This is a genomic window from Micromonospora sp. NPDC051006, from assembly GCF_044456245.1.
Classification (GTDB): Bacteria; Actinomycetota; Actinomycetes; order Mycobacteriales; family Micromonosporaceae; genus Micromonospora.
In genome coordinates this window covers 55,975-142,455 of record NZ_JBITFP010000018.1, presented here as the reverse complement: position 1 = coordinate 142,455, position 86,481 = coordinate 55,975, and the positions used below count along the sequence as shown (strand labels likewise).

The window sequence follows — 86,481 nt, the reverse complement described above, 5'->3', positions numbered from 1 at the left end:
CCGTCCATCTACGGCGACCTGTCGTCGATCCGGTCCTGGATCAACACCCAGGTCGGTGGCCTGCCGTCCTGACCGGACGGCCACCCCGGACTCGGGGGGGGGGGGGGGGGGGGCCCCCCCCCCCCCCCCCCCCCCCCCCCCCCGCCGCTCGTCGTCCGGGGCGCAACCGGCTGCCCTGCTATCGTCGATGCGCAGATCACCGAAGAGGAGACCAGACATGGCGGGTGACGACGACATCTCCGGGTGAGCCCCGGATCTGATCGGCCGCCGGCACGTGCGCGCGAGCGCCGCCGCGGCCAACTCGTCGTCTCCTTCCCGTCTGCCGCCGGGCGCCCGGGCGCGCCCGCACTCCCGTCAAGGTCTCCGCACATGCCTCCATCAGCCCTGCTCGCACATGATCTTGTCCGTACCCTCGGCACCCGACGGGTGCTCGACGGCGTCTCGCTCACCGCCGCTCCCGGCCGCCGGATCGGCCTCATCGGCGAGAACGGCGTCGGCAAGTCCACCCTGCTCCGGCTGCTCGCCGGGGCGGACGAACCGGACGCCGGCACCGTGGTCCGCCCCGCGGACCTCGGCCACCTGCACCAGGAGATGCCGTTCGACCCCGGGTCGACGATCGCCGACGTGCTCGACGACGCGCTGCGCGAGGCTCGCGCCGACCTCGCCGCGCTCGACCGGATCAGCCAGGCTCTCGCCGAGACGCCCGAGGACTCCCCCGCCCACACAGAACTGCTCACCGCGTACGGGGCACGGCTCGACCGGGCCCAGGAGCACGAGGCGTGGGACGCCGACCGGCGCGCCGCGATCGTCCTCGCCGGGCTCGGCCTCGGCGGGACCGCGCCCGACCGTACGCTCGGCTCGCTCTCCGGCGGGCAGCGTGGCCGGCTCGCGCTCGCCGCCCTGCTGGTGCGGCGGCCCGCGGCGCTGCTGCTCGACGAGCCGACCAACCACCTCGACGACGCCGCCGCGGCGTTCCTCGAGGAGCAGCTGCGCGACCTGCCCGGCGCGGTGGTGCTGGCGAGCCACGACCGGGCCTTCCTCGACGCGGTCTGCACCGACCTGATCGACCTCGACCCGGCGGTCGACGGCCCGACCCGGTACGGCGGCAGCTACACCGCCTACCTGGGCGAGCAACGCGCCGAGCGGGAGCGCTGGCGGCGGCGCTTCGCCGAGGAGCAGGAGGAGCTGGCCGAGCTGCGTCTCGCCGTCGGCGAGACCGCGCACCGGGTGGCGCCGGGTCGGGCCCGCCGGGACAACGAGAAGATGGGGTACGGCCACACCGCCGGCCGGGTGCAGCACCAGATCTCCCGGCGGGTGCGCAACGCGGCCCGCCGCCTCGACGAGTTGGAGCGCGACCAGGTCCCCCAGCCACCGGAGCCGCTGCGGTTCCGCGCCGCGGCGCTCGCCGCGGGCGACGACGACGGCGGGCCGCTGCTCTCGCTGCGGCAGCTGCGAGTGCCCGGCCGGCTGACGCTCGACCGGCTGGACGTGACCGCCACCGACCGCCTCCTGGTCACCGGCGCCAACGGCGCGGGGAAGTCCACCCTGCTCGCGGTGCTGGCCGGACGGCTGGACGCGACCGGGGAGCTACGCCGGCGACCCGGACTGCGGGTCGGCCTGCTGGCCCAGGACACCCGGTTCGACACCCCGGAGCAGACCGTCCGGGACACCTACCAGCGGGCGCTGGGCGCCGATCGCGCCGAGGCCGTACCGCTGGCCTCGCTCGGGCTGATCCACCCGAACGACCTGGACAAGCGGGTCGGTGAACTCTCCGTCGGCCAGCGCCGCCGGCTCGCCCTGGCCCTGCTGGTCGCCGACCCGCCCGAGCTGCTGCTGCTCGACGAACCGACCAACCACCTCTCTCCTCGGCTCTGCGACGAGCTGGAGGAGGCGCTGGGCCCGGGCCCCGGCGCCATCGTCGTCGCCAGCCACGACCGGTGGCTGCGATCGCGCTGGGCCGGCCGGGAGATCCGGCTCTGACCGGCCCGGGCTGCGGCGAGCACGGGTTGTCTAGCGCCGCGTCGGCGGTTCGCGCGGCATCCTGTCGTACCGGGGCGGAAGGGTGATGGTCGGCAGCGGACGCCGGGTCCGCGCGACGGGAGGACGTGTCATGGCGTACGGCTACTTCGGTTCGATGCGGGCGCTGCCCGGCCACCGCGCGGAGGTGGTGGCCATCCTGCTCGAAGGCGTCGACGGTCTGCGGGCGGCCGGGTGCCACCTCTACGCGGTCGGCGCGTCGGAGACCGACCCCGACCAGATCCTGGTCAGCGAGATCTGGGAGTCCAAGGGGCACCACGACCGTTCGCTCCAGCTGCCCGAGACCAAGGAGGCCATCGCCCGCGCCATGCCGCTGCTCACCGGCGAGTTCGCCGGCCAGGAGATGACCGTGCTGGGCGGCCTCGGCGTCTGACGGCGCGGCGACCCGGCGGTCAGCTGCCGAGCCGGGTCCGCAGCGCCCGGATGCACCAGTCGAAGACCGGCGCCAGGCTCTCCGTCTGCGGCCAGCCGTTGACCACCGCGAGCAGCCGCAGATAGAGCTCACGGCGCGGGTCGCTCGCCGTTTCGAGCCGGGCCAGCAGCCGGCGGGGCAGGTCGGCGTCGTCGGGGCGGTCGCAGAGCCGGGCGTACCGGGTCAGGATCGCCGCCACGACGGCGTCGGCCTGCGGCGAGTCCGGGTCGACGCCGGCCGCCAGCGCCGGCCGGACCTCGGCGCGGACCACCGCCACGGCGTCGGGGCGTATCCCCGGCGTGCCGTCGCGGGCCCGGTCGGCGGCGTACTGCTCCGCCACCTGCCGCATCCGGGCGCGGAACTGCGGGTCCTGGGACAGCTCGGCCAGTTCGATCCAGGCCTGCAGCTGCTCCCCCTCGGGGTCGTCGGGCAGTTCGGGGGTCATCGAGCGCCTGATCCCGGCGAACGCCGGGTCGGCGTCCAGGCCGCCGAAGGCGACGTCGAGGAACTCGCCGATCAGGCGCCGTCGCTCGTCCTCGGAGAGCTTGGCCAGCTTGTGCATCAGGTTCATCTCCTCATCGGTGGGTCCGCGTCGGGCCACCGCGGTCAGCACCGCGCGTCGCAGCCGCAGCGTCCGGATCTGCACGGCGAGCGCGTCGGCGTGCGCCGCGGCCACCTCGGCGAGCGAGATCTCCCGCTCCAGGACCCGGCCGATGGTGGGCAGGTCCACTCCGAGGTCGCGCAGCGTACGCACCAGGTCCAGCCGGGCGACCGCCTCGAGCCCGTAGCGGCGGTGGCCGGCCGGGGTGCGCTCGCACGGCGGCAGGATCCCGCGGTCGGAGTAGAAGCGGATCGCCTTCACCGTCAGCCCGGTCCGCCGGGCCAGCTCGCCGATCGAGTAGCGCGCGTCGCCGTCCATGCGTCCACCCTCGCCTCTCCCCCTGCGGGAGGTTCAAGCCCTGCCCGCTTCACCACGACGCCGACCCCCACCATCCCGTACACCGCGGTCGCGGTCTTGCCGCGCTGACCGTCGGCACGGGGGGTGCGCGAGCCCGCGTGTCCCCCGGGCCGCTCATCCTCCACCGCCCGGCGAGGTGCGCGTCCGCGCACTGCCATAATCCGCCGGTGATCAACAACGCTGGCCCGAGCGGCGTCGCCCCGGCATCCCCTGCCATTCGGTCCGACACGAGACGGGCACGGGCACGGGCAGTGATCATGGCGCTGGCCGGCCTGATCGCGCTCGGCGGGGCCCACTACCGGCCATGGGTGTCGGTGCGTCCCGGGCGGGACGTTGTCCACCTCCTGCTGGGCCGCGACGCCCCGTCGACCGAGGTGCGCACGTACGCGTTGACGGACCTGCCCGGCTCCCTGGTCGCGCTGTACGTCGGCTGGCTCGGGCTGCTGGCACTGCTCGTCCTCGCGTGGCTACGCCCGCAGTGGCGCGATCTCCTCCGGCTGGTGCTCGGCGCGACGACCCTGGCACTGGTGGCGCTGACGTTCCTACCGAGCGGCGCCGCAGTGCGAGACAGCGGCTTTCCGGTGGCCGACCGACCCAGCACCGACTATCTCCAGGGCACCTGGCTCGGACTGGCCGGGACGCTGCTGCTCGCCGGAGCCGTCTCCGCCCTGCTGGCCGCGCCCCTGCGGGTCGCGACGAGCACCGCGGCGGGAGCGACTCCGGCGGCCACCGTCGCGGAACCAGGCGCCGATCCGGGGCACGAACCCGAGGCCACCGACCCGACGACTTCCGCACCGTCGGACGCCTCTGCGCCGGGCCGCGTCGAGCACGGCCAGCCGGCGGAGAGCGTCCCGGAGCCGATCGTGCTGACCCTGCCGGTGCCCGGCGCGTACCCGCGGAGAGCGGTGCCGCGGTGGCGCCGCCCGTTGCGGATCGGCGTCGTGACGGTCGCGCTGGTCGCCGCCGCGGCCCTGATCGGGGTGGTGGGTTGGAAACTCGCTCATCCGCCCGCACAAGCGAGCGACGCCGCCGGCGGCCTCGCCGCCCGGCTGGTCGCACCCCCGCAGGACGCGACACCCGGCCGTGGTCCCGCCGCCGACGACCAGGTTGATTTCACCCGGATCGTCTCGCTCGACCGCGGCCCGGGGGCGCTGCTACTCGTGACGCAGCTGACCGAGGTACGGCACGCGGCCAGCGCGGCCTGGACCGAGCCGAACTCCGCGGCGAGGACGGTCGTCCTGCTCCAGTTCGACACACCGACGCTCGCCGAGGAGTTCGCGACGTCCTACGCCGACCTGGAGCGGAGCCTCCGCGCCCCGGCGGGGGAGGTCACTCTGAAGTCCGTGCCCGGGGCGACAGCGTTCGTCGGCCCCAGCGGTGACGACGTGAGCCTTCCCGAGGTGCACGCCGTCGCGCAGCGCGACGACATCGTCCTGCTCGTCACCGCCGGCGGCGCCGGCTCACACGACGTCACCGCCGCCGAGTCCCTGCTCCGTCAGCAGTACGACCGGCTGTGACCGCTCCCCCGCCGGGTGGAGGCCCGGTGATCTTCACCATGCCGGGTCGCCGTCGTCCGGGACCCGCGTAGATTCGGTGCCACCGGAATCGGCTGCACCCGAGCGTCGACCGGGAGACGGAGGGCGACATGGCGGGGAAGACGCAGACGCCGTTGCGGGTGGGTCTGCTGGGCTACGGACTGGCTGGCCGGGTGTTCCACGCCCCGCTGATCGCCGCGACGCCGGGCCTGCGCCTGCACGCCGTGGTCACCCGCGATCCGGAGCGACGCCAGCAGGTCCGGCACGACCACCCGGACGCGCGCCTGGTCGACGACGTCGACCTGCTGTGGCGCTCTCCCGAGGCGCTCGACCTGATCGTGGTCGCAACGCCCAACCGGCTGCACGTACCGATGGCCCGGGCGGCGGTGGCCGCGGGGCTGGCGGTGGTGGTCGACAAGCCGCTCGCCGCCACCGCCGCGGAGAGCCGGGACCTCGTCGCCGAGGCGGACCGCCTCGGCGTACCGCTGACCGTCTTCCAAAACCGCCGCTGGGATGGCGACTTCCTGACCGCCCGCCGCCTCGTCGAGGAGGGCGCGCTGGGACAGGTGACCCGGTTCGAGTCCCGCTTCGAGCGGTGGCGTCCGGCCATCAAGCCGGGCTGGCGGGAGAGCGCCACCCCGGACGAGGCCGGTGGCGGCCTCTTCGACCTGGGCGCCCACCTCATCGACCAGGCCGTGCAGTTGCTCGGCCCGGTGCACAGCGTCTACGCGGAGGTCGACCGCCGCCGGCCGGGCGCGCAGGTCGACGACGACGCGTTCGTCGCGCTGACCCACGCCGGCGGTGTCCGCTCACACCTCTGGATGAGCGCGGTCACCCCGCAGCTCGGGCCCCGGCTGCGGGTCCTCGGTGACCGGGCCGGCTACACCACGTACGGCCTGGACCCGCAGGAGGAGGCGCTGCGCGACGGCGGTCGGCCGGGCACGCCGGGCTGGGGCGAGGTCCCGCCCGAGCGCTACGGGCGGCTCGGCGTGGACGGTGACCTCCGGCCGGTGCCCACCGAGGCGGGCCGGTACCAGAGCTTCTACCAGCAGGTGGCGGCGGCGCTGCGGGACGGCGGGCCGATGCCGGTCGACCCGCGCGACGCGGTGGACACCGTCGCGCTGATCGAGCTGGCCCACCGGTCGGCCGAGGAGGGCGCGGTGCTTCCGGTACCGCCGAGGTGACCGTGGACTACTACGTGATCCTCGGGTCGGCGCCCGGGCGTCGGGCCGCCGCCGAGACGATCGTGGTCGAGGAGTTCACCCACGCCACCGACTGGACCACGTCGGGGCTGCACAGTGCGGGTTGGGCGCCGGATGCCGGCTGGCGGAGCGCCGCGTCGGTCAGCCGGGGCATGCGCGCCGACCCGCGGCTGCGCGCCCGGGTCGTACCGGTCACCCGCGACGGCGCGGACGAGGTTCATGGCCAGCTCGGCGGCGGGCCGTTGCCGGCCGAACCGGCGCTGCGCGGCCACTTCCGCGACCAGCAGAGCCTCCCGGCCAGCACGCCGTTGCGGCTCGGCCCCGCCGAGGTACCCGAGGGTTTCCACGAGCGGCGGGTCTACCGGGTCCTCTTCGCCGGCGACCTGCCCGTGGACCGGTTGACGAACCTCGCCGCGCACTGGCGGCCGACGGCCGGTCACAGGCCCAGTGACCCGGCACCCGGTGGTCGGCGGCGGGTCGGCCGCGACGAGCACAGCTGGACCCTGCGCCGGGTCGGTCGCGACATCGCCTGGGCCCTCGACCTGACCTCGCTGCTGGCGACCACCACCGACCACACCGTCGGGCCGATCCTGCACGAGCTGACCTCCGTCGTACGGCTGCGAGGGCTCGTACCCGTGACCACCGAACGTTTCGCCTGACGGCCGACCCGAGCCGGACGGCGGGCAGCCTGCCTGCCGGTGCGGGCGGATAATGGCCGGATGGCGAACGGCCGCTGGGCAGGCGAGCCACGCCGAGTCCAGCTCATGCTCACCGCGGCCGTGCTCGTCTTCGCCTACGGCACCGTGGTGCACCTGGTCCAGCTGTGCACCGGCGGGCTACGGCCGTACCCCGCGCTGCCGGCGTGGCTGGCGCTCTACTTCACCTCGCTGACCGTGCTGGATCCGCTGGCCGCGGTGCTGTTGTGGACGCGCCGGGCGGCGGGACTGTGGCTCGGATGCGCCGTGCTGGTCACCGACTCGGCGGCGAACGCCTACGCCAACTACGTGCTGGACGCCACGCCCGGGGTCACGCCGGGACGGATCGGGCAGGCGGTGATCACCTTGCTCGCGGCCGCCCTGGTCGGGGCGGCCGCCCGGCTGGCCCCGTGGATGCGGCCGGCGCACCCCGCTCGGTCACCCGCCCGGCCTTGACCGCTCAGTGCTGGGGCTGGCGGCGTCGGTGGGAGAGGTCGCCATGGTGGTGCGCACCCGGGTGCGAGTGCGGATCGGTGTGGACGGTGGCGCTGGTCAGGCGGGGCACAGCGTGCGTGAGCTGGTGTTCGGCGTCGGCGGCGATCTCGTGCGCGGCAGTGAGCGTGAGGGTGCCGTCGACGACGAGATCCGCCTCCGCGTGCAGGTGGTGGCCGATCCACCGCAGCCGGACCGCGGCCACGTCCCGGACCCCGTCGACGGCGCGCAGGGTGGTCTCCGCCTGGTCCACGAGACCCGGGTCGACCGCGTCCATCAGCCGCCGGTAGACCTCGCGCGCCGCGTCCTTGAGCACGAAGGCGATGGCGACGGCGATGACCAGGCCGATCACCGGGTCCGCCCAGTGCCAGCCGACCGCGGCGCCGCCGGCCGCCGCGACGACCGCGAGCGAGGTGTAGCCGTCGGTGCGGGCGTGCAGGCCGTCGGCGACCAGGGCGGCGGAGCCGATCCGCCGGCCGACGCGAATCCGGTAGCGGGCCACCAGCTCGTTTCCGGCGAAACCGACCAGGCCGGCCACGGCCACCCAGGGCAGATGGTCGATCTCGGCGGGTCGCAGCAGCCGGGTGACCGCGGTCCCGGCGGCGAACAGGGCCGAGCCGGCGATGACCGCGACGATGACGATGCCGGCCAGGTCCTCCGCCCGGCCGTAGCCGTAGGTGTAGGCGCGGGTCGCCGCCCGCCGGCCGAGCAGGAACGCGATGCCGAGGGGCACGGCGGTCAGGGCGTCGGCGATGTTGTGCAGGGTGTCGCCGAGCAGGGCGACCGAGCCGGAGAGGACGACGATGACGACCTGGGCGGCGGCCGTGGCGCCGAGCCCGACCAGCGAGATCCACAATGCCCGCAGTCCGTCCCGGGATGCCTCCAGCGCGGAGTCGACTGTGGACCCGGGGTCGTGCGAGTGCGGGACGACGGCGTGCCGCAGCCGGTGCCACGCGCGGCCGAGCGGGCCGTCGTGCCGGTGCCGCCGGTCGGATCCGTGGGGATCTGGAGTCTGCTCGTGCTCGTGGCCGTGCACCCGTTCCCCCAACCGTCGGGAGGTCCGTTCACCGCCGGTCACCTTAGGCGCCCGGGTGCCTGCGCGACAACGTTGCAGCTGCCACTGAGCTGCAACAACGCTCCCGTACCGGCCCTTCCGCAGTGGGGTTCTCGGTGCGGAAGGGCCGGTCGCTCGCCTGCGTTGCGGCAGTTGGCCGCCGCCGGCCGAGGTCAGAAGGAGTACGGGCCGAACCGGCCCCAGGCGACCACGGCCGAGAGTACGAGCAGCACGACGTTGGCCGCGAGGCCCGGGTATTCCCGGCGGCGCCCGTGCACGACGATCGCGCCGACCATGGTGATCACCAGACCGAGCGCGGCGAGCGGCACCAGCACGGGTGCGATGTCGAGCAGGGCCGGCAGGATCAGCCCGATCGCGGCGAGCACCTCCAGACCACCGATGATCTTGATCGTCTCGGGGCGGTAGTTCTCCGCCCAACCCAGGCCGGAGGCGACCAGCTTCTCCTTCGGCCGGACGAGCTTCATCAGCCCGACGCCGAGGAAGAGGACGGCCAGCACGGCCGCGATGATCCACAAGACGATGTTCATGGGGCTCCACCCTGTTGTCACTTCAAGCGGGGAGCGGAACCTACGCCGGCCTTACTTCAAGGTGCAAGTGACGCATGGATGAGCGAGCTGGCGGTGCGCCGAGGGGTCGCTCTCACGGCTGTCCCAGGTGGTCGGCCGGCTCGAGCGCCGAGGCTGGGTACGACGCACACCCGATCCGACCGACGGCCGCTACACCCTGGCCGTCCTCACCGAGCAGGGCTGGGCCAAGGTCGTCGAGACCGCGCCGGGGCACGTGGCGGAGGTCCGGCGGCTCGCCTTCGACCCGCTGACCAGAGCCCGACAGCGCCAACTGCGCGAGATCGGCCGGCGCATCGGGCGGGCCGTCGACCCGGACGCGCCGTGCCCGGGCGACCGGTTCGGATGATCGGGAAGCGGTCGACGTGTCCGCCAGTCAGAAACGCCGGCCACTCGGCGGCACAGCCGGTGACCGCTGCCGCCCGGCGTCGCTCACGGCGTCCCGCCGTCGGCCAACGACGGCCCGGCCGCCGCCGGCAGCAGGTGGCGGACCTCCGGTTCGCCCTCGGCGAGACGCCGGGCACGGTCCTCCGCCTCCTGGTCGGCACCCGTCAACCGCCCGCCGTGCTGGCGCAGGTGCTCGTCCCAGGAGGGCACCAGGTAGACCTCGACGAAACGGTCCGGGGCCTCCCCCTCGCGGAACAGCCCCCAGCGCATCGCCCCGGTGCGCTGTCGTGAGCCGCGCACCAGGTCCATCGCGTCGAGGAACTCCTGCTCCCGGTCGCGCCGGACGAGGTAGCTGACCACCACCAGCACCGGCCCGACCCGGGGATCCGGCTCGTGCGCCAGTCGCAGCCGGGGCCAGTAGGTCGCCGGGTCCCTGTTCACCCCCCGCAGCTCGGGCAGCGGCCAGATCTGCGAGGTCACCGAGCCGATCAGCATCAACACTCCGGCCACGATCAGCGCGTCGACCAAGCCGGCGAGGTCCGCCAGCAGACCCCAGGCGAACGCGCCCACCGCCTGGCCGCCGGCGAAGACCACCTGGTAGACGGCGAGGCCGCGGGCCCGCACCCAGCCGGGCAGGAAGAGCTGCATCTCGGCGTTGACGTTGGCGAGCACGACCACCCACGCCAGGCCGGCCGGCAGCAGGGCGACGAGCACCACCGGCACGACCTTGACCGTCGCCACCACGATCAGCGCCGCGCCGTAGAGCACCCCGGCCACCAGCAGGAACTGGTTCGCCGACAGCCGGGTCCGGACCCACGGCAGCAGCACGCCGCCGACGATCGCGCCCACCCCGAGCGCGGCCAGCAGCATGCCGTACCCACTGGAGTCCAGGCCGAGCCGCCGATTGGCCACCAGCGGGAGCAGCGCCCACAACGCGCTGCCCGGCACCAGGAACACCAGCGCCCGCCGGAGCAGCCGGCGGACGATCGGCGAGTGCCGCACGTACCGCCCACCGGCGCGCAGCGCGGCGGTGAACCGTTCGGGCACCTCGACGGCCCGGGCGTTACCTGGTCGCCACCGGACCAGCGCCAGCGCGAAGATTCCGAAGGCCACCGCGTTCAGTCCGAAGACCGGCGCGACGCCGGCCCGGGAGATCAGCACGCCGGCGACGGCGGGTCCGACAGCCCGCGCCACGTTGACGCTGATCGAGCCGAGCGCCGAGGCCGCCCGCAGCTGCTCCCGGGGCACCAGTTCCGGGATCACCGCCGCCCAGGCGGGCAGGGTGAGCGCCTGCCCCACGCCGAAGGCGAAGGTGAGCGTGAGCAGCAGCGCCGGCGGCATCCGGCCGGTCGCGGTGAGCAGGGTCAGCCCCACCGCCACCACGACCAGGAAGAGCTGCACCGAGATCAGCAGGTTCCGGCGGTCGAACGTGTCGGCCAGCGCGCCGGCCGGCAGCGCCAGCAGCAGGACCGGCAGCAGGCTGGCGGTCTGCACCAGGGCGACCAGCGTCGAGGCGTTCCGCTCGTCGATCAGCAGCCACTGGGCGCCGACCGTCTGCATCCAGGTGCCGACGTTGGCGGCGAGCAGGGCGAGCCAGAGGTTGCGGTAGACCGCCGTCTTCAGCGGCGCCCACGCCGAGACCGGGGCCTCGGCGGTGGTGCCACCGGGCGTCACCACCGCCCGTCGGCGCGCAGCACGCGCTCACCGGAGACGTAGAGGTCGTCGGGGGCCAGCCGGAGCAGCCGGACGAGTTCGGGGGCCACCTGCTCGGGCAGCGCGTACACCTCGTCGAGGAACTCGTCACCGACCCGCTCCTGCAACCGGGTCGGCATCGGCCCGGGGTGCAGCTGCATCACCTTGACCCGGTTACTGTGCTGCGCTTCGGCGACCGACTCGATCAGGCTGGCGCCGTAGCTCTTGGTGGCTCGGTAGACGGGGATGCCGGGGCGGGGCTGCGTCACCGCCATCGCGCCGACGTAGACCACGTTCCCGAAGCCCTGCCGGTGCAGGTGGTCCAGCGCCTCCTTCAACACGTACGTCGTGCCGAGCGCGTTGACCTCGACGGCCCGCCGGATGCGCTCCGGGGTGAGGTCCGCCAGGTCCCCACCGGCCCACATCGAGGCGCAGAGGGCCACCGCGTCGATCGTGCCGTACCGGTCGGCCACCTGAGCGAAGGCGTCCCGCACCTGCTCGTAGGAGGACGTGTCGCAGACTCCTCCGTCGCAGCCCAGCTCGCCGACCGCCGCGTCGATCTCGTCCGGCACGTCGCCCAGCACCACCACCTGGTCCTCGTTCGCGAGCAGCCGGGCGGTCGCGAGCCCGAGCCCGCTGGTGCCACCCACCACCACGACGGTCCTGGCGCCCATGTCCCTCCAGCCCTCGCCAACCGGAAACGCCTGAGGCTTCCCGCTCCGGTCGGCTCCACACCGATTCCGCCGCGCCCGGACCGCCGGGCGATCGGGACAGCCGGCGCCCGGTCGGGGCGGCGGTGTCAACCTGTCTGGAACGGGCCGAAGGCGTGCCGGACCACCCGGTTGGCCGCGTCCTGGTCGAGACCGGCCGCCACCATCAGGTCACTGGCGGCGGTACGGACCTGGGCGACCAGGACCGAACCGGAGAACCCGACGCCGGCCCGGTACGCCCGACCCGCGGCCGAGACCGCGCGACACATCTGCTCCCGCGCCTCGTCCGGTTCGTCCGCCGTGGTGAACTCGCGGCGCAGCACCCGCACCGCCTCCGCCAGTGCCGACACCGCCTCCGGCAGGGCGTCGGGCACCGGCTCGTCGTCCTCGATCAACGTCACGGTGCGGCGGATCAGGGTCCCGCTGTTACGCATCGCCCGGTCGATAGGCTCCACCGCCTGCGCGTACCGACCCACCGGGCCCTCCCGGCTCTCCCACCGCACCGGGGAGAGGGTGCTCGCCTCCCGCGCGGCCTGCGCGGCCTCGGTGAAGGCGCCCATCTCACTCTTGTTGTCCCGCAGCCGGTCGAGGGCCGTCTGCGCGGCGGCGGCGTCCCGGTGGATCAGCGCCTCGGCGGTGGCGTCGAGCTGGGCGATCAGCAAGTCCAGTGCCGGGACGGCCGCCCGGTTGATCACCCGCAGCGGGTTCAACGGCAGCAGCACGGCGGTGACCGCGAGCGACACGGCGCCGCCGACGAGTGCGGCGAAGAACCGGGGGATCTCCAGGTTCGGCACCGCCGAACTGAGCGTGCCGATGAGCACCGCGGTCGCGGCCGCCTGGACCACCACCGCCGGGCTGCCGCCGACGAGCACCGACACGACGATCGCCAGCACCACGACCAGGCCGAGCTGCCACGCCCCGGCCCCCAACAGAAATATCAGCAGGTCACCGATGAGCACACCGACGGAGACCCCGACGATCAGCTCGACGGTGCGGCGCAGCCGCTGGCCCGCCGACGCCGCCAGCGCGATCACCGCGGAGACCGGGGCGAAGACCGGCTGCGCGATGTGCAGCAGACTGTCGGCCACCCACCAGGACAGGCCAGCCGCCAGCCCGGCCTGCACGGCCAGCCCGACACCGGCACGTACCCGTCGCAACCGGTCGCGCAGCGTCCTGGCCGTCCGGCGCCGCGCCTGCGCGAGAGCCGCCGTCACACCGTCGCCGTGGGCACTGGCACCGGCCGAATCGCGGTCACTTCCCCGCGCACCGGCGTAGGCCACGGCGGCACCTACCCGGTGTCGACCGGATGAATCATCACCGCGCCCGTCTCGTTTGCGCCTGCCGGCCTCGGGAAGGCCACCGGGAACGAACTAACCAGGTGCCACCGTCGGCGTCGGCGCCGCGAAGGGAGTTCGCCATGGCTGACAACCAGCGCCCACTGTCCGGCAAGCGGATCGCGGTCCTCGCCACGGACGGGGTGGAGGATATCGAGTACACCAGCTCCCGCAACGCCGTCGAACAGGCCGGCGCCGAGGTCCACCTGATCTCCCTGCACCCTGGCGAGATCCAGGCCATGAACCACGACATCAACCCGGCGAACCGCTACCCGGTGGACCGGCAGGTCGAGCAGGCCGACCCGGCCGACTACGACGGCCTCATCCTGCCCGGCGGGACGGTCAACCCGGACCGGCTCCGGATGAACGAAACGGCGATGGCGTTCGTCCGGGCGTTCTTCCAACAGGCCAAGCCGGTGGCGGCGATCTGTCACGGCCCGTGGTCGCTGGTCGAGACCGGCATGGTCAACGGCCGCACGGTCACCTCGTACCCGAGCCTGCGGACGGACATCCGCAACGCGGGTGGAAACTGGGTCGACCAGCAGGTCCAGGTCGACAACGGCCTGGTCACCAGCCGCCGCCCGGACGACCTGCCGGCGTTCTGCGTCAAGCTGGTGGAGGAGTTCGCCGAGGGTCGGCGCACCGGCCGAATGGCCACCGCCTGATCCGACGCGCCGGCCGGGCCGGGGGCACCACTTTCCGGGTCTGGGGCCGGCGCCCGTCCGTGCGCGGACCGCCGGTGGCCGGTGCGCGACAATCGACGCCGTGCGGTTCGGCATCCTGGGCGCGACCGAGGTGTGCTCCGCCGACGGGCACCGGCTGGCCGTCGGCGGGCCGAGGCTGCGCGCGCTGCTGGTGCTGTTGCTGCTCGATGCCGGGCGGATGGTGCCGCGGGAACGCCTGATCGACGGGCTGTACGGCGGCGAGCCGCCGGCCGGCGTGGCCAACGCGCTCCAGTCGCAGGTGTCCCGGCTGCGCCAGGTGCTCTCCACCGGACCGGTCGACCCGGTCGAGTTCCACCCGGCGGGCTACCGGCTCGCGGTCGACCCGGAGGACGTCGACGCGCACCGGTTCAACCGACTGGCCGACGCCGGACGGGCCGCGCTCGCGGCCGGCGAGCCGCGCCACGCCGCCGAACTGCTGCGGGAGGCGCTCGCGCTCTGGCGCGGGGAGCCGCTGGCGGACGTCGCCGACGCGCCCTTCGCCGCGGCCCCGGCGGCCCGGCTCATGGACCGTCGACTGGCCGCGGTCGAGGACCGGATCGAGGCCGAACTCCTGCTGACGGTGGCGGAGCCGGGAGCGGCGGGTGACGCCCAGCCGCTGGTGACGGAGCTTCGGGAGCTGGTCGCCGCCCACCCGCTGCGGGAACGCCTGCACGGTCAACTGATGCGCGCGCTGCACGGCGACGGCCGGCGGGCCGAGGCGCTCGCCGTCTTCGCGGAGCTCCGCCGGGTACTCGCCGACGAGCTGGGCACCGACCCGTCGGCCGAGCTGGTGGCCCTGCACACCACGCTGCTGCGCGACGAGGTCGACCCACGCGCCGCGGCGACTCCGCCCCGGCTGCCCCCGCTGCCGCACCAGCTGACCAGCTTCGTCGGCCGGGTGGACGAGCTGCGCCGGCTCGGTGCGCTGCTCGGCGAGGCCCGGTTGGTCACGCTGCACGGCCCGGGCGGCGCCGGGAAGACCCGGTTGGCGATCGAGGCCGCCGAGCGGCACGGCGGGGAGGTCTGCCTGGTCGAGCTCGCCGCGGTGCCCGCCGGGGCGGCGGTGGCCCCCGCGGTGCTGGCCGCGCTCGACCTGCGCGACGGGGCGCTGCGGCGACCCGGCGGGCCACGCGACGGCACCGACCGGCTGGTCATGGCGCTCGCCGACCGACGGCTGCTGCTGGTGCTCGACAACTGCGAGCACGTGGTGGCCGACGCGGCCCGGCTCACCGCCCGGCTGCTCGGCGCCGCCCCCGGGCTCCGTGTCCTGGCCACCAGCCGGGAACCGCTCGGCGTGACCGGCGAGGTGCTCTGTCCCCTGCTCGGCCTGCCGGTGCCGCCCGAGGCCGTCCCGCCGGAGCAGGCGCGGGGGTACGCCTCGGTGCGGCTCTTCGCCGATCGCGCCGGCGATGTGGCGCCGGGCTTCACGGTCGACAGCGGCACGGTGGCCGCGGTGCTGCGGATCTGTCGTACCCTCGACGGCCTGCCGCTCGCCATCGAGCTGGCCGCGGCCCGGTTGCGGGCGCTGCCGGTCGGCGAGGTCGCGGCCCGGCTCGACGACCGGTTCCGGCTGCTGAACCGCGGCAGCCGGATCGCCGAGCCGCGGCACCAGACGCTGCGAGCGGTGGTGCGGTGGAGCTGGGACTTGCTGGACGAGCCCGAGCGGCGGCTGACCCGCCGACTCGGCGTCTTCGCCGGTAACCCCGATCTGGCCGCTGTCGAGCGGGTCTGCGCGCCGCTCGGCGCGGACGTGCTCGACGTGCTGACCAGCCTGGCGGAGAAGTCCCTGGTGGACGCCGCCGACGGTCGCTTCCGGATGTTGGAGACGGTGCGCGCGTTCGCCGTCGGGGAGCTCGCCGGGGCCGGCGAGGCCGACCGGCTGCGCCGGGCGCACGCGGCGTACTTCCTCGATCTGGCACGGGCCGGCGACCGTGGGCTGCGCGGCGCCAGTCAGTTGGAGTGGCTGCGCCGGCTGGACGCCGACCGCGACGACCTGCACGCCGCGCTCCGCCGGGCGGCGGCCGACGGCGACACCGGCACCGCGCTGCGGCTGGTCGCCGCCCTCTCGTTCTACTGGTGGCTGCGCGGCCTGCGCGGCGAGGGTGCCGAGCTGGCCGGCCGGCTCGTCGACCAGCTGGACGGGCCGCCGCCCGGGCTCGCCGAGGAGTACGCGCTCTGTCTGCTGGTCGCCGGGGTGGGTGCGATCGGGGCGGACCGCCCGCACCTCGGCCGGGCCAGCGACATCCTGTGGGGCCTGGGCCGGCCACCTCGGCACCCGTTCCTGCTCTACCTCTCCGGGATGGCCGCCGGTCCCCCGTCCGCGGAGCGGCGGTCGATGCTGGATCTCCCGGAGAGCCGGGAGGTGCTGCTCGGCGCCGACCCGTGGAGCCGGGCGCTGGGATCGCTCGGCGTCGCGATGGTGTGGCTGCTCGACGGCGGTTATCCGGATGCGCGCGCGCAGCTGTCGGTCGCCCTCGACGGGTTCCGCATCCTCGGTGATCGGTGGGGCATGATCCTGGTGCTGAGCACCGTGGCGGAGGCGGCCTACCGGGTCGGCGACCCCGCGGCGGCCACCGGGCCGATGGCCGAGGCCCTCCTGCTGGCGGACGAGCTCGGCTCGACCCTCGACCTGGCCGAACTGCTGCGTACCCGGGCGGACGGCCGGCTCGGGGTCGGTGACCTGGACGGCGCGGGGGCCGACTACCGGCGGGTGGTGGCGGTCGCCCAGTCGGCCGGCGCGCCGGAGCTGGTCGCCGCGGCTCACCTGGGACTCGGCGAGATCGCCCGCCGCCGGGGCGACCTCGCGCGGGCCCGGCAACTGTGCGAACAGGCGGTGGCGGAGTGCCCGGCCGGTTGGTTCGGCGCCGAGGTGGTCCGGTTGGCGGCGCTGGTCGCGCTCGGGCAGATCGCCGACGCGCTCGGCGACGCGCCGGCCGCCCGAGCCCGCTACCAGCAGGTGATCGCTGCGACCGTCGGGGTGTGGGACGTGCCGACCGTCGGCGCCGCGGTGGAGGGCCTGGTCGCTCCGGTGCTGCGGCGCGGCGAGGGCGAGCGGGCCGCTCTGCTGCTCGGCGCGGCGTCGGCGCTGTTGAGCGACACCGGTGCCGCTGGCGCCGCCCAGGGCACGCCGGTGGCCGCGGCGGCCCGGGCCCGGATTGGTGACCTGACGTTCGATCGGGCCTTCGCCCGGGGCGCCGGGCTGGGCCGGGAGCAGGCGGTGGCGCTGCTGGCGGCCGGCTGACGGCGGCCGTCAGCCGACGGTGCGCGACCGGTCAGCGCGTCCGGCGAGGCTGCCGGCATGACCGACGAAACATCGGCCGTGCTGGCCGAGGGATTGCGCAAGACGTACGGACGGACGCCGGCTCTCGCCGGGTTCGACCTGACCGTGCCGGCCGGCACGGTCTGTGGGCTGCTCGGCCCCAACGGCGCGGGCAAGACCACCGCGGTGCGGATCCTGGCCACCCTGCTGCGCTTCGACTCCGGCCGTGCCCGGGTGGCCGGCTACGACGTGGCCCGGCACCCCGACCGGGTGCGTGCCCTGATCGGGCTGGCCGGGCAGTACGCCGCGGTCGACGAGATCCTCAGCGGCCGGCAGAACCTCGTGCTCTTCGGCCGGCTCCGGCACCTGCCGGCCCGGGTGGCCCGGCGCCGGGCCGACGAGTTGCTCGACCAGTTCGGGCTCACCGACGTGGCGGACCGCTCGGCCGGCGGGTACTCCGGAGGGCTGCGTCGCCGGCTCGACCTCGCCGCCAGCCTGGTCACCACACCGAAGGTGCTCTTCCTCGACGAGCCGACCACCGGGCTGGACCCGCGCAGCCGCAACGGCGTCTGGGACGCGGTCCGTTCGCTCGTCGCCGACGGCACCACCGTGTTGCTGACCACCCAGTACCTGGAGGAGGCGGACCAGCTCGCCGACCGGATCTCGGTGGTGGACGCCGGCCGGGTGGTGGCCGAGGGGACCTCGACCGAGCTGAAGGCGCGGATCGGCGCGGACCGGATCGAGCTGGTGGTCCGCGACGCGGCACAGCTGCCCGTCGCGGCGGCCATCGTGGAGCGGATCGTCGGCGCGCCGGTGACGGTGGACCCGGAGATCCGCCAGCTCGGCGCGCCCGTCGTCGACCGGATCGCGGCGCTCGCCGACACCATGCGGGCCCTTCAGGACGCCGCGGTCGCGGTCGAGGACGTGATGCTGCGCCGGCCCACCCTGGACGAGGCGTTCCTCCGGCTCACCGGGCACGACGTCGAGCGGCGCGACCGGACGGAGGTGCCGGCATGACGACGGCTGGCCGGCTCCGCTGGGCGGTGGCTGACGGCTGGGTGATGGCCGGACGGAACATGCGGCACGTGGTCCGCTCGCCCGAGGAGATCATCCTCTACTTCAGCCTGCCGATCATGTTCGTACTGGTCTTCGGCTACGTCTTCGGCAGCGGGATGGCGGTGCCCGGACAGGGCAGTTACCGGGAGTTCCTGCTGCCCGGCGTCTTCGTGATGACCATGCTCTACGGTCTCGGGGCCACCGCGTCGGGGATCGCCCTGGACGCGAACCGGGGGGTGGTCGACCGGTTCCGCTCGCTGCCGATGGCCCGGTCCGCCCTGCTCACCGGGCGGGCCACGGCCGACCTCACCCGGGCCGTGCTGGAGCTGGCCACCCTGGTGGTCTGCGGCCTGCTGGTGGGCTGGCAGTGGCGCAACGGACTGGGCGACGCCCTGGTGGCGGTCGGTCTGATCCTGCTGCTGCGGCTGGCGCTGACCTGGATCGGCATCCTGCTGGGTCTGCTCGTGCCGAATCCGGACACCGTCGGGGTGATCGTGTTTCCGCTCGCGTTTCCACTCACGGCGCTGTCCAACGTCTTCGTCGCTCCGGACCTGATGCCGGACTGGCTCGGCGCGATCGCGGCGTGGAACCCACTCTCCGCCACCGTGGCGGCGGCCCGGGAGCTGTTCGGCAACCCCGGCATCGGCGGCGATTCGTGGGCAGCGCAGCATCCGCTGCCGCTGGCGGTCGGCTGGCCGGTGCTGCTCATCGCGCTGGCCGCGCCGCTCGCCGTCCGCCGCTACCGGGCGTTGAGCCGCTGACCGTGCGGGTCTCGGCCGGCAGGAAACCCTGACGACCGCGATACCTCAGCGGCATAAATATGCCGCTGAGGTATCGCGGTCGATCGGGCCGCCGCCCTCGGCGGCCACCGCCCGGGGGCCACCGCCGAGGGGCCACCGCCGGAGACCGCAGCCGGGGACCGCCGCCGGAGGCTGACGCCCGCCGATCAGGCCGCGCTGGGCAGCCCGGGGTAGAGCAGCTCCGGTCCGCCGGCGAGGGCCGACTTGACCCGGCGACTGTTCTCGTCGAGGACCAGCTCCAGTGCGCGGGACTCGATGCCGTCGAGGGCCTGGCCGGCCACCCAGGCGGGGTCGACCTTGTTCGACTTGTCGACGTAGTCCGCCATGTCGGTGTCCATGTAGCCGACGTGCAGCGCCGTCACGTCGATGCCGGCCGGGGCGAGTTCCTGCCGGATCACGTTGGTCATCGCCCACGCCGCCGCCTTGGCCGCGCTGTAGGCGCCGTATCCCGGGAAGTGGGCCCAGGAGAGCACCGACAGGATGTTGAGCACCGCTCCGCCGCCGTTGGCGGTGAGCACCGGCGCGAACGCCCGGCTGACCTCCAGCGCGCCGAAGAAGTGCGTCTCCATCTCCAGCCTGATGTTGGCCGCGTCCCCGGTGATCAACGGCGTGTGCGTGCTGACTCCCGCGTTGTTGATGACAAGCGTCACGTCGGGGGCCGCCGCGGCGGCCTTGGCGACCGAGGCCGGGTCGGTGACGTCCAGTTCGAGCGGGATCACCCCCGGCAGGTCCACCGACGAGGGGTTACGGGCGCCGGCGTAGACCTTGGTGGCGCCCCGGCTGAGCAGCTGGGCGGCGATGTGTCGCCCCAGGCCGCGGTTGGCGCCGGTGACCAGGGCGACCGAGTTGCGGATCTCCACGGATGTCTCCTCCGAGCGGATGGTGCTGGGTTGGAAAGCCAAAGCTAGACGACCTGAGTAGGAAACTGCAACCCAGCGGTAGACTGAACGGCATGGCGGTGGCCGGGACCGGGAAATTCGACGAGTACTGCTCGATCGCCCGCGCCTTGCAGGCGGTGGGCGACAAGTGGACGCTGCTCATCCTTCGCGAGGCCGCGCTGGGCGAGGTGACCCGCTTCGCGGACTTCCGCGACCGCCTCGGCATCGCGCCCGACATCCTCACCGGCCGGCTGACCGGCCTGGTCGACCAGGGTGTGCTGGAGAAGCGGCCCTATTCCGAGCCCGGCACCCGGACCCGGCACAGCTACCACCTCACCCCTGCCGGCGAGCAGCTGCGCGTGGTGCTGGCCGCGCTCCAGCAGTGGGGCGACGAAAACCGACCACTGGCCGGCGGGCCGACCATTCTGCGGCGGACGGCCGACGGCGAGCGGCCGGTACGGGTCGCGTTCGTCGACGACACCGGCGCGGTGGTCCCGCCGGAGCAGGTGGTGTTCCCGCCGGCCTACCAGCCGGGATGCTGACCGGTCGACGCCGCTAGCGGGCCTCGGCGAGATCGGACGCGGCGAAGACGATGTCGAGCTGCGCGTCCAGCGCGGCGAGCGCCTGCTCGGCGGTGTAGTGCCCGCCGAGCAGGTAGACGCCCAGGCCCTCCATGAGCGCCAGCAGGCCGGCCGCACGCCCGTCCCGGTCGGGGCCCGGGAGCAGGCCCGCCATGAAGCCCAGCATCTGCTGGGTGTCCGCGCCGATGCCGGCGGCGGCGTCGGGACGTACCGCCGTGTAGGCGAGGAACGCCAGCGCGACCCGCCCGTCGATGCGCGACTCCTCGGTCAACGGCAGCACCGCGGTGATCATCGCCCGCAGCAGCGCCCGCGGCGCCGGCTGCTCCCCCAGCCGGCTGATCGCCTCGGTGACCCGGGCCTGGTTGCGCTCCCGCACGACGGTCATGGCGAAGGCCATCATCTCGTCCTTGGTGCGGAAGTAGTGCTGGACCATGCCCGGTGACACCCCAGCCTCGTTCGCCACGTGGCGCAGGCTGACCGCCTCCATGCCCTGCCGCGCGGCGACCCGCATCAACGCGTCGGCGATGAGCGTGCGCCGCTCGTGGCGGTCGACCTTCTTGGGCATGGCTCCCATGCTGTCATGACGAGGTGGGCGGGTCGTGATCGTCGCGGGGCGGCGTGCCGGGTCACCCCAGGGTCACCGTGCCGGCCGCGGCGTCCACCGTGATGATCTGCCCGGTGCGGATCGCCCGGGTGGCGCCCGGGACGCAGATGACGGCGGGGATGCCGTACTCGCGGGCGACCGTGGGGCCGTGCGCCATCACCGCGCCGGTCTCGGTGACCAGCCCGGCGGCGGTCAGGAAGAGCGGCGTCCAGCCGGGATCGGTGGTGGGTGCGACCAGGATCTCGCCGGGTTCGAGGTGGGCAGTGGCCGGGTCGTGGACCACCCGCGCTCGGCCGGTCGCGACCCCGGCCGCGGCGCCCACGCCGCGCAGCGCCCCGTCGGGGGCGGCCGCAGCCGGCAGGACCGCCTCGAGGTCGGTGCCGTCGGAGAGTACGGCCACCGGCACCGTCCTGCGGCGAAGCTCCCGCTGGTGCACGGCCCGGCGGGCGGCGACGGTGACCCGCTGATCGGCGTGCTGGTGCACGGCCGCCGCCACCTCCTCGAGAGTGAGGAACATGATGTCCGCCGGCTGCGCCAGCAGGCCGCCGTCCGCGAGTTCGGCGCCGATCAGCAGCAACTGCCGGCGCACCTCGCGCAGCCGGTACAGACCGCCGAACTTGCCGGCCTCCCGCAGGCCCGCCAGCGACCGCGCCCGACGCAGCAGGAAGCCGGCAAGGCGACCCCGCACCGGCCGCCGACGGCGGGCCCGCGCGACGACCTGGTCGAGGGTGGCCTCGGCGGTGGACGCCGCCCGGGCGAAGCGCCGGTCGGGCGCCTGCTCGGGGTCGGTGAGCCGCAGATAATTGGCGATCATCGCGAAGACCGGCGCCGGGTCCTCGTCCCACCGTGGGACTCCGAGGTCGACCTCGGCGACCGCGCGGTGGCCGTAGCGGGCCAGGAACGCCGACAGCCCGATGTCGGGCAGCGCCCCCTGCCGGTACCGGTCGGCGAGCTCCGCGGGCGGGGTGCCGAGCAGCAGATCCCGGTGCTCCCTGGCCCGCTCGGCGACCCCCCACAGGGCCAGATCCATCTCGATGGTGACGTTGTGCGGCATGCCACCCAGCACCGTGTTGATCTCGTCTTCGCTGGCCACCCCGCGCAGCAGCCGGACCGGCAGTGTGGCCGCCAGCATGCCGGCGACGATCGGCCAGACGATGTCGTCCGGGCCCGCCGTCGGGTCCTGCTCCTGCACGAACCGCAGCCGGTCGGCGGCGGTGGCGAGCCCGTCCGGGGCGGCCGACCCCGCCTCGAGCCGCTCGATCTCCCGAAACAACCGGGTCCGCGCGGCGTCGGGTCGGGCCAGCGCCCGGGTGACCCCGGCGAGCGCCCGGACGGCGGTGCGCGCGCTCGGAGCGGCGCCGGCCCCGGCGGATCGGCCCACGGGGCGCGCCGCGAAGCGGGGATCGGCGAGCACCTGCTCCATCACCGCCTGGGCGCGCGGACCGAAGTCCACCGCCATGAGGCTGACCAGACGCTTGCGGGTGGCGGGACGGCGGACCAGGTCGGTCAGGTCGCCGTAGAGCCGCCCGCCGATGTCGGTGATCTCGACCTTGAGCCCGAACCCGGCCAACATCCCCGCCACCAGCGACTTCAGGGTGGACATGCCCATCGGGGTGACCGGCTGGAGCATGCCCTGCACGTGACCGAACTCCAGGTAGACGCGGGGCTCGGGGTCGTCGCTGGCCGGTGGGAGGGGGAAGAGGGTGGTGATCGGTCGCGACTGCAGCAGCCACAGCGCGCCCTGCCCGTCGTACGCCCACTCGACGTCCTGCGGGCTGCCGAGCTGGCGCTGGAGTCGCTCGCCGACCTGGCGCAGCTCGCCGAGCTGGGCATTGGTCAGCACCCCACGGTCGGGGCCCGAGGCGACGTCGAGGACGTACCGGTCGACATCGGCGGTGCCGTCGACCACGGTCGTGCCCAGTCCGGCGGCGGCCTCCACCACCATCTCCGTGCGGCGGCCGGTGACCGGGTTGGCGGTGAACAGCACCCCCGCGACCGTCGGCTCGATCATGCGTTGCACCACCACGGCCATCCGTACGCCCCGGTGGTCGATGTCGTGGGCATCGCGGTAGGCGACCGCCCGCGCGGCGTGCAGCGAGTGCCAGCACTTCTCGATCGCGGAGAGGAGTTCGGGCACGCCCTCGACGCCGAGGAAGGTGTCCTGCACTCCGGCGAAGCTGGCGTCGGGCAGGTCCTCGGCGGTGGCGCTGGAGCGCACCGCCACCGGACCGCCACCGAGCTGCCGGTACGCCGCCTCGATCTCGGCCTCCGGCAGGACCCCCGCCTGGTGGACGGTGGTGGTGACGCAGAAACCCTCGGGCACCCGCTCGCCCAGCCGGATCAGCTCCCCCAGCCCGGCCGCCTTGCCGCCGACCAGGTCGATCATCCCGCCGGTCAGCTCGGAGAGTGCGATCACGTGCATGAGGGTGCCCCTTCTTTGCAATACAAGTGCATCGCGAAACACGGTACGCGTTTCACGATGCAAGTGCAATGCGAACCCCCGCGCGCCTGCTCAGTCGGGGCCCCGGGGGTGGGAGCGCGACACGCAGTAGACGTCGCCGGAGTTCGCCTCGTGCGGCAGTGACCGCAGGTACGCCGCCATCCGCGCGGCGGACATCCACTGCCCGGAGGCCAGCGCCATGGTGTCGCCCAGCGCGACGTTGTAGGCGTGCACGCCGAGCGCGGTCAGCCGGCGCAGGCACCGCTGCGCGACCTCGCGCTCGATGGTGGTGAACTCGAAGGAGAGCGCGGGCAGCGGGCGGGTCAGACCGCTGAGCACCGCGTCCTCGAAGCCCTCGACATCGATCTTCACGAAGGCGGGCGCGCCGTGCTCGGCGATCAGGCCGTCGAGGGTGACGGAGTCGACCTCGATCCGCTCGTCCCACCGCTCGTGCGCCCACCCGGCCGCGCCGTCCGCCGCCCGGATGAAGAGCGGCGAGGCCGTCGAGATCGTGGGGTTCGCGGAGTTGACGTTGAACGGGATCCGCCCGGCCTGGCCACCGCAGACCGCCTCGACCACGGTCACTCCGGGATCCCGGGCATAGATCGCCCGCAGGGCCCGGACGCAGGGTGGCTGCGGTTCCACGGCGATCACGCGGGCGCCGAGCCGGCGGAAGCTGCCGACCCGGTCACCCACGTGCGCGCCGACGTCGAACACCAGGTCTCCGGGCCGGACGAAACGCGCGTAGAACGCGTCCATGGCCGCCTCGCGGGCCGGGTCGCCGTAGTAGACCTCCAGCGACCGGCGAAGCGAGACGGTCTCCGGATCCCTCTTCAAGGCCTCGATCGCACCGGTTCGGGGGTCCACTGGCGGAATCTAACCCGGGCCGCGCGCGGGCGGGTTCACTTCCGGCCAGCCCGTCAGGGGGCGATGCCCAGCCGCCGGACGTGGTTGTCGTCGTACTCCTCGAAGCGGAACCGCAGGCCGGCGAAGGGACTGCCGGGGAAGTCGCCGGTGATGGTGGCGGTCACCACCGTGCCCTCCGGGGTGTCCCGCACGTCGGTGATCTCGTACGACACCAGCGGCACCTCACGGCGCCAGACACGGATCTCCTCGATGCCCCGGTACGTCTTCCCCTCGTCCTCGACCACCGCGTCGTCGGCGAAGAGGGCGAAGTAGGCATCCTTGTCGGGTTGGCCGGCCAACTCGAAGTAGCGGCGGATGAGGTCGGGTGCGGTGGTCATGCTGCTGCTCCTTGGCGGTGGTGGGACGGGTCAGACGGTCGGGACGGTGCCGCCGTCGATGACGTGCTCGGCACCGACGATCGCTGAGGCGCGGTCGGAGACGAGGAAGGCGACCAGGTCGGCGACCTCGGCCGGGTAGGCGGGGCGACCGAGCGGGATGCCGCCGAGGCTCGCCATGAGCTGCCCGAGGGCGGCCTCGCGGTCGACGCCCGACGCGGCGGCGAGCCGCTCGATCAGCGCCTCGGCCGCCGTGGTCTGGATGAAGCCGGGTGCCACGCTGTTCACCCGGACGCCCTGCGGTGCGAGTTCGTTGGCGAGCCCCTTGCTGTACGTGCTCAGCGCGGACTTCGCCGCGGCGTACGCCAGGGTCGCCTGGTACAGCGGTTTGCGCCGCTGGATCGAGGAGACGTGCACGATCGCGCCCCGCGCGGCCTGGATCATGGCGGGTACCAGCCGGCGGTCGAGCCGGACGGCGCCGAGCAGGTTCAGGTTCAGCTCTTCGAGCCAGGTCGCCTCGTCCAGCGCGGCGAATCCGCCGCCCGGGGCGTGTGAGCCGCCCACCACGTGCACCAGGATGTCCACGCCGCCGACGGCGGCCAGTCGGTCGGCGACCGTCTCCGCGCCGCCGACGGTGGCCGTGTCGGCGGCGATGAACAGGTCGGGGTGCGGGTAGTCGGTCGGCTGGTTGCGCGCGGTGACCCACACCGTCGCCCCGGCCTCGCGCAGCCGGTCGGCGATCGCCGCCCCGGCCCCCTTGGAGCCGCCGGTCACCAGGGCCCGTCGGCCGGCCAGGGAGTCGCGGTCCGCCAGGGTCTCGGTCATGGTCTCTTCCCCTCGGTGGGCAGCACGAGACGGACGCGCGACGGCGTCGTACAGTTACTGCTGAACTAGAAGTAAGTCGCTTCGACATTAGCACCTACTCGGGAGGGCAACCATGGCAGGCAAGATCCGGCTGGAGGACCGGGAGTGCCCGCTCTCCGCGACGCTCGGCGTGGTGGGCGAGTGGTGGACCCTCCTGATCCTTCACGACGCCTTCGACGGCTACACCCGGTTCGAGCAGTTCCAGGAGAACCTCAAGATCTCCTCCAGCATCCTGACCAGCCGGCTGCGGACGCTCACCGCCAACGGGTTGTTGGAGCGCCGCCGCTACCAGACCCACCCCGACCGCTACGAGTACGTCCTCACCGAGCTGGGCCGCAGCCTGCGCCCGGTGATCGTGACGCTCGCCGCCTGGGGCAACTCCCGGCTCCAGCCCGAGCAGCGCAGCATGATCCTGGTCGACCGGGAGACCGGCACCGAGGTCGAGCCGGTCGTGGTGGACCGGACCACCGGCCGCCGGCTGGATCCGGAGAACTTCGTCTTCGCCGCCGGCCCCGCGGCGAGCGAGATCATGCGCACCCGCTACGCGGGCGTGGTTCCGGAGCAGCCGCCGAACGAGCGTGATTGACCCGCCCGGCTGTAGCGCATCGGCGGTTTACCGGGTAGAAACATGCCGATCCCTTTATTACCGCGTGATACAAGTCGGACGGATCGGAGAGCGCTCTCACAGCGCGCTCCCCCACCCCACGTCACCGCGCCCGGAGCCCGTTCTCCGGCGCGGCGGAGAGGACGAACCGGATGACCCAGTCCCTCGGCGTTCGGCGACTCGGCCGGGCGCTCATCCTCGGCGTCGTGCTGACGACCGCGGTCAGCACGACGGGCACGGCGGCAACCGCCACCCCGCCCCGGCACGGTCCGCCGGACTTCGGACCCAACGTGACCATCTTCGACCCGAGCATGCCGGTCAGCGAGATCCAGGCGACGCTCGACGCGACGCACGCCCGACAGGTCAGCAACGAGATGGGCACCGAGCGGTACGCGTACCTGTTCAAGCCGGGCAGCTACGGCACCCCCGAGCAGCCGCTGCAGATCAAGGTCGGCTACTACACCGAGGTCGCCGGCCTCGGCGCGTCCCCCACCGACGTCCAGATCAACGGCAAGATCGAGGTCTACAACCGCTGCCTCGAGGGCGGCGGCACCGGCAACTGCATCGCGCTGGTCAACTTCTGGCGCACGCTGTCCAACCTCTCGCTCACCGTCAACGCGGCGGGGCAGGACGGCTGCCGGTCCTCGGCGAACTTCTGGGCCGTCTCCCAGGCGGTGTCGATGCGCCGGCTGAACATCAACGGCGGCGGACTCTCCCTGATGGACTACTGCACCGCCGGCCCGCAGTACGCCAGCGGCGGCTTCATCGCCGACTCGCGGCTGCCCGCCACCACCAACGGCTCCCAGCAGCAGTGGCTGACCCGCAACAGCGAGGTCGCCAGCTGGTCCAACGGGGTGTGGAACCAGGTCTTCGCGGGCGTCGTCGGCGCCCCGGACGACGCCGGCTTCCCCGACCCGCCGTACACCACCCTCGACAGCACCCCGCTCAGCCGGGAGAAGCCCTACCTCTTCGTGGACGGCAAGGGCAGGTACAACGTGCGGGTGCCCGCCGCGCAGCGGGACAGCCGGGGCGTCTCCTGGGCCGACGGGATGACGCCGGGCCGCACCATCCCGATCGACGACTTCTTCGTGGCCAGGCCGTCCGACTCGGTACGCGTGATCAACAGCCAGCTCGCCCGCGGCAAGCACCTGCTGTTCACCCCCGGGGTGTACGACATCGCCCACGGCATCGAGGTCAAGCGCCCGAACACGGTGCTCCTCGGCCTGGGCCACACCACCCTCACCGCCGTGAACGGCTCGGTGCCGCTCGATGTCGCCGGCGTGCCCGGGGTGATCGTGGCCGGGTTGACCATCGACGCCGGCCTGCGGGAGTCGCCGGTGCTGCTGCGGGTGGGCCAGAAGCACGGGCGCAACGCCAGCACCCCGTCGAACCCGATCACCCTCTCCGACGTGTACTTCCGGGTCGGTGGGCCGCACATCGGCCGGACCAACATCGCGCTCGAGGTCAACAGCGACCACGTGCTCATCGACCACACGTGGGTCTGGCGCGGCGACCACGGGGTGGAGGGCTTCACCGAGGGCGTCAACGGCGACACCGAGCGCTGGCGCACCAACACCGGTCGCTACGGGGCCGTCATCAACGGCGACCACGTGACGGCGACCGGCCTCTTCGTGGAGCATTTCCAGCGCTACAACACGGTGTGGAACGGCGACGACGGCACGACGATCCTCTACCAGAACGAGCTGCCGTACGACCCGCCGACGCAGGCCGACTGGATGAACGGCGACGTCGAGGGCTGGGCCGGGTACAAGGTCGGCGACCGGGTGCGGAGGCACACGCTCCACGGCGGCGGGGTCTACGTCTTCAACCAGAACAACCCGTCGATCCACACCGAGAACGGCTTCGAGGTCCCGGAGCGGCCAGGTGTGCGGCTGCACCACATCATGACCGTCAACCTGAGCGCCGGCACGATCGACCACGTGGTCAACGGCGTGGGCGAGGCGGCCGACATGAACCGGGTCGGCGCACCGGTCTACCTGGCGGAGTACCCCGTCTCGTAGGAAGTCCCGCCATGCCGACGTGGGCCGGAGCTTTCCGAAGCTCCGGCCCACCTCGTCGCATCCGGCCCGGTCAGGCCCGTTGCAGCACCGGGCTGGGCTCCAGCACCACCTTGAGCCAGCCGGGGCTGCGCAGGTCGAACTCGCGGTAGGCGGCGAGCGCGTCGCTCAACGGCTCGTGCTGCGTCAGCATCCTCGCCGGATCGACCAGACCGGTCTCGACCATGGCCAACAGCCGCGGGATGTAGCGAGGATGGTTGCCGTTCCCGGCCTTGACGGTGAGGTTGCGGCTCAGCACGGTGCCGATGGGAAAGTACGTGTCGGTCACCGGATACACCCCGACGACGCCCAGGGTCCCGGCCTTCGCCAGGCTGTCGATCGCCCAGAAGTGGGCCTGACTCGGCGCGTCGCCGGGCTTCCAGCGTCCGTCCTGCTGGTTGGTCTCGGGGGCGATCCGCCGCAACTCCTCGCGGTGCCGCTCGTCCGCCTGGCGGGCCGAGGCGGCGGCGGGCCCGGACTTGGCACTCTCCGCGTCGACGCCCACCGCGTCGATGGCACAGTCGACGCCGATGCCGAGGGTCAGTTCCATGATCGCCTCAACCGGGTCGACCTCGTTGAAGTTGACCACCTCCGCGCCGAGCGCCCGCGCCCGTTCCAACCGGTCGGCGTGACCGTCGACGGCGATCACCCGGGCGGCGCCGCGCTGGAACGCGGAGAGGACGGCGAACTGTCCGACCGGCCCGCAGCCCCAGACCGCCACCACGTTGCCGTCCGACACGTCGGCGATGACCGCGCCGAAGTAGCCGGTGGGGTAGATGTCCGACAGTGGAATGGCCTGTGCGTCGGAGACCGAATCCGGGAGCCGGAACAGGTTGGTGTGCGCACACGGAACCCGGGCGTACTCCGCCTGGAGGCCGTTGAACGGGCCCTGTTGGTCGGGAGATCCGAAGGAGCCGGTGCCGGACCGGGGGCCGTACGGGTTGATGTCGTCGCACTGCGCGAAGTAGCCGCGACGGCAGTAGGCGCACGAGCCGCAGCCGAGGACGGCGGAGACCAGCACCCGGTCGCCGCGCTTGAGGTTGCGGACGTCAGGACCGATTTCTTCGACCACTCCCACACCCTCGTGCCCGAGGATCCTGCCCGGCTTCATACCGGGCACCGTGCCCCGGATGAAGTGCAGGTCGGTGCCGCAGATCGCCGCGGTGGTGATGCGTACGACGGCGTCGGCCGGTTGCTCGATCCTGGGCTCGGCGACAGTGTCGAGGCGGATGTCACCCGGGCCATGGAACACGACTGCTTTCATCGACAGGTCTCCCCTTCCGAGCACGAGGCGGTCTTCTGGGCGCTGGCCCACCCGGGTTCCCGCTCTGCTCCCGGCGGCTACCCCTGCCGTCGCCCAGCAAACGGCGCAGAGCCGGGGCCGATGTCGGAGAGGTTCACCCGACCGGCTCGAAGACCGCCCGTACGCAACCGTCGAGCCTGTTCTGGAACAGCTGGTAGCCCTGCGGGGCCTGGTCGAGCGGCATGGTGTGCGTCGCGAGATGTTCGGTGACCAGTTCGCCGCGGGCCATCCGCTCCAGCAGCATCGGGATGTAGCGCTGCCCGTGCTGCCGGGCGCCGCGCAGGGTGAGGCCCTTGTTCACCACCTCCGCGAGCGGAAACCTGTCCACCGGTCCGGCGTGACCGCCGAGCAGGAAGACGCTGCCACCCTTGCGGCAGTGGCGGATCGCCTCCCGGGCCGCGACCGGCCGGTCCGGCCCCGGGCGCGGCTGCCGTCTGACCCGGCCGTACCAGGACCGCGGCCCGGTGCTGGGCGCCTGCGTGCCGACCGCCTCGATGCACACGTCGGGGCCGCGCCCGCCGCTGTGTTCCCGCAGCTCACCGCCGACGTCCTGGGTCCGATGGTTGAGCGTCTCCACGTCCAGGTGGGTCCGGGCCATCGCCAGCCGGTCGTCCAGCCGGTCGATCACTATCACCCGTTCGGCGCCGAGCAGCACCGCCGCGCTCGCCGCCAGGTGGCCCACCGCGCCCGCGCCCCAGACCGCGACCACGTCACCCGGTTTGACGCCGCCGAGGTCGGCGCCCATCCAGCCGGTCGGGGCGGAGTCGGAGGCGAAGAGCGCCCGCTCGTCGCTCACCCCGTCCGGGACGTTGAAGGCGCCCTGGTCGGCGTAGGGCACCCGGACGTACTCGGCGTGGCTGCCGGCGAAGCCGCCGAGCGCGGGCGAGGAGCCGTAGCAGCCGCCGGGGGCGAAGCCCGCGGTCGCTTCCGTGTCGGCGTTGTCGCAGAGCGAGTACTCCTCCTGCCGGCAGTGCCAGCACCGGCCGCAGGAGATGAACGAGCAGACCACCACCCGGTCGCCCACCCGGTGCCTGCGCACCCGCGGACCGACCTCGACCACCTCGCCCAGGAACTCGTGGCCGAGGACGTCGCCGCGCCGCGGGAACGGGAGGCGCCCGCCCAGCAGGTGCAGGTCGGATCCGCAGGTGACGCTCTTGAGCACCCGGATGATGGCGTCCTGCTCGTTTCGCAGCTGCGGGTCCGGCACCTGGGTCACGCGAAGCTCGGCGGCGCCCTGCCACACCACGGCCTTCACAGTCGCCCCTCTCGGCAGCCCTGCCGCGTCGGTTCCGCCGTGAAAACCGGCCACCGCGGCTCCCCCGCCGGGTGCCCCCGACCGGCGCCCGCAAACCGCACGTACGCCCATGGCACCGTCACATCCTGATCGGCCGAGCGGGCAGCATTCCGGCAGCGACACCACCCGTCGCCCTCATCGAGATCTTGACCGGCAAAACCGCAGGTCATAGGCTCCGATCAATGTGAGCCATTCCCGAGAAGGGAACCTGCATGGCCCCGTCGAAGCGTCCACTCCGGATGACCCCCGCACGCCGGCTGGCGAGCGCCGCCACGATCGCCCTCCTGGTCGGCATGACACCGCTGCTGGGCGGTGCGCCGGCCGCGGCCCGGCCGTCCTCCCCCGCGTCGTGCAGCACCGACCCCACCGCCCGACTGTCCACCGTGCCCAGCCCGGAGGCCGTGCTCGGCTTCCCGCTCGGCGTCGGGCAGGAGCGGGTGGTGACCAACGACGAGATCCGGACCTACCTGGGCGCCGTTGACAGCGCCTCCAACCGGGTGGTCACCGGCGTACTGGGCAACAGCGTGCTCGGCCAGCCCCTGCCGTACGCGGTCGTGTCGCACGAGCGCAACGTCCGGCCCGCCGCGCTGCGGTCGATCGCCGACGACATCCGGGAGCTGCGCGACCCGCGCCGCACCAGCCGGCGGGAGGCCGCCGGGACCGCAGCCGACCGCCCGGCCATCGTCTGGGTCGCCGGCAACGTGCACGGCGGCGAGAAGAGCGGCGCCGACGCGGCGCTGAAGACGCTGTACGAGCTGGCCGCGGGCCTGTCCTGCCAGGTAGCCCAGCGCAACGAGAACCTGGTCACGATCATCGTGCCCACCCAGAACCCCGACGGCCGGGACGCCAACCGGCGGCAGAACGAGTTCGGCTTCGACCTGAACCGGGACTGGTTCGCCCGCACCCAGCAGGAGACCGACAGCAAGCTGGAGCTCATGCGGCGCTACCCGCCGCAGGTCTTCATCGACGCCCACGAGATGGGCGGGCGGCAGTACTTCTTCCCGCCCAACGCCGACCCGATCCACCACGAGATCGCCGGCGAGGCGGTCGACTGGATCAACCGGATCGGAGAGTCCAACAAGGCGGGCTTCGGCTACAACGGCGCCTGCGACGACGTCGTGACCACCGAGTGCTACTTCAACTACTCGACCTACGACCTCTTCTTCATGGGCTACGGCGACACCGTTCCGGCCGCCGGGTTCGGGGCCGCCGGGATGACCTTCGAGAAGGGCAGCGCGTCGGCGGTCGCCGACCGGGTCCAGCAGCAGTTCCACACCCAGTGGTCCACCCTCGGCTGGGCCGCCGCCAACAAGCACGAGGTGCTGACCGACTACTACCGGATCTGGACGGACGCGCTCGCCCAGGGCCGGGCCGGCGCGCTGGAGCCGAACGAGGTGGTCCAACCCACCAACACCGTCCAGTTCCCGGTGCCGGACATCAAGATCCGGTCGTACTTCCTGCTGCCCGACCGGCAGCTCGCCGACGTACGGCAGCTGGTCGAGCGGCTGCGCCGGATGGACGTCGAGGTCTACGAGGTGACGCGGCCGACCCGGGTGCCGACGGCGCGGGTCTTCGGCGGGCGGAGCGCCACCAACGTCACCGTGCCGAAGGGCGCGTACTGGATCCCGATGGACCAGCCGCAGAAGCACTGGATCCAGGCGATCATGGGCGAGGATCCCTACACCCCGTTCCCGTACTTCTACGACGTCTCGTCCTGGAGCAACCCACTGCTGATGGGCGTGCCGACCATCTACACCGGGGACGACGTGCGGCCGAAGGCCCAGCTGGTACGCGAAATCTCCGGCGGCAGGACCTCCGCCGCCTGGCCCTGGGGCTCGTACGGTTACCGGCTGGACTCGGCCGCGGCGGCCGAGTTCACCTTCCAGCTGCTCGGCCGGGGCGTACCGCTGGTGCGTGACCTGGAGACCAGCGTGGTGCGGCTGGCCGCGACCAGGCTGACCCGTACGGTCGACGATCTCGCCGAGTCGCTCGGGGTGACCCTGACGCCGGGCGGGCCGGCCACCGGCACCCGGCTGGAGCTGCCCGACGTGGGTCTGTTCCAGGGCGCCGGCATCTCCACCACCTCCGGCTCGCACGGCGAGGCCCGGTACGTGCTGGGCGAGCGGTGGGGCCTCGACCTCACCCCGGTGACCACGGCCGACATCAACGACAACACCGCGGCGTTCACCGGGCGCACGGTGCTGCTGGTGCCGGACGGCAGCAACCCGACCGGCGGGCTCACCGCCGCCGGGCAGGCCAACCTGCGCGCCTGGATCGCCCAGGGGCACACCTACCTCGGGTTGCGCAACGAGGGCACCCGGCTGGCCCGGGCCGCCGGGCTCACCTCCACCACCGAGGTGGCGAAGCCCACCGGCTACCAGGTACTCGGCTCGCACCTGCGGGTCGACGTCGACCGGAACAGCCCGGTCGCGGCCGGCCGACCGGCGGAGGACTTCGAGTTCAACAACAGCGACCCCATCCTGAGCAGGAGCACCACCGGCACGAACGTACTCAGCTATCCCACCGGCGACACGTTCTGGGCCAACGGCTACACCGTCGGCGCCGACGCGTTGCGCGGGACGGCGGCCGTGGTCGACGAGCCGACCGGCTCCGGCCGGGCGGTGCTGTTCGCGTTCAACCCGCTCTTCCGGGCCTACAACGAGAACGGGCTGCACCTGGTGGCCAACGCGCTGCTCTACCCGGCGACGGTCGGCGCGAGCGAGCGCAGCGCGCCGCCGACCGCGGCAGGGGTCGATCCGGCCCGCGCCCGGGCCGCGGCCGCACCGGCCGCGGCGGATCTCGGCGGCGAGTGGCGGCCGATCACCATCGAGGTGGCCAGCGCCGACCTGGCCCGCACCCGGTCGGTCGTCGACCGGTTCACCGGCGCGGCCCGCACGTCCGTGGCGGGCGGCTCGGCCTACCTGGTGATTCCGAACCCGGCGGGACTCCAGGTGGACGAGCACCCCTTCCTCGGTGACCTGGTCCGTGCCCTGCGGGACGCCCGGGTTCCGCTGCGGTCCGTGGTGGGCTGACCTGCCCCGGCGGTGGTCCGGCCAACCCGGTCGGGCCACCGCCGATCCGTGTCGTGCAGCTCACGCCTCGGGTGATGGACGCCGTCGCACGCGCGCCGCACTCTTGGAAAGCTGATTCCAAGATGAGGTGATGGTAGCCATGGAGCTGCGCTCAGACGCTGTCGTGTTCTTCGGCGTGACCGGGGATCTGGTCGCCAAGAAGCTGTTCCCGGCGCTCTACGAGCTGACCCGACGCGGTCGGCTGGACCTGCCGGTCATCGGGGTGGCCCGATCGCGCTGGGACGACCAGCAGTTGATCACGGCGGCCCGCAAGTCGGTGGTCGAGGCGAACGACCGCGTCGACGACGAGGCCTTCGACCGGCTCGCCGGGAACCTCACGATGATCTCCGGTGACTACGCCGACCCGGCCACCTACCAGCACCTCGCCGAGGCGCTCAGCACCGCCGAGCGGCCGCTCTTCTACCTGGCCATCCCGCCGACCGTCTTCGGCGCGGTGGTCGACGGCCTGGCCGCCGTCGGGCTGGCCGCGCGCGGCCGGGTGGTCGTCGAGAAGCCGTTCGGCCACGACCTGGCGTCGTCGTACGAGCTGAACGACGCCCTGCGGGCGGCCTTCGCGCCGGAGCGGATCTTCCGGATCGACCACTACCTCGGCAAGGAGTCCGTGGAGGGTCTGCGGGTCTTCCGCTTCGCCAACCGGCTCTTCGAGCCGCTCTGGAACGCCGAACACATCGACAACGTCCAGATCACCCTCGCCGAGGGCTTCGGCACCGAGGGCCGCGCCGGGTTCTACGACCGGATGGGCGCCACCCGGGACGTGCTGCAGAACCACATGCTCCAGGTCGTCGCCCTGCTCGCGATGGAGCCCCCGACCGGGGCCGGCGACGACGCCTTCCGCGAGGAGGAGGTCCGGGTGCTGCGCCAGGTCGAGCCGCTGTCGCCGGACTCCACCGTCCGGGGGCAGTACGCCGGCTACACCGACGAGCCCGGGGTGGCGCCGGATTCCCGCACCGAGACGTTCGTGGCCACCCGGTTGCGGGTGAACTCGCCCCGCTGGGCCGGGGTGCCGTTCTACCTGCGCACCGGCAAGCTGATGCCGGGCACCGCCACGGAGGTGGTGGTGGAGTTCAAGGCGCCGCAGCGCGACCTCGTCCCGGCCGCCGACGGGGCCGGCACCCAGCCGAACCTGTTGCGCTTCCGGCTGGGCCGCAACGACGGGATCACCCTGTCGATCCAGGCCAAGGATCCCGGCGCCGAGGTGTCGTCCCGACCGGTTGAGCTGCCGGTCGACTTCGACGCGGCGCTCGGCCATCGCCGCGAGGCCTACGAGCGGCTGCTCGACGACGCCCTGGACGGGCGGCACCTGCGCTTCGCCCGCGAGGACGCCATTGAGCAGGAGTGGCGGATCGTCGAGCCGGTCCTGGACCTGACCGAGCCGGTGGCGTCGTACCCCAAGGGCAGCTGGGGCCCGGCCGACGCGGAGGCGATGGCCGGCGGATGGCACCCGCCGACCCTGCGCTGAGGCCGCGGGTCGGTGGGGTGGGCGGGTCCGCAGCGCCGCGGGCCCGCCCGCCCGACCCACCCGCGGCGGGCCGCGCGCAGGTCGACGCCGCGCCCGGGAAGCCGCCCGCGCACCGGCGCTACGCTGGGACGATGACCGACGCCGAAGCCCCCGCGGGTTCGGCGACGGCCGCGCCCCGGCTCACGGCCGCAGGCCGCCGAACCCGCGACCGGATCGTCGCGACCGCGGCGGAGCTGATGTTCGCCAAGGGGGTGGCGGGCACCAGCATCCCCGACGTGCAGCAGGCGGCCCGGGTCAGCGCCTCGCAGATCTACCACTACTTCGGCGACAAGAACGAGCTGGTGCGCGCCGTCATCCGCCACCAGATCGAGCGGACCATCAAGGGCCAGCAGCCACTGCTCGACCGGCTGGACAGCATCGAGGCGCTGCGGGCGTGGTGCGCCGCCACGGTCGAGGTGCAGCGGCAGCGCGACTGCGCGGGCGGCTGCGAAGTGGGCTCGCTGGCGAGCGAACTGGTCGAGACCTGCGAGACGATCCGCGCCGACCTCGCCGCGGCCTTCGACCGGTGGGAAGCGCCGATCCGCGAGGGGCTGCACCGGATGCGCCAGCGCGGCGCGCTCGTCGCGCACGCCGACCCCGACCAGTTGGCCACGGCGCTGCTCGCGGCGGTCCAGGGCGGTCTGCTGCTCACCCAGGTCCGACGCTCCCCGACACCGTTGCAGGCAGCGACCGACGCGGCGATCGGCTACATCGAGACCTTCACCGCCTGACGAGCGACACCACCGTTGTCCGGTATGGACGGTGTGCCCCGCACCGGCCTCCGTGATCGGCGTACGGATGCGTCGGCCGCGATCGGACGGGGCTGTCCGACCAGCCGCCGCCCGGGTACCGTCCGGATGATCGCGGTCGATGGCGGACGCGGTGACCGGTGCGGGGCGCCCCGACGGGCGGCCGGCGACAGGCCCGGCGTCCGGCGGACGGAGGGGCGCATGCGAAAGATCAGAGCTGGGCTGTGTGTGGCGGCGATGCTCGCCGTCGGAATGGTGGCCGCGCCACCGGCGTCGGCGGCCGACGTGGGCAGCGCCACCGTGGTGCCGATCCAGGTCACCGGGGATCCGGCCAAGCGGTTCAACCTGGTGCTGCTGGGCGACGGCTACACCGAGGCGGATCTGCCGACGTTCCGGTCGCACGTGGACAAGCACCTCAACACGCTGTGGACGATCGAGCCGTTCAAGTCCTACCGGAGCTACTTCAACGTCTACGCCGTGGAGATCGCCTCGGCGGAGTCCGGCGTGGACTGCGACCCGGGGCTGACCGATCCGCAGCGGGACACCGTGCTGGACATGGGCTTCTGGGGCGGCTGCAACCCCAACAGCGTGCAGCGCCTGCTGTCGGTCGACGGCGCTGCTGCGAACACCTACGCCAACCTGGCGACCGGCACCAACCCGGGCAACCGGCAGCTCATCGCGCTGGCCAACAGCAACACCTACGGCGGCGCGGGCGGCACCAACGCCACCGCCTCCGGGGGCAATGCGCTCTCCGCGCTGATCAGCCCGCACGAGATCGGGCACTCGCTCGGCGGCCTGCAGGACGAGTACGACTACTACGCCCGTGGCGTCGCCGGCGACACGTACACCGGGGGCGAGCCCTCCTCCGTGCACCACACCGTGCTCACCGAGCAGCAGATGCGTGACACCCAGGCCAAGTGGTGGCGCTGGCTGGGCGAGCCGAGCGAGTCCGGCGGCACGATCGGCCGCTACGAGGGCGGCATGTACCTGCAGCGGGGCGTGTGGCGACCGAGCCAGCACTCGATGATGAAGTCGCTGGGCTTCTACTTCGACCAGGTGGCGCGGGAGCGGATGACCCAACGCATCGCCGCCCGGGTCGGCATCCTGCAGGACGCCACACCGACCGACCGGCCGATCGGCGCCGACCGGGTCGTCTGGGTGGAGACCCTGCACCCGGTGAGCCACGAGCTGAGCGTCACCTGGTCCGTCGACGGCGCCGCCGTACCGGGCACCGGTAACGCCCGCAGCCTCGACCTGCGCGCGCTGCGCCTCGCCGCCGGGACGCACACCGTCAGCGCGACGGTGACCGACCCGACCCCGTTCGTGCGCGACCCGGCGATCCGGGACTCGCCCGCGCTGACCCAGCGCCGGACGTGGACCGTCGACACCGCGCTGAGCACCTCGCCGGCCGCCGGCGCGTTGGCGATCACCGCGGCCACCGCGACCGACCGCCCGGTCGGCGCCCGGGACACGGTGTACGTGCAGGCGAACCACCCCACCGACCGGGTGCCGGCGGTGCGCTGGACCCTCGACGACCGGCCGGTGGCCAACCCGGGCCACGACGGTGACCTGGAGCTGGCCGCGCTGGATCTGGCAAGTGGCACCCACCAGCTCACGGCGACGGTGCGCGACCTGGTGACGCACGAGTCGCTGACCCGCAGCTGGACGGTCGACGCGACCCGGCCGCAGGTCGACTACGACCTCTCCGCGCCGCTGCTCACCACGACCCGGCCCGGCAAGCCCACCGAGTACCTGTACAACGGCCCGTTCGGCATGAAGCTGACCGGCACGGACGACGGCCAGGGCCAGGTCACCCCGGAGTTCCGCCTGGACCGCGACGGGTGGCACAACTACTACGGCTGGCCCACCGACGCGCAAGCGCCCTTCCTGTTCACGGCCACCGGCACCGACGTCGACGGCCTGGTCTACGGCAACCTCGGCTCGGGGGGCCTGTCGGTGTCGCCGTTCGCCACGCGCACCCCCGGCTACGGCCGGCACACCATCGAGTACCGGGGCATCGACGCCGTCGGCAACATCGGCGCGGCGAAGGAATTCGTGGCCACGCTGATCCCGTCGCCACCGGCGTGCACCGACGTGATCTCCGGCCGGCACTCGGGTGCGCTGGTGGTCACCTCCGGGGTCACCTGCCTGCGCGGGGCGACCGTCTCCGGCGCGGTGGTCGTCCGGCCCGGTGCCGCACTGGTCGCCGAGCGGTCCTCGATCTCGGGCAGCCTGGCGGCGACCGGGGCGGACGCCGTCGAGCTGTTGAACACCACCGTGCGCGGCGCGGTCACGGTGACCGGCACCACCGACCACGTCACGGTGGTGGGGACCGAGGTGACCGGGGCGATGCTGCTCTCCGGCAACGTCACCGGCACGACCGCACCCATCGTCGCCGGCAACGAGGTCACCACGCTGCACTGTTCCGGCAACAGCCCCGCGCCGGTCGACCTCGGCGCGCCGAACACCGTCTCCGGCGCGGCGTCCGGCCAGTGCCGCGCGGGGTGACGCCCGGCTGACCGGTCACGTCCCGGCCCCGTCACCTGCGCAGCTCGGTGGCGGGGCCGGGAACGTGATCGGGATCGCTCACGGCCCGGCTACAGCGCCGGGTTGGTCTCCGGCGCACGCCGGTAGGTCAGTCTGTCGTAGACGGCGACCGCGACCAGGATCAGCGCCGCGGTGACCACCGCGGCGAGCGGTCGCATGAGCACCATGGGTGGCGCCGCCAGGCCCAACGCCAGCACACCGACGAAGAGTACGTACGAACGCCGCCTGCCGTTACTCGGCGGCGCAAGGAAGGCTCGCCCGATCAGGAACAGCGCCGGACCGCCGAAGATGATGACCACCAACGCCCAGTCGATCGGCGGGTCCGGGTCCTCGACGACCTGCCCGAAGCCGACCGCGGTGCAGATGATGCCGCCGACGATGAGCAGCAGGCTCAGGCTCGCCCACTGGGACAGTTGCAGCTCCTCGCCGGCCGAGCTGCCGGAGTTGGCGGGCGCCGCCCGGATCTGCCCGCTGTGGTAGAAGTAGATCCGCCAGTACGCGACCACGGCCAGGAACGCGGCGACCAGGATGGCGGTCCGCTCGATCGAGAGGCCCGGGAAGCTCACGGCGAAGCCGGTTTCCACCATCACCTCCGCCAGAGCGATCATGAAGAACTGGTTGTATCGCTCGGCAAGGTGCGGAAAGGCGATCCTGACGCCGCCGCGCCGGATCGCCCTGATCGGGGTGGGCCAGTTGGTGGCGGCGCCGAGCACCTCGATGGCGAGGGCGACGGTCCAGAACACGCCGCGGCCGGTGCCGCCGCTGATCGCGCCGCCCACCCACAACACCCCGGTCGCCAGGTGCCAGCACAGCACTCGGGCCGGCCCCGGCCACATCGGATGACCACGCAGGGCGAGCGTCAGGTAGAGCGGTCGACCGATCTGGATGACCACGTACGTGCAGGCGAAGACCACGCCTCGCTCGCCGAACGCCTGCGGTAACGAGACCGCCAGTATCAACGTGCCGAACATCGTGGCCAGCAGCACCACCTGAAGGTCGGTGCGGCGGGGGTCGAACGTGCTCGCCATCAGCGCGTTGAGGGACCAGATCATCCACATCGCGGTGAAGAACAGCAGCGTCTGGCCGGCCTCCGAGAGCAGCGTGTGCCGGACGATGGTCAGGTCGTCGGCGACCCGTCCGGCGAGGCGGGCGAGGGCGAAGACATAGACGATGTCGAAGAGCAGCTCCAGGACGGTGGCCTCGCGAGGGCTCGTGCTGTCCCCCAGGCCCCGGATCCCGGCTCGGGTCAGCATGTCCGTCTTGGTCCGATTCGCGCCCCCATTGCGGTCAGTTCTACCACGGACGTTCAGGTTTTCGGGCCGACACGGGCCGGGCTCCAGCCCCACCCGACGGTGAGCGGCGCCGGCCCGAGCGAGTTGCCAGACCGCCGTACAGCTATCCATACTTGTGAATGTTCCTGAGCCGGACATGATCGGGCTCCCGGGCAGCCCCGATCGCACCCCTGCCTGCATCGGCCTTCCGGAGGAACCCCATGAGAGTTCGGCTCAGATTGCTCGGCGCCGCCCTGACGGCCGCCGCGCTCACCCTGCTGGCCGCGGTGACCGCCACCGCCCCGGCGTCGGCGGCGTCGCTGACGGAGGTGACCGGCTTCGGCACCAACCCCAGCAACCTGCGGATGTACCTCTACGTGCCGGACCGGGTCGCACCGCGGCCGGGGCTGCTGGTCGCCGTCCACTACTGCACCGGCAGCGGGCCGGCGTTCCACTCCGGCACCCAGTTCGCGTCCCTGGCCGACCGCTACGGCTATCTGGTGATCTATCCGTCGGTGACCCGCAGCAGCCAGTGCTTCGACGTCTCGTCCCCACAGGCGCTGCGCCGGGACGGCGGTAGCGACCCGGTGGGGATCATGTCGATGGTCAACCACGTCCGGCAGCGGTACGACGTCGACCCGGCCCGGATCTTCGCCACCGGCGTGTCGTCCGGGGCGATGATGACCAACGTCCTGCTCGGGCTCTATCCCGACGTGTTCAGCGCCGGCGCCGCCTTCGCCGGCGTGCCGTTCGGCTGCTTCGCCACCACGAACGGCTCGGAGTGGAACAGCGAGTGCGCCAACGGCCAGGTCGTGAGGACCCCGCAGGCCTGGGGCGACCTGGTGCGCAACGCGTACCCCGGATACACCGGCGAGCGGCCACGGATGCAGCTCTGGCACGGCACGAACGACGAGACACTGCGCTATCCGAACTTCACCGAGGAAATCAAGCAGTGGACCAACCTGCACGGTCTCGGCCAGACGCCGACGTACACCGACACCCCGCAGTCCGGCTACACCCGAACCCGCTACGGCGGCAGCGGTGGCACGGCGCCGGTCGAGGCGATCAGCATGCAGGGCGTCTCGCACAACCTGCCGGTCGACGCCGCCCAGGCGATCCGCTTCTTCGGCCTGGACACGTCCACCCCGCCGCCCACCACACCGCCGCCGACCACTCCCCCGCCGGGCGGCGCCGCCTGCCGGGTGGCGTACGCGGTGAACGCCTGGAACAGCGGACTGACCGCGTCGGTGACCATCACCAACATCGGCGCCACGACGGTCAACGGCTGGAGCCTCGCCTTCACCCTGCCCGGCGGCCAGGGCATCACCAGCGGCTGGAACGCCTCCTACGCTCCGGCCAGCGGCGCGGTGACCGCCCGCAACGTCTCCTACAACAGGACCATCGCGCCCCTCGCGTCGGTGAACATCGGCTTCCAGGCCACCCACACCGGCGACACCGGGCGGCCGACGTCCTTCACCTTGAACGGCGCTGGCTGCGCGGTCACCTGACCGGTCGGCGCGCGGCGGCGGGTCGGCCGGACGTTCCGGCGCCCGCCGCCGCGCGCGGGCGGGCGGCCAGCGTGGCAGCGCGGCGCTCAGCCGGCCAGGGCCGCCGGCACCGGCACTCCGAGGTGGGTGAGGAGCGCCGCGACCTCGTGGCCGAGCTCGACGCCCACCGCGGCGACGTCGTCGTTGCCGAACGAGGCGAACGCGCGGCTCGGCTGCTCGATGTGGAAGCGCGTGCCGCCACCGTCGTCGTCGCTGGTGATGGCGGTGCGCAGCGGGGCGTAGAGCATGACCGCGGGGTCGTGGCGGAACATCCGCTCGGCGGTGGTGTGGTTGCCCATCAGGTATTCGACGCAGTGCCCCGGGTCACCGGCGAGCCGCATCATCGGCTGCAGATCTCCGGTGCTCCAGTAGATCAGGAAACGGTACGGCGCCCGCTCACGCATCAGGTCGAGCACCTCCGGCCAGGGCGCCTTGCGGACCACCAGCGCGTTGAACGCCTCGGCGTCGTACGGCGGCACGGCCGCCTCGTACTGCCGGCGGAACTCGGCGAAGGAACGGTCGACCGGGATGTCGAACCGCAGCGCCTGGTAGTGGTGCTCGCTCGCCACCCCCGCTGGCATCATCCCGAACCTCCGGCTTGTTCACGCCTTATGCGTACCTTATACAGATTTTGAATTCGAGTCGCGGGGAGCCGTGCCCCTGCCCCCGCCGGGTGGACCGCAAACCGCGAAGGCGGCACCCGAACCGGGTGCCGCCTTCGGTCGGTCCGCGCTACGCGATGCGGCGGATCGCCCGGACCGCGACGTAGACCAGCACCAGCGCCAGGAGCACGAAGATCCCGGTCTCGATGCCCTGGAACAGCCAGAAGCGCCCCGCCGGCTGGTACAGCTGCCAGTTGTAGGCGCCGGGCTCGAGGCCGAGCTCGGCTCCGCAGCCTCGGCCGGTCGGCCCCAGGGCGCCCGGCGGGCACTGCAGTCGGGTGTCGCTCACCACCATCTGTCCGTCGGGGTTGCGGACGCCGCTGGAGAGGATCCAGTTGCCGCGGCCGCCAATCGGTTCGCCGTTTCCCGTCACCGGAAAGGTCAGGGTGCTGGCGGGCTGGTAGTGCGGTCGCGCCAGCACGGCCACCGCCGCCCGTACGCCCGCGTAGCCGACCAGGGTGATGGCCATGGCGGGCAGCATCCGGCGCCAGAGGGTGCCGGCGAAGATGCCGAGCGCCACCGCGAAGAGGGTGTAGCCGATCGGGACGATGCCCTGCAGGTCGAAGACGATGTAGCCGAGCCGGCCCTCGTGAGCGGCCTGGGTCAGCGGGTCGACCCACCATGACATGCCCAGCCCGTAGCCGACCGCGGCGGTCAGCACGACCGCGCCGGCCAGGCCGAGCTTCACCAGGACCCACCGCCGCCGGCTGATCCCCTGGGTCCAGACGAAGCGGTGCGTGCCCTGCTCCACCTCGCGGGCGACCAGCGGCGCGCCCCAGAAGAGGCCGACCAGCATCGGCAGCATGACGAGCAGCACGGCCACCAGGTTCAGGGCACCGTACCGGTTGGTGAACCGGCGGTACCCCGCCTCGCAGGCTTCCACCGTCGCCGGTGCCACGTCGGCCCGGGCCAGGTCGCGCACACAGGCGGGCAGCCCGAGCTCGGCGAAGGTGCTCCGCATCGCCACCCCGATCGGGATCATCACGGCGGCGAGCAGCGCGAACCCGAGGAGGGTGAACAGCAGTTGCTTACGGTGCTGCCGCCAGGCCAGCCAGATCATGCCGGTACCCCCCACTCGGTGTGGCTCGCCGTGGTGTCGCCGTCGGCCAGATAGGCCAGGATGAGGTCCTCCAGGCTGACCTCGCGGACCGTCCACGACGGATCGGTGATCGGCCCGTCGGTGCGGACGAGCAGCGTGGACTGCCGGTCGGTGTGGCTGGCCCGGACCACCGCCGCGACCCCGCCGAGCGGGCCGCCGTCGTGCCGGGGGCCGATGAGTTGCCGATGGTCGGCGACGATCTCGTCGACCGTGCCGACGAGCTGCACCCGGGCGGCGTTCAGCACGATCAGGTAGTCGCAGACCCGTTCCAGGTCGGCCAGCAGGTGCGAGGAGAGCAGGACCGTGGTGCCGGCGTCGGCGACACTGCCCATCAGCGACTGGAGGAACTCCCGCCGAGCCAGCGGGTCCAGGCTGGCCACCGGCTCGTCGAGCAGCAGCAGCCGGGGCCGCTTGGCCAGCGCGAGGGCGAGGGCCACCTGCGCGCGTTGGCCGCCGGAGAGTTTGCCGACCGGCTTGTCGGGCGGGATGCCCAGCTGGGCCAGCCGGTTACGGGCCAGCGCTCCGTCCCACCGCCGGTTCAGCTTCTCACCCGCGACGACCAGCTCCGCGGCGGTGAAGTCCCGGAACAGCGGGGTGTCCTGGGCGACGAACCCGATGTCGGCAAGAATCTTCGTGTTGTTGTAGGGCGAGTCGCCGAACACCCGGACCGCCCCCGCGTCGGCCCGGAGCAGGCCGACCGCCAGGTGCAGCAGCGTGCTCTTGCCGGCGCCGTTCGGGCCGACGAGGGCGGCGATCCGCCCGGCTGGCAGACGTAGCGAACAGTCTCGCAACGCCCAGGTCTTTCCGTACCGTTTGCCGAGTTGGTCGGCCTCCAGGACCACGTCCATCTCTGTCCTCTCATTCCGCTCGCGCGGACTCCTTCTGCGGTGTGTCGTCGGCGAGTGCGGCCCGCATGGTGGTCTCCACCAGGGCGATGACGTCCTCCGGCGTGAGCCCGGCCGCCCGCGCGCGGTGCAGCCAGGTCTCCAGGTCGGCGCGCAGCTCGGCCTGGTTGGGCAGCGACGCGCCGGCCAGGGTGCGCTCGACGAACGTCCCGACCCCGGGTCGGCCGGCCACCAGGCCCTCGATCTCCAGTTCCCGGTACGCCTTGAGCACCGTGTTCGGGTTGATCGCCAGCGACTGCGCGACCTCGCGAACCTTCGGCAGCTGGTCGCCCGGCACCAACAGGCCGACCCGCAGCGCCTGTTTCACCTGCTGCACCAGCTGCATGTAGGTGTTCACCTTGGACCGACTGTCCAGCACAAACTCGATCACTCGAGATGATCCTCTCTATTGTCCTACGGCAGTAGGACAAGTCAGAGCATCGTCTCGAGGAGAGTCGCTGTCAAGGGTCTTGACGGCGCGTCCCGCCGCGTGTCGACCAGCAAACCTCGCGCCGCGACGCCGACATCGCGGTCGCCGGTCAGGACCGAATTTCGTTGATCTTGTCGCGGGCGACCGAGGCGAGGGTGCTGAGCCGGTGCCCCTGCCCGCGGAGGAAGGCCTCGGTGAAGTACTTCGCCTGCTCGTACCGGATCTTGCCGGGCATCGGCGGCTCGTTCGGGTTGACGTCGCAGTCCACCAGCGCCGGCCCGGGGTGCGCGAGGGCGTCCCGAATCGCGTCGGGCAGGGCTTTCGGGTCGGTGACCTTGACGCCGTACGCGCCGCAGGCCCGGGCCCAGGCCGCGAAGTCCCCCTCCGGCTGCCGGTGCCGCACGGCGTACTCGGGGTAGCCGAGGATGATCTGCTCCCAGAGGATCTCGCCGTAGGCGTTGTTGTTGTTGATGACCACCTTGATCGGCAGCTCGTGCCGCACGGCGGTGAGGAACTCGGCCATCAGCATGGCGAACCCACCGTCCCCGACGAACGCGATGACCTGCCGGCGGGGGTACGCGTGCTGCATCGCGATCGCGTACGGCAGGCCGGGGGCCATGCTGGCCAGATTGCCGGAGAGGTAGTACTCCCGCCCGCCCCTGATCGTCCAGTGCCGTGCCGACCAGGTGGTGATGGTGCCGGAGTCGCTGGTCAGGATGGCGTCGTCGGTCGCCGCCTCGTCCACGCAGGCCATCAGGTACTGCGGGGCGATCGGGTGCCGCCGCGAATCCTGCAGGCTGGCCATGTCGCCGCGCCACGCCTGCGTCTTGCGTCGGTACTTCTCCAGGAACGACCGGTCGGGCTGGTGCTGGACCAGGGGCAGCAGGTGCCGCAGCGCCAGCCGGGCGTCCGCGCAGACCCCCGCGGTCACCGGCAGCCGCATGCCGATCAGGCCCGGGTCGACGTCGATCTGCACCACCCGAGCCTGGTCAGGCTTGGGCAGGTACTGGGCGTACGGATAGGAGGTGCCCACCATGAGCAGCGTGTCGCACTCCTCCATCAGCTCCTCGCTGGGTCGGGTGCCGAGCAGGCCGAGACCGCCGGTGGTGAGCGGATGGTCGTCGGGCACCACCATCTTTCCCGGCAGCGTCTTGACGATCGGGCTGCCCAGGGCGTCGGCCACGGCGAGCACCTCCTCCCGCGCGCCGCGAGCCCCCACCCCGACCAGCATCGCGATCTTGCTGCCCTGCCGGAGCACCTCGGCCGCGCGGGCGATCTCCGCCGGGTCCGGCGAGAGCCGAGGGTACGCGATGCCGGCCGCGCTCATCGGCGGCTTACCCGGGCCGACGTTCCGGTAGGGATCGGCGGAGGCCGGGGCCACCTGGAGGTCGTTGGGGAAGGTCAGGTGCGCGACGGTCCGCTTGCTGAGGGCGTCGCGGATGGCCAGGTCGACCACGCCCGGCACCTGCTGCGGGTTGGTGACGATCAGGTTGTACGACGCCACGTCCTGGAAGAGCAGCTGGGTGTGCACCTCCTGCTGGTAGTGCGTGCCGAGCACGGACGTCTCCTGCATGCCGGTGATCGCGAGCACCGGCACGTGGTCGAGCTTGGCGTCGTACAGGCCGTTGAGCAGGTGGATGGCTCCCGGCCCGGAGGTGGCGCAGCAGACGCCGAGCCGGCCGGTCGCCTTGGCGTAACCGGTGGCCATGAAGGCCGCCGCCTCCTCGTGGTGCACCAGGATGAACCGGAGCTTCTCCCGCTGCCGGCGAAAGCCCTCCATCAGGCCGTTGATGCCGTCGCCCGGCAGCCCGAAGATGGTGTCGACCCCCCAATCCACGAGCCGGCGGGCCAGGCTCTCGCCAACGATCTCCTGCACGTCGTTCCTCCTGGTGGTGGGCTGCCCGGGCGACGGCGGCTACCCGTCGTCGCCGTGGGCAAACCTCACGAGGACGCAAGAACGGGACGGCGCCGCCCAGCCGGGTCGGCGGGCCGCAGTCGGTAGCGATTCGGCCCGCGACCCGCGCCGGCGCTGGGAGACTCATCCGGTGGGTCGCTACCGGTGGCGGGGGACGTTGGGGCCGGCCGTGCCCATCGCCCCGGGCACCCGCGCCGACAAGTTCGAGCTCTTCTTCGACCTGGTCTTCGTGGTCTCGTTCTTCATCATCACCCGGGCCACCGCGGCGAACGTCACCCCCCGGGAGCTGCTGCACGCGCTGCTGGTGCTCGCCGTGCTCTGGTGGTGCTGGGTGGTGCACAGCGTCGTCGCCAGCCGGGTCCGGCTCGGTGAGGGCTTCGTCCCGGTGGCGATGGTCCTCGGCATGGCGGCGCTCTTCACCTTCGCGCTGGCCCTGCCCCAGGCGTTCGAGGACCCGCAGCACGGCGGCGCAGGGCCCATGCTGGTCGCGGTCAGCTACGTGGCGATCCGCCTCGTCCATCTGCTGCTCTACCTGCACGCGGTACGGGGGAAGGCGAACTCGCGCCGCAAGATGCTCCAGTTCCTGCCGGAGATGGCGGTCACCACGGTGCTGTTGATCGTCGCCGCAGTGCTTCCGCAGCACCTCGAAGATCCGGGGCTGGCGGTGCTGGTCCGCGACGGGCTGTGGGTCGCGGTCGTCATCATCCAGTACGGCAGCGGGCTCCTCGCCGGCACCTGGGGCTGGGAGCTCCCCTCCGCCGAGCACTGGACGGAGCGCTACGACCTGATCCTGATCATCGCGCTGGGCGAGTCGGTCATCTCCGTCGGCGTCGGCGGCAACCTGCTCGGCAAGCCGGTCACCTGGCAGGCGATCCCGGCGGCCATGCTCGGGATCATCTTCACCGCGGCCCTGTGGTGGGCGCACTTCGACTTCGTCGGGCCGGCCGCCCGGATCGCGCTGCACGCGGCCAAGAACGGCCCCCGGGTGGCGATGGCCCGGGACGCCTACGCATACCTCTACCTACCGATGATCGCCGGCGTGATCCTGTTCGCCATCGGCGCCGAGGAAGTCATCCGCGTCATCACCGACCCGGCCGGCGGGGTGGGCGAGCCGGCCCACGGTCCCGCCGTACCGATGCTCTTCGGTGGGGTGATGCTCTATCTCGCGGCCGACCTGGCGTTCCAGCTACGCACCCTGCACACGGTCCCGTGGACCCGGATCGGGGTGCTGGTCGTCCTGGCCGTCGCGCTGCCGATCGGCGGTGAGCTGCCCGCGCTCGCCGCCCTCGCCCTGCTCACCGCCATCTGCGTGGCGCTGGTGACGATCGAGGCGGTGGTCTTCGCGGACTCCCGGCGCGCCCTGCGTGCGGTCATCCTCGAGGAGAAGACCGCGCACGAGGCGCACGAGGTCGCCTGGCGCGCCCGCTGGCACGAGGGCGAGCCACCCACCGCCATGGACTGAGCACCGACGGTCCGGCCGCGGTCCCGCCTGCGCCACCCGAGTGAGCAGGCACCGCCGCCGCGGGCCGGCGGTCACCCGCCCCGAAACCGCCGGGGCCGCCGCCGTCCGACGACGGCGGCGGCCCCGGTTGGTGCCTGGGAGGTCAGCGGCGGGTGGCCACGCCCTCGGGCGTCCCGTCGACGGGGACCTGGTCGAGCGCGGGCGCCCCGTCGACCGCGTCGGCCGCGACGGCCGCCGAGCGGGCCGCGTCGGGCAGGTCGAGGCTGGTCCGCAGGGTCACCGGCTTGAGCAGGAGACCGGCGATGACGCCCACGACGGCGATGGCGGCGGAGATCAGGAAGATGTGTCCGGTCGCGTCGCCGTACGCGGCGCGGACGATGTGCTGCACCGCCTCGGGCAGGGCGTTGAGGTTGAGGCTGCTGGTCTCGCCCGAGCCGCCCCCGGCCGGGATCCCGGACGCCGCGAGGTCGTGGGTGATGCGGTCGGTGACCCGGCGGGCCAGGACGGCGCCGAGCACCGAGACGCCGATCGTGCCGCCGAGCGAGCGGAAGAACGCGACGGTGGAGCTGGCCGCGCCGATGTCCTTGAGCGACACGGTGTTCTGCACGGCGAGGACGAGGTTCTGCATGGTCATGCCGACGCCGGTGCCGACGATGAACATGGCCGCGCCGACCAGGTAGAGCGAGGTCTCGTGGTCGATCGTGCCGAGCAGCGCGAAGCCGACGACCAGCAGGATCGAGCCGACGACGATGTACGGCTTGATCCGCCCGCTCTTGGTGATCAGCCGACCGGCGACGATCGAGGAGAGCAGGACGCCGGCCATCATCGGGATGGTGAGCAGGCCGGCCTCGGTCGGGCTGTAGCCGCGGCCGATCTGGAAGTACTGGCCGAGGAAGACCGCGCCGCCGAACATGGCCATGCCGACCGCGAGGCTGCCGAGGATGGCCAGCGCGGTGGTGTGCTGACGGACGATGGACAGCGGGACGACCGGCTCGGCCGCCCGGGACTCGACCCAGACCGCCAGCGCGAGCAGGACGAGTGAGCCGCCGACCATGGCCGCGCTCTCCCAGGAGACCCAGGCGAACGAGCTGTCCACGAACGAGATCCAGATGAGCAGCACGCTGACGCCGGCGGCGATGAGCGTCGCGCCCAGGTAGTCGATCTTGACGTTCTCCCGGCGCACGGTGGGCAGGCGCAGGGTGGCCTGCAACAGGACCAGCGCGACGAGGGCGACGGGCACGCCGACGAAGAAGCACCAACGCCAACCGAGCCAGGACGTGTCGACGATGAGGCCGCCCAGCAGCGGGCCGCCGACCGTCGCGACGGCCATCACGCCGCCGAGGTAGCCGTTGTACCGGCCGCGCTCGCGCGGCGGGATCATCGCGGCGATCGCCACCTGGACGAGGGCCTGCAGCCCGCCGACGCCGATGCCCTGGAAAGCGCGGGCGGCGATGAGCTGGCCGGCGCTCTGCGAGAAGCCGGCGACGACCGAGCCCAGCAGGAAGACGACGATGGCGATCTGCACCAGGGACTTCTTGTTGAACAGGTCGGCGAGCTTGCCCCAGATCGGGGTGGTGGCCGTCGCCGTCAGCAGCGTCGCGGTGACCACCCAGGTGTACTGGGTCTGCGACCCGTTGAGCGAGCCGATGATCTTGGGGAGTGCCGTCGAGACGACGGTGCTGCTGAGCATGGCGACGAAGAGCACCAGCAGCAGGCCACTGAGAGCCTCCAGCGTCCGCCGGTGGGTCATCGGCGCGGCGCCGAGGGTTGTGGTGGGTGCGCTCATCGCGCTGCCTCCAGGTTGTCGTGGTTTCCGAGGGCGATCTCGATGTCGTGGGTGAACCGGTCGAGCGCGGCGCCGAGCGCCGTGACCTCGCCGGGAGTCCAGTCGACGAGCGCCCGGTCGAGCACCTCGCCGTACCAGTCGAAGGTGTCGGTCAGCGCGGCCCGGCCGGCCGGGGTGAGCGACAGGAAGCTGGCCCGCTTGTCGTCCGGGTCGGGTCGCCGCTGCACCAGGCCGTGGGCGACCAGGGCGGCGACGGCGCGGCTGACGGTCGACGGGTCGAGCCGGATCCGCTGGGCCAGCTCCCGGGCGTGGCAGCCGGTGGAGAGCCGGTCGATCTGCAGAAGGATGCCGACCAGGCCGGACGGCACAGCCGGCCGCTCGTCGGCCCGGCGCTGCTTGATCAGCCGGACGCCGTTGAGCAGACCGTGCAGCCGGAGGCCGAGTTCCCGTACGGAGTCGTCCACGTTCCCTCCCCGAGCCGAGATGGTTGCCTCAAACAATCATCTGCCAATCTTGCCCATCGGGCAAGTTTGCTCGTTGAGAACTCCATCACGGCCACGTACCCTTGGGAGCCATGGACGAGACCACGGGGCTGCGGGAACGCAAGAAGGCAGCCACCCGCCTCGCCCTGCACGAGGCGGCCCTGCGGCTCGCCATCGAAGAGGGGCTCGACCGGGTGACGGTCGAGGCGATCGCGGATGCCGCGAACGTCTCCCGGCGCACGTTCTCCAACTACTTCTCCAGCAAGGAGGAGGCCCTCTTCCACGGCGACACCATGCGGCTGAGCCGGATGCTGGAGCTGATCCGCGAGCAGCCGACCGACGAGCAGCCGTGGCCGGCGCTGACCCGGGCGGCGCTACGCCTGACCGAGGAGGCGTTCCACGACGCCGACCCGTCCTGGCTCACCCGCCGCCGGCAACTGCGCGGGCACCCCGGCCTGGCCGCCCACCAGGTCGCGGCGTACGCGACCATCGAGCGTGAGGTGGCCGCGGAGCTCGCGCTCCGGCTGACCGGCGCCGACGTGACGCTGCGGTCCCGGGTGCTGGCGTCGACCTTCCTGACCACCGTGCGGGTCGCCGTCCAGCACTGGTACGAGCATCCCGAGCGCCCGCTGATCGACACGGTCCGCGCCGCGCTCGCCGCGATGGCCCCCGCCTCGGCCGGCGCTCCCGTCGCCTGAGGCGGGCAACACCCCGCTCACGGCCGGGAACTCCTCCCCCGGTGACGGCACCCGCGGATCAGCGTCGGGTGTATCGGCGGCGTGAAATGTGCGGCGCCGAGCGTCCAGAACGCGTGAAGATCCTTGCCCGGGTCGACCCGGCTGCGATGTGCTGGATGACGTCGGGGGCGAGACCCCGGCCGAGGTGAGAAGGACGACGGTGGCGAGGTCCAAGCGACGCATCCCGACGGGCTGGTACGGGCCCGGCGGCGTACGGACGGTCGGTGCGGCCCAGACAGCGCCCGACCGTCCCCCGCGTCCGGGCTGCGTACGCCCGTAGCCCCCGTCGCCTCCACCGCGCCGTGCGGCGGGTCCGGCTCGGTTCGACCCCGGGCCCGCCGCACGGCCCTTCCCCGAAGAGAGCGCAGCCGTGTACGAGGAGCGGCATGAACGGCGTGCGCCCGGGAAGAAGCCGTTCGCCACGGTGGGTGACGGTGGGGAGGCAGTCGCACGAGGAACGAAGCGGACCGGGTGACCGGACCGGACAGCGCCGGGCAGCTCGACGGTCCCGCGCTGTCCCGGCCGGTGGTGCTCCGGCTGCTGGTGGTGCTGGCCGCCGCGTCGGGCTGCATCGACGTGTTCTGCGTGACCCGACTGGGCGGCTTCTTCGCCAGCGTGATCACCGGCAACCTGGTGCAGCTCGGCCACGCGGTCGTCACGACGAAGACGCAGTTGATGGCCGGCGGGGCCACGGCGGTCGGCGGCTACGCGCTGGGCGTGGCCGGGGGAACCCTGCCGCTGCGCCGACTCGGGTCGGGCTGGGGTCGGCGTACCGCGGGGGTGGCGGTGGTCCAGTCGGTGCTGCTGGCCTGCGTCGCGGCGGGCTGGTGCGTCACCGGCGGGCGGCCCGGGTACGCCTTCGGTCTGGCGCTGCTCGGTGCGGCGTCGGCTGCGAGCGGGGTGCAGAGCGTGATCACCCTCAGCGCCGGGATCCGCGGCGCCGCGACCACGTACCTGACCGGCTCGCTGACCAAGGTGGTCCGCGACGCGGTGCTCGACCCGCATCGGATCACCGCCGGCGCGGGCGGGATCTCCCGGCTGCTGGGGCTCTTCGGCGGCGCCGTGCTCGGCGCGCTGACGCTGACCGTGGCACCGAGGTGGGCGCCCGCGCTCGCGGCGGCGTTGGTGGTCGCGGTCGTGGTCGTCGCCGTGGGACTGGCCTGGCGGGACGCGACCACAGAGCGAGGGAGGCACGGGTGAGAGCCGTCGTCTACGAGGACGTCCGCCGGGTCGGGGTGCACGAGGTGCCCGATGCGACCCTGGAGGCGGAGACCGACGCCCTGATCCGGATCACCTCCAGCGCGCTCTGCGGCACCGACCTGCACATGTACGACGGGCGCACCGGGGCGAACGCCGGTCTGGTGCTCGGTCACGAGCCGCTGGGCGTGGTCGAGCGGGTGGGCGGTGCGGTGCAGACCATCCGGCCCGGGATGCGGGTGGTGATCCCGACACACCTCTTCTGCGGCACCTGCCCGATGTGCGCCCGGGGGCTCTCCGCCGCCTGTCTGCGGGCCCGGGCCGAGGGGCCGGGCGCCGCGTACGGCTACGCCGGGATGGGCCCCTACCGGGGCGCCCAGGCCGACCTGCTCCGGGTGCCGTGGGCCGACGCGAACTGCGTACGCCTGCCGGGCGAGCCCGGCGACGCCCGTGAGGACGACTTCGTACTGCTCGCCGACGCGTTCGTCACCGGCTGGCACGCGGCCGCCACCCTCGCCGGGGTCGAGGCGGGCGACACGGTGGCCGTGTTCGGCGCCGGCACCATCGGCCTGCTCAGCGCGTACTCGGCGGTGATCCTGGGGGCTCGCGCCGTGTACTGCGTCGACGGGGTGGACGCCCGCCTGGACAAGGCCGGTGAGATCGGGGCGACGCCGGTCGACTTCCGCCACGGCGACCCGGTGGAGCAGATCCGCGCCGACCGGGCCCGGGCCGGGCTGCCGCTCGGCGAGGAGAAGCTGGGCGGAGTGGACAAGGTCATCGACGCGGTCGGGTTCCAGGCCCGTGACCGGGAGCGCCCCGAGCGGGAGCGCCCCGACCAGGTGATCGCGGACGCGGCCCGGCTGGTCAACCCGACGGGCGCGATCGGGGTCGCCGGGGTGTACCCGGACAACGACCCGCACCCGGCTCCCGGCGCGAGCGGGCACGAGGAGCTGACCGCGCCGTGGGGAACGTTGTTCAGCAAGGGGGTGTCGGTCCGGTTCGGTCGCACCCACGACCGCCGGTACACCCTTCGACTGCGTGACCTGGTGGTCTCCGGCCGGGCCCGACCCGGCGTCGTCGTCACCCACCACGGCACGCTCGCGGCGGCGCCCGAGCTGTACCGCCGCTTCGACCGGCGCGAGGACGGGGTGATCAAGGCGGTGCTGCACCCGTAGGTGAGGTTGGCCTTGCGGAACAGTTCCGGAACATCCGCGACTCACAACACTCCCCCGGCCGACCATCACTGATCGCGGCTCCGTCGTCGCCACGTAGACACCCCTCCCGAACTGGCACGGCTTGCCCCATGCCGGTCAGAGCAGCGGCTTAGCTCTCGTTAATTTTCCGGAAATTCTTGCTCGTCGATGCGGGCCGCTGCCATACTCCACATCCACCAGGGTCGATGTTCCGAGGCCCGCACCCCGTCCCGGGTGCGCTCAGGCCGACGGTCCCGACCCGGCCACCACCACCCCAGGCCGCCGCCCCCCACGGCCCGGCCTGGTTCCCAGAGAAGGGAAAAGCATGATCGAGAGGTGCCAGGGGAACATTCGTCCGAGATCCGGTCCCCGAGTGCGTACGGCGGTCGTCCTCGCCGCCGCGGGTCTGCTCGCCGTGACCACCGCCGCGTTCCTGCCGGGCACGGCGAGCGCCGGGACCACCCTGGGTGCGTCGGCGGCGGAGCGGGGCCGGTACTTCGGCACCGCGGTCGCCGCGAACAAGCTGAGCGACAACACCTACGCCACGATCCTGAACCGCGAGTTCAACTCGGTGACCCCCGAGAACGAGATGAAGATCGACGCCACCGAGCCGCAACAGGGCCAGTTCAGCTACGGCGCGGCGGACCAGATCGTCAACCACGCCCGCAGCCGCGGAATGCAGGTGCGCGGCCACACCCTGGCCTGGCACTCCCAGCAGCCCGGCTGGATGCAGAACATGTCCGGCAGCGCGCTGCGGCAGGCGATGCTCAACCACGTCACCCAGGTGGCGACCCACTTCCGCGGCCAGGTCGTGGCGTGGGACGTGGTGAACGAGGCGTTCGCCGACGGCAGCTCCGGCGCCCGCCGCGACTCCAACCTCCAGCGCACCGGCAACGACTGGATCGAGGCCGCGTTCCGCGCCGCCCGCGCCGCCGACCCGGGCGCGAAGCTCTGCTACAACGACTACAACACCGACGACTGGACGCATGCCAAGACCCAGGCCGTCTACAACCTGGTACGCGACTTCAAGCAGCGCGGCGTGCCCATCGACTGCGTCGGTCTCCAGTCGCACTTCAACAGCGGCTCGCCCTACCCGGGCAACTACCGCACCACGCTGTCCAGCTTCGCGGCGCTCGGCGTCGACGTGCAGATCACCGAGCTGGACATCGAGGGCGCGCCGGCGGCCACCTACCGCAACGTCGTGCAGGACTGCCTCGCCGTCTCCCGCTGCACCGGCATCACCGTCTGGGGCATCCGGGACACCGACTCGTGGCGGGCCTCGCAGAACCCGTTGCTCTTCACCGGCAGCGGCGCCAAGAAGCCGGCGTACGACGCGGTTCTCGCCGCGCTCAACGGGGGCTCGACCCCGCCGACGACCGGCCCGCCGACCCCGCCGCCCGGCGGCGGCTGCACCGCGACCCTGCGCGACGCCACCCGGTGGAGCGACCGGTTCAACAGTGAGGTGACGGTCAGCGGGGCGAGCAACTGGACGGTGGTCGTCGCCGTCACCCCGCCGCAGAAGATCTCGTCCACCTGGAACGGCACCCCGAGCTGGGACACCAGCGGCAACGTCATGACCATGCGGTCGAACGGCAGCGGCAACGTCTTCGGCTTCACCACCATGGCCAACGGCACCTGGACCCGCCCACAGGTCCGTTCCTGCACCGCGTCCTGACCAGCGACCCCGCGCACGGTTCGGGGCGGCGACGGTCTCCCGTCGCCGCCCCGTTTCGTGCGGTGCCCGCCCGGCGTCGGCTGGCCCGGCGGCGCCGTCAGACGCGGCGGCGGCCGTAGGCGCCGGCGGTGATGGCGACGCCGATCGCGGCGAAGACGACCTGGATGATCAGCTCGATCCAGTCGACGCCGCTGGTGTCGTCGACGCCGAGCGCACCGGCCACGATGGTGCCGAGGATGGCGGCGAGCACGCCGATCAGCAGGGTGAGCCAGATCGGGATGTTCTGCTTGCCGGGTACGACCAGCCGACCCAACGCGCCGATGATCAGACCGATGATGATGGCGGTGAAGATGCCGGTGATTTCCACGAGAGCCGTCCCTTCCGAGGGGTGTTGACGGCCCGATCATTGCCCTGGGCAACATGCTCCGAAACCCGCGTGCCGCAGGCGAGATCCGGCCGTCGAGGCCGGCTACCGCCGCCCGGCGCGACGCGAGCGGGTCACCACCACCAGTCCCCCGACGAGCACCGCCAGCCCCAGGCCACCGGCCGCCACCACGGCGGTGCCGACGCGGCCGGCGGTGCGGTGGCGGTCGTCCGCCGTGCCGGCGGAAGGTGTCGGAGCGCCCGGCGAAGCGGCCGGCGCGGGCTCCGCCAGGGGGTAGCGCAGGATCACCGGCCGCGTGCCGGCCACGGCGGCCTCGGAGACCGTGAACAGGGAACGCCCGTCGCGGCTGTAGGAGATCGACTCGCCCTGCGGCTCGTCGGGCAGGGCCGTGATCCGCGGGGTCCCGGTGGTCAGGGCGGTGATCACGTCGCCGCCGGTGACGTCGAACTCGAACGCGTCGGCGTACGTCCGCAGCACCACCCGGCGCCCGTCCGAGGCGGTCGCCGCGCCGGTCACCGAGGACCGGCCGAGGCCGCCGAACGGGTTGCTGGTCGTGGTGGCGGGCAGCCGCACCTGCCCGACCCGGGTCAGCGGCACCGTCGCGCCGGGCCGCAGGGCGGTGCTCGGGGTGTAGAGCACGGCCGAGTACTTGGTCACGATCACCGGCCGGCCGTCGCCGGTCACCAGCAGCGCCTCGGCGTCGTGCGCGCCGTCCGGGTAGGACATCCGGTACAGCACCGGCCGGTCGGCGCCCGGGGCGAGCCGCCACACCGCGATGGTCTGCCGGGTGCGGTCGTTGTCACCGATGTCGCCCACCCAGATCGTGCCGTCCGCGCCGACGGCGAGATCCTCGGTGTCCCGTGGCCGCGAGGGGTACGGCACGGCCCGCGCCACCGCGCAGGCGGAATCCAGGAAGAAGATGCGGCGGCGGGCCTCGTCGTCGGCGCCGTCGTTCATCATGACGAACCCGTCGTCGGTGGCCACCATCCCGGAGATCTCGGCCAGCCGGCGATCACCCAGCTCGCAGACCGGTGTCGCGGGAGCCGGGGCGGGCGACGGCTCCGCCACCGCCCGGCCGGGCACCGCCACTCCGGCGAGGATCGCCACCGCGCCCACCGCGGCGCGCAGCCTCCGTACGCTCTCCGCGCCTGGCCGCATCGCCCGCCCCTTCCTGTCGCCGTCCGGACCCCGTCGCCGCCACCTGCCGGCGTCGTCAGGAGCCGGCCCGGTCCTCGTCGTCCCGGCCGCCGTCCGCCGCCGCCGACGAGCCCGGACGTAGCCTGACACGGGTGATGGCGCGGCCGGTCACCTCGGTCACCTCCGCCGTGAACCCGGGCAACTGCACAACCTCCCCGGCGGTCTTCGGGATGTGGCCGAGGTGGGTCAGCACCAGGCCCGCGACCGTGGTGTAGTCGCCCCCCTCGATGGTCTCCGCGTCGAGTTCGACGCCCACGTCGGGCAGGTCGTGCACGGGGAAACCGCCGGGCAGCAGCAGCGACCCGTCGGGGGCCCGGACGACCGCCTGGACGTCGCGGTCGGTCTCGTCGTAGATCTCACCGACGATCTCCTCGATGAGGTCCTCCATCGTGACGATGCCGTCGATGGAGCCTCGCTCGTCGACGACCAGGGCGAACTGCTGACGTTGCAGGCGCAGCTCCCGGATCGCCTCGGTGACCTTCAGGGTCTCCGGCAGGTAGAGGGCCGGATGCGCGCGCTCGCCGACCGGCCCGTCGGCGTCGAGCAGGTCGCGCAGGTGCACCACGCCGAGCGTGTCGTCCAGGCCACCACGCCCGACGATCGGCGCCCTCGTGTGCCCCGAGCCGCCCAGCTCCCGTAGGGCCTCGCGGGCGGAGAGCGACGCCGACAGGGTGACCACCTCCCGGCGGGGCACCAGGATCTCCCGCAGGATCCGCTCGGCCACCTCGAACGCCCCACTGATGATCATCCGGTGTTCGGGGGTCAGGCTGCGCTGCGCGGCGACCATGTCCCGCAGCTCCTCGGTCGTGACCTCCTCACGGCGGGCGCGGGGGTCACCGCCGGTCAGCTGGACCACGACGTCGGTGGCCCGGCCGAGCAGCCAGACCGCCGGGCGGGAGAACGTCGACAGCGCGTCCAGGGGTCGGGCGACCAGCAGCGCCCACCCCTCGGGACGCTGCAGGGCGATCCGCTTCGGCGCCAGCTCCCCCAGGACGAGGGTGATGAAGGTCAGCACGACCGTCACCAGCACGATCGACACCGGTTTCGCCGCCGAACCGAGGAACCCGAGCGGATCGACGAGCGGCGCGGCGAGCGAGACCGCCGCCGCCGCGGAGGCCAGGAAGCCGGCCAGCGTGATCCCGATCTGGATGGTGGCCAGGAACCGGTTCGGGTCGCGCGCCAGCCGGGCCAGGACCCGTCCGCCCCGGGAGGCACGCTCCAGGCGCTGCAACTGACCCTCGCGCAGTGACACCAGCGCCATCTCGCTACCCGCGAACACCGCGTTCACCAGCACCAACACGAGCACCAGCGCGACCTGCACGCCATAGCCGCCCACGGCCTGTTCGACGCCTCCCTGGCCCGGACCCTCCGGAGCATCAACCGTACGGCGGCGGCCATGCCCCGAACGGACCATCGGGCACATCGAGGCATCACCCGCCCGGATCGGGGAATCCCCGGCCGGTGCCGGACCCGACCAGCCTGCCCTGGCCCCTGCCCTGGAGCATCGGCGTGTTCGCGCTGGCCGGTGCGATCACCGTCGCCGGCAGCATCCGGCTGGCCGGCCTCGGCGACGCCCTGGCCGACCGCACCGGCTGGGGCGAGGCGCTGTTCGGCGTGGTGTTCTTCGGCGTCGTCACCGGTCTGTCCGGCATCATCATGACCATCGTCGCCGCGGGCAGTGGCGAAGCCAGCCTCGGCTACAGCAACGCCGTCGGTGGCATCGCCGCCCAGACCACCGCCGTCGCCGTCGCCGACGCCTTCCACCGGCGGGTCAACCTCGAACACGCCGCCGCCTCGCTGTCGAACCTGCTCTCCGGCTGCCTGCTCATCGCCCTGCTCGCCCTCGCGCTGCTGGCCAGCTACATCCCGGAGACCACCATCGCCGGGGTCGACCCGATGTCCGCCGTGCTGGTCGGCACCTACGTCGGCGGCCTCGTCCTCATCCGGCGGGCCGGCGCGCAGCCGATGTGGCAGGCGATCGCCACCGCCGAGACCCAGCCGGACGTCCCGCACAACGAGAGCCCGCTGAACCGGCACTCGCCGTGGTGGCTGTGGAGCCGCTTCGCGGTGGTCGGGCTGCTCGTCGCCGCCGGCGGCTGGCTGGTGGCGCTCGCCGCCAAGAGCCTCGTCGACGTCACGGGCCTCAGCACCGGGTTCGTCGGCGGCGTGCTCATGGGGATCGTCAACGCGCTACCGGAGACGGTCACCGCCATCGCGGCCGTCCGCCGCGGCGCCGTCACCCTGGCGATCGCGGCCGTCCTCGGCGGCAACATCCTCGACGTGCTCACCCTCGTCGCCGGCGACCTCGCCTACCGGCAGGGGTCGATCTACCACACCGCCGGCGACGACGAACTGCTCGCCACCACCACCAGTCTCTTCATGACCGCCGTCCTCCTCGGTGGCCTGTTGATCCGCCAGACCTGCGGTTGGGGCCGACTCGGCTTCGAAGGCGTCCTGCTGCTGGCCAGCTACGCCGCCATGACCGCCATCCTCGCGTTCTGAGCGCGGGTTGCCGGGGACGGGCACACGGGCTCAGCGGCCGGGCGACCGGTGGCGGACGGTGGTCATGCTGGGAGGGTGATTCGCTTTCTGCTGAACGTGCTGTGGCTTCTCTTCGGCGGCGGGATCCTGCTGGCCATCGGGTACGGGATCGCGGCGCTGATCTGCTTCCTGCTGGTCGTCACGATCCCGTTCGGGGTGGCGTCGCTGCGCCTGGCGTCCTACTCGCTCTGGCCCTTCGGCCGCACCCTGGTCCCGAAGCCGGGCGCCGGCGTCGGCTCGGGCCTCGCGAACGTCCTCTGGGTGGTGCTGGCCGGCTGGTGGCTCGCGCTGTCCCACATCGTCGCCGGCATCGCGCTCTGCGTCACGATCATCGGGATCCCGTTCGGCATCGCCAACTTCAAGCTCGTCCCGGCGGCGTTCTGGCCCCTCGGCCGCGAGGTGATCGACGCGCCCTGACCCGGCGGGTGCGGCGCTCGGTGGCACCGATCAACGTCGGGCAATCTAGACGGGGCGACGGACGGATCGCGCGAGCCGGGACCGACCCCACCCATCAGCTTCGGAGGATAAGCATGGCAGGCATCAGGGCAGGCAACCGTTGGCGTTGGGCATGTGCCGCGCTGCTCACGGTGGGCGCCGCCGTCGGCTGCGACGGTGGCGACCCGGCTCCGTCCGACCCGGCCGGCCCCGCCACCAGCAACGCGGCCAGCGCCCCGGTCGGGAAACCCGACCTCGACGCCGGCGAGCAGGTCGCGCAGGGCGTCGACGTGCCCTGGGGGCTCGCCTTCCTGCCCGGTGGTGACGCCCTGATCGCCGAGCGGGAGACCGGCCGGGTGCTGCGGCTGGCGCTCGGCGGTGCGGCGCCCCGGCAGGTGCACCAGGTGTCCGGCGTGGCGGCGGGAGGTGAGGGCGGGCTGCTCGGGCTCGCCGTCTCGCCGGGCTTCGCCACGGACAACCTGGTCTACGCCTACTTCACCGCCGAGCGGGACAACCGCATCGTCCGGTTCCGCCTTAACGGTGGGCAGCCCGAGGTGATTTTCGACGGCATCGCCAAGGCCGGATTCCACAACGGCGGACGCATCGCGTTCGGCCCCGACGGGATGCTCTACGTCGGCACCGGGGACGCCGGTGAGACCGGCCTCTCCCAGGATCTCGCCAGCCCCAACGGCAAGATCCTGCGCCTGACGCCGGACGGCGCGCCGGCACCGGGGAACCCGACCGCCGGGTCGCCGGTCTACAGCCTCGGGCACCGCAACGTGCAGGGCCTGGCCTGGGACTCGGCGGGCCGGCTCTTCGCCACCGAGTTCGGGCAGAACGAGCTGGACGAGGTGAACCGCATCGAGCCGGGCCGCAACTACGGTTGGCCCCGGGTGGAGGGCAAGGGCGACACGGACGGCGGGCGGTACACCGATCCGCTGGTCACCTGGCCGGTCCGGGAGGCCTCGCCGTCGGGCATCGCCATCGCGGCCGACACGGCGTACGTCGCGGCCCTGCGCGGCGAGCGACTCTGGACCCTTCCGCTCGACGGCGACCGGGTGGGTGATCCGTCGGCGCAGCTCGCGGAGCGCTATGGCCGGCTGCGGACGGTGCAGATCGCGCCGGACGGGGCGCTCTGGGTCACCACCTCCAACACCGACGGCCGGGGCGACGTCCGCGAAGGCGACGACCGCATCCTGCGGTTCCCGGCCCGCTAGTTCCCGCGGGGCGTCGGCGACAGCCTGGCTGGTCGGCGCCGTGGCCCGATCGGCGCCGCGGCCCGATCAACACCGGCGATGATGGTGAGGTCCGCCGCCCCGTGGAGGTAGATCCTGCTCGGTCTCGAACTCGTCGTGGTCATCGGTCTGGCGCTGCTGGTGTCCAGCGTGCTTGCCCGACGCCTGCGGGTCGCCCCGCCGGTGCTGCTGCTCGGTTGCGGTGTGCTGCTGGGGTTCGTGCCCGCGCTACGCGAGGTGCATCTGCCACCCGAGATCGTGCTGCTGCTCTTCCTGCCCGCCCTGCTGTTCTGGGAGAGCCTGAGCACCTCGCTGCGGGAGATCCGCAACAACCTACGGGTGATCGTGCTGATGAGCACCCTGCTGGTGATCGCGACGGCCGGGGCGGTCGCGGCGACCGCGCACGCGCTCGGGCTGCCGTGGGGGCCGGCGTGGGTGCTCGGCGCGGCCGTGGCACCGACCGACGCGACGGCGGTCGCGGTGCTCGCCCGTGCGCTGCCCCGGAGCACGGTCACCGTGCTGCGGGCCGAGAGCCTGGTCAACGACGGGACCGCCCTGGTCATCTACGGGCTGGCCGTCGGCATCACGGTGGGCCAGGAGCAGCTGAGCCCGCCGCACGTCAGCTGGCTCTTCCTGCTCGCGTACGGCGGCGGAGCGCTGGTCGGCGCGGCGAGCGCCTGGCTCCTGGTGCGGATCCGCCGCTACCTGGACGACCCGCTGCACGACAACCTGATCACCCTGTTGACCCCGTTCGGCGCCTTCCTGGCCGCCGAGTCGATCCACGCCTCCGGCGTGGTGGCCGTGGTGGTCAGCGGGCTCTGGCTGAGCCAGGCCGGGCCACGCGAGGTGCGCGCGGACACCCGGCAGCTGGGGCAGGGCTTCTGGTCGCTCTCCGCATTCATGATCAACGGTGCGCTCTTCGTCCTCGTCGGCCTGGAGGTGCAGTCGGCGGTCCGCGGCCTGACCAGCTTCGACCTCGCCCGCGGGCTGGTCGCGGTCGCCGCCGTCTCGGCCACGGTCATCGGCACCCGCTTCGCCTGGCACTTCACCACGCCGTACCTGATCCGCCTGCTGGACCGGCGACCGCAGCAGCGGCTGCGCCGGGTCGGCGCGCGCGCCCGGGTGGTCAGCGGTCTCGCCGGGTTCCGGGGCGCGGTGTCGCTGGCCGCCGCGCTCGCGGTACCGCAGGCTCTCGGCTCCGGGGCGCCCTTTCCCGACCGCGACACGATCGTGTTCGTGACCGCCGGGGTGATCGTGGCGACGCTGGTGCTCCAGGGCCTGGCACTGCCGGGCGTGGTCCGCTGGGCCCGGCTGCCCCAGGACGCCGCCATGGAGCAGGAGCGGCACCTGGCCGACCGGGTGGCCACCGAGTCCGCCCTGGCCGCGCTGCCGCAGCTCGCCGCCGACCTCGACACCGATCCGCAGGTTGTCGACCGGCTGCGTCGCGAGTCCGAGAAGCGCCTGCGGTTGCTGCGCGCGACCCGCGGCGAGGCTGACGACGAGCCGGCGCTGCGGTACGACGAGCAGTACACCGCGCTGCGCCTGGCCGTGCTGGCGCACAAACGCGCCACCGTGGTCGCACTCCGCGACGAGCGGCGCATCGACGACGACGTGCTGCGCCAGGTGCAGAGCCGACTGGACATCGAGGAGATCCGCCTGACCCGACGCGAGACGCCGGACTGAGCACGACCGCGGGGTGGGCCCGGGACGGGGATAAATCCACGCCGCCTCGACTCGGGCTGACGTACGTTGGCGCGATGGGGGAAGCGGCTAGCGTGATCGATCGCGCGGTGACCACGCGTGGCGAGCTGGTCCTTCGGGAGAGCGCCGGCCACTACGAGATCATCAGCAACGGGGTGTTCCTCATGGACACCCGCGCCGGCGCGTCGGAGCGACTGCTGGTGCGGGAGGCGCTGCGCCTGCTACGACCCGGTGCCCGGCTGCTGATCGGCGGGCTCGGGGTGGGCTTCTCGCTGGCCGAGGCCGCCGCGTCCGCGTTGCCCACGGAGATCGTGGTGCTGGAGATCGAGAAAACGATCATCGACTGGCACCGCTGTGAACTCGCCGCCTTCAGCGCGAACGCCCTCGACGACCCCCGGGTACGGGTGGTGAACGAGGATCTGGTGACCTGGCTACGGCACACCCCCGAACTCTTCGACGCGATCTGCCTCGACACCGACAACGGCCCGGACTGGACGGTGTTCCAGCAGAACGACGCGCTGTACGACGAGGACGGCACCGCCCTGCTGCGCGACCGCCTGCGCGACGGTGGCGTGCTGGCCATCTGGAGCGCGGCGGCGGCACCGGCGTACGCCGCCCGCCTCGCGGCGCTGATCGGCCCGGTCACCGCCCACCCGGTCACGGTCACCCGCGGCGAGCCGGACGTCGTCTACCTGGCCCGGCGCCGCGCCGACCGGGCCGACTGATGTGACCGGCGTCACATAGCTCTCCTGTCGGCATCCTCCGGCCGGCCCCGACCACCCGATGAGCGGGCGCCCGGCCGGGTGCCGCCCGACCGAGGGGAACGATCCGAGATGACGAAGGTGACCGCACAGCTGTCGGTGTCGGTGGACGGGTTCTACGCGGGCCCACGGCACACCGGGGACGGCGACTGGATGCAGTCGGCCGAGAGCGCCGGGTTCTTCCGGCTCACCCGCTGGGTCACCGACGGAATGGCGTGGCGCGAACGGCAGGGCTTCGCCGGCGGGGAGCGGGACACGAACTCCGACGTGATCGCCGAGTCGTTCGGCGCGGCCGGCGCGTACGTGATGGGGCGGCGGATGGCCGACGGGGGTGAGGTGCCCTGGGGTGAGGAGCCGCCGTTCCGCGCGCCGGTCTTCGTCGTCACGCACCGCCCTCGCCAGCCGCTGCTGCGCGCGGGCGGCACCAGCTTCACCTATGTCACCGACGGCGTGGCCAGCGCCGTCGAGCAGGCGCGCGCCGCCGCGGGCGACCGCGACGTCGCCGTGGCCGGTGGGGGCAGCCTGGTCCGCCAGGTGATCAAGGCGGGCCTGTTGGACGAGTTGGAGCTGCACGTCGTACCGGTCGTGCTCGGCACGGGCCTGCGGCTCCTCGACGCCGACCTCGATCTGGGTGAGAAGGAGGCGATCGAGCTGACGCCGACCCGTGTCATCCCCACACCGCAGGTCACCCACATCCGGTACGCGGTGGGCGGGCGCGCCCCGCTGGTGCTGGACGACCGGGGCTCCGGGGGTGGCCCGACGAAGATCGTCGGATGACCGGAGACATCGACCGGCGCCGACGGTCGTCTCCTATCCTGACCGGATGGAGCTGGAGTTCAGCGGCGAGATCTGGTTCTGGCGGGGGCCGGCGCCGTGGCACTTCGTCACCGTCCCCGAGCCGCAGAGCGCTGAGCTGGAAGCCGCGTCCTCGTCGGTTACGTACGGCTGGGGCATGATCCCGGTCGCCGCCCGGATCGGGGACACCGGATGGCAGACGTCGCTGTATCCGAAGGACGGGCGGTACGTCGTGCCGCTGCGGACGTCGGTACGCCGGGCCGAAGGGCTCGAGGTCGGCGACGTGGTGCTGGTCCGCCTGAGCGTGGACGTCTGACCAGACCGTCGACGGGACCGGGCCAACGGTCCGCCGGTGGGGCGGTGGGGCGGTGGGGCGGAATTCGGCCAACGATCCGAGCGCGACGAGGCGAGCCGCTATGTTCGGATAGTCCGAAAAGCCGGTAACAGCCTGGAGTGGCCAGATGTCGCACCATCTCGACACCCCCCTCGCCGCAAAGAGCGGCCAGCTCTTCATCGACGACCTGTTCGTGTTCGAGGGCGAACGCGGCACTGTGCTCGTCATGGACGTCAACAGCTCGGTGACGAAGGCGGACATCAAGCGCGGCTTCCACCACGAAGCGCGGTACGAGTTCAAAATTCACTTCAACGGCGCCGAGCTGGAGGAACTGACCTACCGGGTCGCCTTCGGCGAGCCGGACGGCTCGGGGCAGCAGTCGCTGACCGTGCACGCCCTCACCGCCGCGGAGGCGCGCGACGACGGCGCGACCGGCACGATGCTCCTGCAGGGGCGGACCGGCGAGATGGCGGAGGGCACCAACCTGCGCGTCTGGGCCGGGCGGATCAACGACCCCTTCTACATCGACCTCGACCAGCTGGCGACCGTCAACGCCGCGTTCAAGGACGGCGCCAAGCTCGACCGTTCGAAGTGGCGACCGGAGAAGGCGAAGAACAGCTTCGCCGGCACCACGGTCGAGTCGATCGTGTTGGAGATCTCCCGGGACGAGCCGATGCTGCGCGACGGCATCCAGATCGGCGTCTGGTGCCGCACGATGCTGGCCACGGACGCGGGCGGGTGGCGGCAGATCAACCGGGCCGGGCACCCGATGATGTGGCCCATCTTCTGGCCGACCGACACCGACTTCTCCGACCCGGCCAACGTCCGTCACCCCTGTGACGACCTGCGGGCGGACGCCCAGGGGATCGCCGCGACGGTGGCCCGGGTGGTCGCCGCGAACGGGACCGCGACGGACCCGGACGCGTACGGCTGGAGCGTGGCCCGGCAGGTCTACCCGGACCTGTTGTCGTACCAGGTCGGGACGCCGGCGAACTACGGCTTCGCGGTCCGCAACGGGCGCACCATGGCCGACAACCCGCCCGAGGTGATGTTCTCCATGGTGCTGAACACCGCGATCACCTCCGGCCTCACTTCGGATACGACCAAGGACGCGCGCTCCGACACCTTCCCGTACGTGATCCCGGCCTGATGATCTGCCACCAGGCCCGCTGACCCGACCGCCCGCCGCCGGCTCGACCCCGACGTACCCTTCGACGGGCGACGGCGTCGGCCGGACGATCGGGAACCGGTCGACCCGGCGTGATCGCTCAACCGCGGCTGCCGCGACTCGGCAGCCCGGGGGCATGTCGATCGGGAACGGGTAGAGAGAACCATGGGCGTGGCGGAAGACGACGCTGATCTCGTCCTGCTCGCGCAGGCGGGCGACGCGGCGGCGCTCGGCGTGCTGCTGGCGCGACACGAGGCCGAGATGCGGGCGGTCGCGCTGAGCCTGCTCGGCTACGGTCCGGAGGCCGACGACGCGGTGCAGGACGCGATGGTGGCCGCGCTGCGCCGGATCGGCGGACTCCGCGATCCGACGGCGGTCGGTCCGTGGCTGAAGGCCATCGTCCGCAACAACGCCCGGATGTCGCTGCGCGGGCCCCGGGCACTGCCGGTCGCCGACCCGGAATGGTTCGCCGGACCCGCCGGCACCCCCACCCCCGAGGAGGCGCTCGATCGGGGCGCGCTGCGCGACTGGGTGTGGCACGCCATCGGAGAGCTCTCCGAGCCTGACCGGCTGGTCACCCTGCTGCGCCACTTCAGCGACGCCTCCTCCTACGAGCAGATCGCCGCGGTGTGCGGGGCGCCGGTGGGCACCGTCCGCAGCCGCCTCAGCCACGCCCGCCGCGCGCTCGCCGGCGGCCTGCGGGCGACGGCGACAGCGGCGCACGCCGACACGGCGGCGGCGGCCGAGGCCCGGTGGAGCGAGGGCCGCGACATGCTCGGCGCGGCCATGCGCGGCGAGTTCGAGCGGGTGGTACGCGAGAACTGGTGGCCCGACGCCGAGATGATCGTGCCGGCGGGCGGGCTGCGCGGCGGCACCGACTTCGCCCTGCGCGGCATGGAGAAGGACCTGACCGACGGGGTACGTCAGCGCCTGCGCAACGTGGTGGCCAGCCGCGACGTGTTGATCTGGGAGACCGACCTGATCAGCCCGCCCGACGACCCGGGCCACTGCCCGCCGGGCGCGCTCTGGTTGCAGGTGTTGCGGGAGGGGCGGGTCCGTCAGCTCACCCTCTTCCATCCGGCGCCGCCACGCACCTGAAAAACTCTCGCGGCGAGCGAACTTTCCGCGCCCGCGACGCATCCGGTCCCTGTCATCGCCAGTCACCCGCGCGGACAGGCGCCGCGCGGGGCCACGGATCGGGAGATAGTCAATGGGTTCCACCAGCCACGACGCCGACGCGCTCGCCTCGGGTGTGCACGAGTTCACCGTCGGCGACGTTCGGCAGGTCTACCACGTCGCCGGCACCGGCCCGGTGTGCGTGGTGCACTCCGGCGGCCCCGGCATCGAATGGGCCTACCTGCGGATGCCCGGGCTCGAAGAGCACTTCACGATGGTCTACGTCGAGCCGGTCGGCACCGGCGCCTCGGGACGGCTCGCCGACCGGGCCGACTACCGGCTCGACACGTACGTCCGGTTCCTCGACGCCGTCGTCGACCACCTCGGCGCCCCCCGGGTCCACCTGCTCGGGCACTCGCACGGCGGTTTCGTGGTCCAGCGGTACGCGTTGGACCATCCGGACCGGGTCGCCGGTCTCGCGCTGTACGACACCTCCCCGGTCACCGGCGCCGAGTTCTGGGGCGAGGCGATGGCGGGCCTGGCCGCGTACCCGCAGCGGTACCCCGACCAGCCGGAGGCTGCCGCGATCCCGGCCGCGTTCCAGCAGGCCGTGACCGCCACCGACGATGAGACCCTGACCGCCGGCCTGCGCGCCGCCGTGCCGGTCTACTTCGCGGACTTCTGGGGCCGGCGCGACGAGTTCGCCCCGCTCCAGGCGGCGGTGCGGGTCTGGGCGGAGCCGGCCGGGGCGCAGGACCCGACGCCGTTCGACGTGCGGGAGCGCCTCGACGAGATCGTCGTGCCGACCGTGGTGATCGTGGGGGCGCACGACTTCATCTGCGGCGTCCGGTGGGCCGAGCAACTGCACGAGGGCATCAAGGACTCGCGTCTGGTGGTGCTGGAGCGGAGCGGCCACTTCGGGCACGTGGAGGAGCCGGCGGAGTTCAACCGGGCTGTGGCGGAGCTGCTGGATCGCTGACCCGCCGAGCGGCGGTCCCGCAGCTCGCACGCCGCCCCGCGCGGTCGTGGCGGGCCGCGGGGCCGGCGCCGCCCGAGGCGACTAACCGTCGCGGCGGGTGAGGCTCCAGTAGCCCAGGCTCGGCTGCATACCGAACGCCCGGTTCCGCCACGCCTGGCCGCGTCGCCCGCCGCGGATCGGGTCGGTCCGCCGACGCCGCCGCGACGAATAGGGCGTAACGCCGGATCCACCCGTTTCGCCGGTCCGGCCCAGGGTAGGGCCTTCTGGGCCTGCTCGTAGTCGCACCGTGGAGGGATCGAGCCGTGGATTCCAGCAAGCCCGCCAAGGCCATCAAGGATGTCGTGGAGAACGCCGCGGGGAAGGTGGCCGATGCCCTGACCCCCGAGGTTCCCGGCGCACCCGGCAGCGCCCCGCCGAGCCTCGATGAGCCGACCACGCCACACGACCCGTTGCCGCCGAAGGAGGAGCAGGGCGCTCCGCAGACGCGGACGCCGACCGGGGCGGAGACCGGCGCGCCCACCACCGCGAACGGTCAGCAGGGGGCCTTCCTCACCACCTCGCAGGGGGCCCGGCTACGCGACACCGACCACTCGCTCAAGGCCGGGCCACGCGGACCGGTCCTGCTCCAGGACCACCACCTGCGCGAGAAGATCACCCACTTCGACCACGAGCGCATCCCCGAGCGGGTGGTGCACGCCCGTGGTGCCGGAGCGCACGGCGTGTTCACCAGCTACGGCACGGGCGAGACCGTCACGAAGGCGGGCTTCTTGAAGAAGGGCAGGGAGACCGAGGTCTTCGTCCGGTTCTCCACCGTCCTCGGCTCGCGTGGGTCGGCCGACACCGTCCGCGACACCCGTGGCTTCGCGACGAAGTTCTACACCGACGAGGGCACCTTCGACCTCGTGGGCAACAACATGCCGGTCTTCTTCATCCAGGACGCCATCAAGTTTCCCGACATCATCCACGCCGCCAAGCCCCATCCGGACCGGGAGATCCCGCAGGCGCAGAGCGCGCACGACACCTTCTGGGACTTCGTCTCCCTGCACACCGAGGCGCAGCACCACACGATGTGGAACATGTCCGACCGCGGCATCCCGCGTTCGTACCGCACGATGGAGGGCTTCGGTGTGCACACCTTCCGGCTCGTCAACGACGCCGGGGAGACGGTGCTGGCCAAGTTCCACTGGAAGCCCAAGCTGGGCGTGCACTCCCTGACCTGGGAGGAGGCGCAGATGCTCGGCGGCATGGACCCGGACTTCCACCGCCGGGATCTCTACGACGCGATCGAGGCCGGCGCGTTCCCCGAGTGGGAGCTCGGCATCCAGGTCTTCCCCGACACTCCGGAGGAGACCTTCGCCGGGATCGACCTGCTCGACCCGACGAAGATCGTGCCGGAGGAACTGGCCGCGGTGCAGCCGGTCGGCAGGTTGACGCTCAACCGTACGCCGACGAACTTCTTCGCCGAGACCGAGCAGGTCGCGTTCCACCTCGGTCACCTGCCCCCGGGGATCGACGTCACGAACGACCCGTTGCTGCAGGGCCGGCTCTTCTCCTACGTCGACACGCAGCTCACCCGGCTGGGCGGGCCGAACTTCTCGCAGATCCCGATCAACCGCCCGCACGCCCCGGTCAACGACATGCTCCGCGACGGCTTCCACCAGCACGCCGTCCACGCGGGGGTCGCGCCCTACCGGCCGAACTCGCTCGACGGCGGCAACCCATTCCCCGCCGGAGACGACGACAACGCGTTCGTCGACCTGCCGGTGAAGGTGGCGGAGGCACCGAAGATTCGCGCCAACCCGGCCTCGTTCGACGACCACTTCAGCCAGGTCCGGCTCTTCTGGCAGAGCATGTCAGCGGTCGAGCGGGAGCACATCATCCGCGCCTACACCTTCGAGCTCGGCAAGTGCTACCACCAGGCGATCAAGGAGCGTCAGCTGCAGTGCCTGGCCAACATCGACCCGGTGCTCTGCGCACAGGTCGCCACCGGTCTGGGCCTGCCCGCGCCGGAGCCGACCCTGCTGCTGGCCGACGCCGCGCCCAGCCCCGCGCTGTCGCAGCTCGGCCGGGAGTGGCCGACCGACGGTCGGGTCGTCGGCATCGTCGTCGACGCCGACGCTGACCTCGACGGCGTCAGCCAGGTGCGCCGGGCCGTCTTCGCCGCCGGCATGGTGCCGCTCCTGATCGCCCCGCACGGTGGAATGGTCGGTGACCTGCCCGTGCAGCGGACGTTCGCCACCGGCCGGTCCGTCGAGTTCGACGCGCTCCTGCTGGCCGCGGCACCGCCGCCGGCGCCGGATGCGACGCCCGCGCGCGACGAGAAGGCGGGCGCGGCGAATTCGTCGGCCGTGGATCCCCGCGTGCTGCTCCTGGTCGAGGAGTGCTGGCGGCATGCCAAGGCGATCGGCGCGTGGGGTGCCGGGGTCACCGTGCTGGAGCGGGCGGGGGTTGCCGGCACGCCGGGCGTCGTCGCGGGTGACTCCGGTAGCGACGTCCTCACCGCGGTCCAGCAGCTGATGGCCGCCCACCGGGTGTGGGAGCGGTTCCCCGTTCCGGCTGCCTGACGCGGTCCGCCCTGATCAACGATCGACCTCCCCGGCCTGGCCCGGGGAGGTCGATCGCCGTCTGCCAACCGTGGTCCTGCGCGTCACCTGCCCCGGCCCGCGCGCCGGTCCGCAACGCCAACTGACCCCTTCGGCGCGCGGGCCGAAGAGGTCAGTGAGCAGGAGGGTCTCAGCCCTCGATGTCTCGCGGATCGCGGCTGCGCGGGTAGGTGTTCTTCTCCCCGATCGTGCCGTCCTGCTTCTTGATCACGTGCTCGACGCCCCGGTCGGCCGCCATCTCACGACCGCGGGCCTGCGCGTCCGCCTTGCCGTCGTGGGTGCTGCTGGCCCGCTCGTTGCCCTCGGGCCGGTTCTTCCACTGCCCGTCCTGCTGGTACGTCTCGACATCGCCCTTGGCCATCGCCGAATCCTCCCTGCGTCTGACTGTCCAGTGGATACGTTGCCCCGAGTCCCGTCGGGCAAACCCCCAGCCACGGACACAGTGGAGCTCAGTGCCAGTCGCCGATCTTGACGTCGTCGGGTGCCGGCCTGCCGCGCCCGGTCTCCATCAGCTCCTTGAGACTCATCAGGAACGTCGCCCACTTCGTGCTGCAGTGCCGCATGAACTCGACCGGCTCGCGCCAGCCCTCGTGCTTGAACTGGACGATCGTGTACTCGTCCCGCTGGTCGAGGCGCCAGTCGATCTCGGTCCCGATCCACTCCTCGGGGCCGTCGGTGACCCGCCACCGCACGTGGCCGGCGGGGTCCAGCTCGAGGACCTCCATGTCGAAGCCACCGAGGTCGCCGAACCGGAAGGCCAACCGCCCGCCGACCTCGCTCCTGCCCACCGTGTCGGTCGTCCACCAGCCGGCGATGCCCTCGGGAGTTGCCACTGCTCGGTAGACGTCGTCGAGCGGAGCGACGACGCCGACCCGGTGCAGGATGTCGACCATCTCATTCTCCTTGGTTGTTGGTCCGGTCGCGTTCGATCGCCTCGGCGATCCGCTTGATGCGACGCAGTCGGGCGTCCCAGGTGGCGCCGACCGCCGACAACTGGGCTACGGCGCGGGCGAGCTGCGCCTCGTCGACCTGGTAGTGACGCTCGCGACCGGCCGGCGCGGCGTGCACCAGACCGACCCGGTCCAGGACGGCAAGGTGCTTCGAGACGGCCTGGCGGGTGACGGGTAGTCGCTCGCTCAGGGACGTGGCCGTGCCCGGTCCCCCGGCCAGGAGCAGGTCGATCATCGTGCGCCGGATGGGGTCGCCGATCGCCGACCAGAGGTCGTCGTCGACCGCCGTGCTCATGAGGTGGCGACCAGCCGCGCGACGTACCCGCCCAGTTCGCCCATGTAGTGCTCCCAGCCGCTCTCGTGGTCGCGGTACTGCTCCTCGAGGCGAGCGATCTCCCAGCCCATCTCCCGGAACCCCGTCTCGGTCATCCGGATCGTGGTCCCCGCGCCGGCGGGGACCAGGTCGAAGGTGACGAGCAACGAGCGCCCGCTCCGGTCCGGCTCCGAGAAGCACCACCGGAAGGAGAACCGCTTCGGAGGGTCGACCTCGACGACGGCGAGGGCGACGGTCGTGGTCTCGCCGGTGGCTGCGTCGCGCCACACGAGCTCCCCGGGCGCGCCCACGACCGGCTCGAACCGCGCGTCGTCGGGCCACCATTCCCGCATGTGCTCGGGCCGACTGACCACCTCGAAGACCACCTCGGGCGAGGCGTCGACGTGGATGTCGCGCTCGATGGATCCGTGCTCCATACTGACCAACCTTTCGCAACCTTTGGTTGCGTAAAGCTACCGCAGCCACGCCGTAATGCGCAACCTTTGGTTGCAGGTTGGATCAGCAGTCAGGCCCGGCCGTCGACCCGCGCCTCAGGCCGTCGGATGCTCGGCGTGGGCGGTGAGATCGGCCCGGGTGAGCAGGGCCCGCAGGGAGATGCCCGCCGCCGCAAGGACCGCGGCCCCGCCCTCCTGCCGGTCGATCACGCAGAGGGCCGCGTCGACCCGGGCGCCGAGACGCCGCAGCTCCCCAGCCGAGATCACCACCTGGCCGCCCGAGGTCACCACGTCCTCGACGACCAGCACCCGGCGCCCGGCCACGTCCGCGCCCTCGGCCAGCCGTGCCGTGCCGTAGGGCTTCGCCGCCTTGCGGACGAACGCGCACGGCAGGCCGGTGTGCCGACCGAGAGCTGTCACCACCGCGATGCCACCCATCTCGAGCCCGGCGAGCACCTGCGTGTCGGACGGCACCAGGGCCGCCATCCGCGCGGCCAGTGCGTCGAGCAGCACCGGATCCGCCTCGAACTGGTACTTGTCGAAGTATTCGTCGGCCACCCGCCCCGAGCGGAGGACGAAGCGACCCGTCAACCGGGACGTGGCATGGACCTGGCGGGCGAGCTCATCGAGGTTCACGGAACGACATCCTGACACGCCGAGGCGCGCCTGGTCGCCTCGCTTGTCCGGCGCTCGCCCCGAGACCGTCCATTGCCGACACCGGCGGCAGGACCGTCCGCCCGGTGGACGGCCGCCGGGCCCGATAACGGGTCAGTTTTCGCTGCTCGGACTTGATACAGTCGCGCTCCCCCTTGATCGAGATGAGGACACCAGCATGACCGGCACCGGGAGTGAACCTGGCGCGAGCCCGACGCCGGACCCCGTACCGGCGCCGGCGGCGGCACCCGTCCCCGAGGCGTCGACGCCCGGTTCCGTGCCGAACCCGCAGGCGGCTCTCACCCCGGGCGCGACTCCCGGTCCCGCACCGGCGAGCGTCCCGTGGGCCACCGCCGCGCCGTCGCCCACCCGCCGCTACAACACCGCGCTCATCGCCGCAGTGACCGTGGCGGCGGTGCTGCTGCTGGCCTGCATCGGCGTTGGCGGCGGCTTCCTGCTGCTGCGCTCCGCGAAGACCGCCGCGTCCAGCCCGGTGTCCGAGGCCCCGCTGTCTCCCACGACCGGCGGTGGCCCGACCGCTAGCGCCGAGCCCGCCGAGAGTGAGCCGCCCGCGCCGGATGGACCGGAGGCCAGCGCGGACGCCGCCACGGAGATCCGCGATCTGAACCGGGTCTGTGACGAGAACGTCTACTACCCGCAGTCACCGAAGCGCGCCGGCAAGGCGCCGCACCCGGTGGTGCTGCTCGTCGCGGACGGCATGGGCGGCGGGAGCATCCGTTTCCAGAACGGCACCTACTACTACTCCGAGGGCCTGTCGAAGCGGGCGGAGCAGACCTGGGCGTCGGAGAACCCGAAGAACGTGCAGATGGTCGCCTGCCTGGACCGGGTCAGCACCGGCTCGACGATCCGCCGATGCAAGTACGACGACCCGAAGCCGGAGACGGTGACGCTGCTGCGGGCGGGGTGGCGCCTTCGGGTGTACGAGGTGGCGACCGGCCGCAAGCTGCTCGACAAGGCCCTGAAGGGTGACGACCAGGCGTGCCCGTCCGTCGTCATGGTCTACGCCGACAAGAAGATCTACGCCGGAGTCAGCGACCGGGCGGCGGTCGCGGCGCTGCGCGGTCTCGTGACCAGATAACCGGGGCGGCTGCCCAGGGCCACCGTCAGGTTTCGGTGGACGGGCGTTGCCGTGGAGTGGACGGCTCCCCGGCACGGCTGGCGCGGTATCCGGCGGCCTGGAGCGCGAACAGCTCGGCGTACCGGCCGTCGGAAGCCATCAGTTCGTCGTGGCTGCCGGACTCGACCAGGGCGCCGTGGTGCAGGACGTGGATCCGGTCCGCGTGCCGGACGTTGGCCAGCCGGTGGGTGATGAGGATGGTGGTGGCCCGCCCCTGCCGGTCCCGGATGGCCTGGAACAGCGCGTCCTCGGCGCGCGGGTCGAGGGCGGACGACGGCTCGTCCATGATCAGCAGTTCGGCGTCGCGGAGGAAGCCGCGGGCCGCGGTGATGCGCTGCCACTGACCGCCGGAGAGGTCCTGCCCCTTCGCGAAGGTGCGGTCGAGCAGCGTCTCGTACCCGTGGGGCAGGTCCTGGATCATGTCGTGCGCGACCGCGCGGGCGGCCGCGGCCTCGATCCGGTCCTGGCGGGCCTCGGTGCCGACGTCGCCGATGGCGATGTTGGTGGCTGCGGTGAACGGCCACTTGTGGTACTCCTGGGTGACCACGGCGATGCGGGCTCGCAGCCCGGCCGGCTCCCACTCGGCGAGGGGTCGCCCGTTCCAGCAGATGACGCCCTCGGTGGGCGCGCGCAGGGTGGCGATCATCGCGGCGAGGGTGGTCTTGCCGGAGCCGTTCTCCCCCACGAAGGCCACCGTCTGCCCCGCCTCGATCGTCAGCGTCACGCCGTCGACCGCCGGGGTGTCCCGGTCGGGGTAGCGCAGGGTGACGTCGTTGACCGCCAGCTGCCGCAGCGGCTCCGGCTCGACGCCCGCCGCGCCCGACCCGCCGGCCTCGTCCGGCAGGTAGTCGGCGGCGCGGGTCATGAACCCGGTGTAGTCGCCGAAGTGCTGGCCCTCGGTGTAGACGCGGTCCACCTGGAACGTGACGACGGCCAGTGAACGTTGCGCGGACTGCACCGCGATCACGCAGGTCGCGGCGGCGGCAAGGGGGATGTGTCCGTCGATGAGCAACAGCCCGAGCAGGACGTAGACCACGCCGGTGGCTGCTCCCCCGGTCATCGCGCCGACGGTGGTGGTCGTGGTCACCCGGCGGGCGAGAGCGAGCTGGATGTCGGTCTCCACCCCCATCACCCGGTCGTACTGGTCGAGCAGGAACCGGCGCAGCCCGTACGAGCGCAGCTCCGGCGCGGACGCCCGTTCGGCCATCAGCCGTTGCAGCAGCCACAACCGGCGACGCCGCACCGACCCGGCCAGGTAGGTCTGGTAGCGCAGGTGACCGGCGCGCAGCGAGGCCCAGGCGTTGGGCAGCGTCGCGACCAGCAACGCGAGCAGCAACAGCGGGTGGATCACGACGACGGCGACCGCCACGGCGAGCAGGCCGGCCAGCCCGGCGAGCAGGTTCATCGACGCCTGCACCAGCCAGTTCGCCGACTCGGTGCCGCGTGAGGCGCGTTCCATGTCGTCGGCGAACGCGTCGGCGTCGAACGCCTCCAGCCGCACCGCCGTGGTCGTGCGGAACAGGCCCCGCTCCACCTCCCGGCTCACCCGCGGGGTGAGGCCGTTCTGCGCGTACCCGGTCGCGATGCCCATGCCGGCGCGCAGCGCGGTCGCCGCCGCCAGCGCGGCGAGTGCGGGCAGGGCGGCGACGACCCGGTCCGCGGTGGGCCCGCCGGCGAAAAGCTCCACCAGCACCCGCTGCGTCGCCAGCAACCCGAAGGCGGCCATCACGCCGGCGCCGACCGTGCTGACGGCCACCACCGAGGTACGCAGACGGTCGGCCCGCCAGCTGATCCGCAGGGCCGCCAGCACCAGCCGGGGAAGCTCCGCGAAGACGGCGAACACCCCTCGCTGCGCCCGCGCCCGCGCTCCCGTCTCCCACCACATCGCCCGCAGCTCCGGCAACACCGACTCGGCCGGCGCCGCAGCAGGCCGCTCCGTCGGGGTCGATTGCGTCTGGGTACCGGCTCCGGTCACGAACGTGCCTCCTCAGGGCGCGGTGCGTCGGTCGTCGCTCGTGGGGCGGTAGGGGCCAGGGAAGCGCGAGCCACCCTGGTAGCTCATCGCATCCGATCAGCTACCTATGGTCACTGCTGGCGGCGCGACAGTCCACCCTGACCCGGCCGGGCCAGGTCCATTACCCGCCCGTGACAATTCGTGGATCGGGTGCGGACATGCGACTGACAACTTCTGAAGGGTGATCCGACAGCCGTCAACCCTCGCCGCACGGCCCGCCGAGCAGGCACCCGAGGCGCCACGCGTCCGGTTCCGCCACCGCAGACAGCGGAGCGTGCCCGACCCGGTCCGGGGGCAGCCGCAGCGAGCCCAGTGGGCCGATGCCGCGAAGGGCGCCTGCATCATCCTCGTCGTCCTGTGGCACGTCGTCGTCAAGCACTCCCTCCAGATCGACTGGCACCTCGGCGTACCGGTGCCCGGGCTGTGGGGCGCGCTGGGAGAGCAGTTCCTGCCGCTGAGGATGCCGCTCTTCTTCGTCATCTCCGGCGTCTTCGCGGCGAACGCCGTCCAACGCCCCTGGCGGGTCGTCGCGCGGAACCGGATCGCCAAGTTCCTCTACCTGTACGCCGCCTGGCTGCTGATCCACACGGCGATCCTCGCCGCGGCGCCGAACTTCCCGACAGACCGCGCCACGTCCCCCCTCGGCCTGCTGGAACAGCTCACCATCACCCCCTCCAACCTCTGGTACCTGTACGCCCTGGCGCTCTACTTCACCGTCGCCAAGGCCGTACGCCGGGTCCCCCGCGCGCTGGTCCTCGCCCCCGCCGCGGCCCTCTCCGTCATGACCGCCGCCGACCTGCTCGCCACCCCCGGCAACCGTGGCGGCCTCTACCAGAACCTGGTCTTCTTCCTCGCCGGCCTCTACCTGCGACCGCAGATCGAGCGATGGGCGGCCACCGCGACCCGGCGCCGGCTCCTGCTGACCACCGCCGCCTACACCCTCGCCCTCGCCGCGATGGCCGCGACCGGCGCCCAGCAGTCGCTCGGCGTGTGGCCGCTGGTCTCCGTCGTGGCAGTCGCCTTCGGCATCACCGCCGCCGCCCGGTTGGCCCGGTGGCCCGCCCTCAGCCGGCCGCTCGCCACGCTCGGCCGCAACACCCTGCCCGTCTACGTCATCCACATGCCGGTCCTGGCCCTGCTGCACGTGCTGCTCCTCGGGCCGATCTCCGGGCTCGACCGGACCGGCCAGCTCCTGGTCGCGGTCGGCTACCCGGCGGTGCTGACCGGGCTGGTGCTCGGCCTGAGCCTGGCCATCCACCGCGGGTTGACGGCGGTCCCCGCACCGTGGCTGTTCGACCTTCCCGGCGCACGCCGGTCGGATCCACGGCCCGTGGCGGCGGCCCGATGACCGCGTTGGCCGAGGCCGTGGTCGACCTCGACGCGGTCGCCGGCAATGTGCGGACGATCGCCGCGGTGGCCGGTACCGAACTGATGGCCGTGGTCAAGGCGGACGGCTTCGGCCACGGCGCGCCGATGGTCGCCCGGGCCGCGCTGGGCGCCGGCGCCGGCTGGTTGGGGGTGACGTCGGCGGCCGAGGCGTTGTCCCTGCGCGCGGCGGGCATCGCCGCGCCGACGCTGAGCTGGCTGCACCACCCCGACGAGGACTTCCGCGCGCTGGTCGACGCCGACGTCGACGTCGGCGTGTCGACGACGACCCACCTGCACGCGGTCGCCGACGCGGCCCACCGGCTCGGCGTGCCCGCGACGGTGCAGCTCAAGGTCGACACCGGGCTGTCCCGCAACGGGGCCGGCGAGCACGACTGGCCCGAGCTGGTCGGCTGGGCCCGTAAGTACGAACGGGACGGTGGGGTCCGGGTCCGGGGGGTGTGGTCGCACCTGGTCGACGCGGACGTGCCGGGGAGCCCCGCGCTGTCCCGGCAGGTGGTGGCCTTCGAGGACGCGCTGCGGCTCGCCCGGCGCGCCGGCCTCGACCCCGACCTCGTCCACCTGGCCAACTCGGCGGCGGCGCTCCGCGCGCCGGCGGCCCGGTTCGACCTCTGCCGGATCGGGGTGGCCCTGTACGGCGTGGACCCGTTCGGCGCGACGGGGCCCGGGAATTTCGGGCTGCGCGGCGCGATGACGTTGCGGTCCAGCGTGGTCAACGTCAAGCGGGTGCCGGCCGGCACCGGCGTCTCCTACGGACCCGAGTACGTCACCGGGAGTCCGACGACGCTGGCCCTGCTGCCACTGGGCTTCGCCGACGGCCTACCCCGGCCCGCGCAGGGCCGCGCCGAGGTGTGGCTCGCCGGCCGGCGGTGCCCGATCGTCGGACGCATCGCCATGGACCAGTGCGTGGTCGACGTCGGCGACCTGCCCGTCTCGGTCGGCGACCCGGTCGTGGTGTTCGCCCCCGACCAGGAGGGCCACGCCGCGCCGACGGTCGCCGAGTGGGCGCGGTGGGCGGGCACCAACCCCCACGAGATCTTGACCGGCATCGGGGCCCGGGTGGCCCGCGTACATCTTCACGAGAAGGCGGAGATCTGATGAGAACCCGACTGGCAGTGCTCTACGGCGGGCAGAGCGGCGAGCACGAGGTGTCCCGCCGTTCGGCGGCGAGCATCCTCGCCGGGCTGGACCGCGACCGCTACGAGGTGACCGAGGTGCTCATCGGCCTCGACGGCGGGTGGCAGGTCGACGGCCGTGCCACTCCGCTCGCCCCGGCGATGCGGGTGCTGGGCGCCCAGGACGTGGTCTTCCCGGCGTTGCACGGCCCGTACGGCGAGGACGGCACCGTCGCCTCGCTGCTGGAGTGGCTCCGCGTGCCGTACGTCGGCAACGGGGTCTTCGCCAGCGCGGCCGGCATGGACAAGGCCGTCACCAAGAAGCTCCTCGCCGCCGAGGGCCTGCGGGTCAGCCCCGGCGTGACCCTGCGACGCGGCGAGGACGTCACCCCGGGCGACCGGCAACGGCTGGGCCTGCCGGTCTTCGTCAAACCCGCCCGGGCCGGCTCCAGCCTCGGCGTCACCAGGGTGGACGACTGGGCGGAGCTGCCCGCGGCCCTGCGCCAGGCCCGGGAGGTCGACCCGAAGGTCCTGGTCGAGAAGGCGGCGATCGGACGCGAGATCGACGTGGCGGTCCTGCAGCACCCCGACGGCCGGGTGGCAGCCGGACCGCCCCTGGAGATCAGCGTGACCGGCGGTGACTTCTTCGACTACGACGCCAAGTACGACGGCGGGGCGGTCTTCCACATCCCCGCCCCGCTCGGCCCCGCCACCACCGAACTGCTCCAGGACCGCGCGGTCCGTGCCTTCCACGCGCTGGACTGCCGTGGGCTGCTCCGGATCGACTTCTTCCTGCCCGCGGCGGGATCTCCCGAGCCGATCGCCAACGAGGTCAACACCTTCCCCGGGTTCACCAGCGCATCGCAGTATCCGCGGATCTGGCAGCAGGCCGGCGTCGGGTTCGCCGCGCTGCTCGACATCCTGATCTCCGGCGCGCTGGCCGAGCGCGGCCGGCTCCGGCCGGTCACTTCATCGGGCAGGGCCGGGGCCCTCGGGTCCCGTCCGGCCCGATGAGGGTCACCGAGGAGTACACCGCGCCCTGACCGCTGGCCGCCACGGCGTCGGTCACCGTACAGACGATCTGGTCGACCGCGGTCGCCGACAACGTGGTCACCGCACCGGACATCGTCAGCGCGAGGCCGGGCGGATCGGTCGTCGGCGTCACCGTGGAGACCGGGAGGAGACCCGCCGGGACCTCGCTGGTGAGCCCCTGGTCCCGCTCGGCCTCGTCCGGACCGGCCACGAGCAACTTGAGCGTCTCGGCGGGCGCGGGTCGCGCTGCGCTCTGGCGCATCGTCAGCTCCAGCTCGCCGTGCCGGACCAGGTAGATGCCCACCCCGGTGGACTGCCCGACCGGTGCCGGGCCGCCGTTGATGACCCCGCTGGGCCGGACCCCGCAGCCCGCCGTGAGCAGGGCGAGCAGGGCGCCACCGGCGAGCAGCGCCCGGGTCGGCCGCCGGCCGGTCACCGTACGCCTCCGGTGGCCGCCTGCTCCGCCGCCGCGCGCGGCAGGCGGAGCGTGAACACCGCACCGCCGGTCGACGCGTTGCCGGCGACCAGGCTGCCCGGCTGCCCGGCGGACCGGTGCAGCCGCGCGTTCTCCCACGCGATGGCGAGGCCCAGGCCGCTGCCCTCGGAGCGGGTCCGCGCGGTTTCCGCCTTGTAGAACCGGTCGAAGACGTGCGGCAGCACGTCAGGGTCCAACCCCGGCCCGTGGTCGGCGACCTCGATGACGATCCGGTCCGGCTCGGCGCGCAGCCGCACCGTCACCGGTGCCGCGCCGTGCCGGAAGGCGTTGCCGACCAGGTTGGCGACGATCACGTCCAGCCGGCGGGGATCCAGCCGGGCGATGATCCCCGGCGGTAGCTCCGCGTGCACCCGGTCGATCCAGCCCCGTGCCCGCAGGGTCGCGGTCACCGCCGCGGCCACGTCGATGTCGTCGAGGGCGAGTCGCGCCGCGCCGGAGTCGAACCTGCTGACCTCGATGAGGTCGTTGACCAACCGGGTCAGGTTCTGCGTCTCCTCACTGACCAGCCGGGCGGCCCGACCGGCATCCCCGGGCAGCCGGTCTGCCTCCTCGTCCAGGACGTCGGTGACGGCCGTCATCGCGGCCAGCGGCGTACGCAGTTCGTGCGACACGTCGGCCACGAAGCGGCGGGCGTCGGCCTCCATTCGACGCAGCTCACCGACCTGCCTCTCGAGCGTTCCGGCGGTGTCGTTGAAGGTTCGTGCCACGTCGGCCAGTTCGTCGCTGCCCCGCACGGTCAGCCGGGTGGTCAGGTCGCCCTCGCCGAGCTGCTGCGCCGCCCGCCCCAGCTCGCGTACGGGCCGCAGCACACCGCGGGCGGCCAGCAGGGTCAACAGCACGGCGAGGACCAGGGAGAGCCCACCGGTCACCCAGGCCAGGGTGGCGAGCCGGTCGATGCTCTGCTGCTCCGGAACCAGGCTCCGAACGGTGTAGACCTCGATCCCGGACGGCCTGGACGCGCCGCCCGACCGGTCGAGTCGCAGCTGGGTGCCGATGAGCAGAACGGGCTCTCCGTCGCGGGAGACGCGTTGCCAGGCGACGCGGCCGTCCCGGACCGCCTGCCGCAGCTCCGGGGTGAGCGGGTCCGCCACCGTCAGGCCCTGCGCTCGCAGGTCGTGGTAGAAGACCACCGCGTAGCCGTCCCGGCCGGAGAGACGCTGAGCGAGCATGTCGAGGTCGCGCTGGGTGGGCGGCAGCTGGTGGAGCGGGTAGACCGTCGCGAGTTCGTTGGTCAGTGACACCACCGCGGCGTCCTGCGCCTGTTGCAGGATGACCCGCCGGGCCTGGAAGTAGCTGCCGCTGGCGACCACCGCCGTGGTGGTGAGCCCGAGCAGCGCGAAGGCCAGCAGCAGCCGGAGCCGCAGCCCCGAGGCCCGACCGACGGCTCGGCGCCAGCCGCTCACAGCGGCCCGAACCGGTATCCGAAGCCGCGCACCGTCTGGACGAAGACCGGCGCCGACGAGTCGTCCTCGATCTTCGCGCGCAGCCGCTGCACGCAGGCGTCCACCAGCCGCGAGTCGCCGAGGTAGCCGTGCTCCCACACCGCCTCCAGCAGTTGCTGGCGACTGAGCACCCGGCCCGGGGTGTGCGAGAGTTCGAGCAGCAGGCGCAGCTCGGTCGGCGCGAGGCTGACCGGCACCCCGGCCTTGCTGACCACCAGCGCTTCCCGGTCGATGCTCAGGGCGGCGTGCTGTTCCGGGCCGGACTTCTCGCCGCCGGCCCGCCGCGACTCGCCGCTGGTCCGCCGCAGCACCGCGCGGATCCGCGCCTCGAGCACCCGGGCCTGCACCGGCTTGACCACGTAGTCGTCGGCGCCCGCCTCCAGGCCGGCCACCACGTCCATGTCGTCGTTGCGGGCGGTGAGCATGATGATCGGCAGGTCGCCGAGGGCCCGGATCCGACGGCAGACCTCGAACCCGTCCATCCCTGGCAGCATGAGATCGAGGATCACGACGTCGGACGGGGCCGCGTGCAGCCGCTCCAGCCCCTGCTCGCCGGTTGCCACGGCCATCACCGTGTGTCCCTGTCGCGTCAGTGCCAGCTGGAGTCCGTCACGAACCGTCTGGTGATCTTCGATCAGCAGGACTCGGGACATGTCGCCAAGTATCGCACCACGGGAAAAGCTCGCATTCTCCTCATTTTCGTACATCGGGCCGGCCGCGCGATCCCTCCCCCGCGCCCAGCAGGAGCACCGCCGAACCCACGGCCAGCATCGTCGACCCGGTCACCGCCACGATGGCGATGAGCGGCCCGCGGTCGACCGATTCGGTCAGGCCCGGCCCGACCGCCAGAAGCACCCACACCAGCACGACCAGGCCCAACGCCGCCTCGACCAGCCCACCCGGCACCCGACCACCGAACGACCCGCCACGCGGTTCGATCTCGCCGGAGGGTCCGGCCGCACCGTGCGGCTCGATGCCGCCGCACGGGCCACCCCCAACCCGCCGATGCTCCAGCGCGGCCGCGGCCAGGCAGAACAACGCCACGCCCAGCAGGACGCCGCCGAGCGCGTCACTGAACCGGTGCCACCCCGCGATCATGGTGGCCGAGGCGACCACCGAGACACCCACCGCACCGGGTACCGCGAGCCACCGGCGCGCCCACCCGGGCAGGACCAGCATGAAGGCCAGCAGCAGCGCCGTCGCGGCGACGACGTGGCCGCTGGGAAAGCTGTTGTGGGTGGTCGAACTCTCGACCTGGAGATCCGGCCGAGGCAGCACCGACTTGGCCGCTCCGGCCACCGCCACCGCGCAGAGCACCAGGCCGACGGCCACCACACCGGCCACCGGGCGCCGGCGGAGCAGCGCCACCAGCAGCACCGCGCCGAGCAGGGCAGCCAGCAGCAGCGGGTTGCCGAAGTGGGCCAGCACGGTCTTGGCCGGACCCACCAGCGCGGTCTGCTGCTGGTAGCCGCCGCCCCGCTCGGCGCGCGGCAGAAGCAGGCCGTCCAGCCACTGACCGACCCGGGTGAAGAGAAAAAAGAGACAGGTCAGTCCCAGGGCGAACAGGTAGCAGAGCGCAGCGCCGAACAGCGGTCGCCCGGGGTACGCGGCCGTCCGGCCGGACGGCCGCCGTCGCGCGGCGGGCGGGGCCGGCACGGGCCGCCGGCCGAGAGAGTGCAGCGATCCGGGTTGCATACCGGCCATCCTCGGTCGGGCACGTCCGGGTGCCGTCCGGGAATTGTCTTCGTTCTGTCACAGTTTCCGGTCGGCCGCCGATCAAGTCGGGTGACCGCGGAACCCGTAGCGGTCACCCGTCACCGAGCCAGGGCAGGATTGGCTGATGACCACCACCGACCTGCCTCCCGCGATCCGGGCCTTCATCGAGGCGACCAACCGCGGCGACTCGGCCGCCTTCGTCGAAGCGTTCACCGACGACGCGTACCTCAACGACTGGGGCCGCGAGTTCCGCGGCCGCGACGGCGTACGCGACTGGGACGGCAGCGACAACATCGGCGTGCAGTCGCACTTCGACCTCGTCGCGATCGAGCCCGGCCCCGACCCCGACAGCTACGTCGTCACCCTCACGGTGTCCGGCAACGGCTACAACGGCACCGGCCCGATGGCCATCCAGCTGCGCGACGGCCTGATCGCGAGCCTGCGCATCGGCTGACGCGCGCCCGTCTACGCGTTGCGGCCGGCCCGCAGTTGCTCGACCAGCCGCCCCGCGAACGACTCGGCCGCCGGCGCGACGGCGCCCTGCGCGATGCCCACCTGGGCGAAGGTGCTGTCATCGCCGTACGGTGAGACGCGGACCTCGACGAAGAGGTTGCCGTCGCGCAGGTAGAGCACATGCTGGCTGTCGTCGTGCGCCTGGGACATCAGCTCCACCCCGGGCAGCGAACCGGCGGTGGTTTCCTTGACCAGCCGGGTGTCGTACGCCAGGCGTGCGCCCTCGGGCGACCGGTAGGTCGCCAGCCCCACCGCGACCAGCACGTCGAACCGCTTGCCCACGCCGTAGCTGCGCAGGCACTGGACACCGCCGGTGAACTGGAAGTTGGCCGGTCGGCGCCAGTTGTTCGAAACCTCCTCCACCACGGAGAGCGGCAGCGCCGGCTTCAGGCCGTCGAAGTCGATCTGCGAGCAGAGCTGCGCCGTCAGGACGTACTGCGGGATGGCGGCGGCGGTCGACGGCGACGGTGCCTGCGACGGGGGCACGCTCGCCGGCGCCGACGGGCTACAGCCCCCGAGGACGAGCCCGGCGGCCAACAGGGCCACAATAGGGGTACGCATCGCAGCTCCAGGTTCAGGGAGCGCCATCCTACGAAGCGGAGATCGCTTTCGTGGCCCCATGCCGAGCTCCGGTCACGCCGTCCGGCCGCGCCGGTGACGAGACGCGCGGGCGGCCCGGCTGGTGACCAGCCGGGCCGCCCGATCGGTCGTACGGTCAGCCGCCGAGGCTCGCGGCCGCCGAGGCGATCGCCGAGGCGAAGTAGCTGACCTGGGTGTAGACGCCCGGGTAGTTGGGGCGGGCACAGCCATTGCCCCAGCTGACGATGCCGACCTGGATCCACGCGTTGTTGGCGTCGCGGCGGAACATCGGACCGCCCGAGTCACCCTGGCAGGTGTCCACTCCGCCGCTGGCGTAGCCGGCGCAGATCTCCTCGGCGGGGATGATCTGGCCGCCGTAGTAGGAGTTGCAGGCCGAGTCGCTGACGAACGGGACGGTGGCCTTGAGCAGGTAGCGCTGCTGCGCGCCGCCTTCCCGGGCGGCGCCCCAGCCCGCGACGGTGAAGGTGCCGCTGTCGTAGGCGGTGGTGTTGGCGATCTTCAGCGTGCTCAACCCGGTGACCGGCGTAGCCAGCCGGATCAGCGCCCAGTCCCGGCCGTTGCCGTTGTAGCCGGGGGCCCGGTAGACGTAGTTCGAGCGCACGGTGATCCGGCTCGACGACTGCAGGTCGACCACTCCGAGGGTCGCGGTGATGCTGGTGTTGGCGCCGGTGGCACCCACGCAGTGCGCCGCGGTGAGGACCAGCCGCGAGCTGTACAGGGCGCCGCCGCAGCCCATCGAGAGCCGCACCATGAACGGGAACTCGCCCTGGGCGGCGCGGGTGCCACCGACGACGTTCGGCGTGACCGTCGGGTCGGCCGCGGCGGCGGGCGCCGCGAGAGTGAGGCTGCCCGCGGTCACCGCAGCCAACGCGGCGGCCAACAGGCCGGTGAGGGTGCGCCAGCGAACCATACGTTCCTCCGCATCAGGACCGGCACGCCTCGGGTGCGCACCTGCTTCAAGATTGCGGCAATCATATTGAGATCAATGGATCGGTTGGGCATATCCTCTGGGTCGTATCCCGACGTTATGGAAGCCGGCTGCGTCCTAGTAGCGGCTGCCCTCCGGGGCGGGCAGGGCGTCCAGCTCGGCCAGTTCCGCCGGGCCGAGTTCGAGGTCGCCGGCCGCGACGTTGTCGAGCAGGTACGTCGGCGTCTTGGTGCCGGGGATCGGCACCACGTACCGGCCCTGAGCGACCACCCAGCCCAGCGCGACCTGGGCGGGGGTCCGACCGGCGTCGTCCGCGATCTCCCGCACACGAGCGGCGATGCTCAGGTTCGCGCGCAGCGCCTCCTGCTGGAAACGCGGCAGGCCGCGGCGGAAGTCGTCCTCGGGCAGGTCGTCGAAGGAGGTGAAGCGGCCGGTGAGGAAGCCGCGGCCCAGTGGGGAGAACGGCAGGAAGGCGATGCCCTGCTCCGCGCAGTACGGCACCACCTCGGCCAGCGGGTCGCGGGTCCACAGCGACAGCTCGGACTGCACGGAGGCCACCGGGTGCACCGACTGCGCGCGCCTGATCTGCTCCACGCTCACCTCGGAGAGGCCGACCTGCCGCGCCTTGCCCGCCGCGACGACCTCCGCCATCGCCCCCCAGGACTCCTCGATCGGCACCTGCGGATCGACCCGGTGCAGCTGGTAGAGGTCGACGTGCTCGGTGCCGAGTCGGCGCAGGCTCTCGTCGATCGACGCGCGGATGTGCTCGGGGCGGCCGTTGGGCGCGATCCTCGGCGAGTTGCCCGGCCCACCGGTCGGCGAGGTCACCACCAGGCCGACCTTGGTGGCCAGCACGGCGCGGTCGCGGTGACCACCGGCCAGCGCCCGGCCGACCAGACGCTCGTTCGTGTACGGACCGTAGACGTCCGAGGTGTCGATCAGCGTGGCGCCCAGATCGAGCGCCTGCCGGATGACCGAGATCGACGTGTCGTCGTCCCGCGCGGCCTTGAGGTCGTAGCCGTGGCTCATTCCCATGCAGCCCAGGCCGATCACGGCGATCTCGGGGCCGTTCTCGCCGAGCGTGGTGGTACGCATGGCGGCAACGCTAGCGCGGCCCCGGCGGTCCGCCGGTCGCCGCTGTCACCTGTGGTCCGCTACACCAGGTCGCGCCGCTGCGGCGGAAGTTGCTCGGGACGACTGCCGGGCGCCTCGGTGCCGGCGGGCCGGCCGCCGCCGCGGGTCACCAGATAGCCGAAGGCCGCGGCGGTGAAGAACATGACGATTCCGTAGACGGCGCCCGGTACGGCCATCTGGGTGCTGTTGAGCAGCGCCGGGCTGAGCGCGATCGTGATGGCCAGGGTGCTGTTGTGGATGCCGATCTCGAACCCGGCCGCCGTCGCGGCCCTCCGGTCGACCCCGGCCGCCCGCGGCACCCCGTAGCCGATCGCGAGGCTGATCAGGTTGAACACGAGCACG

General features: G+C 72.7%; 79 protein-coding genes (1 of these 79 only partly in view). 40 read left to right on the top strand and 39 right to left on the bottom strand.

Annotated features, from left to right (window positions below; all coding sequences use genetic code 11):
* Nucleotides 1-369 precede the first annotated feature (369 nt).
* Entirely contained in the window at nucleotides 370-1,980 is a 1,611-nt protein-coding gene (locus ACIBBA_RS24280; RefSeq protein WP_396700264.1) for an ABC-F family ATP-binding cassette domain-containing protein, read from the top strand.
* A 130-nt stretch (nucleotides 1,981-2,110) separates the two neighbouring features.
* Complete coding sequence (locus ACIBBA_RS24275) at nucleotides 2,111-2,410, top strand: putative quinol monooxygenase (protein WP_396700263.1); 300 nt, start codon at nucleotides 2,111-2,113, stop codon at nucleotides 2,408-2,410.
* Nucleotides 2,411-2,429: 19 nt separating this feature from the next.
* Here ACIBBA_RS24275 and ACIBBA_RS24270 read toward each other — a convergent pair whose 3' ends face one another.
* The gene (locus ACIBBA_RS24270) at nucleotides 2,430-3,368 is read right to left on the bottom strand and encodes a MerR family transcriptional regulator (protein ID WP_396700262.1); all 939 of its coding nucleotides are present in this window, start codon (nucleotides 3,366-3,368) and stop codon (nucleotides 2,430-2,432) included.
* A gap of 296 nt (nucleotides 3,369-3,664) precedes the next feature.
* On the opposite strand from ACIBBA_RS24270, the gene ACIBBA_RS24265 reads away from it, so the two are divergent.
* The 4 genes from ACIBBA_RS24265 to ACIBBA_RS24250 all read left to right on the top strand — a co-directional run bounded on the left by ACIBBA_RS24265 (nucleotide 3,665) and on the right by ACIBBA_RS24250 (nucleotide 7,295).
* Complete coding sequence (locus ACIBBA_RS24265; protein WP_396700261.1) at nucleotides 3,665-4,924, top strand: hypothetical protein; 1,260 nt, start codon at nucleotides 3,665-3,667, stop codon at nucleotides 4,922-4,924.
* A gap of 128 nt (nucleotides 4,925-5,052) precedes the next feature.
* Nucleotides 5,053-6,126 carry a Gfo/Idh/MocA family oxidoreductase gene (locus ACIBBA_RS24260; protein WP_396700259.1) on the top strand — a complete coding sequence of 358 codons (1,074 nt, stop codon included), beginning with the start codon at nucleotides 5,053-5,055 and terminating at the stop codon, nucleotides 6,124-6,126.
* Nucleotides 6,127-6,128: 2 nt separating this feature from the next.
* Nucleotides 6,129-6,803: a hypothetical protein gene (locus tag ACIBBA_RS24255; protein WP_396700258.1), complete on the top strand. Its 675-nt coding sequence runs from the start codon at nucleotides 6,129-6,131 to the stop codon at nucleotides 6,801-6,803.
* Between the two features lie 60 nt (nucleotides 6,804-6,863).
* Entirely contained in the window at nucleotides 6,864-7,295 is a 432-nt protein-coding gene (locus tag ACIBBA_RS24250) for a hypothetical protein (RefSeq protein WP_396700257.1), read from the top strand.
* Between the two features lie 4 nt (nucleotides 7,296-7,299).
* On the opposite strand, the gene ACIBBA_RS24245 is transcribed toward ACIBBA_RS24250, so the two are convergent.
* Together ACIBBA_RS24245 and ACIBBA_RS24240 are read right to left on the bottom strand one after the other, a co-directional pair.
* On the bottom strand, nucleotides 7,300-8,409 hold the full coding sequence (locus tag ACIBBA_RS24245; RefSeq protein ID WP_396700256.1) for a cation diffusion facilitator family transporter: 1,110 nt from the start codon (nucleotides 8,407-8,409) through the stop codon (nucleotides 7,300-7,302).
* A 149-nt stretch (nucleotides 8,410-8,558) separates the two neighbouring features.
* Complete coding sequence (locus ACIBBA_RS24240; RefSeq protein WP_396700255.1) at nucleotides 8,559-8,933, bottom strand: DoxX family protein; 375 nt, start codon at nucleotides 8,931-8,933, stop codon at nucleotides 8,559-8,561.
* A gap of 127 nt (nucleotides 8,934-9,060) precedes the next feature.
* On the opposite strand from ACIBBA_RS24240, the gene ACIBBA_RS24235 reads away from it, so the two are divergent.
* Nucleotides 9,061-9,318 (top strand): MarR family winged helix-turn-helix transcriptional regulator, encoded by a 258-nt coding sequence (locus tag ACIBBA_RS24235; RefSeq protein WP_396700254.1) that lies wholly within the window; start codon nucleotides 9,061-9,063, stop codon nucleotides 9,316-9,318.
* A gap of 83 nt (nucleotides 9,319-9,401) precedes the next feature.
* Here ACIBBA_RS24235 and ACIBBA_RS24230 read toward each other — a convergent pair whose 3' ends face one another.
* The 3 genes from ACIBBA_RS24230 to ACIBBA_RS24220 all read right to left on the bottom strand — a co-directional run bounded on the left by ACIBBA_RS24230 (nucleotide 9,402) and on the right by ACIBBA_RS24220 (nucleotide 12,972).
* On the bottom strand, nucleotides 9,402-11,030 hold the full coding sequence (locus tag ACIBBA_RS24230; protein WP_396700253.1) for an MFS transporter: 1,629 nt from the start codon (nucleotides 11,028-11,030) through the stop codon (nucleotides 9,402-9,404).
* Entirely contained in the window at nucleotides 11,027-11,722 is a 696-nt protein-coding gene (locus tag ACIBBA_RS24225; protein WP_396700252.1) for an SDR family NAD(P)-dependent oxidoreductase, read from the bottom strand. Before ACIBBA_RS24225 ends, ACIBBA_RS24230 begins: the two co-directional genes overlap by 4 nt.
* A gap of 125 nt (nucleotides 11,723-11,847) precedes the next feature.
* On the bottom strand, nucleotides 11,848-12,972 hold the full coding sequence (locus ACIBBA_RS24220) for an aromatic acid exporter family protein (RefSeq protein WP_396700250.1): 1,125 nt from the start codon (nucleotides 12,970-12,972) through the stop codon (nucleotides 11,848-11,850).
* A gap of 203 nt (nucleotides 12,973-13,175) precedes the next feature.
* Here ACIBBA_RS24220 and ACIBBA_RS24215 point away from each other — a divergent pair, with 203 nt between their 5' ends.
* From ACIBBA_RS24215 to ACIBBA_RS24200, 4 genes are all read left to right on the top strand, one after another.
* Entirely contained in the window at nucleotides 13,176-13,757 is a 582-nt protein-coding gene (locus tag ACIBBA_RS24215; protein WP_396700249.1) for a type 1 glutamine amidotransferase domain-containing protein, read from the top strand.
* Nucleotides 13,758-13,857: 100 nt separating this feature from the next.
* Nucleotides 13,858-17,037, top strand: coding sequence for a BTAD domain-containing putative transcriptional regulator (locus ACIBBA_RS24210; protein WP_396700248.1), 3,180 nt, complete (start codon nucleotides 13,858-13,860; stop codon nucleotides 17,035-17,037).
* A 57-nt stretch (nucleotides 17,038-17,094) separates the two neighbouring features.
* Complete coding sequence (locus ACIBBA_RS24205; protein WP_396700247.1) at nucleotides 17,095-18,072, top strand: ATP-binding cassette domain-containing protein; 978 nt, start codon at nucleotides 17,095-17,097, stop codon at nucleotides 18,070-18,072.
* Entirely contained in the window at nucleotides 18,069-18,872 is an 804-nt protein-coding gene (locus ACIBBA_RS24200) for an ABC transporter permease (protein WP_357060490.1), read from the top strand. Before ACIBBA_RS24205 ends, ACIBBA_RS24200 begins: the two co-directional genes overlap by 4 nt.
* A 185-nt stretch (nucleotides 18,873-19,057) precedes the next feature.
* Here the strand turns inward: ACIBBA_RS24200 and ACIBBA_RS24195 are convergent, their stop codons facing one another.
* On the bottom strand, nucleotides 19,058-19,771 hold the full coding sequence (locus ACIBBA_RS24195) for an SDR family oxidoreductase (RefSeq protein ID WP_396700246.1): 714 nt from the start codon (nucleotides 19,769-19,771) through the stop codon (nucleotides 19,058-19,060).
* Nucleotides 19,772-19,863: 92 nt separating this feature from the next.
* On the opposite strand from ACIBBA_RS24195, the gene ACIBBA_RS24190 reads away from it, so the two are divergent.
* A complete protein-coding gene (locus tag ACIBBA_RS24190) occupies nucleotides 19,864-20,331 on the top strand; it encodes a winged helix-turn-helix transcriptional regulator (protein WP_396700245.1) in 468 nt (155 codons plus the stop codon).
* Nucleotides 20,332-20,344: 13 nt separating this feature from the next.
* Here ACIBBA_RS24190 and ACIBBA_RS24185 read toward each other — a convergent pair whose 3' ends face one another.
* The 5 genes from ACIBBA_RS24185 to ACIBBA_RS24165 form a co-directional block, all read right to left on the bottom strand.
* Nucleotides 20,345-20,935: a TetR/AcrR family transcriptional regulator gene (locus ACIBBA_RS24185; RefSeq protein ID WP_396700244.1), complete on the bottom strand. Its 591-nt coding sequence runs from the start codon at nucleotides 20,933-20,935 to the stop codon at nucleotides 20,345-20,347.
* Nucleotides 20,936-20,996: 61 nt separating this feature from the next.
* Nucleotides 20,997-23,396, bottom strand: a complete 2,400-nt coding sequence (locus tag ACIBBA_RS24180) for a PEP/pyruvate-binding domain-containing protein (RefSeq protein WP_396700243.1) — start codon at nucleotides 23,394-23,396, stop codon at nucleotides 20,997-20,999.
* Nucleotides 23,397-23,486: 90 nt separating this feature from the next.
* Nucleotides 23,487-24,281, bottom strand: coding sequence for an FkbM family methyltransferase (locus tag ACIBBA_RS24175; protein ID WP_396700242.1), 795 nt, complete (start codon nucleotides 24,279-24,281; stop codon nucleotides 23,487-23,489).
* Nucleotides 24,282-24,334: 53 nt separating this feature from the next.
* A complete protein-coding gene (locus ACIBBA_RS24170) occupies nucleotides 24,335-24,658 on the bottom strand; it encodes a nuclear transport factor 2 family protein (protein ID WP_396700241.1) in 324 nt (107 codons plus the stop codon).
* A gap of 30 nt (nucleotides 24,659-24,688) precedes the next feature.
* Nucleotides 24,689-25,480, bottom strand: coding sequence for an SDR family oxidoreductase (locus ACIBBA_RS24165; protein ID WP_396700240.1), 792 nt, complete (start codon nucleotides 25,478-25,480; stop codon nucleotides 24,689-24,691).
* A 112-nt stretch (nucleotides 25,481-25,592) separates the two neighbouring features.
* On the opposite strand from ACIBBA_RS24165, the gene ACIBBA_RS24160 reads away from it, so the two are divergent.
* Nucleotides 25,593-26,105 carry a winged helix-turn-helix transcriptional regulator gene (locus ACIBBA_RS24160; RefSeq protein ID WP_396700239.1) on the top strand — a complete coding sequence of 171 codons (513 nt, stop codon included), beginning with the start codon at nucleotides 25,593-25,595 and terminating at the stop codon, nucleotides 26,103-26,105.
* Nucleotides 26,106-26,275: 170 nt separating this feature from the next.
* Complete coding sequence (locus ACIBBA_RS24155) at nucleotides 26,276-28,144, top strand: adenylyl cyclase (protein WP_396700238.1); 1,869 nt, start codon at nucleotides 26,276-26,278, stop codon at nucleotides 28,142-28,144.
* 70 nt (nucleotides 28,145-28,214) lie between these two features.
* Here ACIBBA_RS24155 and ACIBBA_RS24150 read toward each other — a convergent pair whose 3' ends face one another.
* On the bottom strand, nucleotides 28,215-29,444 hold the full coding sequence (locus tag ACIBBA_RS24150; protein ID WP_396700237.1) for a zinc-dependent alcohol dehydrogenase: 1,230 nt from the start codon (nucleotides 29,442-29,444) through the stop codon (nucleotides 28,215-28,217).
* 133 nt (nucleotides 29,445-29,577) lie between these two features.
* Entirely contained in the window at nucleotides 29,578-30,738 is a 1,161-nt protein-coding gene (locus tag ACIBBA_RS24145; protein WP_396700236.1) for a zinc-dependent alcohol dehydrogenase, read from the bottom strand.
* Nucleotides 30,739-31,016: 278 nt separating this feature from the next.
* Here ACIBBA_RS24145 and ACIBBA_RS24140 point away from each other — a divergent pair, with 278 nt between their 5' ends.
* The 4 genes from ACIBBA_RS24140 to ACIBBA_RS24125 all read left to right on the top strand — a co-directional run bounded on the left by ACIBBA_RS24140 (nucleotide 31,017) and on the right by ACIBBA_RS24125 (nucleotide 38,624).
* Nucleotides 31,017-33,809: a M14 family zinc carboxypeptidase gene (locus ACIBBA_RS24140; protein WP_396700235.1), complete on the top strand. Its 2,793-nt coding sequence runs from the start codon at nucleotides 31,017-31,019 to the stop codon at nucleotides 33,807-33,809.
* A 139-nt stretch (nucleotides 33,810-33,948) separates the two neighbouring features.
* Nucleotides 33,949-35,328 carry a glucose-6-phosphate dehydrogenase gene (gene zwf / locus ACIBBA_RS24135; protein ID WP_396700234.1) on the top strand — a complete coding sequence of 460 codons (1,380 nt, stop codon included), beginning with the start codon at nucleotides 33,949-33,951 and terminating at the stop codon, nucleotides 35,326-35,328.
* 131 nt (nucleotides 35,329-35,459) lie between these two features.
* A complete protein-coding gene (locus ACIBBA_RS24130; protein ID WP_396700233.1) occupies nucleotides 35,460-36,098 on the top strand; it encodes a TetR/AcrR family transcriptional regulator in 639 nt (212 codons plus the stop codon).
* A 219-nt stretch (nucleotides 36,099-36,317) separates the two neighbouring features.
* Nucleotides 36,318-38,624: a M64 family metallopeptidase gene (locus tag ACIBBA_RS24125; protein WP_396700232.1), complete on the top strand. Its 2,307-nt coding sequence runs from the start codon at nucleotides 36,318-36,320 to the stop codon at nucleotides 38,622-38,624.
* Nucleotides 38,625-38,713: 89 nt separating this feature from the next.
* Here the strand turns inward: ACIBBA_RS24125 and ACIBBA_RS24120 are convergent, their stop codons facing one another.
* The gene (locus ACIBBA_RS24120) at nucleotides 38,714-39,916 is read right to left on the bottom strand and encodes a low temperature requirement protein A (protein WP_396700231.1); all 1,203 of its coding nucleotides are present in this window, start codon (nucleotides 39,914-39,916) and stop codon (nucleotides 38,714-38,716) included.
* Nucleotides 39,917-40,155: 239 nt separating this feature from the next.
* On the opposite strand from ACIBBA_RS24120, the gene ACIBBA_RS24115 reads away from it, so the two are divergent.
* The gene (locus tag ACIBBA_RS24115; RefSeq protein ID WP_396700230.1) at nucleotides 40,156-41,442 is read left to right on the top strand and encodes a PHB depolymerase family esterase; all 1,287 of its coding nucleotides are present in this window, start codon (nucleotides 40,156-40,158) and stop codon (nucleotides 41,440-41,442) included.
* A gap of 86 nt (nucleotides 41,443-41,528) precedes the next feature.
* Here ACIBBA_RS24115 and ACIBBA_RS24110 read toward each other — a convergent pair whose 3' ends face one another.
* From ACIBBA_RS24110 to ACIBBA_RS24090, 5 genes are all read right to left on the bottom strand, one after another.
* Complete coding sequence (locus ACIBBA_RS24110; RefSeq protein WP_396700229.1) at nucleotides 41,529-42,062, bottom strand: hypothetical protein; 534 nt, start codon at nucleotides 42,060-42,062, stop codon at nucleotides 41,529-41,531.
* A 151-nt stretch (nucleotides 42,063-42,213) separates the two neighbouring features.
* A complete protein-coding gene (locus tag ACIBBA_RS24105) occupies nucleotides 42,214-43,203 on the bottom strand; it encodes an ABC transporter permease (protein ID WP_396700228.1) in 990 nt (329 codons plus the stop codon).
* Nucleotides 43,200-44,090, bottom strand: coding sequence for an ABC transporter ATP-binding protein (locus ACIBBA_RS24100; protein WP_396700227.1), 891 nt, complete (start codon nucleotides 44,088-44,090; stop codon nucleotides 43,200-43,202). The genes ACIBBA_RS24105 and ACIBBA_RS24100 overlap by 4 nt, the downstream gene beginning before the upstream one ends.
* Nucleotides 44,091-44,100: 10 nt before the next feature.
* Nucleotides 44,101-44,517, bottom strand: coding sequence for a GntR family transcriptional regulator (locus ACIBBA_RS24095; RefSeq protein ID WP_357060435.1), 417 nt, complete (start codon nucleotides 44,515-44,517; stop codon nucleotides 44,101-44,103).
* A gap of 148 nt (nucleotides 44,518-44,665) precedes the next feature.
* Nucleotides 44,666-46,432: a thiamine pyrophosphate-dependent enzyme gene (locus ACIBBA_RS24090; protein ID WP_396700226.1), complete on the bottom strand. Its 1,767-nt coding sequence runs from the start codon at nucleotides 46,430-46,432 to the stop codon at nucleotides 44,666-44,668.
* Nucleotides 46,433-46,601: 169 nt separating this feature from the next.
* Between ACIBBA_RS24090 and ACIBBA_RS24085 the strand changes: the two genes are divergently transcribed.
* Nucleotides 46,602-47,933 carry a low temperature requirement protein A gene (locus tag ACIBBA_RS24085; RefSeq protein ID WP_396700225.1) on the top strand — a complete coding sequence of 444 codons (1,332 nt, stop codon included), beginning with the start codon at nucleotides 46,602-46,604 and terminating at the stop codon, nucleotides 47,931-47,933.
* A gap of 142 nt (nucleotides 47,934-48,075) precedes the next feature.
* On the opposite strand, the gene ACIBBA_RS24080 is transcribed toward ACIBBA_RS24085, so the two are convergent.
* Together ACIBBA_RS24080 and ACIBBA_RS24075 are read right to left on the bottom strand one after the other, a co-directional pair.
* A complete protein-coding gene (locus tag ACIBBA_RS24080; protein WP_396700224.1) occupies nucleotides 48,076-49,719 on the bottom strand; it encodes an MDR family MFS transporter in 1,644 nt (547 codons plus the stop codon).
* The gene (locus tag ACIBBA_RS24075; protein ID WP_396700223.1) at nucleotides 49,716-50,183 is read right to left on the bottom strand and encodes a MarR family winged helix-turn-helix transcriptional regulator; all 468 of its coding nucleotides are present in this window, start codon (nucleotides 50,181-50,183) and stop codon (nucleotides 49,716-49,718) included. Before ACIBBA_RS24075 ends, ACIBBA_RS24080 begins: the two co-directional genes overlap by 4 nt.
* Before the next feature lie 110 nt (nucleotides 50,184-50,293).
* On the opposite strand from ACIBBA_RS24075, the gene ACIBBA_RS24070 reads away from it, so the two are divergent.
* The 4 genes from ACIBBA_RS24070 (at nucleotide 50,294) to ACIBBA_RS24055 (ending at nucleotide 55,003) form a co-directional block, all read left to right on the top strand.
* A complete protein-coding gene (locus ACIBBA_RS24070) occupies nucleotides 50,294-50,899 on the top strand; it encodes a TetR/AcrR family transcriptional regulator (protein WP_396700222.1) in 606 nt (201 codons plus the stop codon).
* Between the two features lie 510 nt (nucleotides 50,900-51,409).
* On the top strand, nucleotides 51,410-52,138 hold the full coding sequence (locus ACIBBA_RS24065; RefSeq protein ID WP_396700221.1) for a YoaK family protein: 729 nt from the start codon (nucleotides 51,410-51,412) through the stop codon (nucleotides 52,136-52,138).
* Nucleotides 52,135-53,310 carry an alcohol dehydrogenase catalytic domain-containing protein gene (locus tag ACIBBA_RS24060; protein WP_396700220.1) on the top strand — a complete coding sequence of 392 codons (1,176 nt, stop codon included), beginning with the start codon at nucleotides 52,135-52,137 and terminating at the stop codon, nucleotides 53,308-53,310. Before ACIBBA_RS24065 ends, ACIBBA_RS24060 begins: the two co-directional genes overlap by 4 nt.
* A gap of 343 nt (nucleotides 53,311-53,653) precedes the next feature.
* Entirely contained in the window at nucleotides 53,654-55,003 is a 1,350-nt protein-coding gene (locus ACIBBA_RS24055) for an endo-1,4-beta-xylanase (RefSeq protein ID WP_396700219.1), read from the top strand.
* Nucleotides 55,004-55,100: 97 nt separating this feature from the next.
* Here the strand turns inward: ACIBBA_RS24055 and ACIBBA_RS24050 are convergent, their stop codons facing one another.
* The 3 genes from ACIBBA_RS24050 to ACIBBA_RS24040 all read right to left on the bottom strand — a co-directional run bounded on the left by ACIBBA_RS24050 (nucleotide 55,101) and on the right by ACIBBA_RS24040 (nucleotide 57,921).
* Nucleotides 55,101-55,370, bottom strand: coding sequence for a GlsB/YeaQ/YmgE family stress response membrane protein (locus tag ACIBBA_RS24050; RefSeq protein ID WP_396700218.1), 270 nt, complete (start codon nucleotides 55,368-55,370; stop codon nucleotides 55,101-55,103).
* 102 nt (nucleotides 55,371-55,472) lie between these two features.
* Entirely contained in the window at nucleotides 55,473-56,546 is a 1,074-nt protein-coding gene (locus ACIBBA_RS24045) for a hypothetical protein (RefSeq protein ID WP_396700217.1), read from the bottom strand.
* Nucleotides 56,547-56,601: 55 nt separating this feature from the next.
* Entirely contained in the window at nucleotides 56,602-57,921 is a 1,320-nt protein-coding gene (locus ACIBBA_RS24040) for a hemolysin family protein (protein ID WP_396700216.1), read from the bottom strand.
* Between the two features lie 125 nt (nucleotides 57,922-58,046).
* Here ACIBBA_RS24040 and ACIBBA_RS24035 point away from each other — a divergent pair, with 125 nt between their 5' ends.
* From ACIBBA_RS24035 to ACIBBA_RS23985, 11 genes are all read left to right on the top strand, one after another.
* Entirely contained in the window at nucleotides 58,047-59,087 is a 1,041-nt protein-coding gene (locus ACIBBA_RS24035) for a sodium:calcium antiporter (RefSeq protein WP_396700215.1), read from the top strand.
* 75 nt (nucleotides 59,088-59,162) lie between these two features.
* Complete coding sequence (locus ACIBBA_RS24030; RefSeq protein WP_396700214.1) at nucleotides 59,163-59,543, top strand: YccF domain-containing protein; 381 nt, start codon at nucleotides 59,163-59,165, stop codon at nucleotides 59,541-59,543.
* A gap of 113 nt (nucleotides 59,544-59,656) precedes the next feature.
* Nucleotides 59,657-60,778: a PQQ-dependent sugar dehydrogenase gene (locus ACIBBA_RS24025; RefSeq protein WP_396700213.1), complete on the top strand. Its 1,122-nt coding sequence runs from the start codon at nucleotides 59,657-59,659 to the stop codon at nucleotides 60,776-60,778.
* Nucleotides 60,779-60,913: 135 nt separating this feature from the next.
* The gene (locus tag ACIBBA_RS24020; protein ID WP_396700212.1) at nucleotides 60,914-62,479 is read left to right on the top strand and encodes a Na+/H+ antiporter; all 1,566 of its coding nucleotides are present in this window, start codon (nucleotides 60,914-60,916) and stop codon (nucleotides 62,477-62,479) included.
* Between the two features lie 74 nt (nucleotides 62,480-62,553).
* Nucleotides 62,554-63,222 (top strand): spermidine synthase, encoded by a 669-nt coding sequence (locus tag ACIBBA_RS24015; RefSeq protein ID WP_396700211.1) that lies wholly within the window; start codon nucleotides 62,554-62,556, stop codon nucleotides 63,220-63,222.
* A 108-nt stretch (nucleotides 63,223-63,330) separates the two neighbouring features.
* Nucleotides 63,331-64,035, top strand: coding sequence for a dihydrofolate reductase family protein (locus ACIBBA_RS24010; RefSeq protein ID WP_396700210.1), 705 nt, complete (start codon nucleotides 63,331-63,333; stop codon nucleotides 64,033-64,035).
* Between the two features lie 46 nt (nucleotides 64,036-64,081).
* Nucleotides 64,082-64,369, top strand: a complete 288-nt coding sequence (locus ACIBBA_RS24005) for a DUF1905 domain-containing protein (RefSeq protein ID WP_396700209.1) — start codon at nucleotides 64,082-64,084, stop codon at nucleotides 64,367-64,369.
* Nucleotides 64,370-64,514: 145 nt separating this feature from the next.
* A complete protein-coding gene (locus ACIBBA_RS24000; protein ID WP_396700208.1) occupies nucleotides 64,515-65,537 on the top strand; it encodes a DUF4331 family protein in 1,023 nt (340 codons plus the stop codon).
* 183 nt (nucleotides 65,538-65,720) lie between these two features.
* A complete protein-coding gene (locus tag ACIBBA_RS23995; RefSeq protein WP_396700207.1) occupies nucleotides 65,721-66,653 on the top strand; it encodes an RNA polymerase sigma factor in 933 nt (310 codons plus the stop codon).
* Between the two features lie 112 nt (nucleotides 66,654-66,765).
* A complete protein-coding gene (locus ACIBBA_RS23990; RefSeq protein WP_396700206.1) occupies nucleotides 66,766-67,650 on the top strand; it encodes an alpha/beta fold hydrolase in 885 nt (294 codons plus the stop codon).
* Nucleotides 67,651-67,952: 302 nt separating this feature from the next.
* On the top strand, nucleotides 67,953-70,214 hold the full coding sequence (locus tag ACIBBA_RS23985; RefSeq protein WP_396700205.1) for a catalase: 2,262 nt from the start codon (nucleotides 67,953-67,955) through the stop codon (nucleotides 70,212-70,214).
* A 169-nt stretch (nucleotides 70,215-70,383) separates the two neighbouring features.
* Here the strand turns inward: ACIBBA_RS23985 and ACIBBA_RS23980 are convergent, their stop codons facing one another.
* The 5 genes from ACIBBA_RS23980 to ACIBBA_RS23960 all read right to left on the bottom strand — a co-directional run bounded on the left by ACIBBA_RS23980 (nucleotide 70,384) and on the right by ACIBBA_RS23960 (nucleotide 72,607).
* Complete coding sequence (locus tag ACIBBA_RS23980; RefSeq protein ID WP_396700204.1) at nucleotides 70,384-70,614, bottom strand: DUF2188 domain-containing protein; 231 nt, start codon at nucleotides 70,612-70,614, stop codon at nucleotides 70,384-70,386.
* Nucleotides 70,615-70,702: 88 nt separating this feature from the next.
* A complete protein-coding gene (locus tag ACIBBA_RS23975; protein ID WP_396700203.1) occupies nucleotides 70,703-71,146 on the bottom strand; it encodes an SRPBCC domain-containing protein in 444 nt (147 codons plus the stop codon).
* A gap of 1 nt (nucleotide 71,147) precedes the next feature.
* Entirely contained in the window at nucleotides 71,148-71,498 is a 351-nt protein-coding gene (locus tag ACIBBA_RS23970; protein ID WP_396700202.1) for an ArsR/SmtB family transcription factor, read from the bottom strand.
* Nucleotides 71,495-71,953: an SRPBCC domain-containing protein gene (locus ACIBBA_RS23965; RefSeq protein ID WP_396700201.1), complete on the bottom strand. Its 459-nt coding sequence runs from the start codon at nucleotides 71,951-71,953 to the stop codon at nucleotides 71,495-71,497. The genes ACIBBA_RS23970 and ACIBBA_RS23965 overlap by 4 nt, the downstream gene beginning before the upstream one ends.
* Nucleotides 71,954-72,067: 114 nt before the next feature.
* Nucleotides 72,068-72,607, bottom strand: a complete 540-nt coding sequence (locus tag ACIBBA_RS23960; protein ID WP_396700200.1) for an orotate phosphoribosyltransferase — start codon at nucleotides 72,605-72,607, stop codon at nucleotides 72,068-72,070.
* A 196-nt stretch (nucleotides 72,608-72,803) separates the two neighbouring features.
* Between ACIBBA_RS23960 and ACIBBA_RS23955 the strand changes: the two genes are divergently transcribed.
* Nucleotides 72,804-73,724 carry a hypothetical protein gene (locus ACIBBA_RS23955; RefSeq protein ID WP_396700199.1) on the top strand — a complete coding sequence of 307 codons (921 nt, stop codon included), beginning with the start codon at nucleotides 72,804-72,806 and terminating at the stop codon, nucleotides 73,722-73,724.
* A 25-nt stretch (nucleotides 73,725-73,749) separates the two neighbouring features.
* Here the strand turns inward: ACIBBA_RS23955 and ACIBBA_RS23950 are convergent, their stop codons facing one another.
* A complete protein-coding gene (locus ACIBBA_RS23950; RefSeq protein WP_396700198.1) occupies nucleotides 73,750-75,738 on the bottom strand; it encodes an ABC transporter ATP-binding protein in 1,989 nt (662 codons plus the stop codon).
* Between the two features lie 313 nt (nucleotides 75,739-76,051).
* On the opposite strand from ACIBBA_RS23950, the gene ACIBBA_RS23945 reads away from it, so the two are divergent.
* The 3 genes from ACIBBA_RS23945 to ACIBBA_RS23935 are packed head-to-tail and all read left to right on the top strand — an operon-like array spanning nucleotide 76,052 to nucleotide 79,292.
* A complete protein-coding gene (locus ACIBBA_RS23945; RefSeq protein ID WP_396700197.1) occupies nucleotides 76,052-77,125 on the top strand; it encodes an acyltransferase family protein in 1,074 nt (357 codons plus the stop codon).
* Nucleotides 77,122-78,261 carry an alanine racemase gene (gene alr, locus ACIBBA_RS23940; RefSeq protein WP_396700195.1) on the top strand — a complete coding sequence of 380 codons (1,140 nt, stop codon included), beginning with the start codon at nucleotides 77,122-77,124 and terminating at the stop codon, nucleotides 78,259-78,261. The genes ACIBBA_RS23945 and alr overlap by 4 nt, the downstream gene beginning before the upstream one ends.
* Entirely contained in the window at nucleotides 78,261-79,292 is a 1,032-nt protein-coding gene (locus tag ACIBBA_RS23935; RefSeq protein WP_396700194.1) for a D-alanine--D-alanine ligase family protein, read from the top strand. The genes alr and ACIBBA_RS23935 overlap by 1 nt, the downstream gene beginning before the upstream one ends.
* Here ACIBBA_RS23935 and ACIBBA_RS23930 read toward each other — a convergent pair.
* Genes ACIBBA_RS23930 through ACIBBA_RS23915 form a run of 4 tightly spaced genes read right to left on the bottom strand, consistent with a single transcriptional unit; the run spans nucleotide 79,243 to nucleotide 82,943 of the window.
* A complete protein-coding gene (locus tag ACIBBA_RS23930; RefSeq protein WP_396700193.1) occupies nucleotides 79,243-79,746 on the bottom strand; it encodes a hypothetical protein in 504 nt (167 codons plus the stop codon). The genes ACIBBA_RS23935 and ACIBBA_RS23930 overlap by 50 nt on opposite strands.
* A complete protein-coding gene (locus ACIBBA_RS23925) occupies nucleotides 79,743-81,209 on the bottom strand; it encodes an ATP-binding protein (RefSeq protein WP_396700192.1) in 1,467 nt (488 codons plus the stop codon). Before ACIBBA_RS23925 ends, ACIBBA_RS23930 begins: the two co-directional genes overlap by 4 nt.
* On the bottom strand, nucleotides 81,206-81,901 hold the full coding sequence (locus tag ACIBBA_RS23920) for a response regulator (RefSeq protein ID WP_396700191.1): 696 nt from the start codon (nucleotides 81,899-81,901) through the stop codon (nucleotides 81,206-81,208). Before ACIBBA_RS23920 ends, ACIBBA_RS23925 begins: the two co-directional genes overlap by 4 nt.
* A gap of 40 nt (nucleotides 81,902-81,941) precedes the next feature.
* Entirely contained in the window at nucleotides 81,942-82,943 is a 1,002-nt protein-coding gene (locus ACIBBA_RS23915; protein WP_396700190.1) for a phosphatase PAP2 family protein, read from the bottom strand.
* Nucleotides 82,944-83,088: 145 nt separating this feature from the next.
* Here ACIBBA_RS23915 and ACIBBA_RS23910 point away from each other — a divergent pair, with 145 nt between their 5' ends.
* Nucleotides 83,089-83,418, top strand: a complete 330-nt coding sequence (locus ACIBBA_RS23910) for a nuclear transport factor 2 family protein (protein WP_396700189.1) — start codon at nucleotides 83,089-83,091, stop codon at nucleotides 83,416-83,418.
* Nucleotides 83,419-83,429: 11 nt separating this feature from the next.
* Here the strand turns inward: ACIBBA_RS23910 and ACIBBA_RS23905 are convergent, their stop codons facing one another.
* From ACIBBA_RS23905 to ACIBBA_RS23890, 4 genes are all read right to left on the bottom strand, one after another.
* Nucleotides 83,430-84,038 carry a hypothetical protein gene (locus ACIBBA_RS23905; protein ID WP_396700188.1) on the bottom strand — a complete coding sequence of 203 codons (609 nt, stop codon included), beginning with the start codon at nucleotides 84,036-84,038 and terminating at the stop codon, nucleotides 83,430-83,432.
* Nucleotides 84,039-84,192: 154 nt separating this feature from the next.
* Nucleotides 84,193-84,987: a S1 family peptidase gene (locus ACIBBA_RS23900; protein WP_396700187.1), complete on the bottom strand. Its 795-nt coding sequence runs from the start codon at nucleotides 84,985-84,987 to the stop codon at nucleotides 84,193-84,195.
* Nucleotides 84,988-85,122: 135 nt separating this feature from the next.
* Complete coding sequence (locus ACIBBA_RS23895; protein WP_396700186.1) at nucleotides 85,123-86,100, bottom strand: aldo/keto reductase; 978 nt, start codon at nucleotides 86,098-86,100, stop codon at nucleotides 85,123-85,125.
* Between the two features lie 59 nt (nucleotides 86,101-86,159).
* A protein-coding gene (locus ACIBBA_RS23890) for a bile acid:sodium symporter family protein (protein ID WP_396700185.1) crosses the window boundary here: on the bottom strand, nucleotides 86,160-86,481 show its 3' end. It continues 608 nt past the right edge of the window; only the last 322 of its 930 coding nucleotides appear in the window; its start codon lies off the right edge, out of view — the gene reads right to left on this strand; the stop codon is at nucleotides 86,160-86,162.

Excerpts from the sequence above, each read along its gene's own strand:
- ACIBBA_RS24200 (WP_357060490.1), top strand. The coding sequence starts at position 18,069 with ATGACGACGGCTGGCCGGCTCCGCTGGGCGGTGGCTGACGGCTGGGTG.
- ACIBBA_RS24225 (WP_396700252.1), bottom strand. The coding sequence starts at position 11,722 with ATGGGCGCCAGGACCGTCGTGGTGGTGGGTGGCACCAGCGGGCTCGGG.
- ACIBBA_RS24205 (WP_396700247.1), top strand. The coding sequence starts at position 17,095 with ATGACCGACGAAACATCGGCCGTGCTGGCCGAGGGATTGCGCAAGACG.
- ACIBBA_RS24125 (WP_396700232.1), top strand. The coding sequence starts at position 36,318 with ATGCGAAAGATCAGAGCTGGGCTGTGTGTGGCGGCGATGCTCGCCGTC.
- ACIBBA_RS23915 (WP_396700190.1), bottom strand. The coding sequence starts at position 82,943 with ATGCAACCCGGATCGCTGCACTCTCTCGGCCGGCGGCCCGTGCCGGCC.
- zwf (WP_396700234.1), top strand. The coding sequence starts at position 33,949 with ATGGAGCTGCGCTCAGACGCTGTCGTGTTCTTCGGCGTGACCGGGGAT.
- alr (WP_396700195.1), top strand. The coding sequence starts at position 77,122 with ATGACCGCGTTGGCCGAGGCCGTGGTCGACCTCGACGCGGTCGCCGGC.
- ACIBBA_RS24270 (WP_396700262.1), bottom strand. The coding sequence starts at position 3,368 with ATGGACGGCGACGCGCGCTACTCGATCGGCGAGCTGGCCCGGCGGACC.
- ACIBBA_RS24015 (WP_396700211.1), top strand. The coding sequence starts at position 62,554 with ATGGGGGAAGCGGCTAGCGTGATCGATCGCGCGGTGACCACGCGTGGC.
- ACIBBA_RS23980 (WP_396700204.1), bottom strand. The coding sequence starts at position 70,614 with ATGGCCAAGGGCGATGTCGAGACGTACCAGCAGGACGGGCAGTGGAAG.
- ACIBBA_RS24155 (WP_396700238.1), top strand. The coding sequence starts at position 26,276 with ATGACCCAGTCCCTCGGCGTTCGGCGACTCGGCCGGGCGCTCATCCTC.
- ACIBBA_RS24080 (WP_396700224.1), bottom strand. The coding sequence starts at position 49,719 with ATGAGCGCACCCACCACAACCCTCGGCGCCGCGCCGATGACCCACCGG.
- ACIBBA_RS24045 (WP_396700217.1), bottom strand. The coding sequence starts at position 56,546 with ATGCGGCCAGGCGCGGAGAGCGTACGGAGGCTGCGCGCCGCGGTGGGC.
- ACIBBA_RS23910 (WP_396700189.1), top strand. The coding sequence starts at position 83,089 with ATGACCACCACCGACCTGCCTCCCGCGATCCGGGCCTTCATCGAGGCG.
- ACIBBA_RS24120 (WP_396700231.1), bottom strand. The coding sequence starts at position 39,916 with ATGCTGACCCGAGCCGGGATCCGGGGCCTGGGGGACAGCACGAGCCCT.
- ACIBBA_RS24275 (WP_396700263.1), top strand. The coding sequence starts at position 2,111 with ATGGCGTACGGCTACTTCGGTTCGATGCGGGCGCTGCCCGGCCACCGC.
- ACIBBA_RS23995 (WP_396700207.1), top strand. The coding sequence starts at position 65,721 with ATGGGCGTGGCGGAAGACGACGCTGATCTCGTCCTGCTCGCGCAGGCG.
- ACIBBA_RS24055 (WP_396700219.1), top strand. The coding sequence starts at position 53,654 with ATGATCGAGAGGTGCCAGGGGAACATTCGTCCGAGATCCGGTCCCCGA.
- ACIBBA_RS24170 (WP_396700241.1), bottom strand. The coding sequence starts at position 24,658 with ATGACCACCGCACCCGACCTCATCCGCCGCTACTTCGAGTTGGCCGGC.
- ACIBBA_RS23970 (WP_396700202.1), bottom strand. The coding sequence starts at position 71,498 with ATGAGCACGGCGGTCGACGACGACCTCTGGTCGGCGATCGGCGACCCC.
- ACIBBA_RS24000 (WP_396700208.1), top strand. The coding sequence starts at position 64,515 with ATGTCGCACCATCTCGACACCCCCCTCGCCGCAAAGAGCGGCCAGCTC.
- ACIBBA_RS24025 (WP_396700213.1), top strand. The coding sequence starts at position 59,657 with ATGGCAGGCATCAGGGCAGGCAACCGTTGGCGTTGGGCATGTGCCGCG.
- ACIBBA_RS24110 (WP_396700229.1), bottom strand. The coding sequence starts at position 42,062 with ATGCCAGCGGGGGTGGCGAGCGAGCACCACTACCAGGCGCTGCGGTTC.
- ACIBBA_RS24100 (WP_396700227.1), bottom strand. The coding sequence starts at position 44,090 with ATGGACGTGGTCCTGGAGGCCGACCAACTCGGCAAACGGTACGGAAAG.
- ACIBBA_RS24260 (WP_396700259.1), top strand. The coding sequence starts at position 5,053 with ATGGCGGGGAAGACGCAGACGCCGTTGCGGGTGGGTCTGCTGGGCTAC.
- ACIBBA_RS23905 (WP_396700188.1), bottom strand. The coding sequence starts at position 84,038 with ATGCGTACCCCTATTGTGGCCCTGTTGGCCGCCGGGCTCGTCCTCGGG.
- ACIBBA_RS24150 (WP_396700237.1), bottom strand. The coding sequence starts at position 29,444 with ATGAAAGCAGTCGTGTTCCATGGCCCGGGTGACATCCGCCTCGACACT.
- ACIBBA_RS24165 (WP_396700240.1), bottom strand. The coding sequence starts at position 25,480 with ATGACCGAGACCCTGGCGGACCGCGACTCCCTGGCCGGCCGACGGGCC.
- ACIBBA_RS24215 (WP_396700249.1), top strand. The coding sequence starts at position 13,176 with ATGGCTGACAACCAGCGCCCACTGTCCGGCAAGCGGATCGCGGTCCTC.
- ACIBBA_RS24070 (WP_396700222.1), top strand. The coding sequence starts at position 50,294 with ATGGACGAGACCACGGGGCTGCGGGAACGCAAGAAGGCAGCCACCCGC.
- ACIBBA_RS24160 (WP_396700239.1), top strand. The coding sequence starts at position 25,593 with ATGGCAGGCAAGATCCGGCTGGAGGACCGGGAGTGCCCGCTCTCCGCG.
- ACIBBA_RS24180 (WP_396700243.1), bottom strand. The coding sequence starts at position 23,396 with ATGCACGTGATCGCACTCTCCGAGCTGACCGGCGGGATGATCGACCTG.
- ACIBBA_RS24265 (WP_396700261.1), top strand. The coding sequence starts at position 3,665 with ATGGCGCTGGCCGGCCTGATCGCGCTCGGCGGGGCCCACTACCGGCCA.
- ACIBBA_RS24240 (WP_396700255.1), bottom strand. The coding sequence starts at position 8,933 with ATGAACATCGTCTTGTGGATCATCGCGGCCGTGCTGGCCGTCCTCTTC.
- ACIBBA_RS23935 (WP_396700194.1), top strand. The coding sequence starts at position 78,261 with ATGAGAACCCGACTGGCAGTGCTCTACGGCGGGCAGAGCGGCGAGCAC.
- ACIBBA_RS23920 (WP_396700191.1), bottom strand. The coding sequence starts at position 81,901 with ATGTCCCGAGTCCTGCTGATCGAAGATCACCAGACGGTTCGTGACGGA.
- ACIBBA_RS24005 (WP_396700209.1), top strand. The coding sequence starts at position 64,082 with ATGGAGCTGGAGTTCAGCGGCGAGATCTGGTTCTGGCGGGGGCCGGCG.
- ACIBBA_RS23955 (WP_396700199.1), top strand. The coding sequence starts at position 72,804 with ATGACCGGCACCGGGAGTGAACCTGGCGCGAGCCCGACGCCGGACCCC.
- ACIBBA_RS23900 (WP_396700187.1), bottom strand. The coding sequence starts at position 84,987 with ATGGTTCGCTGGCGCACCCTCACCGGCCTGTTGGCCGCCGCGTTGGCT.
- ACIBBA_RS23895 (WP_396700186.1), bottom strand. The coding sequence starts at position 86,100 with ATGCGTACCACCACGCTCGGCGAGAACGGCCCCGAGATCGCCGTGATC.
- ACIBBA_RS24280 (WP_396700264.1), top strand. The coding sequence starts at position 370 with ATGCCTCCATCAGCCCTGCTCGCACATGATCTTGTCCGTACCCTCGGC.
- ACIBBA_RS24185 (WP_396700244.1), bottom strand. The coding sequence starts at position 20,935 with ATGCCCAAGAAGGTCGACCGCCACGAGCGGCGCACGCTCATCGCCGAC.
- ACIBBA_RS24250 (WP_396700257.1), top strand. The coding sequence starts at position 6,864 with ATGGCGAACGGCCGCTGGGCAGGCGAGCCACGCCGAGTCCAGCTCATG.
- ACIBBA_RS23990 (WP_396700206.1), top strand. The coding sequence starts at position 66,766 with ATGGGTTCCACCAGCCACGACGCCGACGCGCTCGCCTCGGGTGTGCAC.
- ACIBBA_RS24010 (WP_396700210.1), top strand. The coding sequence starts at position 63,331 with ATGACGAAGGTGACCGCACAGCTGTCGGTGTCGGTGGACGGGTTCTAC.
- ACIBBA_RS24140 (WP_396700235.1), top strand. The coding sequence starts at position 31,017 with ATGACCCCCGCACGCCGGCTGGCGAGCGCCGCCACGATCGCCCTCCTG.
- ACIBBA_RS24130 (WP_396700233.1), top strand. The coding sequence starts at position 35,460 with ATGACCGACGCCGAAGCCCCCGCGGGTTCGGCGACGGCCGCGCCCCGG.
- ACIBBA_RS23965 (WP_396700201.1), bottom strand. The coding sequence starts at position 71,953 with ATGGAGCACGGATCCATCGAGCGCGACATCCACGTCGACGCCTCGCCC.
- ACIBBA_RS24105 (WP_396700228.1), bottom strand. The coding sequence starts at position 43,203 with ATGATCTGGCTGGCCTGGCGGCAGCACCGTAAGCAACTGCTGTTCACC.
- ACIBBA_RS24115 (WP_396700230.1), top strand. The coding sequence starts at position 40,156 with ATGAGAGTTCGGCTCAGATTGCTCGGCGCCGCCCTGACGGCCGCCGCG.
- ACIBBA_RS24190 (WP_396700245.1), top strand. The coding sequence starts at position 19,864 with ATGGCGGTGGCCGGGACCGGGAAATTCGACGAGTACTGCTCGATCGCC.
- ACIBBA_RS23975 (WP_396700203.1), bottom strand. The coding sequence starts at position 71,146 with ATGGTCGACATCCTGCACCGGGTCGGCGTCGTCGCTCCGCTCGACGAC.